We start from the raw sequence: 112477 nt of genomic DNA on the forward strand, positions 1-112477 counted from the left end.
GAACCAGCCACTACCAGCGCCGACAAGCCATCCCTACCTAAGATCACGAACTACGGCTGCCGTACTAGACTTCCTAAAGAACCTTTGGTAATGTCTTGCGCATTCTGGAGAATTGCCAGGTTTATTGTTTACTTGCGATTCCTGCGCAATAGGTAGGTATCCATGATCCAGCCTTTGCGCCGGCGTGCTTCGGCGCGCACCTCGACGATCTTTTCCGCTACTTCCGCCAAAGGTCCGGCGATGAGCAGTTCGTCCCGTGTGCCGAGGTAGGCGCCCCAATAGATGTCGGCCGCCTGGTCGGTGTGCTGGGTGAAGGCGGTCTGCGCGTCCAGCATCACCACCACGTCGTCGACGTCGTCGGGCCACTTCTTCGCCAGTCGCCGGCCGGTGGTGATCTGGATCGGCCTGCCGACCTGGTTCAGCCCGACCCGGTGCCGCGCCGCCAGCGCCGACACGCTGCTGATGCCGGGGATCACCTCGATCTCGAAGCTCAGCTCACCCCGGGCCAGGATGTCGTCGAGGATCGCCAACGTGCTGTCGTACAGCGACGGATCACCCCAGACCAGGAACGCCCCGACCTGGTCCTCCCCGAGCTCGGCCGCGATCATCCCCGCACAGACATCGGCCCGGCGCCGCCGCCAGTCGTCCACCGACTCGACGTACGCCGAACTCCCGGCGATCGGCCGATCACCCTCCAAGCCGGCCGTCCGGTCCCGCTCCGGATCCCGCCCGACAGCGACCCGGTAGTCGCCGTCCGGCGCGTACCGATGCAGGATCTCCTCCCGTAGGTCGACCAGCTCCTGCTTGACGTCACCCTTGTCGAGCACGAAGAACACGTCTACGCGTGCCAGCGCGTTGACCGCCTGCACGGTCAGCTGCTCCGGATCCCCGGCCCCAACCCCCACCACCAAGATCTGCTTCACCCCGCGACCTTAAATCCTCACACCGCACCCCATCCCGCGCCCCTCCCCGGCGTGGTCCCTTCCACGGTTGCCGCACTGGTCGTTCCACCCGTATAGGCGAAGGTGCTGTCGTCGGGTGCAGGTTCGGGTGGTTGCGTCACCGGGCTGCGTGATGGTGCTAGTCGGGCCGGTGTGCGTCAAGAGCGCCTCCGGCGTCCCTTCGGGATCGGAACAAGTTCCGACTCTTGACTCACACCACCCCGACCAGGGAAGGAACGCAGCTATCCCGGAGCCGCTGGGGGGTGTGGCGACAAGGCCCGGGAAGCACGTCCGCCCGGACATCGGGGGAGCTGCCTTGCCCAGACGCTCGGCGAGTTGCCTTGCCCGGAGGTTCGGGGAGTTGCCTTGCCCGGACGTTCGGGGAGTCGCCTCGCCGGGACGTTCGGGGTGTTCCTTTGCCCGGGGCAGCGGGCCCCCCGAAACCGGCACTTTGTGCACCACCTGAGCAGATCCCGGCGATCCGGATGCTCAGCCGGTGCACAAGGTGGGGCCTCGGACACCAATTCGGGACCTCGGACAGGAAGTGACCTGTGCCAGGTCCCCATACGGTGTCCGAGGTCTCCATATCCGCACCGTCACCGGCTGGCGCACCCCCGAGAAGGTGTCCGAGGTACCCATAACCGCGCCGCCACCGGCTGGCACACCCCCGAGAAGGTGTCCGCGGTCCCCATATCCGCGCCGCCAACGGCTGGCACACCCCCTGAGAAGGTGTCCGGGGCCCCACAACTGCACGGCACGCGCTGCCGGCGGATCCGGGCCGGGCGGTGAGCTCTCGGTAGCGGGTCGTTCGGCCGCTGGCGGCCTGCAAGGCGCCAGTCGGCGAACGAGCCGCCAGAGGCGCCTCCGACCCGAGGCTGAAGACCTGAACGTCGGTATGTCGGTCGTCGGGTGCGGGGAGACTCGGCGTACGGGCGTGGAGTGGGTGACCCGCCGGGCCGCAGGTGGCACGGGCGATCAGTCGGGCTGTGCGGCGCTGGTTGGGTCTGGGGCTGAGGTGGGAGTTGGCGGCGGGTCGGTGGAGGAGGGGGCGGGTTGGTCGTCGGGTGTTGTCACTGCTAATTTAGAAGTCAGTAGATCCTGACCTCCTGCCGACAAGGCTGCGATGCGAAAAGGTGTTCTTTGCCCACAGCGGAAGAGATGCTCAGTACTGCGTCCGTGGTCGCTCTCGGCGGCTGCCTTCAGAAGGTAGCGCCGGACCTGCGGTTCACCGCACTGCGGGCTGCTCCGGGCAAGCTGGCGGAGGCGTCCTTCAGTGAGCGGGGTCTGTTGGTTCGGGACGCTCTGCTGGCGGATCTGCCTGCGGGATTCAAGCCGATGGCGGAGATCTTCCGCGCTGCGCTGGAGGATGACGGGTTCACCGGCTGGATGATCTGGCCGGTTACCGAGGCGGTCGCAGTACGGGCTGTGGAAGCGGGGGAGTTCGAGGCCGGGCTCGGACTGCTCGCCGAGCTGACGCCCAGGTTGACCGCGGAGTTCGCGCTCCGCACGGTGCTCACGGCCGACCTCGATCGGACTCTGGCCGTCGTGCAGACGTGGACCGGGCATCCGGATGAGCACGTCCGGCGCCTCGCCACCGAAGGCACTCGACCACGCCTGCCCTGGGCGAAGCGGGTCCCGCAGCTCCTGGAGAACGTCGAGGCCACCCGCCCGATTCTCGAGGTACTGCGCCGCGACGACTCGGCGTACGTGCGTCGCTCGGTCGCGAACCACCTCAACGACATCAGTCGCTCGGACCCGGCGCTGGCGGTTGAGATCGCGCGCGGCTGGCTGGAGGATCCCGAGGCGACGACAGCTCAGCTGGTTCGGCATGCGCTGCGGACGCTGATCAAAGCCGGTGACCCCGGAGCCCTTGCGCTGTTGGGATTCGGGCAGCCGACCGGTCTCGTCGTCGACGGGCCTGTACTGGCGGTGGCGGGCGTGAGGGTGGGTGAGACCCTGGAGTTCGAGTTCACCGCGCACAACGGAGGCGAGGCCGACATGCGACTGGCGATCGACTACGTGGTCCACCACGTCAAGGCGAACGGCACGCTCGCGCCGAAGGTCTTCAAGCTGACCACCCGCACGCTGGCGCCGGGGGAGTCCGTGACGCTCGGCAAGCGGCACTCGTTCAAGCCGATCTCGACCCGCAGGTACTACTCGGGCGAGCACGCCCTGGAACTCCAGATCAACGGCCGAAGCTTCGGCCGGTCCACCTTCACCCTCTCGCTGGAAGGCATCCGATGACCATCCCCACCCCGCCCGACCCGACCGCCGCCGAGACCGCGAAGCACCTGCCGCACGCGATCACGACGTACCTGCGCGAGGCCGACCCGGCGCACCGGGCCAACGCCCACGACCTGCTCTCCGCCTTCACCCCCGACGCGGTGGTGATCGACGAGGAGAAGACCTACACCGGCCACGACGAGATCCACCGCTGGCGCGAAACCGCCGCGACCGAATACACCTACACCGTCGAACTCACCCACGCCGAGAAGCTCGACGACACCCACTACGTCGTCACCAACCACCTCGAAGGCAACTTCCCCGGAGGCGTGGTCGACCTCATCTACCGCTTCACCCTCAACTCGGAAAACCTCATCACCAACCTCGAGATCGCTCCTTGAGTTTCCGGCTGGCGGCGTACGCCGTGTGCCTCGACGGCGGGCGCGTGCTGGTCGCCCACTACGTGCCGCCGAATGGCGGTGAGAGCAACTGGACGCTTCCGGGTGGCCGGGTCGAGCACGCGGAGGATCCGTACGACGCGGTGATCCGGGAGGTCGCCGAGGAGACGGGCTGCGACGCGGTGGTCGAACGCCTGCTGGGCGTGGACTCGCGGGTGATCCCCGCGGCGGAGAGCACGAAGGGATCGGTACACCAGAACGTCGGCATCTTCTACGCGGTCCGGATCACCGGCGGCAAACTCCGGCCGGAGCCGAACGGCGAGATCGCCGAGTCGGTCTGGACCCCGTACGCCGACGTCGCCGGCCTACGGCGGTCGTCCCTGGTCGATATCGGCCTCCCCCTGGCCCAGATCGCCCCGCCGACCGGCCACGTCGCTCCCATCCCAGTCGGCGGCCTGATCCGGCACTGAGCCCGCCGGCTTCAGACACTCGAGGCCAACGCCCACCGATCTCCGCTTGCTAGGGTGCGAGCGGGTCGTGACTGGCGTCTCGAGATGGATCAACCATCGGGAAGCGACCCCGTCAAGAAGACGTCGTGCCGTGCGCCTGGGCTTCTGGAATCGATCTGGGAGACACGGCCTGGTCCAGTACTCCGACCCGGCGCCTCGGCTCGTCGGCATCGTCAACATCACCGCCGACTCGTTCTCCGACGGCGGCAGGTTCCTGAGCCCCGACGACGCGATCGCCCAGGCACGGCGCCTGCGTGCGGCAGGTGCCGACATCGTCGAACTCGGGCCGGCGTCGAGCCACCCGGACGCCGAGCAAGTGAGTGCGGCGGAGGAGGTCCACCGACTGGCCGACGTCCTCGATCAGTTGAACACGGACGGTATCCCCGTGTCGGTGGACTCCTTCCGCCCCGAGACCCAGCGGTACGCCGCCGCGCGGGGTGCCGCCTACCTGAACGACATCCAGGGCTTCCCCGATCACGATCGATACGAGGAACTCGCGGGACTCCCGTGCCGGCTGGTGGTCATGCATTCGGTCCAACGCCGAGGACCGGCCACCAAGAGAGTGACTGATCCGGAGGGCATCTGGTCGGAGGTCGAGCAGTTCTTCACCGAACGCGTGGCCGCACTCGAAGCCGCGGGCGTCAGCCGCGATCGACTGATCATCGACCCAGGTCTGGGCTACTTCCTCGGGAGCAACCCGGAACCATCGGTGGCGATGATGGCTGCGCTCGGGCAGTTGAAGGCGAGGTTCGGGCTGCCTGTCCTGGTCTCACCCTCGAGGAAGTCGTTCCTCCGAGCCCTCACCGGCAGCGACCTCGCCGCCATCGGTCCAGCCACCCTGGCGGCAGAGTTGTACGCCGCGTCTCAGGGCGTCGACTTCATCCGCACCCACGACGTCGCCGCGATCCGCGACGCACTGACCGTGTTCGGCGCACTGACTGCGCGCAGCCCGATCACCTGCCCTGCAACTCATTCGGTCAGGAAGGACTGAAGTGCTTCCGTTGAGCCGCGGCCCGCTGCCGCCCGCCGCGCAGTTGATCTTGACGCCATCGGCCTTGCGGTACTCGAACGGCAGCTTCACGGCAGCCGCTCCAGCAGCGCCGCGGTGAAACTGGTGGTGGTGGCGGTCCCACCCAGATCCGGAGTGCGAATCGAGGTCTCGGCAAGAACCGCGGCGATCGCGTTCTCGACCTCGGCTGCCGCCTTCGGGTGGCCGAGGTGGTCCAGCATCATCGCGGCGGTCCAGATCGCACCGATCGGGTTGGCGATGCCGCGGCCGGCGATGTCCGGGGCCGAGCCGTGCACGGGCTCGAACATGGACGGGTAGTTCCGCTCCGGGTCGAGGTTCGCGGCCGGGGCGATGCCGATACCGCCGGCGACCGCCGCGGCGAGGTCGCTGAGGATGTCGCCGAACAGGTTGGACCCGACGATCACGTCGAACCGGCCGGGATCGAGCACGAGCTTGGCGCACAACGCGTCGATGTGCTCCTGGTCCCAGCGCACGTCCGGGTGCTCCGCCGCCCGCTCGGCCACCAGTTCGTCCCAGAACGGCAGCGTGTGCACGATCCCGTTCGACTTGGTCGCCGAGGTCAGGTAGCCCCGCCGCCGTTCGGCCAGCGAGAACCCGTAGTCCACCAGCCGGGTCACGCCCGCCCGGGTGAAGACGGCCTCCTGCACCGCCAGCTCCTCGGGGAACCCGCGGTTCATCCGGCCGCCGATCTCGCTGTACTCGCCCTCGACGTTCTCCCGCACCACGACCAGGTCGACCTCGCCCGCCACGGCCCGGCGTACCGGGCTCTCCAGACCTTCGAAGACCCGGATCGGGCGGAGGTTCACGTACTGCCGGAACTGCCGCCGGATCGGGATCAGCAACCCCCACAGCGAGACGTGATCCGGTACGCCGGGAGCGCCCACAGCGCCGAGGAAGATCGCGTCGTGCGAACGGATCCGGTCCAGGCCGTCGCTGGGCATCATCGAGCCCTCGGCGAGATACCGGCCGCACGACCAGTCGAACTCGTCGTAGCCGAAGGTGATCCCGTGCCGCTTGCCGACGGACTCGAGCACACTGAGCGCGGGGGGTACGACCTCGCGGCCGATCCCGTCGCCGGGGATGAGGGCGATCCGGTAGTTGGTCATGCCCCTATCAGATCAGGACAGGGACCCGTGGGTGGCGGCGGTCGTGGGCGGGGGTGTTAGGTGGGAGGCGACGATCCGGAAGGACTTGAGCCATGAAAATCGGTCTGCAGATCCCGAACTACACCTGGCCCAACGGCGCCCCGGCCCTCGGGTCGGAACTCGCCGAAGTGGCGAGTACTGCCGACCGGGCCGGCTTCAGCTCGATCGCGGTGATGGACCACTTCTTCCAGATCCCCGGCGTCGGCCCGATCGAGAACGACATGCTCGAGGCGTACACCACGCTCGGTTTCCTGGCCGGCCACACCGATCGCGCCCGGCTGTTCACCCTGGTCACCGGCGTGCACTACCGCGATCCCGGCCTGCTCGGCAAGGCGATCACCACGCTCGACATACTGTCCGAGGGCCGCGCGACCCTCGGCATCGGCGCGGGCTGGAACGAGGAGGAGTCCCGCGGGCTCGGCTTCGCGTTCCCACCGGTGGCCGAGCGGTTCGAGCGGCTCGAGGAGACCCTCCAGTACCTGCTGCAGCTGTGGTCCGACGACGACGGGCCGTTCGAGGGCAAGCACTACCAGGCCGAGCGGCTGCTGAATGTCCCGCAGTCGCTGAGCAGGCCGCACCCGCCGATCCTGATCGGTGGCGGGGGTGAGAAGAAGACGCTGCGGCTGGTCGCGAAGTACGCCCAGGCCTGCAACCTCTTCAACACACCCGACCTGGAGCACAAGCTCGACGTGCTGAAGCGGCACTGCGAGAACGAGGGCCGCGACTACGACGAGATCACCAAGACCGTCTACCAGACGCTCGACCTCGGCGAGCACGGTGAGAACAAGGACCAGTTGATCGACGAGCTCGGCCGGCTGCACCGCCTCGGATTCGCCGAGGCGATCGGCGCCGTCCCCGGGCTCCCGCGCCTCGACCCCCTGGAACGTCTGGGCCTCGAGGTCCTCCCGGCAGCCGCCCTCTTCTGATCACCTGTCTTCTGGAGGGCGGCCACGCGGAGAGTCAGCCGGCGATCACCGCGACGCCGAGGCGGCCGCCGTCGACGTCGAGCACGGTGCCGTGGACGAACGCGGCCTGGTCGCTCGCCAGGAAGACCGCGGCGTCGGCGATCGCCTGCGGCGCGCCGATCCGGCCGTACGGCGTACCGGTCATCATCGCGGTCGCCGGGTGGTTCGGATCGGTGTGGACGACACCGGGAGCGATCGCGTTGACCCGGACGCCGGACGGCCCGAACTCGGCCGACCAGGCGCGGGTCAGGGTCTCCAAAGCGCCCTTGCTGGCGGCGTACACGGCGCCGACCGGGATGCCCAGCCGCGCCACCCAGGAGCCGAGGTTGATGATCGTGCCGCCGCCGGCCGCGACCATCGTGGGCGCGATCGCCGCGGTCAGGAAGTACGGCGACTTCACGTTCACCGCGTAGACGGTGTCGAAGGTCTCCTCGTCGGTCTGCGGTGTCCTCCCGCCGTCGATCGCGCCGGCGTTGTTGACCAGTACGTCGATCCGTCCGCCGAGCAGCCGGGTCGCGGCCTCGGCCAGCTCGTTCGCGGCCGCCTTCGTGCCGTTCAGGTCGACCGCGACGAAGTCCGCCTGGCCACCGGCGGCGCGGATCTCGCCGACCACCTCGTCACCGCGCTCCTTGTTGCGCCCGGCAACCACGACGTGGGCGCCCTCGGCGGCCAGGGCGACGGCGATCGCCCGGCCGATGTTGCTGGTCGCGCCGGTGACCAGAGCCGTCTTGCCTGCCAGTCGCATGGGGTTCTCCTCAGAATCTCAGATTGGACCGTCAAGTCCATAGTAGCGCACCGATTGGACCACTCGGTCCAGGGGTTGGGGTCGCGCTAGGCTGGCGGGCATGGAGCGAGTGCTGACCGCCAAGGGGGCGGCGACCCGGCAGCGGATCGTCGAGGGCGCCGCGCAGCTGATCCGGGTCGAGGGCGTGCAGAACGTCGGTCTGGACGACATCCGCGGGGCCAGCTCGACGAGCAAGAGCCAGCTGTTCCACTACTTCCCGGACGGGAAGGCGGACCTGATGCTCGCGGTGGCGAAGTACGAGGCCGGCCAGGTGATCGCCGACCAGATGCCGCAGCTCGGTGACCTCACCACCTGGCGCAAGTGGCAGGCCTGGCGGCGCCGGGTGATCCAGATCTACGACGCGCAACGGCAGGCGTGCGGCCTGTCAGCCCTGACCGCTCAGCTGGGCACCGCGGACCCGGCCACCAGAGCCATCGTCAACGCGCTGACCGACGAATGGCACGCCTACCTGGCGTCCGGAGTACGGGCGCTGAAGGAATCCGGCGAGATCGACGCCCGCGTCGACGTGGCGAAATCGGCCAGCGCCATCCTGGCCGCCGTCACCGGCGGCGCCACCCTGCTCCAGTCCACCGACCGCCTCAGCTTCCTGGAAGACGCCCTCACCGAAGCACTGGAAGGCCTTCGCCGACCTCGCCGCTGAGCATCCCCTCGCGCTGAGCGTCAGCTCTCCGGGACGGGCTTCTTGCCTTCGCGCCATTCGCGTTCGAAGGGCAGCCGCCAGGCCCGCGGCGCGATCAACTGGTGGATCGCGTTCGGCCCCCAGGTGCCCGGAGCGTAGGGCTTGACCGGCGGCGGGTCGTCCAGCAGCAGCGTGGAGTTCTCCCAGAGCGACTCGATGCCCTCAGCCGTGGTGAAGAGCGTGTGGTCGCCTCGCATCGCGTCCAGGATCAGCCGCTCGTACGCCTCCAGTACGTCGCCCGCCGTCTCCGTCTCCTGGGTGGAGAACTGCATCGACAGCTTCTCCAGCCGCATCCCCGGCCCGGGCCGCTTTCCGTAGAACGACAGCGACACGCGCGACGAGTCTGCCAGGTCGAAGGTCAGGTGGTCCGGCCCCTGCGAGCCGACGCCCGAACCCGCCGGGAACATCGTCTTGGGCGCCTCCTTGAAGGCGATCGAGATGATCCGCATCCCCTCGGCCATCTTCTTGCCGGTGCGCAGGTAGAACGGCACGCCGGCCCAGCGCCAGTTGTCGATCCCGACCTGCATCGCGATGAACGTCTCGGTGTCGGAGTCCGGAGCGACCCCCTCCTCGCTGCGGTAACCGCCGTACTGGCCGCGGACCACGTGCTCGGGGTGGATCGGCAGCATCGAGCGGAAGACCTTGTTCTTCTCCTCCGAGATCGCCCTGGGCTCCAGCGCGGTCGGCGGCTCCATCGCGACGAACGCGAGCACCTGCAGCACGTGCGTGACGACCATGTCCTTGAACGCGCCGGTCGGCTCGTAGAAGGTGGCGCGCTGGTCCAGGCCGAGCGACTCGGGGATGTCGATCTGGATGTGGTCGATGAAGTTGCGGTTCCAGATCGGCTCGAACAGCCCGTTGGCGAACCGGAACGCGAGGATGTTCTGCGCCGCCTCCTTGCCGAGGAAGTGGTCGATCCGGAAGATCTGCGACTCGTCGAACGTCTCGTGCACGAAGTCGTTCAGCTCGATCGCGCTCTGCAGGTCATCGCCGAACGGCTTCTCCATCACCACCCGCGCCCGGTCGACCAGGTCGGCGTCGCGCAGCATCTGGATCACCGAGCGCGCGGCCTTCGGCGGCACCGACAGGTAGTGCAGCCGACAGGTGTCAGGTCCGAGCGCGTTCTCCGCCGTCTTCACCGCGGCCGCGAGCGCGTCCGGTCCGGCCGTGGTCGGCACATACTCGAGCCCTTCGGAGAACTGCGCCCACTCCTCGTCGGTGATCTTGTGCGTGCCGAAGGTTTCCACCGCCTTCCGCGCCCGGGCCCGGAACTCGTCCGACGTGAGCTCCTCGGTCGCAGTACCGATAATCCGTACGTCGGGGGCGAACCTGGACTGCTGCAGATACGCCAGGCCCGGCAGGAGCTTGCGCTTGGCCAGGTCCCCGGTGGCGCCGAACAGCACGATCACGTGCGGCGCGAGCGGCTCTGGATCGCGCCGTGACGGCCGCGAACCCGGCGCCGGATAGGCGATCGTCTGAGTACGGGAGTCGGGCATTTCTCGGGTCCTCCTACAGACGACGCCACAAACGGCTTCAGTGTAGGTCAGCGGAGCCGCGCCGCCTCGAAGATCGCCTGGCCGCGACCACCCCGGCGCCCGACGCCATGGTGAACGTCCGGCGGGTGATCATCGGTGCTCCTGCTGCAGGAGCTCCAGCTGAGCCTGGTCGGCCCAGTCGAAGTACAGCGGGTTGCTGATGGTCGATCCGCCCTGCCAAGCGGCGCGCCGGCCGCCGAAGATGCTCAGCTTCAAGATGTTCATGCTTTGAAGCTAGGTACGAGGACGCCCGCTCCGCGCCCGTCGGATGACGCTGTGGGTGTACGTCACTGCCCGGCGAGCGGTCCGAGTGCGGCTGGCAGGTCGCCGCGCGCGCTGATCCCGAGCTTGGGGAAGATCCGGTGCAGGTGCGTGCTGACCGTCCGGTGGGACAGGTAGAGCCGCTGGCCGATCTCCCGGTTGGTGAGCCCTTCGGCAGCCAGCTGCGCGATGCTCAGCTCGTGCGGGGTCAGGTGGTCGCGCGCATCCGGAGTACGGCGTGGGCTGGTCTCGCCGGCGGCGCGTAGCTCGGCGCGGGCGCGCTCGCTCCACGGGATCACACCCAGAGCGTCGAACGTCTCCCGGGCGGCTCGCAGGTGCACCCGGGAGTCGGCGGCCCGGCGCTGGCGCCGCAACCACTCACCGAAGGCGAGCTGGACCCGTCCACGCTCGAGCGGCCACCCGCTGAGGTCTGCATCCAGGGCCGCCTTGAACAGGACTTCCGCCTCGTCGCCCTCCGCGAGGACCGCGCTGACGTAGCGCAGGCCGATGTGCAGAGCAGGCGAGGTGGTCGACGCCGCGGCCTTCTGGAGGTCCCGGACGATGTCCTGCATCTCGGCGACCTGTCCACTGCGCACAGCCGCCTCCGCCAGTTCCGCGACCACGTAGCACCGCAGTGCCACCTGGTACGCCGGGTCGGCTGGATCGTGGATCCGGCGGAGATCCGCGAAGGCATCGGCGTACCGGCCTTCGCCGAGCGCCGTCAGGCCCCGGGCCAGCTGCACGGTGGCCAGTACCGGCCGGGCGCCCGCGGCGATGCCGATCTGCTCCGCCTCCGCCGCCAAGCTGGTGGCTGCCTCATAGTCACCACGCAGGGCGGCGATCTCTGCCTGCACGGCCAGAGCCAGCCCGTACATGAACTGCTGGTTGGTCTCCCGGCCGAGCCTCGCCGCCTCCTCCGCGGCCGGCAGCGCCACGGTGAGGTTGCCGAGCCGGGTCGAGCTCCAGGCCTGGACTGCCAGGGCTCGCGTCAGCAGCCCGAGCCTGCCCTGGGGACGCAACCCGGCCACCGCGCCGGCGGAGAACCGCGCGGACAGCTCGAACGCCCCGATCTGCAGCGCCGCGCTGCCGAGGAAACGCCCCACCTGCGGATCGCCGCCCGTGGTACCGGCGAGATCCATCAGCCCGACCGCGACTGCCTTGCCCCGCTCCACCGGAGCGACGTACGCCGAGATCGCGAGCAGCCGGGGGTCTCGTTCGTCGAGCGGCATGTCGTCCGCCACGTCGGCGAGGTGCTGTCTGGCCTCCGCGCCGGGCTCGGTCCAGAAGCACCGCATCCCGGCACCCCAGAGGATCCGCATCGCCAGGTCGAGGTCACCGTCGGCGAGCACCGACTGAGCCAGTCGGGCCAGCTCGATCGGGCCGGCCGTGTCCTCGCTCAGCCCGTCGTCGAAGCTGCTCCGGATCCAGGTGGCGCGGGCTTGTTGCTGTTTCGAGAGGTCGAGCGTCGCCACTTCGCCCAGCAGCCGCTGGACCAGCTCCCGCCGGCCGGACTCGACGCCGAGGTCAGCCGCGCGCAGCAGCCTGTCGGCCCGCCGGTCAGGCCCGACGCTCAGGTGTGCGGCCTGCTCGAGTGCGGCAATGGACGCGGCGACACCACCACGGCGCAGAGCCCGGTCCGCGGCAGATTCCAGGCTGGCGGCGATCTTCTCGTCCGGCCCGGTGCTTGCGGCCGCAAGGTGCCATGCCGCTCGGTCAGGCTCGATGCTCAGGGTCTGGGCCAGGGCCAGGTGCGCTGCCTGACGCTGGACCTGATCCGAGGCCTGGGGAATCGCCGAGCGCATCAGCGGATGCCGGAAGACGATCTTGCCGGCGTCGATCTCGATCAACCCCGCCTCGACCGCAGGACTCAGAACCGCGACCCCGACGGTGGTCCCGAGGGCCGAGCCAGCCGCCTCGAACATTTCGGCCAGGGCGTCGCCATCGTTGAGTGAGGCAACCAACAGGGCGATCCGGGTCTCGGTCGGCAACGAGGCCACCCGAGCGCCGAAGGTCTGCTCGAGCCGGACGCTCAGCGGCAAAGTGGCCGTCAGCAACGAGTCGGCGTTCGCAGTACCGGGGAGTTCCGTGAGGGCGAGCGGATTGCCGGCCGCGGCGGTGAGTAGCCGGGCTGCCATCGCCTCACCGAGGTCGGGAGAAACCGCGCTGAGCAGCGCTGCGGCGGCTTCGTCGGTCAGCCGGTCGACCTGCAGCAACGGCAGGCCGGCGGCGTCGAGGCTGGACGGGACTCCGTCGCGCAGAGCGGCGATCAGCACGATCGGCTCGGACTCGAGCCGACGGGTCACGAACGCGAGCACGTCGGCGCTGGCCTGATCGAGCCAGTGCGCGTCATCGGCCACGAGCACCAGTGGCTTGTCAGCCGCGGCCTCGGAGAGCAGGTTCAGGACAGCCAGGCCGACCAGGTAAACCGCCGGCGTCGCGCCGTCAGCCAGCCCCATGGCAGTCCTGAGCGCCTCGCGCTGGGGTCCTGGGAGGGCGTCAATCCCCGATCTGAGCGGATGAACCAGTTGCTGGAGACCGGCATACGGCAGATGCTGCTCAGCTTCCGCCCCGGCCATGCTGACCACCCGCACGCCGTCACTCGACGCGAGATCGATCACCTCGGCAAGGAGCGCCGACTTCCCGATCCCGGCCTCACCCCGGACGAGCAGCGCCCCGCCCCGCTCACGAGCACCGCCGACGAACGCGGCCAGCCGCTCCGACTCAAGCCCGCGCCCGAACAACGGCAGCCGTGCCGCGCCGCCGACCTCGGGCATCGTCCGCCCCCTCCGTGACTCGCCGTCTGCTGCCGTAGAGCAGGCTAGAGCACTTCCCCGACATCACTGTTTGGTTGAGACGCCGGCGAGATCGACGGCAGCGGGTAGCCGGCCGTCGCGCTGCGCACGGCCGGCTCCGTTGGCGTCGTGAGTACGGTGCGGTCAGGCGAGTGCTTTGGCCTTCAGGGATTCGTACTCCGTCTGCGTGATCGTTCCGGCATCGAGCAGCGCCTTGGCGCTGGCGATCTGATCGGCCGGGGCCTGGGAAGTGCCTGCGACCTGCTGGATGTACTTGTCCTGCTCGGCTTGGCGCTGAGCAACCGCCTTCACCTGCCGCTCGGTCATGCTCCGGCCGCGAACGATGAGATAGATCAGCGCGCCCACCCACGGCACGAAGATGAGCAGGATCGCCCAACCGGCCTTCGCCCAGCCACTGAGGGATCTGTCGCCGAACAGGTCGAACAGGCAGCGGAACCACACCACCAGTGCCGCGATCCAGATGAAGAACCAGAAACTCCACAACAGAACTTCCCCGAAGTCATTCGTGATTGCGTCCATGGTCGTTCCTTCACGAGGTCGGTCCACGCGTCGTCCAGTGAGCGCCGCGTCTCAGCGTCCCAGAGGGCGTCGGTGACCGCCAGTGGTCACGAACCAATGGTTTGCACCAAATCACACCGGCCGCGCACAGCCATCAGGGCGTGGTCTTCGGACCTTGACCGAGGCCCCGAAACGAGAAATGCCTCCCGATCTGCTGATCGAGAGGCTTCTGAAGCTGGATTCTGGTGCGCCCCCGGCAGGATTCGAACCTGCGCACCCGCCTCCGGAGGGCGGTGCTCTATCCCCTGAGCTACGGGGGCTCAGGAACGAGCAGAACAGTAGCAGGAAACCCGGCCAGGTCCCGAACCGGGGAGACCCTGAACCGCCCCTGGCTCATCCGCGCGGTGGGATCAACCGTGGGTACCGGACCGTCATAGTGGTCGTAGGTTCAAGCACCGAAAGGATCTCTCATGGCTACCACCTTGGTCCGTTCGTCCAGTGATCGCTGGATCGGCGGTGTCTGCGCCGGGCTGGCTCGCAGGTTCGGGATCAAGCCGAGCTTGATGCGGCTCATCTTCGTCGTCAGCTGCATCCTGCCCGGCCCGCAGTTCCTGATCTACATCGTGCTCTGGATCCTGATGCCGTCGGAGGACTGAGCACCCGGGCATGAAAACCTGCTCCCCATGAGAGTGGGTACCCGGCGCCGGGCGAGCGCGTTGGCGGCCGCCGTCGCGGTGGGCCTGCTGCCCGTGGTGAGCGGCTGCCAGGTCGGTCCGGCGCCGCCCGGGCAGGCGGAGATCAGGTCCGGTCCGCCGCCGTGGGACGCGCCGCGGGACGCCGTGTCGTACATCGACAAGGCCGGCTTCGAGCGGTTGCCCCTCGACTTCAGCGGCCCGGCGCCGTACACGGTGAAGGTCGCGATCACGGTCGACGGAGCCGGAGTACAGATCCCGGCGGGCATCGGCGTCGACCGGGTCCGGGCCGAGCAGGCCGCGATCCACACGCACGCCACGGACGGTGTCGTCTACGTCGAGGCCAAGACGAAGGCCGAGCGGCCGACCCTGAAGCAGTTCTTCGAGCTCTGGGGCGTCCGGTACGACGGCAAGTGCCTGGGCGAGGCGTGCTCGTCGGTCACCGTCCGGGTCGACGGCCGGCCGGCTCCCTGGGACACCAAACTCTCCCGCGAGAGCCTGATCCAGGTGGAAGCCACCGGCTGATGGCAGGAACCTGCTGGTCTCCGGCCAGAGCGCCATCCTCCGCTTGCCCCCCGCCTGACCTGCGCTTGGGTGCCTGCCGTACCGGGCTGTGGATACTGAGTCAAGGGTTCGGCGCCGGGGCCATTAGGCTGGGCCGGTGACTCCGGAACAGCTCGCTGAGAAGATCCTGCAGGCCCTGACCGCGCTCGTCGACGACGGCACCATCACTGTCGACGGCGGGTTGCCGGGCGAGCTGAAGGTCGAGCGACCCAAGAACCCCGAGCACGGGGACTACGCGACCAACGTGGCGATGCAGCTCGGCAAGCGCTCCGGCATGCCGCCGCGGCAGTTCGCGGAACTGCTCGCCGCCAGGCTGACGGACGACGAGGCGATCACGGCGGTGGAGATCGCCGGACCGGGCTTCATCAACATCCGGGTCGCCGCCGATGCCCAGGGCAAGATCGCCGCCTCGATCGTGGAGGCCGGCCCGCAGTACGGCAGCAGTGACTCGCTCAAGGGCCAGGCGATCAACCTCGAGTTCATCTCCGCCAACCCGACCGGCCCGCTGCACCTCGGCCATACCCGCTGGGCGGCCGTCGGCGACGCGCTGGCCCGGGTGCTGAACGCGGCCGGCGCCGTCGTCACCCGCGAGTTCTACGTGAACGACCGCGGTGCCCAGATGGACAAGTTCGGCGCCTCCCTGAAGGCCGCGGCGCACGGCGAGCCGATCCCGGAGGACGGCTACCACGGCGAGTACATCAACGACCTGGCGAAGCAGATCGTCGCCGAGGTGCCGGACATCACCAAGCTGCCGGAGGACGAGCAGCTGGTCGCGTTCCGCGAGGCGGGGTACGAGCGTCAGCTCAAGGAGCAGCAGAGCCAGCTCGAGCACTTCCGGACCAAGTTCGACGTCTGGACGTCCGAGCGCAGCCTGCACGACCAGGACGGGGTCGGACACGCGATCGAGAAGCTCCGCGAGCAGGGCCACCTCTACGAGGCCGACGACGCCCTGTGGATGCGCACCACCGACTTCACCGACGACAAGGACCGGGTGCTGATCCGGTCCAACGGCGAGCCGACGTACTTCGCCTCCGACGCCGCGTACTACGTGAACAAGCGTGAGCGCGGCTTCGAGGTGGCGATCTACCTGCTCGGCGCGGACCACCACGGGTACGTGAACCGCCTGAAGGCGATCGCCGCCTGCGCGGGTGACGACCCCGAGCACAACATCGAGATCCTGATCGGCCAGCTGGTGAAGATCCTCAAGAACGGCGAGGAGATGAAGCTGTCGAAGCGGGCCGGCACGATCGTCACGCTCGCCGAGCTGGTCGAGGAGAGCGGCGTCGACCCGCTGCGGTACACGCTGTGCCGCTACCCGGTGGACTCGCCGCTGACGCTGGACATCGAGGAGATGACCCGGCAGGTCAGCGAGAACCCGGTGTACTACGTGCAGTACGCGCACGCCCGGCTCGCCTCGATCCTGCGCAACGCGGACGATCTGGGGATCAAGCTGGACGAGTTCGATCCCGGCCTGCTCAGCCACGAGCGCGAGGGCGACCTGCTCCGGGCGCTCGCCGAGTTCCCGCGCGTGGTTGCCACCGCGGCCGAGCTGCGCGAGCCGCACCGGATCGCCCGGTATCTCGAGGACACCGCCTCGGCGTTCCACAAGTTCTACGACAGCTGCCGGGTGCTGCCGCGCGGCGACGAGGAGGTCGAGCCGGTGCACAAGGCTCGCCTGACCCTGGTGGGCGCCACCAGGACGGTTCTCGCCAACGGGCTCGACCTGCTCGGCGTCTCCGCCCCGGAGCGGATGTGAGGACGCGCGAGGCGCGGACCGGCCAGGCCGAGGCGGGGTATCCCCGACCGTCCTGGTTGCGTCCTCCGGAGGACGTCAACGACCTCGTCCCGCAACTGTGGTCGTCGACCGCGACCAAGAACGCCGACGGCGCGCTCGAAGTGGGCGGCGTCGACGTGCGCGAACTGGTTGCGGAGCACGGCACCCCGGCCTACCTGCTCGACGAAGCGGACTTCAGGGCTCGGGCCCGCGCGTTCCGCGAAGGTTTCAAGGACTTCGCCGTCTACTACGGCGGCAAGGCGTTCCTGTGCACGACGGTGGTGCGTTGGGTGATGGAGGAGGGACTCAACCTCGACATCTGCTCAGGTGGTGAGCTTGCTGTCGCCCTCCGGGCCGGCGCGGATCCGAAGAGATTGGGGTTCCACGGCAACAACAAGTCCGAGGCCGAGCTGGCTCGCGCACTCGACGCGGGTGTCGGGCGGATCATCGTCGACTCGTTCCACGAGATCGAGCGGCTGACCCGGCTCGCCGCGGAGCGCGGCGTGGTGGCGCCGGTGATGGTCCGGGTGACCGCGGGTATCGAGGCGCACACCCACGCCTACATCGCGACCGCGCACCAGGACCAGAAGTTCGGCTTCCCGATCACCACCGGCGACGCGTTCGATGCCGTTGCCCGGATCAACGAAACGGCGGAGCTGGAGCTGCTCGGGCTGCACTCCCACATCGGTTCGCAGATCTTCGACTCGTCCGGGTTCGAGATGGCCGCCCGGCGGCTGATCGCCTTGCACGCAAGGGTTTCCGACGAGCTCGGCGTGGACATGCCGGAGCTCGACCTGGGCGGCGGATTCGGCATCGCCTACACCACTCAGGACGATCCGTCCGACCCGGCCCAGCTGGCCACCGAGCTCGGCAAGATCGTCGAGCACGAGTGCAAGGCGCTCGACCTCGCGGTGCCGAAGCTGTCGATCGAGCCGGGGCGGGCGATCGTCGGACCGGCGGTGTGCACGGTCTACACCGTCGGCACCACCAAGGAGGTGGCGCTCGACTTCGGCGAGTCCCGCACCTACGTGTCCGTCGACGGCGGGATGAGCGACAACATCCGCACCGCCCTGTACGACGCGGACTACTCCTGCACACTCGCCAGCCGGTACTCCGACGAGGGCCCCACGTTGTCCCGGGTGGTCGGCAAGCACTGCGAGTCCGGTGACGTCGTGGTGAAGGACGAGTTCCTGCCCGCCGACGTCGCCCCGGGCGACCTGGTCGCCGTACCGGGGACCGGGGCCTACTGCAGGTCGATGGCGAGCAACTACAACCACGTACCGCGGCCACCGGTGATCGCGGTCAAGGACGGTCGGACGCGCGTCGTCGTACGCCGTGAGACCGAGGACGACATGCTCAGCCTGGACATGGGGGCGGAATGACCGAGAACGCGGACAAGCCGCTCGTGGAAGAGAAGCAGCCGCTCAAGGTGGCGCTGCTCGGGTGCGGCGTGGTCGGCACCGAGGTGGTCCGGATCCTCACCGAGCGCGCCGACGACCTGGCCGCCCGGGTCGGCGCGCCGCTGGAGATCGCGGGCATCGCGGTCCGCCGGGCCGGCCGGACCCGGGACATCGCGGTCGACCCCGCGCTGATCACCACCGACGCGCAGGCGCTCGTCTCGCGCGGCGACCTGGACCTGGTGATCGAGGTGATCGGCGGCATCGAGCCCGCCCGCGGCCTGATCCTGACCGCGCTGGAGAACGGCGCCTCGGTGATCACCGCGAACAAGGCCCTGCTCGCCGAGGACGGCCCGACGCTCTTCGCCGCCGCTGAGAAGTACGAGCGCGACCTGTACTTCGAGGCCGCCGTGGCCGGTGCGATCCCGATCCTGCGGCCGTTGCGTGAGTCGCTGGCCGGTGACGACGTGGTCCGTGTGATGGGCATCGTGAACGGCACCACGAACTACATCCTCGACAAGATGGACTCCACCGGCGCCGGCTTCGACGAGGCGCTGGAGGAGGCCCAGGCCCTCGGGTATGCCGAGGCCGATCCGACGGCCGACATCGAGGGCTTCGACGCCGCGGCCAAGGCGGCGCTGCTGGCCAGTCTGGCCTTCCACACCAGGGTTTCCATCGCCGACGTGCACCGCGAGGGCATCACCGAGGTGTCCGCGACGGACATCGCCTCGGCCCGGGAAATGGGCTGCGTGGTGAAGTTCCTGGCGATCTGCGAGCTGGACGAGGCGAGCGACTCGGTCGGCGCCCGGGTTTACCCGGCGATGATCCCGCTGAGTCATCCGCTAGCGTCCGTCCGGGACGCCTACAACGCCGTGTTCGTGGAATCCAAAGCGGCCGGCCAGCTGATGTTCTATGGTCGTGGTGCCGGCGGGGCCCCGACGGCCAGTGCTGTCCTCGGGGATCTGGTGTCCGCCGCGCGCAACCGGCTCAAGGGTGTGCCGGGGGTCGGCGAGTCGTCGTACACCCAGCGGGCAGCCCGTCCGATGGGTGCCACCATGACCCGCTACCACGTGTCGCTGGACGTGGCCGACAAGGCCGGTGTGCTGGCGGCGGTGGCCCACGCCTTCGCGGAGCACGACGTGTCGATCCAGACCGTCCGCCAGGAGGGCAGGGGTGGTGACGCACAACTCGTCGTGGTCACACACACCGCCACCGACGCCGCGTTGTCCGCGACCGTGGAAGCCCTGCGCGACATGGACATCGTCCGCGAAGTCAGCAGTGTCATGCGGGTTGAAGGAGACTGATCGCAATGGCGAACCAGCGGCCACACCAGTGGCGAGGCGTGATCGAGGAATACCGCGACCGGTTGCCGGTCTCGACGGACACCCCGGTGGTCACGCTCGGCGAGGGCGGTACGCCGCTGGTGGCCGCGCAATGGCTGAGCGAGAAGACCAACTGCGAGGTCTGGCTCAAGGTCGAGGGCAACAACCCGACCGGCTCGTTCAAGGACCGCGGCATGACGGTGGCGATCTCGCTGGCCGCGCAGGCCGGTGACAAGGCCGTCGTCTGCGCCTCCACCGGGAACACCTCCGCCTCAGCCGCGGCGTACGCGGTGCGGGCCGGTTTGTTGCCGTTGGTGCTGATCCCGGCCGGCCGGATCGCCAAGGGCAAGCTCGCGCAGGCGATCGTGCACGGCGCGCAACTGGTGTCGATCGACGGCGGCTTCGACGACTGCCTGCGGATCGTGCGCGAGCTCGGCAAGCACTACCCGGTCGCGCTGGTGAACTCGGTGAACCCGGTCCGGCTGGAAGGCCAGAAGACCGCGGCGTTCGAGGTCTGCGACGCGCTCGGCGACGCCCCGGATCTGCACGTGCTCCCGGTCGGCAATGCCGGCAACATCGCGGCGTACTGGAAGGGCTATTCGGAGTACAAGAAGGACAAGATCTCCTCGAAAACCCCGCAGATGTGGGGTTTCCAGGCCGAGGGCGCCGCGCCGATCGTGCGCGGTGCGATCGTCGAGCACCCCGACACGGCGGCCACCGCGATCCGCGTCGGCAACCCTGCCTCGTGGACGCTGGCCGAAGCCGCCCGGGACGAGTCGGGTGGCCGGATCGAGGCCGTCTCGGACGACCAGATCCTCTCCGCGCAGCGCGAACTCGCCGCTCGTGAAGGGGTCTTCGTCGAGCCCGCCTCGGCTGCCGGCGTGGCCGGTCTGCTCGCGACGAAGGCCGCCGGTCGGCTCGATGGCGGCCTGACCGTGGTGATCACCGTCACAGGTCACGGCCTGAAGGACATCGACACCGCCCTTGCCTATGCGCCTCCCGTGGAGGCTCCCGTGACCCCGGCGGACACGGACGCGGTGGCGCGCGTCGCGGGACTGGCCTGAGATGACCGTCCGGGTCCGCGTCCCGGCGACCAGCGCGAACCTAGGCCCCGGCTTCGACGCCTTCGGCCTCGCCCTGACCTTGTACGACGAACTGACGGTGACCCCGGGTGGTTCCGGCGTCACCGTGGAGGTTGTCGGGCCAGGGGAGGGCGAGGTGGCGCTGGACGAGTCCCATCTGGTGGTCCGCGCGATCCGCGCCGGGCTGGAGTCGCTCGGCGCTGCGGTGCCCGGGTTCACCCTGCGCTGCGAGAACCGCATTCCGCACGGCCGCGGCCTGGGATCTTCGTCGGCAGCGATCGTCGGAGGCTTGGCCGCCTCCTACGGCTTGACCGGTACGCCGCTCGACCGAGACCAGGTGGTGTCGCTCGCCCATCAGCTCGAGGGACACCCGGACAATGTGGCGGCCAGTGCGCTCGGTGGTTTCACCATCGCCTGGACCGAAGGGGATGCCGGGCGGGCTGTGCGGTTGGAGCCGGTCGAAGGGTTGTCGGCCGTGGCGTATGTGCCGCAGACGCGAGTTCTGACGAAGGCGGCTCGCGGGTTGCTGCCTGACGTAGTACCGCATGGTGACGCGGCGGCCAACGCCGGGAAGGCGGCGTTGCTCGTGGCTGCGTTGACGAATCGGCCCGATCTGCTGATGACGGCGACGGAGGATCGGCTGCACCAGGAGTACCGGGAGCCGGCCATGCCGGAGAGCCTCGCCCTTGTCCAGAAATTGCGGGGGAGTGGCCTGCCGGCGGTCATCAGCGGAGCCGGTCCGACGGTGCTCGTGCTGGGCGGCCCAGGTGGAACCTCTGCGGCGTCCGCGCCGGAGCCACCGGACGGCTGGTCGCGCTATGACCTGGGCATTGATCCAGTCGGCGTACAGGTCTGGTCCGGAGCGGTCTGAGGCGGAGATCGGGTGAGCCAGGAATTATCGGTTCGGAACACGCGTTATACCCCTCGAGTCACCAGAACGACCCTCAGTGGTGCTAGTCTCGACTCACCCGATCCCCTCCAGGTGATCGGCGAACTCTCGCCGCAATCGGGCTTAGCTCCCGGCACCCAGGTGTACGTGGCGTCTCCCAGTGAAGGACTTGCGCCGCCTGCGCCGGAGATTTCCGGGGGAACCCAGATTCAGCGAGAGCCGCCACTTTATGCCCGCGTCGCCGTTTCGTCGGTCGCGGGAGATGATTCCGGGCGATGAGCCTTCTGGACATCGTCCATCCGTGTGGGAAGGACCTCACGTGACAGAAACTGTTGAAGCCTCCAACGGAGCCGACGCATCGTCGGCCCCGGGCACCGACGCGACGGCTACCGCCGCGACGCGTCGCCGCAAGACCGGAGGCGGCCTCGAGGGCATGCTGCTCCCCGAGCTCAAGCAGCTCGCCGGGACGCTCGGCATCAAGGGCACCGGCGCTCTGCGCAAGGGCCAGCTGATCGAGGCGATCAAGGCTGCCCAGACGGGCGGCGGCTCGACGGGCGGTTCCCGCTCGCGTTCGAGCCAGCCGACGCTCGACGAGGCGGCCGCGGAGCCTGAGGTGCGCTCTCCGAGCGCCGAGGCTCCCGCTCAGGACACCCCGCAGCGCACCGGCAGCCGCCGGACCCGCGCGGCCGCCGTACAGACCGGGGCCGCCGAGCAGAATGGCGCCACCACTCCGGCCATCGAAGCGCCGGCGGCGCAGAACGGCTCCACTCCGTCCGAGACCGTCCAGGTCCCGGAGAAGGCAGCCGAGCAGGCCTCAGAGCAGACCTCAGAGCAGAGCTCCGACCGTGGTGCCGAGAGCCGCGCCGACCGTGGCGACGGGAACCGCGACCGCAACCGTGGCCGCGACAACCAGCGCACCGAGAACCGCGACAACCGTGACGGCGCCCAGACCCGGGACGGCCGTGACGGCCAGAACCGCGACGGCGCTCAGAACCGCGATGGCGCTCAGAACCGCGACGGTCAGCGGGACAACCAGCGCGGCGACCGCACCGACGGCGGGCAGAACCGCGACGGTCGCGACGGTCAGAACCGCAACGACGGCCGGGCCGATCAGCGCAACGACGGTGGCCGGGACAACCGCGGCGACAGCCGTGGTGACAACCGGGACCGGCAGAGCGACCGTGGCGAGGAGGGCGACGGCCGTCGCCGTCGCCGCCGGGGCCGCGATCGTGACCGGGGTGGCCGCGACACGGGTGGTCGCGACACCGGGCGTGACAGTGGCCGCAACCGCGGCCGCAGCGAGCGCTTCGAGCCGGAGCCGACGATCAGCGAGGACGACGTCCTGGTCCCGGCCGCGGGCATCCTCGACGTGCTCGACAACTACGCCTTCGTCCGGACCAGCGGCTACCTGCCCGGCCCGAACGACGTGTACGTCGCGCTGTCGATGGTGAAGCGCTACGGCCTGCGCAAGGGTGACGCGATCACCGGCGCGGTGAAGCAGCCGTCGGATGGCGAGCGCAAGGAGAAGTTCAACCCGCTGGTCCGGATCGACACCGTCAACGGGTCGGACCCCGAGGTCGCCAAGCAGCGTCAGGACTTCAACAAGCTGACCCCGCTGTACGCGACGGAGCGGCTCCGCCTGGAGACCGAGCCGAACATCCTCACCACCCGGATCGTCGACATCGTCAGCCCGATCGGCAAGGGCCAGCGCGGCCTGATCGTGTCGCCGCCGAAGGCCGGTAAGACGATGGTGCTGCAGGCGCTGGCGAACGCGATCACCACGAACAACCCCGAAGTACACCTGATGGTCGTGCTGGTGGACGAGCGGCCCGAAGAGGTCACCGACATGCAGCGCACGGTCAAGGGTGAGGTCATCGCCTCCACCTTCGACCGGCCGGCCGACGACCACACCACGGTCGCGGAACTGGCGATCGAGCGGGCCAAGCGCCTGGTCGAGCTGGGTCACGACGTGGTCGTGCTGCTCGACTCGATCACCCGCCTGGGCCGGGCGTACAACATCGCGGCACCGGCCAGCGGCCGGATCCTGTCCGGTGGTGTCGACTCCTCGGCGCTGTACCCGCCGAAGCGGTTCTTCGGCGCGGCCCGCAACATCGAGGACGGCGGCTCGCTGACCATCCTCGCCACCGCGCTGATCGAGACCGGCTCCAAGATGGACGAGGTCATCTTCGAGGAGTTCAAGGGCACCGGCAACATGGAGCTGAGGCTCCGCCGCGAGTTCGCCGACCGCCGGATCTTCCCGGCCATCGACGTGGTCGCCTCCGGTACCCGCCGCGAGGAACTCCTGATGAGCAAGGACGAGACCCAGGTCGTCTGGAAGCTCCGCCGGGTGCTGTCCGCACTCGACGGCCAGGCGGCCCTGGAACTCCTGATCGGCAAGCTCAAGGAGAGCAAGTCGAACATCGAGTTCCTCCTCCAGGTCAACAAAACCACCCCCAGCACCGGCGGCGGCCGCAACACCGACGACGGCAACTGAGGCAGCTTTTAGTAGTAGAAACGGTCCGCCCGGGTTTCTCCGGGCGGACCGTTTCCTGTTCCTGTACGTCGGGCATCTACCTGCACCTGCGCCTGCGATGAGCCACCCCGTGAGGGTTGATCCATTGCAACCGGACCTACGTGCGCCAACCACAGCCCCCGCGGTACCCCGGATTCGTCAGTCTGGGCCGGCCCATGGCAGAATCGTCTGTTGGTTCCGGTTCACGTTCGTGACGTGCGGGCGACCCGGGCCGCCTTGACTCGAGGAGATCCATGAAGAGCGACATCCACCCGAACTACGTGGCGACCAAGGTGACCTGCACCTGTGGCGCGACGTTCGAGACGCACTCGACCGCGGAGAACGGCGTGATCCACGCCGACGTCTGCTCCCAGTGCCACCCGTTCTACACCGGCAAGCAGAAGATCCTTGACACCGGTGGCCGGGTCGCCCGGTTCGAGAAGCGGTACGCCAAGAAGTAGCGACTTTCCGGCGCCGGTCCACGATCCCTCACGGGTTCGGGGACCGGCGCCGTTGCGTTGTCCGGGTTCACTGGTTCACGAGTCGCAAGGTCAGAGAGAGGGTGCGGGGCATGTTCGAGGCGGTGCAGACGCTGAAGGCGGAGTACGCCAAGCTGGAACGCCGGCTGGCGGATCCGGAGCTGCATTCCGACCAGGGCAACGCGCGCAAGGTCGGCAAGCGGTACGCCGCGCTGGCGCCGGTGGTCCGGACCTATGACGAGTGGTTGCAGACCGCCGACGACATCGAGGCGGCCCGCGAGCTCGCGCACGAGGACCCGTCCTTCGCGGAGGAGGCCACCAAGCTCGAGCATCGGCGCGAGGAGCTTGCCGAGAAGCTGCAGGTTCTGCTGGTGCCGCGCGACCCGAGCGACGACAAGGACGCGATCCTCGAGATCAAGGCCGGCGAGGGTGGCGACGAGTCCGCGCTGTTCGCGGGTGACCTGCTGAAGATGTACCTGAAGTACGCCGAGTCGCAGAACTGGAAGACCGAAGTACTGGATTCGGCGGAGTCGGATCTCGGTGGCTACAAGTCGATCACCGTCGCCGTGAAGGCCAAGGGGACTCCCGAGCCGGGCGAAGCGCCGTACGCGAAGCTGAAGTTCGAGGGCGGCGTGCACCGGGTGCAGCGGGTGCCGGTGACGGAGTCGCAGGGGCGGATCCACACCTCGGCGGCCGGCGTGCTGGTGCTGCCCGAGGCGGAGGACGTCGACGTCGAGATCGACCCGAACGACCTGCGCATCGACGTGTTCCGGTCGTCCGGGCCGGGCGGGCAGAGCGTCAACACGACCGACTCGGCAGTGCGGATCACGCATATCCCGACCGGGATCGTCGTCTCGATGCAGAACGAGAAGTCCCAGCTGCAGAACCGCGAACAGGCCATGCGCGTACTGCGCTCGCGGCTGCTCGCCGCTGCTCAGGAAGCCGCCGACCAGGAGGCGTCCGACGCCCGCCGGCTGCAGATCCGGACGGTGGACCGGTCGGAGCGGGTTCGCACGTACAACTTCCCGGAGAACCGGTTCTCGGACCACCGGGTCGGCTACAAGGCGCACAACCTGGACCAGGTGCTTGGTGGGGACCTGGCGCCGGTAATCCAGGCGCTCACCGAGGCTGATCTGGCGGCACGTCTCGAGGCTGTCGACTCGCAGTGAGTACTCGCACCTTGCTGGCGGAGGCTACGGCTCGGTTGGCCGAGGCTGGAGTGGCGTCGCCCGACTATGACGCGGCTGAGCTGCTTGCGCACGTGACAGGTAGCAGCCGGCTTCAGCTTGCGCTTGTTGAGCCGACAGCCGAGCAGGAGGCGCAGTACGCAGTACTGGTGGGTCGGCGGGCGCAGCGGGAGCCGTTGCAGCATCTGACTGGTACTGCGGCGTTTCGGTATCGGGAGCTTGCTGTTGGGCCGGGGGTGTTCGTGCCGCGGCCTGAGACTGAGGTGCTCGTGGGGTGGATTCTCGACCGGTTGGTTGGGGTTGAGGCGCCGCTGGTGGTGGATCTTTGCAGTGGTTCTGGGGCTATTGCTGGTGCGGTTGCTACTGAGCGGCCGGATAGCACGGTGCATGCGGTTGAGTTGTCGCCGGAGGCTTGTGTCTGGGCTCGCCGGAATTTGGCGGGGACGGGGGCGACGCTGCATGAGGGGGATATCGACGGGTGTCTGCCGGAGTTGAATGGGATGGTGGACGCGGTGATCTCGAATCCGCCGTACATCCCTTTGACTGCTTGGGAATCGGTGACAGCGGAGGTCCGCGATCATGACCCGGCGCTGGCTTTGTGGTCGGGGGATGACGGGTTGGATGAGATCAAGGTCGTGGCAGCGACTGCGGGGCGTTTGCTGAAGCCTGGCGGCTGGTTCGGCTGCGAACACGCCGACGTCCAGGGCGAATCAGCCCCCGCCGTCTTCACCTCCACAACCCTCTTCACCGAAATCCGAGACCAACAAGACCTATCCGGCCGCCCCCGCTTCACCACCGGCCGCCGAATCTGACTCCCGCCCCCGGCCGGCGTCCGGGAGAGCGCACACCAACCTCCCGCCCCACAGTGTGCTGTCGGCCGCCCGCTGACGGGCTGTTCGCCGGCTGGCGCCTTGCTAGCCGCCAGCCGGCGGACAACCTGCCAGCGAAAGCCTTCGCTGACGCGCGCCTCGCGCTCTCGCCTGGACGACTACTCGTAGACGACGAATTCGGGGCGGGGTTTTAGGGAGAGGACTTGGGCGGGGGTCATCAGGGGGCCTTGGCGGGTGTCCTCCTGGTAGAAGAGTTTGAAGCCGGCGTGGGTGCCTGGGGGGAGGGTGGGGGTTAGTTTGCGCCAGGTGGTTTCTTTGTCGACTCGGTGGCCGATGCCGTCTACGGATTTGATGGTGACTACGCCGGGGTGGGGTTTGAGGGCGCGTCCGTTCGTGAGGATCCGGACCGAGAGTTGGTGGAAGACGAAGACCTTCTCGGGGAGCTTGTTCTTCGTCACCAGGGTGGAGAGGTAGGCGGCGATGGTGTTCAGTTCGGTGCCGGTGGTGTGGCCGAAGACTCGGCCGGGGACCTGGGTGGGGCCTACTGCCCATTCGGGGTCGAAGGCGAGGCCTACGTCGGGTTCGTCGAGCCAGCGTTCCAGGCGTTTCACCTCGTCCACGATCTTGGCGCGGCCGGGCTGGACGTCGAGGAGCAGCAACATGCGGTGTTTGCGAGCGACCGTCAGGTAGTTCTGGATGTCGGCGTCCGAGGTGCGGGTGCGGTACTTGCCGTCGGGGCCGGGGTGGCCGTTCGCGACCACGGCGATGAGTTCCATCACCGGCTGCGGGGTTCGGCCGGCGGCGTAGGACTTCGACAGCTTCTCGAGCCGGGCCGCCTTCGCTTCGAGGTTGCTGTCGAGCTGGCCGAGCGCGGGCGAACCGGGCAGGCCGACGTACCCGACCAGTTGGTACTTCGGGAAGATTCGCCGGCCGCCGCGGGGGAGTTCGCCGTCAGCGGCCGCCGCAGGAGTTGGAGTGGTGGACGGCTTCGGCGTCGGCGTTGGCTGGGCGGCTGGAGCCGGCGGTGTGGGCGCCGGCACGTCGCTGCAGCTGGTCAGCGCTGCCAGCAGCATCAACACGGCTGCGGTGGCGACTGGAGCCTTGCTCGGAACGACCATCGGACCAGGGAACCACGCTGCGCCAATCAAGCCACATCAAGGCGTGTCAGCCAGCCGCCCCTGATCCGCCGGTGCCCCAGACCGTCAGACCTCGGTACTGCGGGCCGTCAGCTCTGGGCCAGGTAGTCGTCGATCTCGGTGAGCAGCGCGGTCTTCACCGAGTCCTCGGCGAAGGACACCCGCACGGCCGTCCGGGCGAGCTCGGCCGCGCCGGCTTCGTCGAGGTCCAGCAGGCCGGCGGCGACGGCGTACTCGTTGACCAGGTCGGTCCCGAACATCGGCGGGTCGTCGGAGTTGATCGTGACGACCAGCCCCGCCTCGACCATCGCCCGCAGCGGGTGCTCCTCGTACGACGCGACCGCGCGGGTGGCGAGGTTCGACGTCGGGCTGACCTCCAGCGGGATCCGGTGCTCGCCCAGGTAGTCGACCAGTGCCGGGTCCTGCATCGCGGACGTGCCGTGGCCGATGCGCTCCGCCTTCAGCACTCGCACCGCGTCCCAGATCGTCTCGGGCCCGGTGGTCTCGCCCGCGTGCGGCACGCTGTGCAGACCAACGGCCCGCGCGGCATCGAAGTACGGCGCGAACTGCGGCCGCGGTACGCCGATCTCCGGGCCGCCGAGTCCGAAGGCGACCAGGCCGTCGGGGCGGATCTCGGTCGCGATCCGGGTGGTCTCGATCGCCGCGGGGATCCCGCTCTCGCCGGGGATGTCGAAGATCCAGCGCAACGTCACGCCGAGTTCCTTCTCCGCCGCGGTCCGGGCGTCCTCGATCGCCTCGCAGAACGCCTCGGGCGCGATTCCCCGCTGGACCGACGTGTACGGCGTGACCGTGAGCTCGGAGTACCGGATGTTCTGCGCGGCCATCTCACGGGCGATCTCAAAGGTCAGCAGCCGTACGTCGTCGGGCGTGCTGACCAGGTCGACCACGGTCAGGTAGACGTCGATGAACTTCGCGAAGTCGGTGAAGGTGAAGTACTCCGCCAGCGCGGCCGCGTCGGCCGGAACGGGGGAGTCGGGGTGTCGCGCGGCCAGCTCGGCCACGATCCGCGGCGACGCCGATCCGACGTGGTGGACATGCAGTTCGGCCTTCGGCAAACCGGTCAGGAACTCCCGCGACAAAGTCATGGCCGGGATCTTATGCAGCACTCCGGCCGGGCGGCGCGGAAGCTGACAATCATTTGTCAGGAGTCTGTTCCGTGGGCCTGTGGACAGCCCGGCTGGAGTGCGGGGCCCCGCGGGTGGCACGATGCACTGCGTGAGCGAGCGCTTTGACTTCACCGGTGACGAGCTGGCACCGGCCTACCGTGCGGCCGTGGATGCCATCGAGGCCGGCGACCTGGTGGTCCTGCCGACGGACACCGTGTACGGGATCGCTGCCGACGCCTTCAAGGCCGACGCGGTGCAGCGGCTGCTGGACGCGAAGGGTCGCGGCCGGGACATGCCCCCGCCTGTGCTGATCTCGGTGGTCGAGTCGCTGGACGCGCTCGCCACCGACGTGCCGGAAGCGGGCCGGAAGCTGTGCGAGGCGTTCTGGCCCGGACCGCTGACGGTGATCTGCCACGCGCAGACGTCGCTGATGTGGGACCTGGGGGACACCCAGGGGACCGTCGCGCTCCGGGTGCCGGATCACGAGAACACCCGCGAACTGCTGTCCCGCACGGGCCCGCTGGCGGTCAGCTCGGCCAACCTGAGCGGTCAGCCGGCGGCGCTGGACGTGTACGACGCCGAGGCGCAGTTGCTCGACTCGGTCGCGGTCTTCCTCGATGGGGGAGCCGTCACCGGCGGCGAGCCGTCCACGATCGTCGACCTGACCGGCGACGTGCCGCACGTGGTCCGCATCGGCGCCCTGTCGATGGCGCAGATCCGCGAGATCGTCCCCGAGGCGACCACCGACCTCGAGCCGGACGAGAAGCCCGACACCGAGGACGAGCCAACCGAACCGCAGCCCGAGGCGTCCAAGCTGGAGACGACGGACAACGAGCCCGCCGAGGACAAGCCGGTAGACGACCTGCCCACCGCCGACGAGAAGCCGGTGGACGAGAAGCCGGCCGACGAGAAGCCGGTGGACGAGAAGCCGCTGGACGACGAGAAGCCGGCCGAAGTGAAGCCTGTGGACGAGAAGACCGATGTGAGGCCTGCGGACTAGTGCGCGAGTACCTGCTGGTCCTGTTCGTGGCGATGGCCACGACCTTCCTGCTGACCGGCGTGGCCCGGCAGATCGCACTGCGGTACGGCGCCGTCGCGAAGGTCCGCGCCCGCGACGTGCACAAGATCCCGATCCCGTACTTCGGTGGCGTCTCGATCCTCGGCGGCCTGATCGCCGGTTTCGCGGTCGCCTCCAGCCTGCCCTTCCTCGGCGACAGCCTGCAGGTCGCCCACGACGCCCGGGCGATCCTGATCGGCGGCGTGGTCATCTGCGCCGTCGGCGTCGTCGACGACCTGTACGAGCTCGACGCGATCACCAAGCTCGCCGGCCAGGTCCTCGCGGTCGGTGTGATGGTCGTGCAGGGCATCCAGCTGTACTGGCTCCCGCTGCCCGGCGGCATCTTCTCGCCGCCGCCCGCGCAGCTCGCCGTCCTCACGGCCGGCATCCTGCTCGTCTCGACCAACGCGGTGAACTTCGTCGACGGCCTGGACGGTCTCGCCGCCGGTGTCACCGCGATCGGCGCGGGCGCGTTCTTCACCTACTCGTACCTGCTGAACGTCGAGCAGAACCTCGACCGCGCGACCACCTCCACGCTGATCACGGTCGCGCTGGCCGGTGCTTGTCTGGGGTTCCTGCCGCACAACTTCTTCCCCGCCAGGGTGTTCATGGGGGATTCCGGCGCGTTGCTGATCGGGTTGATGCTGGCCGCGTCGACGATCAGCCTGACCGGCCAGATGGACCCGAACGCGGTCCCGTACGAGGTCGGCGGGTCGAGCCTGCTGCCCGCCCTGCTCCCGCTGATCCTGCCGATCGCCGTACTCGCCATCCCCGCGCTGGACCTGACGATGGCCTACGTACGGCGTACCAAGGCGGGCCGGTCGCCGTTCGCGGCGGACAAGCTCCACCTGCACCACCGGTTGATGCAGCGTGGGCACTCGCACCGGCGCGCGGTGCTCCTGATGTACCTGTGGACCGCGTTGATCGCCTTCGGTGTGGTGGTCCTCGGTCTGGTCCTGTACTGGTGGACGGCCCTCCTCGTGCTGGCCGTCACGATCACCGCCATCTTCCTCACCACCGGCCTCCCACGCCGTACCGCGAAACCCCTCGCCAAGGTCTGAGGGGGACCAGACCAGTGAGTGACGTGGGCTACCGATAGGGTGTTCGTGTACAGCGGCAGGGTGCTCGTTTTGCTGACTGCGAAGACTTTGTGCTAGTTTTCACAAGCACCAGCGAAGTACAGCTTCACCCCTGACCCCGCCCACCCGACGACCGAGGGCAACAATCCCGGTCGCCAGCAGGACGGAACGACCGGATGGCTCCCCAAGTAGTCAGCCAGAACGAAGCCGGCCAGGCCACTCGGCACCCGGCGCTGGCGATGTTGCGCGGCGCACTTGTCGCCGCGGTGGTCGTCGGCGTGAACGCCGTAGCCGTGGCGACCGTGGCCGCCGGCATCGAGGGCCTGTGGGGTGCGGTGCTGGGTCTGCTGATGGTGATCATCTTCTCCGGCGCGGGTTTGCTCGCGCTGCACCTGTTCCGCCGGACCAGCCCGACCGTGCAACTCGCGGTCGCGATGGCTTCCTACACCGGCCGGATCGCGATCTTCGGCGGCCTGCTCGCCCTGGCTCTGAGCTCCGACAGCCTGGCCGAGAACGTCAACCTGACCGCGTTGGGAATCAGCGCGATGGTGGTCGTGATGGGCTGGATGGCAGGCGAGATCTGGGCCTGGTCGCGACTGCGCATTCCGATCTACGACCTCGACCACGAGGTGAACCGATGATCACCGTCCGTGACGCCTCGGATAGCCGTTTCCCAGTCGTGATCAAGGGTGTGGCGAACGGCACTGAACACCCCGCTCGGGCCGATATGACCCGGCGTGTCACCGACTGGTACCTTTCGGGTGCCAATGAGCCAGCACGAGGATCCGAAGCCGACGCCGAACACTTCCGGCGATGGCTGGCGGGTCCTGTCCTACTTGATCGGCGGAATCCTCATCTATGGGGGGATCGGGTTCGGTCTGGACCGCTGGCTGGGCACCCAGTTCTTGCTTCCGGTGGGCATCGTCCTCGGTGCCGGCCTCACCATCTTGCTGTTGCACTTCCGGTACGGACGGTCCTGAGCCCTACCGGGTCTGACGTAGTTGACCGCCTTGCCCTGAGCCGCCCTGCCCTTAGCCCTATGGCGAACGACTTGAGCACGACGCGAGAGGAGACCCGGTGATCGCCGGCGTTTCGACCGAGTTCAACCCACCCGGTCCAGAGGACTTCCAGCTGCCGCCCATCATCCCGGGCGTCGATTGGTTCACCAAGCCGGTCCTGGTGGCCGGCCTGTCGGTGGTCCTGATCGTCTGGTTCTTCTACGGGGCGTCCCGGAAGTCCGCGATCGTGCCCAGCAAGCTGCAGTTCGCCGGCGAGCTCGGGTACAACTTCGTCCGGAACTCGATCGCCCGCGACGCGATCGGCAGCCAGGAGTACATGAAGTACGTGCCGTACCTGTGCGGCCTGTTCTTCTTCATCCTGCTGAACAACGTCGCCGCGACGATCCCGCTGGTCCAGTTCCCGACCTTCAGCCACATCGGCTGGGCGTACTCCGCGGCCATCCTGAGCTGGGTCATCTACAACGGGGTCGGCATCCGCAAGCACGGGATCCTCGGCTACCTCAAGTTGCAGACGATGCCGGCCGGTGTGCCGCTCTGGCTGCTGCCGCTGATGATCCCGATCGAGTTCATCTCGAACATCGTGGTCCGGCCGATCTCGCTGAGCCTGCGGCTGTTCGCGAACATGTTCGCCGGTCACATCCTGGTGCTGGTGTTCGTGCTCGGCGGTGAGTACCTGCTGCTGCACGCCGGCGGCATCGCGCTCAGCGGCGTCGGCGTCCTCACCTTGCTGATGGGCCTCGCGATCGCCGGACTGGAGCTGTTCGTCCAGTGCATCCAGGCCTACATCTTCGTCGTGCTGACCGCGCAGTACATCGGCGGCGCGCTCGCCGACGAACACTGATCCGCACCATCCACAGACCCGTACCAACGGAAACCCGGATAGTCCCTATCCGTACCGAAAGGAACACACTGCAATGAACGCTCTCGAGCTCTCCGGCAACATCGCCGTCCTCGGTTACGGCCTCGCCGCGATCGGCCCGGGCGTCGGTGTCGGTCTGATCTTCGCGGCCGTCATCAGCGGCACCGCGCGTCAGCCCGAGGCGCAGAGCAAGCTGCAGTCGATCGCGTGGATTGGCTTCGGCGTGACCGAGGTGCTGGCGATCATCGGTATCGCGCTCGCCTTCGTCTTCCGCACCTGATCGCCCCCCTTTCGACTGACAGGATCCAGACATGTTGACGTTAGTTCTTCCGTTGACCGAGGCCGAGGGCCCGAACCCGCTGCTGCCCCACACCGCGGAGATCATCTTCGGCTTCGTCTTCCTGATCCTCCTGGCCATCGCCTTCGCCAAGTTCGTCGTCCCCAGGTTCGAGAAGGCTTACGCCGACCGGACCGCGGCGATCGAAGGCGGAATGGACGCGGCCAAGCGGGCCCAGGCCGAGGCGAAGGCGGCGCTGGACAAGTACAACGCGCAGCTTGGCGAGGCCCGGCAGGAGGCGGCGAAGATCCGCGAGGACGCGCGCGAGCAGGGTGCGCTCATCATCGCGGAGATGCGCGAGCAGGCGAGCACCGAGGCTGATCGCATCGTGACCCACGCCCGCACCCAGATCGACGCCGAGCGGACCCAGGCCGTCGCCTCGCTGCGTCGTGAGGTCGGCACCATGGCGACCACGCTGGCCAGCCGGATCGTCGGTGAGTCGCTCGAGGAAGAGGCGCGTCAGCGTCGCACCGTCGAGCGCTTCCTGGCGGACCTGGAGTCGTCGGAGTCCGCCCGCCAGGCTGTGGGAACGGACGGCTGATGCGCGGCGGATCGAAGGAGTCACTCGCCCGGGCCCAGGAGGCCCTGGCGGGTGTCACCGTCACCGAGGGCCTCGGCACCGAGTTGTTCTCGATCGCCAAGCTGCTGGACGGGAACGGCTCGCTGCGGCGTGCGCTGACCGACCCGGCCCGTCCGGTGCCGGCGCGTACCGGGCTGGTTCAGCAGTTGTTCGGTGGCAAGATCTCCGCTCAGGCGCTGGAGATCCTGACCGCCTCGGTGAGCGGCCGCTGGGTCAGCGCCCGTGACCTCGGCAACGCGCTCGACGAGCTGAGCGTCGATGCCGACATCGTGTACGCCGACTCGCAGGGCAAGCTGGACGACGTGGAGGACGAGTTGTTCCGCCTCGACCGGGTGATCTCGGCCGAGCGGGCTCTCAGCGACAAGCTGAGTGACCGCAACATCCCGGTCGCGGCACGGCAGGAACTGCTCCACGGTCTACTGCAGGGCAAGGCGGATTCCGTCACCGTGCGGCTCGCCGAGCGGGCAGTGGACGGCCGCGGCCGGCACTTCGCGACGTCGATGCGGTCCTACCAGGTCGCGGCCGCGGCCCGGCGCAACGCCAGCATCGCCACCGTGCGGGTGGCGGTCGATCTGACCGAAGGCGAACGCCAGCGGCTCGCCGAGGCGCTCGGCCGGCAGTACGGTCGACAGATCCAGCTGAACGTGATCGTCGACCCCAAGGTCGTCGGCGGCGTCCGGGTGGACATCGGCGACGAAGTGATCGACGGAACCATCGCGGCCCGGCTCGACGAGGCGCAACGGCGCATCGCGGGCTGACCCTAACGACATATTGCGGCGCTAGCGGTCAGCAAACCTCTAGGGCCAAGACACAGGCCAGCTAGGTCAAGGAAGCAGGGACGGAAGATAATGGCGGAGCTCACGATCAGGCCGGAGGAAATCCGGGACGCCCTGGATCGCTTCGTCTCCGACTACGAACCGGAGACGGCGACCCGTGAAGAGGTCGGCACCGTTGTCGACGCAGGTGACGGCATCGCGCACGTCGAGGGACTGCCCTCGGCGATGACGAACGAGCTGCTCGAGTTCGAGGACGGCACCCAGGGCATCGCGTTGAACCTCGACGTCCGCGACATCGGCGTCGTCGTCCTCGGTGAGTTCGACGGCATCGAGGAGGGCCAGCAGGTCCGCCGGACCGGCGAGGTCCTGTCCGTGCAGGTCGGTGAGGGCTACCTGGGTCGCGTCGTCAACCCGATGGGTCACCCGATCGACGGTCTGGGTGAGATCAAGGACCTCGAGGGCAGCCGCGCGCTGGAACTGCAGGCCGCCGGCGTGATGGACCGCCAGGAGGTCCGCGAGCCGCTGCAGACCGGTATCAAGGCGATCGACGGCATGATCCCGATCGGCCGCGGTCAGCGTCAGCTGATCATCGGCGACCGCAAGACCGGCAAGACGGCGATCGCGGTCGACACGATCATCAACCAGAAGGCCAACTGGGAGTCCGGCGACCCGGACAAGCAGGTCCGCTGCATCTACGTCGCGATCGGCCAGAAGGGCTCGACGATCGCCTCGGTGCGCGGCGCGCTCGAAGAGGCCGGCGCGATGGCGTACACCACCATCGTGGCCTCCCCGGCGTCCGACCCGGCCGGCTTCAAGTACGTCGCGCCGTACACCGGCTCGGCCATCGGCCAGCACTGGATGTACCAGGGCAAGCACGTCCTGATCGTGTTCGACGACCTGACCAAGCAGGCCGAGGCCTACCGCTCGATGTCGCTGCTGCTGCGCCGCCCGCCGGGCCGTGAGGCGTACCCGGGGGACGTCTTCTACCTGCACAGCCGGCTGCTCGAGCGCTGCGCGAAGCTGAGCGACGAGCTCGGCGCCGGCTCGATGACGGGTCTGCCGGTGATCGAGACCAAGGCGAACGACGTCTCGGCCTTCATCCCGACCAACGTCATCTCCATCACCGACGGCCAGATCTTCCTGCAGTCGGACCTGTTCAACGCCAACATCCGCCCCGCCATCGACGTCGGTATCTCGGTGTCCCGGGTCGGCGGCGCCGCCCAGGTCAAGGCGATGAAGAAGGTCTCCGGCTCGCTGAAGCTGGACCTGGCGCAGTTCCGCTCGATGGAGGCGTTCGCGATGTTCGCCTCCGACCTCGACGCCACCTCCCGCCGCCAGCTGGACCGTGGTCAGCGCCTGGTGGAGCTGCTCCGCCAGCCGCAGTACTCGCCGTACCCGGTGGAGGAGCAGGTCGTCTCCATCTGGTCCGGTACGACGGGCAAGTTCGACGACGTCCCGGTCGAGGACGTACTGCGGTTCGAGCGCGAGTTCCTGGACTACCTGCGCCGGGAGTCCAACGTGCTCGACGGCATCCGCGAGACCAGCCTGTTCGACGACGACGCCCAGGCGGCCGTGATCACGGCGCTGGACAACTTCAAGCCCACCTTCCAGACCTCCGGCGGCGAGCTGCTGGTCGGCCGGGAGGAGACTGAGGCGATGGACGAAGAGGACGTCGAGCAGGAGCAGATCGTCCGGCAGAAGCGGGGCTGATCAACCCATGCCAGCTACTCTGCGGCAGCTTCGCGAGCGCCGGGCCTCGGTCTCGACGATCAAGAAGCTCACCCGCGCGATGGAGCTCATCGCGGCGTCCCGGATCGTCAAGGCGCAGCAACGCGCCCAGGCGGCAGGTCCGTACGCGCGTGAGCTCACCCGTGCCGTGTCGGCGGTGGCGACGTTCTCGAACGTCGACCACCCGCTGACCACCGAGAACCCGAACCCGAAGCGCGCCGCGGTGCTGCTGATCACCTCGGACCGCGGCCAGGCCGGTGCCTACTCCTCCTCGGTCATCCGCGAGGGTGAGCGGCTGAACCAGCTGCTCCGCGAGGACGAGAAGGAGATCGTGCCGTTCCTGAGCGGCCGCAAGGGGATCGCCTACTACCACTTCCGGCAGCGCGAGGTCGCGCAGTCGTGGAGCGGCGACTCCGACGCGCCGTCGTTCACCCGGGCCCGGGAGATCGCCGACGCCCTGATCGAGGCCTTCCTGACCCCGGCCGAGGAGGGCGGCGTGGACGAGATCCACATCGTCTTCACCCGGTTCGTGTCGATGCTGACGCAGCGCCCGGACGTCATCCGGCTGCTGCCGTTGGAGGTTGTCGAGGGTGAGGAGGCCCCGGAGCCGGACGACGTCCTGCCGCTGTACGAGTTCGAGCCGTCCGCGGAGGACGTGCTCGACGGACTGCTGCCGAAGTACGTCGCCAGCCGGATCCACTACTGCATGCTGCAGGCGGCGGCCTCCGAGCTGGCGAGCCGGCAGCGGGCGATGAAGTCGGCGACGGACAACGCGCAGGACCTGATCGAGCGACTGACGCGTGAGGCCAACCAGGCGCGTCAGGCCCAAATTACCCAAGAAATCAGCGAGATCGTCGGTGGCGCGGGTGCGCTGGCCGATGCGTCCGCCGGGAGCGAGTGAGAGAGATGACTGCCACGGTTACCGAGAAAGACAACAGCGGCGCGGCTGGTGCCGTTGGCCGCGTCGCCCGGGTGATCGGCCCGGTCGTCGACATCGAGTTCCCCGCGGACGCGATGCCGGAGATGTACAACGCGCTCGAGGTGGACATCACCCTGGGCGACAACACCCAGACGATCACCCTCGAGGTGGCGCTGCACGTCGGCGACAACATCGTCCGGGCCATCTCGATGAAGCCCACCGACGGCCTGGTCCGCGGTACCGAGGTGCGCGACACCGGTTCGGCCATCTCCGTGCCGGTCGGCGACGTCACCAAGGGCCGCGTGTGGTCCGTGACCGGCAAGTGCCTGAACCAGGACGAGTCCGAGTTCGAGATCACCGAGCGCTGGCCGATCCACCGCAAGGCGCCGGCCTTCGACCAGCTCGAGTCCAAGACCGAGATGCTGGAGACCGGCATCAAGGTGCTGGACCTGCTCACCCCGTACGTCCAGGGCGGCAAGATCGGCCTGTTCGGCGGTGCGGGCGTCGGCAAGACCGTGATGATCCAGGAGATGATCTACCGGATCGCCCACAACTTCGGTGGCACCTCGGTGTTCGCCGGGGTCGGTGAGCGCACCCGTGAGGGCAACGACCTGATCCACGAGATGGAGGACGCGGGCGTCTTCAAGGACACCGCGCTGGTCTTCGGTCAGATGGACGAGCCGCCGGGCACGCGTCTCCGCGTCGCGCTGTCGGCCCTGACGATGGCGGAGTATTTCCGCGACGTGAAGGAGCAGGACGTGCTGCTCTTCATCGACAACATCTTCCGGTTCACCCAGGCCGGTTCCGAGGTCTCCACGCTGCTCGGCCGGATGCCGTCCGCGGTGGGTTACCAGCCGAACCTGGCCGACGAGATGGGCGTGCTGCAGGAGCGGATCACGTCGACCCGGGGTCACTCGATCACCTCGATGCAGGCGATCTACGTGCCCGCCGACGACTACACCGACCCGGCGCCGGCCACCACCTTCGCGCACCTCGACGCGACCACCGAGCTGTCGCGTGACATCGCCTCGCGTGGTCTGTACCCGGCCGTCGATCCGCTGTCCTCGACGTCGCGGATCCTCGACCCGCAGTACATCGGCCAGGAGCACTACGACGTGGCCGTCCGGGTCAAGCAGATCCTGCAGAAGAACAAGGAACTGCAGGACATCATCGCCATCCTGGGTGTCGACGAGCTGTCCGAAGAGGACAAGATCACCGTCGCCCGGGCGCGCCGGATCGAGCAGTTCCTGTCGCAGAACACCTACATGGCGGAGAAGTTCACCAACACCCCGGGTTCGACGGTGCCGCTGAAGGACACCATCGAGTCGTTCAAGAAGATCACCGAGGGTGAGTGCGACCACATCGCCGAGCAGGCGTTCTTCAACGTCGGCAACCTGGACGACGTCGAGCGGCGTTGGGCTGAGCTCCAGAAGGAACTCTGATGGCCGACGACAGCGGCAAGCACCTCGAGGTCGCGCTGGTCGCGGCGGAGCGGACGGTCTGGGAGGGGCAGGCGAAGATCGTCATCGCCCGCACCACCGACGGTGACGTCGGTATCCTCCCGGGCCATGCCCCGCTGCTGGGTCTGCTGCAGGGCGGTACTGTCCAGGTGCGGACCATCGACGACGAGTACTTCGTCGCCGCCGCGCCGGACGGCTTCATCTCGGTGGCGAACGACCGGGTCTCGATCCTGGCCGAGAACGCCGAGATGGGACGCGACATCGACCTGGAAGAGGCCAAGCGCGCGCTCGAGCAGGCACAGTCCACCGGGACCGACTCGGAGGACGAGCAGGAGCAGGTCCGGCTCGCCGAGGCCAGGGTGAGGGCCGCCGAGAAGGCGTCCTGACCCTGCCTGTAATAATTGAATATCGTCACAGTCAGTACGGTTCGGGGTTGGTGCCAACTCATCGAGGGCACCAGGAATGAGGTCGGCAAAATATGAGGACAGTCCTCGATGTGGTCGGGGTCTGTCTGCTTGCCGCCCTACTGCTGATCGTTGCTTTCGCGTGCCGTCGTCGCTGGTTGTCCAGGGACGGCGGCACGTTCGATTGCAGCCTCCAACTCGCCCAGAAGGACCACGGTCGCGGCTGGGCCCTGGGCCTGGCCCGCTATGTCGGTGACGATCTCCAGTGGTTTCGCGTCTTCAGCCTTGCCTGGTGGCCGAAACTCACCGTCAACCGCCGCCAGCTCCGAGGCGTCACCACCCGCCGTCCGATGGGCAACGAGCCCTTGGTCACCTACGCCGGCCACGTGATAGTCGACGCCGACCTGCGCGACAGTACTGTCCACTTCGCCATGACCGAAGAAGCCCTCACCGGCGTGCTGGCCTGGATGGAATCCGCCCCACCCAACACGGAGACCTACACCTAGCCGCCTGCGCTCTTTGCCCGGCTTGTCTAGGGTCGGTGTATGACGGGCATCTTGCTGGAGTTGGATCTGACTCGGGGTGTGCTGGAGACGCCGCCGGGATCGCCGGTGGCTGCGTTCCGGATGCGGCACCTGCCGACCCTGCGGGAGTTGGTCGCGGGGCTGCGGAAGGCGTCCCGCGACGAGAACGTGCGCGGGGTGGTGGCGCACCTGGGCGGGCCGGCGTTGTCGTTGGCGCAGGTGCAGGACCTCCGGGAGGCGGTGGCGGACTTCCGCGCGTCCGGGAAGACCGCGGTCGCCTGGACCGAGTCGTTCGGCGAGGTCGGCGGCGGGACCGTGCCGTACTACCTGGCCACCGCGTTCGACGAGATCTGGGTCCAGCCGTCGGGGGAGCTCGGCGTCACCGGTGTCTCCGTGCAGGCCATCTTCATCCGGGGGGCGCTGGACAAGGCCGGGGTGATCCCGCAGTTCGGCAAGCGGCGTGAGTACAAGACCGCCGTCGACACCTTCACCGAGAAGGAGATGACCGGGCCCGCCAAGGAGATGGCGACCCGCCTGGCCGAGTCGGCCTTCGAGCAGATCGTCGAGGGCATCGCCGTGCGGCGTCGCCTGGATACCGCGAGGGTGCGGGAGATCGTCGACAGCGCACCGCTGTCCGCTGAAGCCGGGCGTGAGGCCGGTCTGGTCGACCAGTTGGGCTACCGGTCCGACGTGTACGACGCTTTGGAGAAGAGCCTGGGGGAGACCACACCGCTGCTGGTGGAGCGCTACCACCGCCGCGGCCCCCGCACTCTCGCCGATGTGCGTGAGAACCTCCCGTGGCCGCAGAAGCCCGTTGTAGCCGTCGTGCGGGTCAGCGGAGGCATCACTGTCGGCCGCAACTCCGGTGGTGGCCCGATGGGTGGTTCCGGCTCGGGCTCGGACACCATTGGCGCGGCATTACGCGCTGTAGCCGACGACGAGAAGGTCAAAGCCGTTGTACTGCGGGTCGACAGCCCGGGCGGTTCGTATGTGGCCTCCGACGCCATCCGCCACGAGGTACTACGCCTACGAGCCACCGGCCGGCCAGTGATCGCCTCAATGGGCAGCGTCGCCGCCTCAGGCGGGTACTTCGTGGCCATGCCGGCGGACGTGATCGTCGCCCAGCCGGGGACGATCACCGGCTCCATCGGCGTGCTGTCGGGCAAGGGTGTCGTCCGCGACGCGCTGGGCCGGATCGGCATCTCGCAGGAGGCGGTGTCGCAGGGCGAGAACGCGCGGATGTACTCGGCCCAGGAGGAGTTCTCCCCGGCGCAGTGGGAGCGGCTCGAGGAGACACTGGACCGTATCTACGCGGACTTCGTCGCCAAGGCCGCCCAGGACCGGGGGATGCCCGAGTCCGAGCTGGAGCCGCTGGCCCGCGGCCGTGTCTGGACCGGCGCCGACGCCCACGAGCGCAAGTTGGTCGATGAGCTCGGCGGCTTGGAGCGAGCGATCCAGCTCGCCTGCCAGCGAGCGGGCCTCGACCGCGACGAGATCGCCCTCACCGCGGCACCACACCGTTCCCTGCTGGATCGCCTTCGCCCGCCGGAATCCACCGAGGACCTGGCCGCCACATCCAAGGCCTGGACCGCGGACGGCCTCACCAGTGCGATCTACGCCGCGCTCGGCCTCCCGCCCACCGGAGTACTGACCATGCCGCTGAACTGGCGTCTCACCTAGACCGCAGGTCAGCTGTCAGGACTTCTTGTCGCGGTCGCCGCCCGGAACCCAGAGGACGTCGCCGCCGGACGAGAGGTTCGCCACCCGACCGAGGATGAACAGCAGGTCGGAGAGCCGGTTGAGGTAGGTCAGGGCGAGCAGGTTGACGGTCGGGCCGTGTGCCTCGACGGCGGCCCAGCCGGCTCGTTCCGCGCGGCGGACGACGGTCCGGGCGACGTTCAGGTACGCGGCGCCAGGCGTACCCCCGGGGAGGATGAACGAGCGGAGCTTGGTCAGGCGGCCGTTGTACTCGTCGCACCAGCCCTCGAGCCGGTCGATGTAGTCCTGGGTGATGCGCAGCGGCGGGTACTCCGGATTCGGGGCGATCGGGTTGCACAGGTCGGCGCCGACGTCGAACAGGTCGTTCTGGATCCTGGTCAGCAGCATCACCAGGGTGCTGTTCAGGTACCCGCCGGCGATAGCGACGCCGATCGAGGAGTTCGCCTCGTCCACCTCGCCGTACGCCGCCAGCCGCGGATCGGTCTTCGTGGTCTTGCTCATGTCGCCCAGGCGGGTCTCGCCGGCGTCACCGGTCCGGGTATAGATCCGCGTCAAGTTCACAGCCATGTCACGGCACTCTACGCAAAGCCCAGATGTCGGAGCGGATACAGTCAGCGGGTGGAACGGTTTCGGATTGCAGGTGAGGCACGGCTCGAGGGCTCGGTCGAGGTGGCAGGCGCGAAGAACAGCGTGCTGAAGCTGATGGCGGCGGCGTTGCTGGCGGAGGGGACGACGACGTTGCGGCAGGTGCCGAGCATTCTGGACGTCACCTTCATGGCCCAGTTGCTGGACACCCTGGGCTGCTCGGTCAAGGTGGACGCCGACGAGACGAGCGCCACGATCGCCGTACCGGCCGAGATCGGCTACCAGTGCGACTACGAGCTGGTCCGCAAGCTGCGAGCGTCGATCTCGGTGCTCGGACCGCTGCTCGGCCGCTGTGGCCGCGCCGAGGTGGCCCTGCCGGGCGGCGACAACATCGGCTCCCGCGGGCTGAACATGCACGTCGCCGGGCTGGAGGCGATGGGCGCGAAGGTGCACATCGAGCACGGTTTCGTGATCGCCGAGGCGCCGCAGGGCCTGCACGGCGCCGAGGTCTGGCTGGACTTCCCGAGCGTCGGCGCGACCGAGACGATCATGATGGCCGCGGTGCTGGCCAAGGGCATCACGGTGATCGAGAACGCGGCGCGTGAGCCGGAGATCCAGGACATCGCCGCGATGCTGGTCGAGATGGGCGCGCAGATCGACGGCGCCGGCAGCTCGCGGATCGAGGTGACCGGGGTGGAGGGTCTGCTCAAGCCGGTCGACCACGTCACGGTGCCGGACCGGATCGTGGCCGGCAGCTGGGCGTTCGCCGCCGCGATCACCAAAGGCGACGTGACGATCGCGAACGGTCACGCCGAGCATCTCGAACTGCCGCTGGACAAGCTGCACAAGGCCGGCGCCGAGATCACCGTGCTGAACCCCGGCTTCCGCGTCGTGATGCACGACCGCCCGAAGCCGGTCGACGTGGTCACGCTGCCGTACCCGGGCTTCGCGACCGACCTGCAGGCGTTCGTGATCGCGATGAACGCGCTCAGCGACGGCGCCGCGATGGTGACCGAGAACCTGTTCGAGGGCCGTTTCACCTTCGCCCAGGAGCTGACCCGGCTCGGCGCGCAGATCCAGACCGACGGCCACCACGCGGTGGTCCGCGGCGTACCGCGGTTGTCGGGTGCGCCGGTAGTCGCCAGCGACATCCGCGCGGGAGCTGCGTTGGTGATCGCGGGCCTCGCGGCCGAGGGGGAGACGCTCGTCTCCGCCGCGCACCATGTGCACCGCGGCTACACCGACTTCGCCGGCAACCTTCGTCGCCTGGGTGCCGACGTGACCGTCGAGCCGGATGACGCCGAGCTGTACTGGAACTGAGCCACCCCGTTTCCCCACGATCCGACGCCTTGACAAGCTGAGCCATCCTGCTAATTGTTAGCAACATGGCTAATGAAATCGTGCTCTGCACCTACCGGGCTCGGCCGGACAAGGAGTTGGAGTTCAAGGCCCTGCTGAGCCGGCACTGGGCGACCCTGCGCGAGCTGGGGTTCGTCACCGAGGTGGAGCCGGTGGTGCTCCGCGAAATCGACGAGCCGACCTATGTCGAGCTGTTCACCTGGGTCGACGGCGGGTTCGGCCAGGCGCACGAACATCCCGATGTGCTGGCCCTCTGGGAGGCGATGGATCCGCTGCTCGAGGACCGGGACGGACGGCCGAAGTGGGAGTTCCCGCACTTCCAGCCGGTCCGGTTCTAGCCGGTGGTCAAAGCTTCTCGGGGGGTTCAGGATCTCCGCGACCTGGATCTGGTCTTCGCTGCCCTTGCGCACCAGACGCGGCGCACGATTCTGCTGGTGTTGCACACCCGCGGTGGGGTGATGACTTCCGGCGAGATCGCGTCCCGGTTCGACTGTGCCTGGCCCACCACGAGTCGGCATCTCGGCGTCCTGCAGGAGGCTGGGCTGCTGGCAGTCGAGCTCCGTGGCCGGGAGCGGGTCTACCGCTTGGACAAGGACCGTCTGCACGCGGTCGCCGGTTCCTGGCTGGAGCGGTTCCATTAGTGTCCCGTAAGCGATGTAGCTTGACGCTATCGGCGCCCAGGCACGCACCTCGCGGCACTTGCCCAGCGCCCACGATGCTCCGCATCGAGGCCACTGCTCAAGCACCGCGATGCACGCACCTGGACACCGCTATCGTTCAAGCTACATCGCTTACGGGACACTTGTTGTTGGTCTAGGGTCGGTCGCATGACTGACCGCCTGATCAAGCCTGTGGGCCGTGGATTCCTCTTTCTTGACTCGCATCCTGTTGGCTGTGCCGCGTTGGTCAGGGCGCTGACGGAACAGGTCGAGGCGCGGAAGCCTGGGCAGCGGCCGGTTGCGCTGGTGATCGGTTCCAGCTCTGGATATGGGCTGGCGGCGACCGTCGCAGGGCTGGCTCGGTGCGGGATCGACGGGATCGGTGTCTCCTTCGAGAAGGCGCCGACCGTACGCCGTACCGCTACCGCCGGCTGGTATCGGACAGCAGCGACTGCGGCCTACGCCGAGGACCAGGGCAGCGACTTCCACTTCGTCAACGCGGATGCGTTCGCCGACACGACTAAAGCGGACGTGCTCGACCTGTTGCAGGAGAAGTTCGGGGGAGCCGACTACCTGATCTACAGCGTCGCTGCGCCTCGCCGGGTCGACCCGCGTACCGGCACGACGTACCAGTCGGCGATCAAGGCGGTCGGGCAGTCCGCGCAGACCAAGAGCCTCGCGTACGACGATGGCGAGCCGGTGCTGCAGGAGGTCGGGATCGAGGTGGCCACCGACGGTGAGGTGGCCGAGACCGTGGCCGTGATGGGCGGTGAGGACTGGGCTCGCTGGGTGGACGCACTGGAGGAGCGCAAGCTACTCAAGGACGGGTTCAGCACAGTTGCGTTGACGTACATCGGTTCGGAGTTGACCGGCCCGATCTACCGGCAGGGCTCGATCGGCGCGGCCAAGGCCCACCTCGAGCAGACGGCCCTGGCACTCAGCAAGCGGGACGGCGTGGTGGCCCGCACGTCGGTCAACGGTGCCGCTGTCACGCAGGCGTCGTCCGCTATCCCTGGGATCGGGCTTTACGTGAGCCTGCTGCACAAGGTGCTCGGTGAGCAGATGCAGACACCCATGCAGCAGTCCATCGCGTTGTGGGATCAGCTGACCGGCGAGAAGCCGCTGGACCTCGACGAGGACGGCCGCATCCGTCTGGACCGCTGGGAGTTGGCCGACGACGTCCAGGCCGCGGTACGGGCACAGTGGGACGCCGCGACCCAGGAGACGATCGCGGATGTGGCGGACACCGAGTGGTTCTACAGCGAAGTCCGCCGCCTGTACGGGTTCGACGTCGCCGGTGTGGACTACGAAGAGCCGTGTGAGGTCGATGTGGAGTGGCCGGCTAGGTCCTAGCCCTGTACTGACGCATCTTGTTCCGGCTGCCGCAGAGCGCCATCGTGCACCAGCGACTGCGGCCGGCCGGGCTGCGGTCGTAATAGACCCACCGGCAGGTGTCGGCCGCGCACGCCTTCAGCCGCCGCCAGGTGCCGTCCACCACTGCCCCTGCGATGTCCGCAGCCATGCTCGCGACCAGCGCATCAAGGCCGCTGAGGTCTGCGGCCGGCTGAACGACAGCGCTGCCGTCAGCTCCCAGTGCGAGCCGTAGCGGAGCCCTGACCAATCGCCGCTCCAGTACTGCGCCCGACGCCGCCGGCACGTCCACGCCGGCATGGGCCTGGCACACGTCTCGCACTGCCTCGCGAACTTCCAGCACCTCCGCAAGGTCGTCTGCGCCGAACGTCAGCCGCAATCCGTGCTCGGCAGCGAAGGACGCCAGGTCCGCGGGGGAGCGCAGTTGATCGCGCTCCAGCTCCAGATCGACCGTGTTCGCCAGGTCCTGCACGAGCACCAGCGGCTCGGGGGCCGGGGTCCGCGCTCCTGGCTGAATCATGGTTGCGAGGTTACCGCCATCAGGGCATTATTCGGTAACGCTGTTACCGGATGAGGCGAGGTAGGGGTAACGATGGTGAGTAAGGACCGGGATTTCCGGCGTTTCTGGACGGGGCACACGATCTCGGCCGTCGGCACCCAGGTGACGGCTGTCGCGCTGCCGCTGACGGCGGCGCTCACCCTGGACGCGGGCGCGGCCGGCGTCAGCGCGATCGCGACGGCGACCTATCTGCCGAGCGCGGCGCTCCCGTTGCTCGCCGGGCATTGGCTGGAGCGCCGGCGCAAGCGAGGCGTCATGGTCGCGGCTGACGTGATCCGTGCGGCGGCGGTCGCGGTAGTCCCGATCGCCTGGGCGCTCGACAGCCTCAGCCTGCCACTGCTGGTGATCGTCGGCTTCGTCGTCGGAGCCGCGAGCGTCGTCTTCGACATCGCTTCCTTCGCGTATCTCCCGGACTTCGTGGCCGAGCAGCACCTCCCGGCGGCCAACCGAGCACTCCAGGGGTCGACCACTGCGGCGCAGGTCGGTGGTCCCGGAATCTCGGGTCTTCTGGTGCAACTGCTGGGGCCCGCCCTGGCCCTCCTCGTCGATGCCGTCTCCTACCTCGCGAGTGCTCTAGGAGTGGCGGGTGCCCGGAGGCCGGAGGTCCGACCGGCTGCGGCCGAGCAGAAAGCGAGCCTGTGGGAGGGCGTGCGACAGCTCAAGGTGAGCCCGTTCCTGCGGTCTCTCACAGTGCATGCCGCGGTCTACAACGCCTCTGCGCAGATCCTGGTCGTCAACCTGGTGATCCTGGCGGTGAAGGATCGTGGGCTGTCGGCCGGCGGTTACGGCCTGGCTTTGAGCGCCGGAGGAGCAGGTGCCTTCGTCGGGGCGATGCTCGGTCTGCGCCTGGCCGACAGACTGGGCTACGGCCGCGCCTTCGGGGCCTCGCTCGTTTTGTCGACCGGCCTGCCGCTGCTCCTCGCACTACTGCCAGGCCGAGGCGTGCTGTTCGGAGTACTGCTGGGTGCCGTGCAGTTCGGCGCGGGCATCGGACTCGGCAGCGCGAACGTGTTGTCCGTGACGATTCGTCAGCTGCTCATCCCACGCAGCACGCTGGCGCGCAGCAACGGCGCCTACCGCACCTTCACCTTCGGCGTTCTGCCGATCGGAGCGGCCTTGGGCGGCGTCCTGGGCGCCAACTTCGGAACCACCGCCGCAGTAGCGATCGGCAGCATCGGGATCGCCTTGTCGGCGCTGCCCATGTTCGCCAAGGAGATCCGCCGGTTGCAGACCCCGGTGGCCACAGCGGCTTGAACGCAGTGGCTACAGCGGCTTGAACGAGACCAGTTCGAGGACGAGGTCGCCGGCTTCGTCGGAGGCGTCCAGGTCGACGGTGGCGGTGATGCGCCAGTCGTGGTTGCCCTCGGGGTCGTCGATGATCTGCTGGACCTCCCAGTAGCCCGGGTGCTCCTCGACCATGAACAGCGCCGGACCACGTGCGGCCGGCCCGGTGTTCAGTACGCCGTGCTCCGCGTAGTACGCAGTACCGGCTTCGGCCCAGCGGCCCGCGTCCCAGCCGGACTCCGCGTCCAGCTGGCCGAGCTCGGCCCAGCGGTGCAGTGAGACGAGCTCGACGCGGCGGAACATCGCGTTGCGGACGAGCACCCGGAAAGCCCTGCTGTTCAAGGTGATCCGGCGCGGGCCCTGCGGGACGGGGGCGACAACCTCCGCGGTGGTCGGGTTGGTCAACTCCTCCCACTCGTCGAGCAGACTGGAGTCGGTCTGCCGGACCACTTCGCCGAGCCACTCGATCAGGTCGGTGAGGTCCTCGTTCACCTTGTCCGGCGGGACGGTCTGGCGCAGCGCCTTGTACGCGTCGCTCAGGTACCGCAGGACGATGCCCTCCGAGCGCGCGAGACCGTAGTACTGGATGTACTCGCCGAACGTCATCGCCCGCTCGAACATGTCCCGGACCACGGCCTTCGGCGACAGCCCGGCCTCGGCGACCCACGGGTGCGTCTGCCGGTACATCTCCAAGGTTGCCTCGAGCAACTCTTCGAGCGGCTTCGGCCAGCTGATCTCCTCGAGCAGCTCCATCCGCTCGTCGTACTCGATGCCGTTGGCCTTCATCGAGCTCACGGCCTCGCCCTTGGCGTGGTGCAGTTGCGCCATCAGGATCGCGCGAGGGTCCTCCAGCGTCGCCTCGACCACCGACACCACGTCCAGTGCATACACCGGGTCCTCGGGGTCGAGCAGGTCCAGCGCGGCCAGCGCGAAGGTGGACAGCGGCTGATTCAGGGAGAAGTCCTTCTGCAGGTCGACCGTCAGCCGCAGCGTGCGGCCGTTCTCGTCGGGCTCGTCCAGCCGCTCGACGACGCCCGCGGTCAGCAGCGTGCGATAGATCTGGATCGCCCGCCGGATCAGCCTGAGCTGCGCCTTCGAGTCCTCATGGTTGTCCTGCAGCAGGTGCCGCATGCTCGCGAACGCATCGCCGTCGCGGGCGATCACGTTCAGCAGCATCGCGTGGTTGACCCGCATCCTCGACTGCAGCGGTTCGGGCTCGGCGGCGACGAGCCGGTCGAAGGTGTCCTCACCCCAGGTGACGGAACCCTCCGGCGGCTTCTTGCGCTGGACCCTGCGTTGCTTCTTCGGGTCGTCTCCGGCCTTTGCGAGCAACCTGACGTTCTCCACGACGTGATCCGGCGCCTGGACGACGACCGTGCCGGACGTGTCGTACCCGGCGCGGCCCGCGCGGCCGGCGATCTGGTGGAACTCGCGCGCCTTGAGGATGCGCTGCCGGCGTCCGTCGTACTTGCTCAGAGCCGTCAGCAGGACGGTGCGGATCGGCACGTTGATCCCGACGCCGAGGGTGTCGGTGCCGCAGATGACCTTCAGCAACCCCGCCTGCGCGAGCTGCTCGACCAACCGGCGGTACTTCGGCAGCATGCCGGCGTGGTGGACGCCGATTCCGTGCATGATCAGCCGTTGCAGCGTCTTGCCGAAGCCCGGGCTGAAGCGGAAGTGCCCGATCAGCTCCTTGATCTTGTCCTTCTCCTCCTTCGTGCAGACGTTGATGCTGGTCAGCGCCTGGGCGCGTTCCAGGGCGGAGGCCTGCGTGAAGTGGACGACGTAGACGGGAGACTGGTGCGTCATCAGGAGCTCGGCGAGCGTCTCGTGCAATGGAGTCGTGACGTACTTGTAGACCAGCGGCACCGGTCGCTCGGCCGACGAGACGATCGCCGTCGGCCGGCCGGTCCGCCGGTTCAGGTCGATCTTGAACCGCTCGACGTCTCCGAGCGTCGCCGACATCAGAATGAACTGGGCGTCCGGCAGTTCCAGCAGCGGCACCTGCCAGGCCCAGCCGCGGTCCGGCTCGGAGTAGAAGTGGAACTCGTCCATCACCACCTGGCCGACGTCGGCGGCCGAACCCTCCCGCAGCGCGACGTTCGCGAGCACCTCCGCGGTGCAGCAGATGATCGGGGCGCCGGCGTTCACGGATGCGTCACCGGTGAGCATGCCGACCTTGTCGGCGCCGAAGATGTCGCAGAGCGCGAAGAACTTCTCCGACACCAGCGCCTTGATCGGTGCGGTGTAGAAGGTCCGCCGGCCGTTGGCGAGGGCCGCGAAGTGCGAGCCGGTGGCGACCAGGCTCTTCCCGGAACCGGTCGGGGTGGACAGGATCACGTTCGACCCGGTCATCACCTCGATCAGCGCCTCCTCCTGCGCCGGGTACAGCGAGATGCCCTGCTCGCCCACCCACTTGGCGAAGGCGTCGTACAGGGCATCGGGATCGGTGGAGTCCGGCAGCTTCTCGGTGAGCGTCATCAGTTCCATTGTCCCGTACGCGTTCAGTGCGGCCGGACCGGGCGCTTTCGGACTCAGAACAGTGCTTTGATCAGATCCGCGGGATCCCCGGAGGCCGGCCAGTCGCTGACCTGGCCGTCGCCGAGCTCGACCATCCGCCAGGCGCCGTCGGTCCGCCGTACCAGGTCGACCGTCACGAAGGGGAGCGACAGGTTCGCGACGAGTGGTTCCACCTCGACCAGGTCGAGGCCGCCGGGCAGCTGGTCGGGGGTGTCTGGGTGCGGGGTAACCAGAGCGCAGCGGCCGCCGATCCACCAGGTCCGCGCTTCCGCGCCGGTGAACTCCTCGAACCGCCGCAGCACGAACCCACCGGTGAACGCGTCACCCCGGAGCTCCAGGAACCGCTCGGCGACCCGGCGTACGGCGGCCCGATCGGCGACGTCGGGGATGAAGGCGGCCTCGTCCCAGTAGTGCTTCATCGACTTCACGAAATCCCGCAGTACTGCGGGGCCGCCGCCGAGGTGGTCGGCAAGGGCATCGAGGCCGGGGAGATCCAGCCCGTCCGTCCAGGCGGACTCCGGGGTCAAGGGTCGCAGCGCCTCGTACCAGCCGGGGAGCTCGTGGGCGACGCGGTACTCCTCGCCGTTGGTCCGCAAGGTGACTCCGCGCGCGTCGAGCGCCTTGGCCATCATGCTGTACTCCTCGGCGGACATCATCCAGCCGCGGTAGACGGCGTCGTCGCCCATCGGCACTCCCGCGACGGCCTCGTCCAGCCGGTCGAGCGCGTCATGGTCGATCCGCGCGACGGTGATCCCCAGCTCCCGCGCGGCAGCAGCCTGCGGAGCGAAGTGCGGATCCACCCGGCGCGGATTCAGCGGGTCCCCCGGTACCAGCAACATGCCTGAATTGTGGCTGGCCCGGACCGTCCGCGCCTCCTGTTTCCGCGCGTTGCCCGGCGACGCCCAAGAGTCCGGTCAGCGGATTGCGGGGGAGGGGGGTTTGGGGGAGTTGTCGGTCCAGCCGGATTCGAGGACTACGCTGGCGCCGCGCTTGGGGCCGGTCGTCTCGGAGCTGAGCAGGCGGCCGGTGGTCGGCTCGATGATGTAGCTGGTGCCGCCGTCACCGAACGCGGTCTTGCGGGCGGTCGGTCCCTTCACCGAGGACGGCCACGCCATCGTGATCCGGGTGCCGGTCCGGCCGATCGGGTCCTTGACGTTCTCCTTGTACTGCGTACCGGGCAGCTCGGACAGCACCCGCAGCGCGGCACCCCGCAACTTCGGCGGCGACGGCGTCTCGAAGAGCAGCCGCCCCGCGGCGTTGAACACCACGTAGTCGATCTCCTCCGCCGCCGCACCCGGCTCGGCGCCGCGAGCGAGCACCGCGCGCAGCTTGACCGGATCGGTCGCCAACGCCTGGATCTGCTGGGCGGTGACCGGCTTGATCCCGCTCAGGTAGTACCCCGGCGGGACCTCCGCGAAGGTCATCTTGCGCACGGTCGGTTCACCTACCGCCATCGTGACCGGGTCTACCCCGTAATCCAGTTGCCACGACTTCGGCGAGCCCTGCGCCTTCCACTTGGCCGTGTCGGCGGGCGTCGCCGGGCGCGCGCCGAGATCGACCCAGCCGAACCAGGACTCGATGCCCTGCTTCATCGGCATCCAGCTCTCGGTGATGTTCCGCCGCTCGAGGTGGTACTTCCTGCCTGGCGCGCCGACCTCGATCGTCTGGAGGCTGCGGACGCGGTAGTACTTGCCCGACACCTTCTCGTCGACCTCTTGCTTGACCGCGAGCGCCATCAACACCTGACTGGCCGTCATCAGCCGCGGCGCCGGCGTGACGGTGCTCGGCACCGGCGCAGCGTCCGGACCTGAACCGGGGGACAGGATCAACGGCGTCGCCAACGCAGCAAGAGCCACGGCGGCCGCGGTCGCCGTCAACGCCACCCCGACCCGGCCGGACCGAGCCGCCGCGTGCCAGCGATCGCGCCGCCGGGCGGTCGCCGCCTCGCGGGCCAGCGCCTGGATCTGTTGCCGCGCCTGCGCGGTCACCTCGGCCGACGGGCCGGGCTGCTCGGGGTACGCCGAGCGGATCTTGTGCAACTCGTCCATGTCAGTCCCCGTCGCGATCGGCAGTCGGGTCGGTGTGACCGAGGTTCTCCCGGACCACCCGCCGGGCCCGGGACAGGCGTGAGCACACCGTCCCGTAGGCGATGCCCAGCGCGGCCGCGACCTCGTCGTACGTGAGTTCGCCGAGCGCCACGAGCATCAGTACTTCGCGGTCCTTGGCCGACACCTTCGCCAGCGCTGCCGCCAGTTGCCGGCCGGTCGCCTGCGCGGTGACCTGCTGGGTGACCCGCTCCTCGTGGCTCCCCGACGCCGTCGGCAACGGCAGCCTGGCAGTGGCACGCCAAGCCCGTACTTCGTCGCGGCGGTGCCGGCGGATCAGGTTGGTCGCGATGCCGTACAGCCAGGCCCGGACCACGCCGCTGCGGCTGTCGAACCTCGCCCGCTGCCGGAAGGCGATCAGGAAGGTCTCGGACGCCAGGTCGTCGGCGATATCCATGCCCAGCCGACGGGCGACATACGAGTGGACCTGCGGGAAGTAGCGGTCGAAGATCAGCGTGAAGCGATCCGGCTCCCGGGCCGAGGCCTCCAGGACCGCCGCGTCCTCGTCGGGCGCCGCTGTCGGTCGCACAGGCGTGGGCGCCAGGGACCGGCCGGGCAACGCGAGCGTCGCCAGGGCGAGGTCGGGCGTCATCGGACTCCTCACACTGGTGCCTCCGGCGGGACCTCCCGGCCCCGTGGCGGCGGTGCCGCCCTTCGGTTCACCTTGTTCTTGTCCGATGTCCGCAGACCCCTTCTCGTACCCCTCGATCCCCGGGGTCAAGACGCGCGGGAGCGCTCTCCGGATGACACGCCCGGGGAGAGTTGTGACGAAAAAGGTGCGGTCAGCTCACGGAATGGGCGGAATCAGGCCCAGCATGTGAGCAGAACGGGCTCAGCGAGCTTTGAGGAAACCGCGCGCGGCTTCCTCGTCGGCCGGCCAGACGTAGACGGACCAGCCGTCCTTGGTCCGGGCCGCGGTCGCCTTGATGCCGAAATCCTTCAGCATCGACACGCTGACCCGCGCCTCGTTGTACGTCCGGACGGTGTGAACGTCGACCAGCAGTCCGAAAGTGTCGCGTTCAGCCGGTGAGTAATCAGTACGGCGCACCAAGGAGCCGCCCTTGGCCTTGGAGAAGGCCCAGCGGGTCAGCAGCACCATGCCGCCGGCGAACGCGATGGCCACCAGCGGGAAGAGGAAGTACTGGTCGGCGAACACGAACACCATTGTCTCGCGAAATGGAAGGTCTCGAACTCTTGGCAACCTTTCGGGTCGCCAGGGAGTCTTTACCAACACACGCTGCAGCGGCCGATACTCGGGGGTCGCCGGAAGAGCGGAGGGGCGCGGACATGCTTGCACCGACCCATAACGCGGTACGAAACCAAGAGAACGTTGTCCGCCTGTCCGGGCTGCTGGACGTCCGGTCGGTCGGCGACGTCCGCCAACTCCTGAACGACCTGATAGACAACTCCGCCGGCGACGTGATCGTCGACCTGGGCGCTGTCGACGCGATGGACGCCACCGGCCTCGGCCTGCTGGTCGCCACCCACCGCCGCACCCAACTGCTCGGCCGCCAACTGGTCCTCCGCCACCCGGTCCCCTCGGTCGTCCGCATCCTGGCAGTCACGCGCCTGCACCGAATCCTCCGCGTGGAGCGGATGCCGCTCCCCATCTCCGCCTGACGAACTCTCCCGCGCGGGAGGGTTCGCTGTGACCTAGGCCGCTGGTGACACCCGTCACGAGGTGGCGACTCACAAGGGCACACAGTCCTACTCTCGGGTACATGGCGACCGAGAAGCACCGGGGTGGTGGGGCGGGGAAGGCATTTGATCGCCCCTGGGTGATGCGGACGTATGCCGGCCACTCGTCGGCCGCGGAGTCGAACGCGCTCTTCCGGCGGAACCTGGCCAAGGGCCAGACGGGCCTCTCGGTGGCGTTCGACCTGCCCACCCAGACCGGATACGACGCGGACCACCCGCTGGCCAAGGGCGAGGTCGGCAAGGTCGGCGTACCGGTCGCGCATCTCGGTGACGTGCGCGCGCTGTTCGACCAGATCCCGCTCGCGCAGATGAACACCTCGATGACGATCAACGCGACCGCGATGTGGTTGCTCGCGCTCTACCAGGTCGCCGCGCAAGAGCAGGGCGCGCTGCCGGACGAGCTCACCGGGACGACCCAGAACGACATCGTCAAGGAGTACCTGTCCCGCGGCACCTACGCCTTCCCGCCGGACGCCTCGCTCCGGTTGTCGACGGACCTGATCGCGTACACGGTCTCGAACGTGCCGAAGTGGAACCCGATCAACATCTGCAGCTACCACCTGCAGGAGGCCGGCGCGACTCCCGTGCAGGAGTTGGCGTTCGCGCTGTCGACGGCGATCGCGGTACTGGACCGGGTGCGGGACGGCGGCCAGGTGCCGGCCGAGCGGTTCGGCGACGTGGTGCAGCGGATCTCGTTCTTCGTGAACGCCGGGGTGCGGTTCATCGAGGAGACCTGCAAGATGCGCGCGTTCGTCCGGCTCTGGGACGACGTGTGCCTCAACCGGTACGGCGTGACGGACGCCAAGGCACGCCGCCTTCGCTACGGAGTACAGGTGAACTCGCTCGGGCTCACCGAGGCGCAGCCCGAGAACAACGTCCAGCGGATCGTGCTGGAGATGCTCGGCGTCACGCTGTCCAAGAACGCGCGGGCCCGGGCAGTCCAGTTGCCGGCCTGGAACGAGGCGCTCGGGTTGCCGCGGCCGTGGGACCAGCAGTGGTCGTTGCGGATGCAGCAGGTGCTCGCGTACGAGTCGGACCTGCTCGAGTACGACGACATCTTCGACGGGTCGCACGTGATCGAGGCGAAGGTGGACGAACTCGTGGCCGGCGCGCAGGCGGAGATCGACCGGGTCCAGGCGATGGGTGGCGCCGTGGTCGCGGTGGAGTCGGGCTACCTCAAGCAGGCCCTGGTCACGTCGCACGCCGAGCGACGGCAGCGGATCGAGTCGGGCGAGCAGGTGGTTGTCGGGGTCAACAAGTTCGAGAACACCGAGCCGTCGCCGTTGACCGCCGACCTCGACGCCGCCATCCAGACGGTGGATCCCGAGGCCGAGGCGGCCGCGCTGAAGTCGCTGCAGGAGTGGCGTTCCCAGCGCGACGACAAGGCCGTCGAGGAGGCGCTCGGGAGGTTGCGCGAGGCCGCGAAGGGCACCGAGAACCTGATGCCGGCGACTCTCACCTGCGTCCGCGCCGGCGCGACGACGGGGGAGTGGGCCGGAGTACTGCGGGAGATGTTCGGCGAATACCGTGCGCCGACAGGGGTTTCCGGCTCGGTCGGGATCTCTGGTGGGGGCGAGGCGATCGCGGCCGTGCGGGCGAAGGTGGCGTCGACGTCGGAGGAACTCGGCGGCCGGTTGCGGTTCCTGGTCGGCAAGCCCGGTCTGGACGGTCACTCGAACGGCGCGGAGCAGGTCGCGGTACGGGCTCGTGACGTCGGCTTCGAGGTGATCTACCAGGGGATCCGGCTGACCCCCGAGCAGATCGTCGCCGCGGCCGTCGCGGAGGACGTGCACTGCGTCGGCCTGTCGATCCTGTCCGGCTCACACATGGAACTCGTCCCCCAGGTCGTCGCCGGCCTGGGCGAAGCCGGCCTCGAGGATGTCCCGGTCGTCGTCGGCGGCATCGTCCCCGACGCCGACGCCCGTACTCTGCTCGGCGCCGGCGTAGCCGCCGTCTACACCCCCAAGGACTACGACCTCACCGGCATGATGTCCAACGTCGTCGACGTCATCCGCCGAGCCAACCAGCTCTAGGCCTGCTGCTTCTCCGCGACCAGGTCCGCGACCGCCTTCGGGATGGTGGTCTCGAAGTCGAGCAGCTTGACCCAGTCCGGGGTGACGGTGATCCGGACCATCTGGTCGTACAGGGCCGTCACGCCGGCGGTCCATTCCTCGTGCTGGTCGGCGGTCATCACCTTGTGCCCGGCGATGATGTACTCCTCCGGTACGCCGTCCTCCAGCTTCAGCTCGGTGGTGCCGCGGATCAGCAGGGCCTTCGGCGGGAAGCCCTCGGTGTCGATGGTGAGCGCGACCCGGGGGTTCTTGCGCAGGGCCTTGACCTTGGCGGCCTTCGGCACGGTGAAGATCTGCAGGCGCTCGCCGTCGAAGTGGAAGCCGATCGGCACGACGCGCGGGTCACCGTCGAGGCCGATGTAGGAGAACCGGACCGGGATGGGCCCGGTCAGCAACTGCTGGGAGTACGGGTTGGCCAGGATCTCGGCGATCTCGGTGCTGTTCACGGTGTGATTCCTCTCGTCTGCTGGACTTGCTTTCATCAGGGGGACGAAGCTGACCGCTCCATCTCTACATCCTCGGCAGGCCCTTTTCAGCGATTCGAGTTCAGCGAGTCGAGGTCAGCGGATCGTGGCGAAGGCCCGGACCGGGAAGGTGCCGAGCCCCTCGATCCGGGGAGCGGTGGCGCTGAAGGTGGCGCCGAGAGGCGGGACCTGTGCCAGATTGGTGAGATGTTCGACGATTGCGATACCCGCGCCGAGCAGCAAGGTATGCGCCGGGCGGGTGCCGTCGGTCATGTCGTCGATGTTGGCCGCGTCGATGCCGACCAACACCGCGCCCTGCTCGATCAGCCACTCGGCGCCGTCCCGGGTGAGGAAATGCGCGTCCTCGACGTACTGCGGGGTGCCGAAACGCGCGTCGTCCCCGGTGTGCAGCAGCACCGCCTTGCCCCCGACCTCGTACGGCGTGAGCGTGGCCGCGTCGATCCCCAGTTGGCCGCTGTCCTCCACCCGCACGACGACCGCCGGCAGGTCGATGGTTCGCTCGAGCGTGTAGCCGGTGAGGTCGTGCCCGTCGCGATACCGGTGGAACGGGCTGTCCAGGTAGGTGCCGGTGTTCGTCACCATCGAGATCCGGCCGATGTCGAACTCGGTCCCCGGTGCGTAGATCTCCCTCGACGCCTCCCTGGTCAGGTGTTTGCCGAACTCCGGCCCCGGGAGGTTCGGCAGCGTCACCATCCTGTCCCGGATCACGTGACTCAGTTCCACGTACTCCGGCCGCCCACCGCTCGGCGTACCGGCGGCGGCCGGGCCTCCGCGCGTGCCCTTGTGGGCGGCCTCGACGATCTCCAGGTTGTCGAGCACGACGTCACCGGCCATCAGCAGCCCGAGCGAGTCGAGAAACAGCGTGCCGACCTCTCCGGGCGTGACATCCGCCGACGGGACGTCGACGAGGAAGCCCTGGGCCTGCAATCCGCCTCCGTTGGTGAAGCTGACCGTGGCGTCGAACCGTGCGCGATAGGTCGTCATGAAAGTCATCCTCACCCATCCCTGCTTGCTTCGGCGTCGAAGTTCCGCTCATGATCACGCGTCGCGTCCTGCTCTCCGCCGCCGCGCTGACCAGCCTCGGCGGGCTGGCCGGGCTGTCTGGATGCAGTGGCGGGGTCGAGGGCACGGCGCCCGAGGCGTCGAAGCCGGGCGAACCGGTCGACGTGCGGTACGGAGACGACGACTCGCAGGTGGCGGAGCTTCATTGGCCCGCTGGTGACGGCAAGGTGCCGGTCGCGGTGGTGATTCATGGCGGGTTCTGGATGAGCGGCTATGGGATGGAACTCGCCACGCCGCTCGCGAAGGACCTGGCCACGGTGGGGATCGCGGGGTACGCGATCGAGTACCGGCGAATGGGGAACGGTGGCGGGTGGCCGGCGACCTTCGAGGATGTGGCCTCGGCCATCGACGCTCTGAAGGATCAACCTCGGGCCGATCTCGACAAAGTCGTCGCGGTCGGGCACTCCGCTGGTGGTCACCTGGCCGTCTGGGCTGTGAGTCGCCAAGGCCTTCCGGCGGGAGCACCGGGCGCTTCGCCGGCCGTAGTACTGGCCGGTGCGGTTTCGCAGGCCGGAGTACTGGATCTCGTGAACGCCTACGACGTCCAGCTCGGCGGGGACGCGATCGCGTCGTTCGTCGGTGCGACGCCTGACGAGGATCCGGCGCGGTACGAGCTGGCGTCGCCGTACGAGCGACTGCCGTTGAAGGTGCCGGTCGCCCTGGTGCACGGCACCCGGGACGGGCAGGTACCGCTCGACCAGAGCCGCCGGTACCGCGCGGCCGCCGTGAAGGCGGGGGACGAGGCGAAGCTGACGGAACTGCCGCACATCGGGCACTTCGAGCTCATCGACCCGTACGACCAGGCATGGTTGACCTGCCGGGCGGAGACGGAACGGCTGCTCGGACTGACCTGAGGAGGAGTCATGCCGGACCGCGTCGAGACCGCCCGCCAGCTGATCACGGACAACCTGTACATGGCCTTGGGGACGGCCGACGAGAGCGGTACTCCGTGGGTCAGTCCGGTTTTCTTCACGCCGCACGAGTTCACGGATTTCTACTGGGTCTCCTCGCCCGACACCCAGCACTCGCGCAACATCGCCGCCCGGCCCGAGGTCAGCATCGCGATCTTCGACACGCACGCCATCGTCGGGACTGCCGAGGCCGTCTACTTCAAGGCCACCGCTCAGCAGGTGCCGGACGAGGACCTGGAGGCGGGCGCTGCCATCTACAACAGCAAACTCCCGGACACGCGAGCCTTCCCGGCCTCCGAACTGGTCGCACCGGCGATCTTCCGCCTGTACCGCGCCACCGTGCACGAGCACTCGGTCCTCGTCCGCGGCGGCGACCCCGAACTCGGCAAAGGCCACGACTCCCGGCTGGTCCTCGATCTCTAGCTGTAGCCGGGACGTTGGGGCCGAGAGGGCCGCTTTGGGTGGGCGTGGTGGCCGGTGGGTACCGGACCGCCAGCACTCACCAACCACGCCCGGCCTTCTGGCGCGGCCCCTGGCGACGCCGGGTCTGTGCACTACGGGCGAGGTTGCTGAGTGGTGGCCGTCCGCTACCCCACCCCACTCCAGCCAGAAGACCAAGATTCTGGCCGAGTGCGGCTAGGTGAGTTCTGGCAGGAGTTGGCGGAGGGCTTTGGTGGTGTGGGTGTGGAGGCTGGCGCCGTAGGAGATCCGGGTCGCGCCGAGGGCGATGAGCTCGGCGGCGGTCGGGCCGTCGGGAAATGCATGGGCGTTGACCGGGCCGCCGATCTCCTCGACCAGCGTCGGGAGGACCGGCAGCGGAGCGACGATCGGGTAGACGCAATCCGCTCCGGCACGCCGGTAGGCCCGGCCGCGGGCGATGGCCTCCTCCAGGTTCCTGTTGAACAAGAAGGTGTCGATCCGCGCGTTGATCACCAGATCCGCTCCGGCGACCGCCCGTACCTCGGCCAGGTAGTCCGCCTGGCGCTGGACCTCGACCATCTCCTTGTCTAGCGAGTCCTCGAGGTTGCAGCCGACCGCGCCGGTATCGAGCACTCGCTCGACGAACTCCTTGGGAGACAAGCCGTATCCCGCTTCAAGGTCCGCGGTCACGGGTACCTCGACCGCCCGGGCGATCCGGGCAACCGCGGCGAACATCTCCTCCGGCGGAGTCAGCTGCCCGTCGTCGTACCCGATCACCCGTGCGACCGCTCCGCTGCTGGTGGCGATCGCCGGGTAGCCGGCCTCGGCGATCGCTCGTGCGCTGACCGGATCCCACGCGTTCGGCAGCACCAGGGGAGTAGGTCCGTGGTGCATCGCCCGGAAGGCTTCGGCAGTCATGGCCGTCAGCTCGGGTTGTAGTGGCCGGGCTCCATGTGGCCGGTGACCCCGACCCGGGTCCAGGCGTTGATGGTGATGATCAGGCCGATCAGCTGGGCGAGTTCCTTGTCCTCGAAGGCGTTGGCGGCGATCTCGTACACGTCGTCCGGAACGTGGTCGACGCTGATCAGGGTGATCGCCTCGGTCAGCCCCAGCGCGGCCTGCTCCTTCTCGCTGTAGAACTTCCGGGCCTCGCGCCAGGCGCTGAGCAGGTACAGCCGCTGCTCGGTGTCGCCCTCGTGGCGGGCGTCGAGCGTATGCATGTCCAGGCAGTAGGCGCAGCCGTTCAGCTGGGATGCGCGGATCCGGACCAGGTTCACCAGGAGCGGGTCCAGTCCGGTGGTGGATTGCGCATCGAGGGCCAACAGTGCCTGGTAGAACTCGGGCGCGTGGGTGGCGAGCTTCACTCTGCGGTGGGTCGTTGTGCTCATGACAACCACGGTAGGCGTGAATCGGCCCAGGTGTATGGTCCACTTCCATGGAAGATCCAGGGGCCAATTTCGTGCCGGCGGCTGATGCGGCAGAGGCGGTGGGGACGGGAGCCGACTTGCATCTGGACCTCGGGGCGAGGCGTGGGCGGAACGACCTGATCCGGGCCTTGCACGAGTCGATCCGCAGCGGGCGTCTGGCGCCGGGCACCCGGTTGCCGTCCTCGCGATCCCTGGCGAAGGACCTCGGGATCGCCCGCAACACCGTCGCCGACGCCTACGGCCAACTCGTCGCCGAAGGCTGGCTGACCGCCCGCCAGGGCTCCGGCACCCAGGTCGCCGACCGCACCACCTTCGCCGACCGCGCCACCGTCGCGGACCGCACGTCCGTCGCCGACCGTGCCAGGTCCTCGGACCACGGCGCCTTCGCCAGCCAGTTGCCGACGGCAACCGAGTGGCGGTACAACCTGGCGCCCGGGTCGCCGGATGTGTCCACCTTTCCGCGCAGTGAATGGTTGGCGGCGGCGCGGAAGGCGTTGCCGGCGGCACCCAACGAGGCCTTCGGGTACGGCGATCCGCGCGGGCGGATCGAGCTGCGGCGGACGATCGCGGACTACCTCGCCCGGGCGCGCGGAGTACGGGCTGATCCGGAGCGCATCCTGATCTGCTCGGGTTATGTGCAGGCGCTGAATCTGCTGAGCGAGGTGCTCGCCTCGCAGGGCGCGACCACGATTGCCGTCGAGGAGTTCGGCTACGACCTGCACTGGGACGTGATCCGGTCGCGCGGCCTCGACCCGGTCCCGGTACCGGTGGACGAGCACGGAGTCCGGGCTGATCTGCTCACCGGCCAGGCCGCACTGCTGACTCCGGCGCACCAGATGCCGCTCGGGGTACCGCTCGCGCCGGACCGGCGGACGGCGGCTGTCGAGTGGGCGCGGGAGACGGGCGCGATCCTGATCGAGGACGACTACGACGGGGAGTTCCGGTACGACCGGCAGCCCGTCGGAGCCTTGCAGGCGCTGGATCCCGAGCGCGTGGCCTACACCGGTACCGCGAGCAAGAGTCTCGCGCCCGCACTGCGTCTCGCCTGGATGGTGCTGCCGGAACACCTCATGGAGCCGGTGCTCGCCGCGAAGCGCACGGCGGACCTCATGACGGCAACCCTGGACCAGTTGATCCTCGCGGAGTTCATAGCCGCCGGCCAGTATGACCGCCACGTACGCCGTGCCCGCCTCCACTACCGCCGCCGCCGAGACCGCCTGGTCGAGCTCGTGGCCGTCCGCGCTCCCGCAGTCACCGTGGCCGGCATCTCGGCCGGCCTCCACGTGCTGCTCGACGTACAGGGTGAGGCGAACGACATGGTCGACCGTGCGGCCAGACAAGGTCTGCGGGTGGCTTCGCTCGATGCCTACCGGTTCAAGTCGGACCCGTCGGCTCGCCAGGCTCTGGTGGTCGGCTACGGCACCCCACCAGACCACTCCTACAACGGAGCCCTGGATCTTCTATGCCAGGTTCTGGGGGTCTAGAGCCCGGGCCAGTGCACTGATGTCACCCGGCCCGACTCGGCAGCAGCCACCCACATAGGTAGCGCCGGCAGCCGCCCAACTGTGGGCCAGCGTCGCGCTGTCTGTCGCTCCACCGGTCCAGCGACGACCACCCGCGTCCCAGTCCTCTCCGCTGTTCGGGTAGGCGACAGCCGGCTTGCCAGTCACCGCGACCGCGGTCTCCACAGCAGCTTGTACGTCGCCTGGCGCGCAGCAGTTGACGCCGACAGCCACAATCGCCGTACTGCGGGCCGCAACGGCGAAGGCAGCCTCCAACGGCTGCCCCGCGCGGGTGTGGTTGCCCTCGATCGAGTAGGACAGCCAAGCCGGGAACGCCAACTCGTCCAGCAACTCGACGAGCACCTCGGCCTCGTCGACGTCCGGGATCGTCTCGACCGCCAGCAGATCCGGTCCAGCCGCGATCAGCAACTCCAGCCGGGGCAGGTGAAACTCTCGCAGAGCCGCAGCATTCAAGCCATAGCGCCCCCTGTACTCCGATCCGTCGGCGCGCACCGCTCCATAGGGACCGACGGACGCCGCCACGAACCGCTGAACTCCATCGTCAGCCAGCGAATCCCGCACTTCACGCGCGAGAGTCACACTGCTCCCGATCAACCGTTCAGCCTCATCACGCGGGACTCCAGCTCGCTCGAAGCCGCCCACACTCGCCTGATAGCTGGCGGTGGTCGCCACAGCAGCCCCGGCCTCGTAGTACGAGCGATGCACGGCCGCGATCTCGCCAGGCGCATCTCTGAGCAACCGGGCCGACCAGAGCGCGTCGGACAGATCGTGGCCGCGGTCCTCGAGGGCGTTCGACATCCCGCCGTCCAGGACGACAGTCGGCATGGTGGTCAGCCGGTCTGGCGGACGAGCTCGACGACTTCGTCGGCGCAACCCCACGAAAGGGTGACGCCGGCGCCGCCGTGACCGTAGCAGTGGATGATGCGTTGGTGGCCGGTTTGGACGGCTTCGCAGCGGACTGCGGGACGGGCCGGGCGAAGGCCTACTCGGTGGCGGAGGATCTTGGCGTTGCGGAGTTGGGGGACCAGGCCGGCTGCGCGGGCCAGGAGTTCTTCCGCGGTCCGCGGGTTGACGGAGAGGTCCCAGCTGTCGGGCTCGTTGGTGCCGCCGATGACGACATCGTGCTCGCGCGGGACGACGTACGTGAGATCCCTGGGGTTGCGGTCGGCGATCAGCCACTCGGTGAGCCCGGGCTGTTCGACAGTGAGGACCTGCCCGCGTACCGGGGTCACCGTCGGGTCGCTGGCGGTCAGCCGGGCGCCTAGACCGGCGGCGTTGACGACCACCTCTGCTGCCGTGGGCAGGGCCGAGAGGGCAGCGCGGGTGAGCGTCCCGCCGGCGGACTCCAGGCGCTTCACCAAGTACTGCAGGTAGACCGGCATCTCGATCACCGGTGTCGTGAACGACCAACCGTCCTTGAAACCGGGTGGTGGCGAGCCGACGCGCTGCAGGTCCAGCAGTGCGCTCGCCCAGGACGGAGTCGGGGTCGGATCGACCAAGTACTCGCGGCCTTGGCGGAGGCGGACCGAGGGCTCGGTCTCGGCAAGCTTGCTGAACTCCTCGTACGACGCGCGCGACCACGCGGCCACCCGGTCCTCAGGCGCGGACAGGAACGGGTACCAGATCGCGGCCGCGACCGCCGAGGTGGTCTCCAGGGGCAGGTCCCGCGCGAACACGGCGACGTCGTACCCGGACTCGGCCAGCCGGACGGCACAGCTGAGCCCGATCACGCCGGCACCCACCACGATCACGCGCATCTCCGCATTCTGTCCTGGCCCGGCCTCACCCGCCAGTGGAAGCCGTTGTTGCCGGAGGCACCTGGAGACGGTGGCGGGTGTTCGACAGATGGACCCGGGCCGCGGCGCGGGCGCCCTCGGGGTCGGAGCGGGCGATCGCGTCGTGGATGTTCTCGTGCTCGACGATCACCCGGGTGAAGTGCGCTTGGTCGGACACCGAGTACGACTGGTCGAGCCGGGTGCGCGGCAACATGATCATCATCGGACCCAGGGACCCCAGTAGCTCGCTGTAGAAGCGATTCCCGGAGGCGGCCGCGACCTTGAGATGGAAGGTGAAGTCCGCCTCGACCACCTTGCCCGGCCCGGTACGGCGAAAGTCGTTCAAGGCCCGCGCGATCGCCTTCAGCTGATGCTCGGTACGCCGTACCGCCGCGAGCCCGGCAGCCTCGACCTCGATCCCGATCCGGAAGTCGAGCAGGTCGAGCACGTCGCGGTGCGAGCGGACTCGGGACGTATCGAGCGAGAACTCGCGATCGGGCTCCGGCAGGTCGAGAACGAACGAGCCGCGGCCCTGGAACGTCTCCACCAGGCCGGCCGCCTGCAACCGGGAGATCGCCTCGCGCACCACGGTGCGGCTGACCCCGAACTCGCTCACCAGCGAACTCTCGGTCGGCAGTTTCTGCCCGGGCTCGATCTCCCCGCCGAGGATCCGCTCCTTCAACCGCTCGACCAACTCGTGCGCCAGCCCCCGACCGGTCTCCCGATCCAGCTCGTTCATCGGGGCCTGAACTCGCAGGAGTCGACGGTCCACGCCTTGCACAGCTCGCTGGTGGTGAAACCCAGCCCGGGCCGGTCCGGCACCAGCATCCTGCCGTCTACGGTCTCCAGCCGCTCGTTGAACAGCGGATTGAGCCACTCGAAGTGCTCCACCCACGGCTCCCGCGGGTATGCCGCCGCCAGGTGCAGGTGGATCTCCATCGCGAAGTGCGGCGCCACCTGCAGACCATGGTGGTCCGCCAGCGCCGCCAGCCGCAGGAACGGCGTGATTCCACCGATGCGTGGGGCATCGGGCTGCAGGATGTCCGCGGCCCGCGCGTCGATCAGCCGGACGTGCTCGGCAACACTGGTCAGCATCTCGCCGGTGGCGATCGGGGTGTCCAGGACGGCCGCCAGGTGCGCGTGCCCTTCGGCGTCGTAGGCGTCGAGGGGTTCCTCAATCCAGACCAGATCGAACTCCTCGAGCGCGCGCCCGACCCGGAGCGCAGTACTGCGGTCCCACTGCTGGTTCGCGTCGACCATCAGCGGGACACCGGCGCCGAGGTGATCGCGGACGGCCCGGACCCGGTCCAGGTCGATCCTGCTGTCCGGCTGGCCGACCTTGAGCTTGATGCCGCCGATGCCGTCGTCGAGGGACTTCGAGGCGCGCTCCTTGACCTCCTCGATCGGGACGTGCAGGAAACCACCGAAGGTGTTGTAGGTGCGCACCGAGTCGCGATAGGCACCGAGCAGCTTGGCCAGCGGCAGGTTCGCGCGCTTGGCCTTCAGATCCCACAAGGCGATGTCGAGGGCTGCGATCGCCTGGGTGGCGACACCGGACCGGCCGACCGACGCTCCGGCCCAAAGCACCTTCTCGTACACCCGGCCGATGTCCGACGGGTCCTCGCCGATCAGATTGCCCGCGACCTCCTTGGCGTGGGCGTACTGCGCCGGTCCGCCCGCCCGCTTGGAGTAGCTGAACCCGATCCCGTGCTGGTCGTCCCGGGTGGTGATCTCGGCGAACAGCAGGACGATCTCCGTCATCGGCCGCTGCCGCCCGGTCAGCACCTTGGCATCGCTGACCGGGTGGTCGAGGGGAAGGACGACGGAGTACAGGCGGACGTGGCGGATCCGATCGTTCATCGACTCATCATACAAGTACCTGACTTGTGTGATGAATCCGTCTCAGTGGAGCTTGACCGCCAGCGAGCTCCCGGCGGCGTCGGTGCCATCAGGCGCGAGCGGCCCTTCCATCCCGGCGAACAGCGAACGTCCGTCGGGGCTGACCGCCAGCGACTCGAAGGTCGCGTTGCTCGTCGCCTCCCCGGCGGGCACGACCTATCCCGCCCAGGAGGCGGTGATGCAGTGGCCGTCGCCTTGATATCTGCGTAACAACAGGGACCATCTTCGGAAACATCTGCCGGGAAGGCTGCTGTCCGGCCGACACTGTCGTCGAGCAGTGGCCGCTTCGCGCGCGCCTCATCTGGCCACCAGCGGAAGGAACCAGCGATGGACCTGTCGGAGACGGCACGGCGCGGTTTGTTCGACGCACTCGACACCGACCGGGCGAACGTGGTCTGGAAGTGGAAGTTGCTCGAAGAGCTGAAGCAGTCCGGGCTGCAGAGCGACGATCCGCGGGTCGAGCGCGCCCTGACTGGAGCGCTGAGCAACGACGCCGGATTCGAGCCAGGACAGCCCGAATGGCTCGACTTCGAACAGTTCTCGAAGGCTGTGCAGGAGCCGGTGATCGGGCGGGCATTGCAGGGCGAGCTGGCGCTGTCGCCGGCGGAGTTCGCGGAACTCACCCACGGCATCGAGCAGATCTATGCGGACTTGCTGCCGGATCGGTCGGGAGAGGTCGCGCAGTACATCCCGACGCTTCGCGACGCCGACCCGGACAAGTTCGCGATCGCGATCTGTACTGCGGACGGCCAGCTCTTCCAGATCGGCGACACCGGCCTCGGGTTCAGCGTGCAGTCGACCTCGAAGCCGTTCAGCTACGCCATGGCGCTGGAGCAGTTCGGATCGGCGGAGGTGCACCAGTGGGTGGGCCAGGAGCAGAGCGGCGGAACCTTCAACGATCCCCGGCTGTCCCTGGACGCGGCCGGTAAGCCGCAGAACCCGATGATCAACGCCGGAGCGATCGCGACCCTCGCACTGGTCAGACCCCAGCTCGAGGTGTCCGAGCGGTTCGCCCAGGTCGAGCAGACCTGGAGCCGGATGATGGGCCGCTCGCCAGGGTTCGACCACCGGACGTTCCTGGCCGAGCGGGACACCGGGCACGGCAACCGTGGGCTCGCCAACCTGATGGCGGCCAAGGAGATGCTCAATGTGGACCCGAAGGACCGGGACGCTCCACAGAAGGCGGCCGAGTTCTACTTCGCGGTCTGTTCGCTCGAGGTTGACACCCGAGGGCTGGCGGCGGCGGGTGCCACCCTGGCCAACGGCGGCGTCGCGCCGTACACGGGTGAGCGGGTGTTCTCCCAGGAGACGGCCGGGCGGGTCCTGTCCGTGATGGGGCACAGCGGTATGTACAACGACTCGGGGGAGTTCTCCGGCCAGGTCGGACTGCCGGCCAAGAGCGGTGTATCGGGCAACGTGATGATGGTGGTGCCGGAGAAACGGCTTGCTGTCGTGACGTTCTCGCCGCGGCTGGACGCGGCCGGGAACTCCGTGCGCGGGCGCGAGGTCTGCCGCCGGCTGGTCCAGGACTTCGGTCTGCACCCCTACGGGCAATTGGGCAGCGAACGCGGGGTACAGAGGGACGCGACAGCTGAGGCAGCACGGCATGCCTTCGGTGGCGTCGCGAAGGCCGGCAGTGTGGGCGGCGCCAAGACGACCGGCTCCCGGGCCGCTGCGACGACAGCTTCGCCGGCGGCCAGCCAGCGCAGTACCGGGCCGGAGCTCCGGTAGGCGGAGCTGCAAGCCATCACAATGCGCTGGTCCCCGCCACGCTGAGCGTGGCGGGGACCAGGGCGCTGTCGTTGTGATGGGCCGGCGGTCCGGCGACTACTCGACGGTGACGGACTTGGCCAGGTTGCGGGGCTTGTCGACGTCGTGGCCGAGCGCGACCGCCGCGTAGTACGCGAGGATCTGCAGCGGGATGGTGAGCAGGATCGGGTCGAGCTCCGGCTCGTTCTTCGGTACCACGATCACCGCGGCCGCGCCGGCCGGGATCTCCACGCCCGGGTGGGTCACGACGTACAGCGGGCCCGAGCGGGCGGCGATCTCGTGCAACGCGCCGACGTTGCGGTCCAACAGCTCGTCGTCCGGGACGATCGCGACGCTCGGCACGTCCGGCGAGATCAGCGCCAGCGGGCCGTGCTTCAGCTCGGAGGTCTGGTACGCCTCGGCGTGCCGGTACGAGATCTCCTTCAGCTTCTGGGCGCCCTCCCGCGCGACCGGGTAGCCGCGGGTCCGGCCGACGAAGAACAGGCTCTCGTGCTTGGCGAGCCGGTTGGCGATCTCGGCCAGCGTCTCCTCCTGGTCGACGATCGCCTGGATCTGCGCGGGGATCTTCTTCAGGCCCTCGATCAGCCGGCGTCCGTCGGCGGGAGAGACGTCGCGGATCCGGCCGAGGTGGATGCCGAGCATCGCGAACGCGACGGCCATGTTCGTGAGCGCCTTGGTGGAGGCCACCGAGACCTCGGGACCGGCGTGCAGGTAGACACCGCCGTCGACCTCGCGGGCGATGCTGGAGCCGACCGCGTTCACCAGGCCGATCACCCGGCCGCCCTTGCGCTTGAGCTCCTGGACGGCCACCAGGGTGTCCAGGGTCTCGCCCGACTGGCTGACCGCGATGTACAGGGTGTCGCGCTCGACCACCGGGTTGCGGTAGCGGAACTCCGACGCCGGCTCGGCGTCGGCGGGGATCCGGGCGACCTCCTCGATGAACTGCGCGCCGATCTGGCCGGCGTAGTACGCCGAACCGCAGCCGAGGATCTTGACCCGCTTGATCTCGCGCGCCTCGCGGGCGTCCATGTTCAGGCCGCCCAGGTGGACGGTGTGGAAGCGCTCGTCCAGACGGCCGCGGATGGCCCGGCCGACCGCGTCCGGCTGTTCGTGGATCTCCTTCATCATGAAGTGCTCGTGCAGGCCGCGCTCGTACTCGTCGGCCTCCCACTCGACCGTCTTGGCGGTCTTGTTGGTGGGCGCGGCGTCCTGTGTGAAGGTGCGGTAGCCGTCGGCGCGGACGGTAGCCAGCTCGCCGTCGTCCAAGTAGACGACCTGGCGGGTGTAGCGGATCAGCGCGGCCGCGTCGGAAGCGACGTGCATCTCGCCGTCGCCGATGCCGAGGATCAACGGGCTGCCGTTGCGCGCGACCACGATCCGGTCCGGGAAGTCCAGGTCGATCACGGCGATGCCGTAGGTGCCCTCGATCCGGCGCAGGGCGGCCATCACCTTCTCCTCGAGGGTCGCGCCCTCGGACTGCTCGATCAGGTGCGCGAGGACCTCGGTGTCGGTCTCCGAGCGCAGCTTGACGCCGGCCTCCTCGAGTTGCGCGCGCAGCGCGCCGGCGTTGTCGAAGATGCCGTTGTGCACGACGGCGATCCGCTCGTTGCCGCTGGCGTGCGGGTGCGCGTTGTCCTTGCTCGGACCGCCGTGGGTCGCCCATCGGGTGTGGCCGATGCCGAGCTTGCCGCCGAACCGCTTCGGCAGCGACGCCTCCAGCTCACGCACCCGGCCGGCGTCCTTGTGCACCTTCAGCTCGCTCGACCCCAGTACGGCGACACCCGCCGAGTCGTATCCCCGGTACTCCAGCCTGGCCAGGCCGTCGACCAGGATGGGCGCGGCCGGCTTGGTGCCGACGTACCCGACGATTCCGCACATGGATGGTTCCTTTCGCCTCAGATGGTGCCGGTCAGCCGTAGACGATCCGTCGTAGCTGCCGGGTAGACAGTTCAGGTGAGCGGACCGGCCAGTGCCGGAGCTCGGTGCCGAGCCGCGCGAAGATCTCGTCGTTGCGGGCGCCGTAGGTCTGCAGTTCGCGGTGCCGGCGCCGGACGTACTCCTCGGTCGTCTCGGTGAAGTAGGCCAGTACGTCGGCGACGACCCGTCGCGCGTCGTCCGGCGTCAGTCCGGTGGTACGGCTGATCTGCTCGACGAGTTCGTCTACCGGACCCGCCGCCGCCTCACTGATCACCCGTCAACTGTGCAGTGTCTTTGGGTCCACCGCCAAGGTCTTGCCCGAAATCGGGCAAATTTCGCTGTTCTGACAGAAGATAACCAGACCGGTACCGGGCGTGGACCCTACTCCTGTCACCCGGCCCGAGTGAAATCGACGCGCCCGGTCTTGCCGGTATCCGGAGCCAGGCGTACGACTGGCCTTGTACGGGCGACTTCTCGGGGCTGGAGTTCGGCCGACCCGTCGATGTCCCTTCGACCGGGAAGGCCTTGTCATGCACCGACCAACAGTCGCGGTCGCGATCGCGGCCCTCGCACTGGTCACTGCCGGCGGCACTACCGCTACCGCCAGGCAGGCGCCAACCATCTGCTGGTAGTGGGTCTGGGTACCGCCACCGGCCCTGTCCGGAACTGATGCCCGTACCTTCGCCGTACCGCCGGGGATGGTGAGAGTCTGGACAGCCGACCGGGCCGGTGGCGGTACCCAGACCCACTACCAGCAGATGGTTGGCGCCGCCCGGGTCCTCGGCGGCCAGCTGACCGTGCTGGCCGACAAGTCGGGCCGGACCACCGCCGTGGTCGGCGCGTACTTCCCGGGCCTGAAAGCCAAGAACAGTGCCTCGGTGTCGGCCGCGGGCGCCCGCGGAATCGCGGCGAAGCGGGTCGGAGCCGCCGGCAAGTGGTCGTCCGCGCTGCGGATCGATCCCAAGGACGGGCGACTCTTCCACCAGGTCGTGAGCCAGCGCGCGGATCAGCGCTGGGTGCAGTGGGTCGACGCCACCTCCGGCACGGTCAAGAAGCAGTACGACGCGGTCGCGCACGGCGACGGGACCGGAGTGAAGGGCGACCCCAAGACGTTCTCCACCATCCGGATCGGAAGCACCTTCTTCCTGCGCTCGGCCGATGGCCGCCAGGAGACGTACGACGCCGGGAACAAGCAGGTGCAGCCCGGCGCGATCATGACCGACAGCGATGACCACTGGACCTTCAACAAGCCGAAGTTCCTGTCGCCCAGCCAGGCGCCGGGTGTGGACGCGCACTACTACACGGCCGTGGTCGACGACTTCTACGCCGACGTCTTCGGGCGGAACAGCGTCGACGACAAGGGCATGCCGCTGATCTCGACCGTGCACTTCGCGAACCGCTACTGCAACGCGTTCTGGAACGGCGTGCAGATGACGTATGGCGACGGCGACGGAACCAGTTGCCTGCCGCTGTCCGGCGGCCTCGACGTGGTCGGGCACGAGCTCACCCACGGCGTCACCGAGTTCACCTCGAACCTCATCTACGAGAACCAGTCCGGGGCGCTGAACGAGTCCTTCAGCGACATGATGGGCAACACGATCGAGTTCTACGCGGCCCAGAACCGCCGGGACCCGGCCGGGTCGCCGGATTGGCTGATCGGCGAGGACGTCATCAAAGCACCGGACATCGTACTGGGCTTCCGGAACATGGGCGATCCGCAGGAGGACGCCGATCCGGACCACTTCAGCGAATTCATCGTGACGACGGCAGACAACGGTGGTGTGCACTCCAACAGCGGCATCCCGAACCACGCCTACTACCTGGCCGTCAACGGCGGCAAGAACGTCGGCTGTGGCGGGAGCCTGAGCGGTCACACGCACACGGCGGACTGCGATGTCACGGTGCCGGCGATTGGGCTGGACCGAGCCGCGCAGGTCTTCTACGACGGATTCACCAGCCTGCCTGAGTTCGCGAACTTCTGCGACGCCCGCAACTCCACCGTCGCGGTAGCGGGATCGAGCCAGGCCGCGGTCAGCGCCGCCTGGGCAGCGGTCGGCGTCCACTCCGGTTGTACGCCTGCCACTCCGCCGCCGCCGCCCTGCCTGAGCGACCCAGATGCCACCATCCCGTTCGGGTCACCGCACCCGTACGGCAACAACGGCGACTGCACCTGGACCTACGACAACGGCACCGGCGGGTTCGCGTTCCACTTCAGCCTGCTCGACACGGAGAAGGACTTCGACTTCGTCATCGTGTCCGACGGCGCCGGCAACGAACTGGCCCGCTACACAGGTACGGATCGCAACGGTGCGACCTCACCGTGCATCACCACCCCGACCGGCTCGGTCCGCCTGCTGACCGACCCAGCCGTGGTAGCCCAGGGCTTCACCGTGGACGCGGTGGTCGCCTGCTGAGCACCTTTCGTCAAAGTCCGGTGAGGACGGCCGATCCGCCGTCCTCACCGGAACCTGTGCAGCCACCGGTCACCGACGCTGAACCGTTCCCTACCGACATCAGCTGTCAACGGGTCAGAACAGCCGGAGGACGTCCGATTCCATGCCGCGGAGGGCGTCGTAGTCGACGGTGACGCATTCCAGCCCGCGGTCGGTGGCGAGGAACTGGGCCTGGGGCTTGATCAGCTGGGCGGCGAAGATGCCGCGGACCGGGGCGAGCAGCGGGTCGCGGTTCAGCAGTTCGACGTACCGGGTGAGCTGCTCCACGCCGTCGATCTCGCCGCGGCGCTTGATCTCGACGGCGACGTGCCTGCCGTCCGCGTCGCGACAGAGCAGGTCGACCGGGCCGATCGCGGTCGGGTACTCGCGCCGCACCAGGGTGAACCCCTCGCCGAACGTGTGCACGTGCTCGGCCAGCAGTTCCTGCAGATGCGCCTCGACGCCGTCCTTGATCAGGCCGGGGTCGAGCCCGAGCTCGTACGACGAGTCGCTGAGCACCTCCTCGAAGGTGATCCGCAGCTCCTCGCCGGCCTTGTTGGTGACGCTCCAGACGCCTTCCTCCTCCGTCAGCTTGCACGGGGGAGACATCCAGTTCAGCGGCTTGTACGACCCGCCGTCGGCGTGGATCAGCACGGACCCGTCCGCCTTCACCATCAACAGCCGCGGCGCCATCGGCAGATGGGCGGTCAACCGTCCGGAGTAGTCCACTGAGCAACGAGCAATCACCAGGCGCACGAAGAAGCACGGTAGTGCACTGTGAGGGTGGGGTTGATGGCGCGTGGGGTGTGTTGCTGAGAAGCTGCCGGTATGAAGCCGAAGATCAGCCTGCGGGCCAGAACGGAGTACGAGGCGGTCGCGGTGGGGCTGGAGCCCGCCGGGGTGGTGCAGGGCAGCATGTTCGGGATGCCGTGCCTGAAGATCGAGAAGAAGATGCTCGCCGGGCTGTACGGCGACGCGATGACGTTCAAGCTGCCGCCCGAACCGCGCGAGGAGGCGCTCGCGCTGGCCGGTGCCGAGCACTTCGACCCCGGCATGGGCCGGCCGATGAAGGAGTGGGTGGTCGTCCCGCTCGAGCACGCGGCCAGCTGGCCCAAGTTCGCGGAGCAGGCCCTGGAGTTCGTCCGCGAATGAACCTGATGTGCCCGGCGCGGCTCATCGTCCTGCCGCCCGCCTACCGGGGCAGCCTGACGGGCGAGCGGATCGCCCGGGTCTACGCGAGCTCGGATGCCGAGGAGCCGGCCGGACTGCTCGCCGCGAACCTGGGGGTCCAGCTGGTGGCGCTGCCGTCCGGGCCCGGCGACGAGGTGCTCAGGGAGATCGCGGATCAGCATCGCGGCGAGACGGTCGCGGTGATCGCCCCGACCCTGGACCTGCCGATCACGCTGCCGGCCGGCCGCGTGGTGATCGAGCACGACGGCGACGGGTGGTCGATCCTGCCGAGCGCCAACGAGGTGACTCTGGCCACCTACGAGCAGGCGGCGGATCGGTTCCGGGAGTCGATCCCGCGTGATCCCAATGACCCGCTGCTGGAGCTTCTCGATCTGGCCGGTGACCGGCTCCGCCCGGGCGCGACCGTCCTGGAGCTGGGGAGCGGGACCGGGCGGGATGCCGTGGAGCTGGAGGAGCGCGGCTATCGCGTACGGCGTACCGACGCGGCCTGGTCGTTCGTCGAGATGATGCGGGCGGACGGGTTCGAGGCGGACCAGCTGAACGCGTTGGTGGACGATTTCGGCGGGCCTTATGACGTGGTCTTCGCCGATGCCGTGTTCCTGCACTTCGACCCCGACCAGCTGGCCGTCGTACTGCGGAAGGCGCGGGAGGCGGCGGGTCTGCTCGCCTTCACCACACGCGAGGGTGACGGCGACGAGTGGTCGAACCGGTATCTCGATCTCCCACGGCACTTCACCATGTGGCAGGAGAAACCGTTGCGGCAGTTGCTTACCGACACCGGCTGGACCGTGCTGCACCTGGAGCGCCACCAATCGCGGGTCGGCGGCTGGTTCTACGTCCTGGCGACCGCGTGATCCGGGCAGGGATCGTGCTGTGCACCGAGCTGGGCGTCGCGGCGATCGAGCGCGTCCGGGAGGGGAGGACGTACTACGTACTGCCCGGCGGCCAGGTCGAGGACGACGAGAATCCGGTGGAGGCCGCCGCCCGGGAGGCCTACGAGGAGCTCGGGGTGATCGTGAAGATCCGAGGACTCGTCGCAGTGGTGCACTTCGGGCTGAGCACGCAGTTGTACTACCGGGCCGAGATCCTCAACGGTGACTTCGGGTCCGGCACGGGGGAGGAGATGTCGAGCCCGGCCGAGTCGGAGAGCGGCAGCTACCGGGCCGTGTGGATCGAGCCGCGGCAGCTCGCAGTACAGGACGTGCGGCCAAAGCTGATCGCGGCCGCGCTGGAGGCGGCACCGGACCTGGAGCGGCTCCTGGACGCCTGGGAGAACACTCCGGCGGCCTTCGAAGAGGTGTGAGGTTGCCCTCGCTGGTGACACACCTCATGTCCAGACCACTGTGGCGACTGGCACACTTCGAGCCATGGCGCGCGATCTGAAGACGGTGGGAGTTGTCGGTCTCGGCACGATGGGTGCCGGTATCGCGGAGGTGTTCGCCCGGCACGGGCTGAGCGTCGTCGGCGTGGAGCGCGACGAGGAGGCGGTCGAACGCGGCCGCGGGCACATCCAGCACTCGACCGACCGGGCGGTGAAGCGCGGCAAGCTGTCGGTCGAGGACCAGCAGGCGCTGTTCGACCGGGTCACCTTCGCCACCGAGATCGAGGCGCTGGCCGACTGCGACCTGGTGATCGAGGCCGTGATCGAGCGGCTCGAGCTGAAGCGGGAGATCTTCGCCGCGCTGGACAAGGTGGTCCGCGACGACGCGATCCTGGCCACCAACACCTCCTCGCTGTCGGTCACCGAGATCTCCGTGGCCACCCAGCGCCCGCGCCGTGTGGTCGGCATGCACTTCTTCAACCCGGCGCCGGTGCAGGAGTTCGTCGAGGTGATCAAGACCGTCGTCACCGAGCCGGACGTGGTCGAGGACGTGCTCGTGCTGGCCCGCCGCCTCGACAAGGTGCCGGTGGTCGCGGCCGACCGGGCCGGCTTCATCGCGAACGCCCTGCTCTTCGGCTACCTGAACCACGCCGTCTCGATGGTCGAGTCGCACTATGCCACCCGCGAGGACGTCGACGCGGCGATGCGGCTGGGCTGCGGCTACCCGATGGGCCCGCTGGCGCTGTTGGACCTGATCGGCCTCGACACGGCGTACGAGATCCTCGACACGATGTACAAGCAGGGGCGGAACCGGCTGCACGCGCCGTCCCCGATCCTCAAGCAGATGGTTACCGCCGGACTGCTCGGCCGCAAGGCGGGGCGCGGCTTCTACACCTACGAAGCGCCTGACTCGCCGGTCGTCGTCGACGATGACCTGACCCCCCGCACCGATGCCGGTGACACGCCGCTCCGTCCGATCCGTCAGGTGGGCGTGGTCGGCTCGGGGACGATGGCCGTCGGCATCATCGAGGTCTGCGCCAAGGCCGGGTACGACGTGCTGTACGTCGCCAGGGGGACCGAGAAGGTCGACCGGGTCCGGGCCGGGCTCGAACGCTCGCTGGAGAAGGGCGTCCAGCGCGGCAAGCTCTCCTCGGAGGAGCGCGACTCGGCGCTGACCCGGATCACCGGGACCGCCCGGCTCGACGACCTCGCGTCCGCCGATCTGGTGATCGAGGCCGTGGTCGAGGAGCTCAGCGTGAAGCAGGCGCTGTTCGAGACCTTCGACGAGATCTGCAAGCCGGGCGCGATCCTGGCGACCACCACGTCGAGCCTGCCGGTGATCGACCTCGCCATGGCGACCAAGCGGCCCGCGGACGTGGTCGGCCTGCACTTCTTCAACCCCGCGCCGGTGATGAAGCTGGTCGAGGTGGTCAGCACCGTCAGCACCTCGCCGGAGGTCGCTGACAGCGTGGCCGCGCTGGCAGTTGCCGCAGGCAAGCACCCGGTCCGCTGTGGCGACCGGGCCGGCTTCATCGTCAACGCCCTGCTCTTCCCGTACCTGAACGACGCGGTCCGGATGCTCGAGGCGCACTACGCCGGCGTCGACGACATCGACGCTGCCATGAAGCTCGGTTGCCGCCTTCCGATGGGGCCGTTCGAGCTCCTGGACGTGGTCGGCCTGGACGTGTCGCTCGCGATCCAGCGCACTCTGTACCTGGAGTTCCGCGAGCCCGGCTTCGCTCCTGCGCCGCTGCTGGAGCACTTGGTGACCGCCGGCTACCTGGGGCGCAAGACCTCCCGCGGCTTCCGCGACTACACCAGCTGAGGGGCAGGCCCGCGCCGTACGGCTGGCCGACGGTGCGCGGGCCTGGTGCTCAGCTCAGTGCAGGGTGAGCGGGGTTTCGGACTCGAGGCGGGACAGCTTCTCCGGGTTCCGGACGTAGTAGATGCCGGTGACACGGGCATCCTCGATCCGCAGCGCGACAACGCCGTCGAGCTCTCCGTCGAAGCTGAACAGCAGTGCCGGGCTTCCGTTGATCACGGTCGGTTCGGTGCTGAGCGTGCCGCCGATCTTCTGCATGCTTCCGACGAACATGCGGATCACCTTCTCCACGCCGACGATCGGCTGAAGCGCGCTGAGTTTGAGCCCGCCGCCGTCGCTGACCGCGACTACGTCGGGGGCGAGCACGTCCAGCAGGCCCTGCAGATCGCTGGCCTCGACCGCGCGCTGGAAGGCCGCCAGCACCGCCTGCCCCTCGCTCGGGGAGACCACCTTGCGAGGGCGGCGGGCATCGACGTGCTGCCGGGCGCGGTGCGCGATCTGGCGTACGGCCGCCGGAGTCTTGTCGACGGCCGCCGCGATCTCGTCATAGCCGACCTCGAACACCTCGCGCAGCACGAAGACGGCGCGCTCGGTCGGCGAGAGCGTCTCGAGGACGAGCATCATCGCCATCGACACACTCTCGGCCAGCTCGACGTCCGCGGCCGCGTCCGGTGCGGTGAGCAGCGGCTCAGGCAGCCAGGGACCGACATACGCCTCCCTGCGCCGCTGCAAGGTGCGCAGGCGGTTGAGCGACTGGCGGGTGGTGATCCGGATCAGGTATGCGCGCTGATCGCGTACCTGGTCCAGATCGACCTTGACCCACCGCAGCCAGGTCTCCTGCAGCACGTCCTCCGAGTCGGCCGCCGATCCGAGGATCTCGTAGGCGACGGTGAAGAGCAGGTTTCGGTGGGCAACGAAGGCCTCGGTCGCCGGGTCCCCGGCTTGGTCGCTCATCTCGGCCCTTCTCCTCAGGCCGCCTGGCCGGCGTCCGCCGGCGCCTTGCCGGCCTTAGCCCGCAGCACCTTCTGGCGTTGGCGATCCTTGAACCAGAGATCCAGCTGGCCGGGTCGGCTCGCCTCTTGCTTCAACTGCCAGACGGTGCTCCAGCACACAGCCTCCTTGAGCATCGCCATGGACCGGCCGCCCTCGTAGTACGCCCTGGACACGGCGTCGTTCTTCCGGGCGACCTGGACGACCCCGGCGCGGCGTCCCAAGCTGATGCACTCGCCGAAGAAGCCGACGCTGAAGTTCTTCGGCTGCTTGCCGGCGATCCGGCTCAGCACGGTCTCGGCGGCCTGTGGGCCCAGCTGCATCGCGGACTGGCAGCTCATCCGCACCGGCAGGTCCGATGGTGCCGCCGAGTCCCCGGTGGCGATGACGCGTGCGTCGTCGACGCTCGTGAGCGTCTCGTCGGCGAGCAGCCGCCCCAAGGCATCTGTGCTCAGCCCGCTGCGGGCAGCCAGATCGGGTACGCCGAATCCGGCGGTCCAGATGGTCACGTCGCTGGGCAACTCGCGGCCGTCGGCGAGCTCGACCGCATCATGGGTCACGCCGGTCACCGTCGCGCCGGGGCCTTCGAGCACGGTCACTCCGAGCTTGGCGAGCCGCTGGGCCACCGAGCGTCGAGCACGCGGATGCAGGTAGGGCCCGAGGACCTTTCCGCACACGAGCGTCACCTTCCGGCCCTGCTCCGCCAGCTCGGAAGCGGTTTCGAGGCCTGTCGGCCCGGCTCCCACCACTGTCAGCGCGGCCGATGCGGGCGCGGCGTCGAGGACCGGCCGCAGCCGCTGTGCCTCTTCCAGGGTCGCGATCAGGTACGCGTGCTCCGCCGCGCCGGGCATATCGGGGGCGGCGCTGCCACTGCCGACGGCATAGATCAGGTAGTCGTAGTGGAGGCTGGAGCCGCTCGCCAAGGTCACGCGACGCCCGGCCGCGTCGATCCGGGTCACGGTGTCGACCACCAGCCCGACGCCGCCGGCCAGAACCTGCTGGTAGTCCACCAGCGCGTCGTCCGACCCGGTGACGAGCTGGTGCAGGCGGATCCGTTCGACAAAGGCCGGACGAGGGTTGATCAGGGTCACTTTCACGCCGCCGCGCCGCGTCAGGCGGTTGGCCGCCATCACGCCGGCGTATCCGCCGCCGACCACGATGACATCGGTGTTCTCAGTCATGGCAACTCCTTCGTTCCAAAGTGCAGCCTTAAAGACACCGGTTCTCCGTCGGTTGTGACAAAGCGGATCCCCGGAGCTGACAAACCCCGGGGCGTGTCCATCAGCGCCGACGCGCAGGAGGTGGTCTTCACGGTCGCCGGCCGACGGATGGAGAGACCGGTGAGCCGGCTCGCCTGCATGCCAGTAGGCTCGACAGGTGGAGTTGCCCGGAGAGCGTCGGAGTCCGCCGCGACCGCGGTCACTCAAGGACGACGCCGGTGGGCACTGGGTCCGGCGCTGGACCGGCGACGACTGGTTCGCGGCAGCGGATGGCTGGGTGCGGGGCCGGCTGACGGACGCGGGGATCGTCGTGACCGGTGCTCCGGTGCCGTACAAGATCCGCTTCTGGGCGGCGGTTTGGTGCTACTCGACCGATCACGGTCTGTTCTGGTTCAAGGAGAACAACCCGGGGCAGTCGTTCGAGGCTGCACTGGTGGCAGCGATGGCCCAGGCTCTTCCGCAGCACGTGGTCGCGCCACTCGCGATCGAGCCGGAGCACGGCTGGATGCTGACGGCGGACCAGGGTCCGACACTCGACGACAAGGTACCGGACGCGGGCCGGCTGCCGCTGTGGCGCCGGCTCGTCACCGAGTACGCCGGGCTGCAGCGCGCCACGATCGGGGTCGAGGAACGTTTGCTCGCCACCGGATTGACGCCGCTGGCACCGTCGGGGCTGGCCGATGCGGTGCATGGCGTGGCCGACTGGTTCGATGCGCTCAGCAACGATCACCCGCTGCGACTGGACCGGGCCACGATGGGCGGCGTACGGCAGGCTGGTGACACCCTCGCCGGATGGGGTGCGAGGCTGACCGGCGCGGTCCCGATGGCGCTGGACCAGAACGACCTGCACGTCTACAACGTCTTCGGCGCGCATCCCACGGCGCCGTTCCGGTTCTTCGACTTCGCCGACGCGGTCTGGGGTCACCCCTTCGCGACGGTGGCATCTGTCCGAGCGGCACTGGTCGACCCCGACGACAGCGACACCTGGCCGGAGGACGACCCGAGGTTGGACCAGCTCACCGACGCCTACCTGGGGGAGTGGTCGGACCTGGCACCGCTCGACGTCCTGCGAACGGAGCTGGCGGTCGCTGGTCCGCTGCACGCGGTGCATCGAACGGTGTCCTGGCACCGGTTGCTGGTGCTTGCCGACGAACTCGAAGCGGCAGCCTGGGCCGAGTCACCCCGGTACTGGCTGGACGAGGTGATCCGCCTCTTCGCCGCTCAGGGCTCGGCGTCGGCGTAGTCGCCGCAGGGGCCGCCGCCGATGGCTTCGGGGATGACGGTCGTGCGCCGGTCCGGGCGGACCAAGGGGTTGTAGAAGGCCGCGATCTCCACGCTCTCCTCGGGGATGTAGTGGAAGATCAGCGCGCGGCGAAAGCGGTCCGGGCTCGAGTTCGGGCGGGAGCCGTGGACCACGCTGCCGTGGAAGAAGAGGACGTCGCCCGCGCGCATCCGGGTCTGTACCTTCTGCATGCCGTCGGGGACCGGGACTTCGGCGTCCGTGAAGGATTCGGTCAGGTCGGCCGGCTCCGGGCAGACGAGTTCGACCTGGTGGGAGCCGGGGACCACGGCCAGGCCGCCGTTCTCGGCGTCCACGTCGTCGATCGCGATCCAGGCAGCGAGGCAGGTCTCCGGGTGGGTGCGGAGGAAGGTGTTGTCCTGGTGCATCGCCTGGCCGCGGGCGCCCGGTGGCTTGAAGTAGAACATCGACTGGGCACCCAGGGCCGGGCCGATCAAGGTAGTCACCACATCGAGGATCCGGTTGTCGAGCATCAACTCCAGCGCCAGCCGGCCGGCCTCGACGTCGGTCCTGCGATGCGGGTGGACGAATCGCGGGTACTGCGCGAGCGGGTCCTCGGCCGGTACCCCGTCGTCGATCGCCAGCGAGTGGTCCACGGCGACCTGTGTCATGTAGGCGGACTTGATCTGCTCGACCTCGGTCGGGCTGAGCAGGCCGGGGACCCGCACGATCCCGTCCCGCTCGTACACCTCTGCAACAGTGCTCGTCATACCTGAAAGCATCCGCCAAGGCCGCGAGCGTGTGGATAGTCTATCGAGCTGTGAACCTTCGAGATCCTGCTACACCGGACTCCTTCACCCCGACCGTACGCCGGTTGCTGGCGGGCGAGTTCGACGAGGGCCCGGGGTATGCGACCTACCGGCGCCGGGGGACGACCGACTGGCTGCTGTTCCACACCCTCGACGGCGAGGGCCGCATCGGCACGCCTGGTGAGGACGTGATCGCCCGACCGGGTACCACGATCCTGATCCAGCCGGGCACCCGTCAGGACTACGGCACAGCCCTGGGCCGGTCATCGGACGGGCGCTGGCACTTTCTCTTCGCGCACTTCCATCCCAGGCCCGATTGGTTGCCGCTGCTCGATTGGCCACTGGTTGCCCCCGGCATCCTTCGGCTCTTCCCCAGCCCGACCGTGGCGGACCGGATCGCCCGCGCCCTGTCCGACGCGGTCCGGCACCAGGACAGCGTCCTGCCACAAGGCGAACCGCTCGCCTTCAACGCCCTCGAAGCAGCTCTCCTCTGGTGCGACACGCAGAACCCCAAGGCTGCCCGGCTCGACGACCGGCTGCTGCGTGCCATCGAGTTCGTCGACCGCAACCTGCGCGGTGACCTGACCGTCGCGGCCCTGGCCCGGGCGAGCAACCTGTCCATCTCGCGTTTCGCCCACCTGTTCCGCACTCAACTCGGCGTCACCCCACAGCAGTTCGTCGAACGCCGCCGACTCGACGCAGCCCGCCGCCTGCTCGAACTGACCACCCGACCAATAGCCTCCGTCGCCGCCGAGACAGGCTTCCCGAATCCCCTGTACTTCTCTACGCGGTTCCGCCGCCACACCGGGCTCAGCCCCACGGAGTACAGGCGTCGTTGACTTTTCTGCTCGGTACGGGGTTCAGCCCAGGGGGTTGAGTTCCTCGAAGTCGGCGTCGCCCATCACCCGGCGAACAGTGATCGGCTGCTCCAGCGGTACGCCGCCCGGGCCCGGGACCTGCGAGACCCTGGCCGCGATCTCGATCGCCCGCTCCTCGGACTCGACGTCCACCACCTGGAACCCCGCGAGCATCTCCTTGAACTCCACGAACGGTCCGTCGGTCACCACGGGCGCGTTCACCCCGTTCGACGTCACCACCTTGGCCAGCTCCGGCCCGGTCAGCGCCTGCAGATCCACCAGTTCACCGCTGGCCCGCAGTTCGTCGTTCAACGCGCCGTAGTAATCCATGTGCGCCTTGATCTCCTCCGGCGCCCACTCGGTCATCGGCGTGTCGATCGCCCCAGGGTTGTAGTCGACAATCAGCAGGAACTTGGTCATCTCTGACTCCCAATCAATACTGCGCACCTTCTTGATGCGCTCTCACCCGAGGGACGAAGCCCGCGCAACGTTCTCTACATCACCGGGAAGACAAATATGTGAGTACCGCCATCACGCGGCGGTTGTCGTCTTCTGAGGGGGGCAGGTCGAGCTTGGCGAAGATGTTGTTGGTGTGTTTGCTGACCGCTTTCTCGGTGACGAAGAGGGCACTGGCGATCGCGGCGTTCGAGCGGCCCTCGGCCATCAGGCCCAGTACTTCGGACTCGCGCGGGGTCAACCGGCCGATCGGCTCGTCGCGGGTGTTGCGGGCGAGCAGCTGGCCGATCACGTCCGGGTCCATCGCGGTGCCGCCGGCTGCCACCCGGCGGACCGAGTCCAGGAACTCGGCGACGTTGGACACCCGGTCCTTGAGCAGATACCCGACCGCGCCGCCGCCTCCGGTCAGGAGCTCCCGGGCGTAGAGCTGTTCGACGTACTGCGAGAGCACGAGGATCGGCAGGCCGGGGACCTGGCGGCGGGCCTCGATGGCCGCCTTCAGGCCCTCGTCGGTGAAGCTCGGGGGGAGCCGGACGTCGACAACGGCCACGTCCGGCCGGTGCTCGACGAGCGCCGGGACCAGCCGGGGGCCGTTGTCGACGGCTTCGACGACTTCGAAGTCGTGGGCTTCCAGCAGCCGGATCAGGCCGTCCCGGAGGAGGGCGTGATCTTCAGCGATGACGACTCGCAAGGCAACTCCATGATCACGGTGGTTGGCCCGCCGGTCGGGCTGGCCACCGTCAACGTACCGTCGAAGGCGGCCAGCCGCCGCTCGATTCCGTACAAACCGCCGCCGGGTCGGACCGTGGCGCCGCCCACACCGTCGTCGCCGACGAGGATGTGCAGCCGCTCCTTCTCATGGGTGAGCTGGACCCACGCGGTGGTCGCCGCCGCGTGCTTGAGCACGTTCGCCAGCGCCTCGGCCACCGCGAAGTACGCTGCGGACTCGACCGGCGCGGGCGGCCGGCCCGGCAGGTCGATCGTCACGTCTACCTTGAACGGCAGGCTCATCGCGAGCGCCTTCACGGCTCCCTCGAGTCCACGGTCGGCCAGCACCGGCGGGTGGATCCCGCGGACCAGGTCACGCAGCTCCGACAGCGCAGTACTGGCGGACTCGCGGGCTTCGGTCAGCAGCGCGGCCGCCTGGGCGGGGTCGCGGTTGACCATCTCCTCGGCCATGCCGAGGTTCATGCTCAGGGCGGCCAGCCGGGCCTGGGCGCCGTCGTGCAGGTCGCGCTCGATCCGGCGCAGCTCGGCCGCCTGGGTGTCGACGGTCTCGGCCCGGGACTCGGCCAGCTCGCGGACCCGGATCGCCAGCTTGGCGCTCTCGGTCGGGCCGAGGAGGGACTGGGCGAGGTACGCGTCCGCCTTGAGCAGCCGCTCGCCGGCACCCGTCCAGATCAGGAAGGCGAGCAACCCGAATGGGATCATCAGGAACGCGGTGGCGACGTTGAGCGTGAACAGCCCACCGAACGGCTCGTCGAACACCCCGTCCGGCGTCACCCAGACCAGGAACGGGTAGATCAGGTAGAACACCGAGGCCAGGAAGAGCACCGCGGACAGCAGGGTCAGAGTGAAACCGATCACTGCGTTCACCAGCAACCACGCGATGTCCCGCCAGGTGGCCGGGTCACTCAGCGTGGTCCGCAGCCACATCAGCACCCCTGGCATCGGCGGCTTCTTGTACGGACGCTGGATCGGCGTACCGGTGAAGCTCGCGAGCAGGGTGCGGTGGCAGTTCGCGAACCAGCGGGTGCAGGGCACGAACACCAGCAGCATCGGGATGCCGACCCAGACCGCGATCAGCGGCACCGCCACCACGTTCAGCACGAAGAAGGCGATGCCGAGCTCAGCCAGGATCGCCAGGCCGAGCGCGATGAAAGGCTGCGCCAGCCGTGGGAACCGCATCGGCGGCCTCGGGGCCGCTTGCGCCATCGTCATGCTCTTTCTCCCGTTCTGAGCTCAGTATGAGCCTCTCACCGGCGCCCACTGCGGCCCGGCAATCACCATCATGACGGAGGGTCAGTCCGGGCTCAGTGGTGTTAGGCCTACCTCCTGTGGGACCCTGCACCCCGGCATACCCGGGTAGTAGCACTCATGTTTTCACCGGCTGGGGCATCGAGGCTGGATGCACTATGGTGGCCGCGGCTGTACGCCTAGGCCTCCCCACCGCTGATGAGATGAGGAACCGATGGCACAGCCCATTGCCCTTGCGCCTACCCGTAAACGCCCAGCCGGTAAGGGCAGCGACTTCGCTCCGTTACTGCGCGAGGTCAAGGAAGCAGGGCTGCTGGAGCGGCGTACCGCGTCGTACGTGATCGCCATCACCCTCAACGTGATCCTGCTCGCCGCGACCTGGGCCGGCGTCATCCTGCTCGGCAACTCGTGGCTGCAACTGCTGCTCGCGGTCCCGCTGGCGATCCTCACCACCCGGGCCGCGTTCTTCGGCCACGACGCCGGTCACCAGCAGATCAGCAGCTCCCGCAAGCTGCACGACATGATCGGGATGGTGCACGGCAACCTGCTCTGCGGGATGAGCTACGGCTGGTGGAACGACAAGCACAACCGGCACCACGCGAACCCGAACCACACCGACAAGGATCCGGACGTCGGCGAGGGCATCCTGGTCTGGACGCTGGAGCAGGCCGAGGGCCGCACCGGCCTGTACGGCTGGCTCACCCGCAACCAGGCGAAGATCTTCTTCCCGCTGCTCACCCTGGAAGGCCTGAACCTCAAGGTCTCCAGCGTGTCCTTCCTGATCGGCAAGCGCCGCTGCCGCGAGGCCCGGGTCGAGCTCGGCCTGATCGCCGCCCACCTCGTCCTGTACTTCGGTGCGCTGTTCCTCATCATGTCGCCCGGCAAGGCGATCGCCTTCGCCGCGCTGCACCACGCGCTCTTCGGACTTCACCTCGGCAGCGTCTTCGCCCCGAACCACAAGGGCATGGAGATGCCGGACAGCGACACCGACTGGGGCCACCTGGAGAAGCAGGTGCTGACCTCGCGCAACGTCCGCGGCGGCCTGGTCGTCGACTGGATGATGGGCGGCCTGAACTACCAGATCGAGCACCACCTCTTCCCGAGCATGCCGCGAGCCAACCTGCGGCTGGCCCAGCCGATGGTGCAGGCCTACTGCGACCGGATTGGGATGCGGTACGTGAACACCGGTGTGGTCGAGTCGTACCGGATGGGCCTCGGCCACATGCACGACATCGGCGCCGAACTGCGCGCCGAGGTCCGCTCGGAGGCTCGAGAAGAGCAGCGCATCCGGTAACGGTTCTCGCCCGACGGTGATCCTCCTTTGCTGAAAGGGGAATCCGGCACTCCGTGAGGAGCAGCGAGTCGGTGGCGGATCGGTTACGGTCAGTCGTCTCGGGGCCATCCTCACAAGGGAGACCTACATGACCGAAACGTCCGGTATGAGTCGTCGCGGCCTACTCGGAGCCGTCGCCGGCGTCACTGCCGGCACCGCATTGCCCGCCGTACCCGCGTGGGCCGCGGACGATCAGCGCCCGGGATCCGTCCGGCGCCCCTCGCTCGACAAGTACGACCAGCAAATTGTTTCCGCGCTCTCCTCGGAACGCGCTCTGCGGCATCTGCAGGTGTTGTCCGAGGAGATCGGTCCGCGGATCGGCGGGACCGCGAGCGAGAAGCGCGCCGCGGACTACCTGGCTGGTCAGCTCGACCGGTTCGGCTACCGGACCCGCCTGGAGCCGTTCCCGGTGGCGGACAAGTTCCTCGCCCAGATCGGCGACCCGCGCAACCTGTTGCCGAACGACCTGTGCTGGCAGGCCGGAGCGGCACCCGGCGGCAAGCTCGACGTCGCCGTGCAGGGCCCGGCGCGCGATGTCGGTCCTGCCACGGCGCCAGTCTGGCCCGCGGACGTGGCCGGCTCGGTGGTGCTCGCGGACGACACCGCGGCGGCACGTCCGGCCTTCGTCGCGGAAGCAGCCGCGCGCGGTGCCGTCGCCGTCGTACTGCTTCCGGCTGACCAGGTGTTCCCGCGGCGGGCTTCGGCGTTCTCGCCGAGCGGTCTGACCGACGCCCCGATCCCGGTGGTCGGCGTCGCCCAGGTGCAGAAGCGGTTGCTCCGCGAGGCGCTGGCCGTGGTCACCTCGCTGCCGTTGTCGATCAGTACTGCGGCGCATCGCGGCCTTGTGTCGAACAACGTGATCGGCGAGCGTCGCGGCAAGGGCAGCAACTCGCCGATCGTGATGGTGAGCGGCCACTACGACTCGGTGATCGGCGCGCCGGGCGCGAACGACGACGGCTCGGGCACCGTGCTGACGCTGGAGATCGCCAGGGTGATGGCCAAGCTGCCGGTCGAGGCGACTCTGCGGTTCGCCTTGTGGGGTTCGGAGGAGCAGGGCCTGATCGGCTCCCGGTACCACGTGGCGCAGCTCGCCCAGGACCAGCGCGACCGCTACCGCGCGGTGTTCCAGAACGACATGGTGGCGACGAGCTGGGATCCGGCCATCGTCTACTGGTTGCTGTCTTTCGACGGACTCGCGAACACGGCGACGGACGCAGTACGGGCTTCCGGGCAGCGCCTCGGCTACGAGCCGCAGATGGTCGGACCTGTACTGCGGGGCGCCAGCGACCACCAGTCGTTCCAGGAAGTCGGGATCGCTGCAGCCAACTTCTCCTGGCGGGGCGAGGCGTCACCCGCGCTGCTCGAGCCGCCGTACCACTCACCCGAGGACACCATCGCCAAGAACGTCAGCCTGGAACGCCTCCAGGTCTCGATGGAACTGATCGGCACCGCCGCCTATTCGGTCGCGCGTCGCCGCTGACCTGAGCCCGGCCCGCCACGAAGAGCTGCGGCGGGCCGGCTTGGTGGGCTAGCTCACAGGCGGGCTCCCGGCGGGGGTCGGGCTGGGGTCGGAAGATAACCTTGGTGATGTTATGGCGTCCCGGAAGAAGAAGCCCTCGAAGCACGTGCGGCCGGTCAGTGACCGGCCGTTGATGGGTGGGCACCAGGTCCGGGAGAGCCGTTCGGACGGCGAGTGGATGGTCCGCCGGGTGAGCGGGTCAGCTTCCAACAAGGCCTATCGTTGCCCGGGCTGCGACCAGCAGATCCTGCCCGCGACGCCGCACGTGGTGGTCTGGCCGGAGAACCCGAGCCTGCTCGCGGCGATCGGCGGCGGTCAGTCGCTGGACGAGAGACGGCACTGGCACACTGCCTGCTGGCAGCGCCGCCGCTGATCGTGCCAGTGCTGATCGTGCCGGTGCCGCCTGTGTTGCCGTTGATGTCGCTGTTGTCGTCGCCTGGTCAAGGGGTGTGTTGATGAAGCTTCCGGTCACGTCGTACGGCGAGAGCGGATCGCCGGTCGTGGTGATGCACGGGCTGTTCGGGTCCAGCCGGAACTGGATGACCGCGGCGCGACGACTGGCCGCCGAGCACCGGGTCTTCGCATTCGACCTGCGCAACCATGGCACCTCGCCGCACACCGACACGATGAGCTACCCCGAGATGGCTGAGGACGTCTACGAGACGATCTCCTCGCTCGGCGTCGGGCCGGTCGCGCTGGTCGGTCACTCGATGGGCGGCAAGACGGCGATGCTGACCGCGCTCCGGCATGCCGACGTGGTGGAGCGGCTGGTGGTGGTCGACGCCGCGCCGGTCAGCTACCCGCCGGCCTTCGTCGAATACGCCCAGGCGATGCGCAACGCCGACCTGTCGTCGGTCCAGCGCCGCGCTGACGTCGACGCCCAACTGGTCGACGCCGTACCCACGCCGGGGACCCGCGCCTTCCTGCTGCAGAACCTGATCCTCGACGACCAGGGCGCTCGCTGGCGGCCGAACCTCCCGGTGATCGAGGCGGCCCTCCCGGCCATCTCCGCCTGGCCGGAGGACGAGTCCGGCCGGTACGACGGGCCGACGCTCTTCATCTACGGCGGCAAGTCGGACTACGTCCAGCACAACCACCGAGCGACGATCGAGCGCTACTTCCCCCAGGTCCAGTTCGCCGAGATTCCCGAAGCCGGCCACTGGGTCCACGCCGAACGCCTCGACGACTTCCTCGCCACCCTCACCCCCTTCCTCCCCTGACCCTCCCTGCGCTGACCCCTCGGCCCTGGCCCCCGCTGTCCTGGGCCCGCTGAGGAGCAACCCACGTGCGCGAGTTGTCCTCCGCTGCTCACACGAGTCGCGGGACTAACGCCCAATCGTGCAGGATCAAGCCATGCGACTACTCGTCCTGGGCGGCACCTGGTTCCTCGGTCGCAGGCTGATCACCGATGCCCTAGCCCGGGGCTGGGAAGTCACCGCCTTCTCGCGAGGACAGAGCGGCTCTCCACCGTCAGGTACCAGGCACATGCAAGGTGACCGCACCTCTGAACCCGACCTTAAGCAACTGGCAGCGACCGGCTCATGGGACGCCACGATTGACACCAGCGCCTTTGAGCCAGCGGACGTGTCCCGCGTTCTTGGCGTGCTTGATCAACAGGCGGGTAAGTACGCTCTGGTCTCCACTGTCAGCGCATACCGTGACTGGCCGGACGAACCCGTCGACGAGCACTCGGCGCTGTGGCCATCGCACCCCGGGTACACCGAGTCTTCCGCCGAGCTGGCCGATATGTCGGTTCCAGTTCGCTACGGCACACTGAAGGCTGGTTGCGAGCTTGCTGCGACCGCGGCGTCTTCCGATGCACTTCTCCTCCGCCCCGGCGTCATCCTCGGTCCGGGCGAGTACGTGGGCCGAGGTCTGAAGCTTCTTGAGCGCGCTCAGCGCGGCGGACCTTGGCTCCTGCCTGAGCCTCGCCGGCAGTCGATCCAACCAGTTGATGTCCGCGATGTCAGCTTGTTCATCCTGCAGGCGATAACGTCCGGCCTCAGCGGTCCGTACAACATTGCCGCTCCTCCGCACAGAGCCACCTATGAAGGCCTGATCGCCGCCTGCATCGAGCTGACTGGCAACAAGGCGACGCCCGTCTGGGCCGATCCAGACTGGCTGGACGAACACGGCGTCAAGCAATGGACTGAAATCCCGCTCTGGCGAACTCAGCCGGGTACGTGGACCGTTGATGCCTCGCGCGCAGCGAGCGCGGGGCTCAGTTGCCGACCGTTGCGCGAGACCATCGCTGACTTTCAAACAGCTATGGAGCGGGAGCCACTCATCAATCACCCGCGTCAAGCCGCCCACGGAATGGATGCATCCAAGGAAGCCGAATTGCTGGCCGAATGGGGCGACGATTCTGCCCAGCCGCTGGTGAGCGTCTTCCGAGATGTTGCTTCGGCGGTGATACCCCGATCCGATCGCGAAGTTCACCAGCCTGCGAGCGTTCCGCCAGTCACGACTTGCTAGCTCGCCAAAAGTGCCGAGGAGAACGAAAATCTGTGCGCCGGCTAGCCGCGGGCGGCCTCGACGCGGGGCCACCTGGCTTTCACTGAGCGGGCGACGCAGGAGCGAGCGTGCGCGGCGCGTGGGCCGGCGTACACCCGCTCCCGCAACGCAGTACTACGAGGCGTCGGCTTTGCGGATCCAGACTTCTCGGATGATGAGGAGTAGGGCGGCGGCGGTGGGGATGGCCAGCAGGGCGCCGACTACGCCGAGGAGGGCGCCGCCGAGGAGGGCTGCGATCACCGTGACCGCGCCGGGGATGTCGACGGCCCGGCGCATGATGCGGGGGGCGATCACGTAGTTCTCGATCTGCTGGTAGATGATGCCGTACGCCAGGCACGCGATGCCGGTCCACAGACTGTCGGTGAAGCCGATCGCGGCGACCAGGACGACACCGATCAGGCCACCGACCATCGGGATGAACGCGGTGAACATGACCACGATCGCGAGGGCGAGGGCGTAGGCGTTCAGGCCGACGATCTCCAGGAACACGAACATGAAGAAGCCGGCGCAAGCCGCGACCAGGAACTGCCCGCTGACGTAGCCGCCGACCCGGCCGAGCACCTCGTCGCCGAGGATGGCTACCCGCTGGCGGCGGCTGCTCGGTACCAGGCTGTAGGCCGCGCGCTTCACCGACGGCAGCGAGGCCAGGAAGTACAGGGTCAGGATCAGGATGGTGAACGCGGAGAACAGCGCGTTCGCGACCACCTTGCCGACACCGAGGACGCCGCCGAACGCGCGCTGCGCCAGCGCCGGGTCCTGGATGTAGTCCTTGGCCTTGGTGATGAAGTCGTAGCGGTTGTTCAGTTCTTCCAGCGTCCTCGACTTGGTCAGCAGGTCGAGCCAGTCCGGAGCGTTCCTGATCAGGTTGTTGATCTGCTCGGTGACGACCGGCACGATCGCGAAGCCGACCCCTGCCACCGCCAGGATCATCAGCAAGAAGACCACCGCGACCGCGAGCCCGCGCTTCAGGCCGCGGCGCATGAACCACTCGACCAGCGGGTTCAGGCCGACGGCGATGAACATCGACACGACCAGCAGGATGATCACCGACTTGGCCTGACCGAGCGCGTTCCACAATCCCCACGCGACCAGGACACCCAGCGCGGCGAAGAACCCGAAGACGAACGGGTTCGAGCGCTGCAGCGGGGGACCGGGCCGGCCCATGCCGACGTCCGGGTGACGCTCCTCGATCAGCATCTCGCCGACCAGGTTGCCGTCATCCGGGCGTACCACGCCGTCCGCCCGCTGGGCTACCTCGGCAGACCGGTCGGCTACCGCCGCGGACCGGTCGGCCAGTTCGGCGGCTTTGCCCGCCTCGGCGGCCGAGGTCTCCGCATGCTCGGCGGACTCGTCCGCGTGTTCCGCGGACTCCTCGGCGTCGTCCGCCGCGGCCTCTGCCTCCGCCGCGGCGGCCTTAGCGTCGCGAGCGGCTTCCTCGATCTCCCGGACCTCGGGAGTCGTCTTTGTGGAGTTGTCGTCGCCGGCTGGCGTCACGTCTGGTCCTTCGGCGATCGAGCCGCGCCGGTCTTCACGTTCTTGTTGTCCACCTCGTCAGCCTCAGCCTCGTCGTCAGCCGAGTCATCAGCAATGTCGTCGGCCTTGTCCTCGGCGTCAGCATCAGCATCGGCCTTGTCAGCGGCAGTGGCAGTGGCAGCGTCGCCGGTCCGGGTCTCCGGAGCCTTGAACGGGTTGTCCTCGACCGGCGTGGTCCGGGTCTCCTCGGCGGCCAGGTCCGGGAGCCGGAACTCGTCGATCTTGGTCGCGTCCCGGGGCTCGTCGGCGATCGCCGCGTCTGCACGGAGTTCGTCGAGGCTGGTCGCGTCGACGCGCAGGTTGGAGTCGATTCGGGTCTCGTCGACGCGGGCCTCACCCGCGCCGGCGCCGACGAAAGGGCTGTCGCCGATGAACGGGTTGGCCCCGGGCCCGAGTCCGTCCTCGTCCTTGGCCGCAGGCGCCTCGGCGCCACCGCTCAGCGAGCCAGCGCTGTACGACGACCCGGTGGCCGGCGTCTCGCCGAACGTGCTGGCCGGAGCCTCGTACGAGGTGCTCGGCGCGTCGTACGAAGGGGCGGCGGGAGCACTGTACGAGCTGTCCCCGGCCGGGGTGGCGGAGTACGGGCTCTCGGAGTAGGTGGTCTCGGTCGGCGGCGAGAACGGGCTGCTCTTGGCCGGTCCGTTGCCGGCGGCAAACGGGTTGCTGAACGGGACGCCGGTCTCGGAGTCCAGCTCGGCGGCCTGCCGGGCGATGTTGCTGGCGATGTCGTTCAGCCCGGCGATCTGCGCCAGGATCCCGTCGCGGCGCTTGGCCAGTCGCTCGGTCTCGCGGGCGATGATCGTGCGGGACCGCTCGGCGTCGTCCGCCGCGCTGGCCAGCTCGGACTCGGACCTGGTCCGCGCGGTGGTGAGCAGCTGCTCGGCCTCGCGGCGAGCCCGGGCCAGGGTGCGCTCGGCGGACTCCTCCGCTTCCTGGCGGATCTTGCGGGCCTGCTCGGTGGCTTCGGCGACCCGGCGCTCCGAGGCCTCGGCGGCCTCGCGCATCTGGGTGGTCAGGTTGTCCGTATCGGCAGCGATCTTGGAGTGCTTGTCGGCGAGCTCCTTGGCCTGCTGCTCGCGCTCGTCGGCCAGTCGCGCCCGCAGCGCCGCGGACTCGCGCTGGATCGCGGTCCGGATCTTCTCCGCCTCGTGCAGCGCACCGTTCTTCATGGTGCTGGACTCGGACTCGGCGGTCAGCTGCAGCGTCTCGGCCTTGCGGCGAGCGGCCGCGAGGACCTCGGCCGCCTCGGTCTCCGCGGTACGGCGGATCTCGGCCGCGTCACCTTCGGCGGTGCGGCGCATGCTGTCGGACTCGTTCAACGCCACGGTCCGGATGTCCTGCGCCTCGCGTTCACCGGTCGCCCGGGCGGCCGTGGCCTCCTTGGCCGCGGTGGCGCGGAGCTCGTCGGCCTCCCGGCGGGACTCCTCGAGTGCCTCGGACGCCTGGTCCTGGGCGAGCCGCAGGATCTGCGCGGCGCGGTCGCCGAGTCCGGCGTACGAGGGGTTCGCGCTGGCCTCCAGCTGCCGCTTCGCCTCGTCCAGCTGGCGCTGCATCGGGGCGGAGTTGTTCAGCGCTTCGTCCAGGCGGCCGCGGGCGTCGGCGAGCTGCATCTCGAGCGCGCGGACGTAGTCGTCCACCGCCTGTTTGTCGTACCCACGCCGACCGACGGGGAAGCCCCCGGCAGCGGTCGCCGTACGGTCGAAGAACGGCAGGCTCGACTCGTCAGCCATCCCAAAGAGTCCCTTCTGGCGGCGTGGATGAATCCCCCACCCTAAAGCCTGTCAGAGGTCGGTTACACCACGCCAACCGGGTGCACGCCTATCGATGCGGAATGCTCGCCAAATCCAACCCCAAACTGATACCTGCAAAGACAACGAACCAGCGGCGGTCGCCGATTGTCCGCTGCAGGAGCACCGAGCTGCAGGAGCGGCCGAAGTGCCGCAGCGCCGAGTTCGCCGGAGCGACAAGTTGCCGGAGCGCCGAGTTTGCCGGAGCGAGAGGATCAGCGGTCGCGGAAGCGGTTGATCTCGGCGAGGTGCTGCTCGCGGAGGTCCGTGTTCTTGACGCCCAGGCCTTCGGCCGGGGCGAGGGTGAGGACGCCGACCTTGCCCTGGTGGAGGTTGCGGTGCACGTCGTAGGCGGCCTGCGCGGTCTCCTCGAGCGGGTAGGCCCGGCTGAGGGTCGGGTGCACCATGCCCTTGGCGATCAGCCGGTTGGCCTCCCAGGCCTCGCGGTAGTTGGCGAAGTGCGAGCCGATGATCCGCTTCAGGTTCATCCACAGGTAGCGGTTGTCGTACTCGTGCATGAAGCCCGACGTCGACGCGCAGGTGACGATCGTGCCGCCGCGCCGCGCGACGTAGACGGAGGCGCCGAAGGTCTCGCGGCCCGGGTGCTCGAAGACGATGTCCGGGTCGTCGCCACCGGTCAGCTCGCGGATCCGGGCGCCGAACCGCTTCCACTCCTTCTGGTCCTGGGTGTGCTCGTCCGCCCAGAACTTGTAGCCCTCGGCGGACCGGTCGATGATCAGCTCCGCACCCATCGCGCGGCAGATCTCCGCCTTCTCCGGCGACGACACCACGCACACCGGGATCGCCCCGCCGTTCAGCGCGAACTGCGTCGCGTAGGAGCCGAGTCCGCCCGATGCGCCCCAGATCAGTACGACGTCGCCCTGCTTCATGTCGGCGCCGTTGGCCGACACCAACTGCCGGTACGCCGTGGAGTTCACCAGACCCGGGCTGGCGGCCTCTTCCCAGGTGAGGTGCTCCGCCTTGGGCATCAACTGGTTCGACTTCACCAGCGCGAGTTCGGCGAGTCCGCCGAAGTTCGTCTCGAAGCCCCAGATCCGCTGCTCCGAGTCGAGCATCGTGTCGTTGTGCCCGTCGGGTGACTCGAGCTCGACCGACAGGCAGTGCGCGACCACCTCGTCGCCGGGCTTCCAGGCGTTCACCCCGGGCCCGGTCCGCAGTACGACGCCGGCCAGGTCCGAGCCGACCACGTGGTACGGCAGGTCGTGGCGGGCGGTCAGCGGGGACAACTTCCCGTACCGCTTGAGGAAGCTGAAGGTCGACACCGGCTCGAAGATCGACGTCCACACGGTGTTGTAGTTGATCGCGCTCGCCATCACCGCGACCAGTGCCTCGCCCGGGCCGAGCTCGGGTGTCGGTACGTCGTCCAGGTGCAGGCTCTTGCGCGGGTCCTTCTCCTTGGCCGGCAGGCCCTCGAACATCCCCGTCTCGTCCGCGTGCACGGTGATGCCGCGATAGTGCTCCGGTACTTCGAGCCGCGCGAACTCTTCCGCGGGGGTGTCGCCGGCCAGGATCGCGTCGAGGATCTGCTTCACGTCGTACCTCCGGATAGGTGGAGCCGTGTGAAAGCGGACACTACCGACGAGTATGCCCCGTGTTGAAGGGTTCTGTGATGGAGGTCGCAGCCGTTGAGACGACCGTCACTTTCTCAGTCCACTGCTGTCAGTGGTCTTATCCCGGTGAGTACTTTCGATGTCAATCGAGCCGGGTGTGCAGGCGCACCTGGGTGAAGCCGCCGCCGGAGCGGATCTGGACCAGGTCGCAGAGCTGGTTGGCCAGCCAGACCCCGCGACCGCCGACCTTGTCGAGCGGTGGCAGCACCCGGCCGACGAGCAGGTCGTCGATCCGGCCGTGGTCCTCGACGTCACAGATCAGCAGGCGGTCGCAGATCCACAGCGAGAGCGTGCCGCGGCCGCCGCCGAAGCGGATGCTGTTGGTGCAGATCTCGTGCAGCGCCAGCGCCAGGTCGTCGATCCGGTCGTACGACAGCCCCTGCGCCCGCGCGGTCAGGTTCACCCAGGCCCGGATGTCGGTCAGGTCCGCCAGTCCGAACTTCTTGCGTTCGGCGTACGGCGGCGCGGCGGGCAGCGGCGTACGGAAGATCGTCCGGGCGACCTCGGCCCAGGTGGCGTCCTGGCGGCACTCACCGTCGGACTCGAGCACGAGCGGGTGGTTTTCGGCCGGATCGAGGGCGGGGGAGAGGACCGAGGCGTCGTACGGGCAGCGGAGGCGAAAGGGTCCGGAGTGCTCGAACGCGACGTTCAGCAGCGCTTCGTGCAGCTTCGACTCCTCGAACTCGGCTTCGTTGCGGCCGACGTACGCCGGCTCGCCGATGCCGCGGACGGCGCTGTCGGGGTGCTTCACCAGCAGGTCGCGCCACAACGGGATGATCCGGGCGGGGTTGCGGCCGACGGTGGTGATGTCGACGAAGGTGACCTCGTCGGCCTCGGTGCCGAGGTCGTCCCGCAGCAGTTCGATCTGGGACTGGGGCAGTGCGGCCAGAACCACCTCGCCGGCCCTCAGGCCGTCGCGGACGAAGGGCGCCGTCTGGCGCACGAACTCTTCGTCATCGATGTAGACGAAGGCGTCGTGCTGGAACCCGGCGTGACCACCGTGGTGACGTTCGGTAGCGCTGTCGATCAGCACCTCAACAGGGTAATCCGCAATGGACCACTCGGCGTGCCGAGATCACCGGAAGAATGTCACGTTCTGCGACGGTGATCGGCCAACTCCGTTCCGTGGCGGAGTCGAAAGTGACGCTGTGTTGTCCACGAGCCGGTGGGGCCCGGGGCGTTCGGGTCAGTGCGCGGCGGACTCGGCCGGCTCGACGAGTTCCACCAGTACGCCGCCGGCGGATTTGGGGTGGATGAAGTTGACCCGGGAGCCCGCGGTGCCTCGCTTGGGCTCGTCGTAGAGGAGTTCCGCGCCGCGCTCCCGCAGTACTGCGGAGACAGCGTCGAGGTCGCGCACTCGGTACGCCAACTGCTGGATGCCCGGGCCACGCTGCTCGATGAACCGCGCGATCGGGGAGGAGTCCGACAGCGGGGCCAGCAACTGGATCGACGAGCCGCTCTCGCCGACCGAGAGCATCGCCTCGTGGACGCCCTGCTCCTCGTTGATCTCCTCGTGGGCCACCGTCATACCGAAGGTCTCGGCATAGAACCGCACGGCCGCGTCGAAGTCCGCCACGGCGATGCCGACGTGGTCGATCGCCTCGAACAGGGTCTTGGTGGCCGTGAGGTGGTCCATAACCGTCAGCGTGACCCAGTCCGGTGAAGGAATCCAATGACTGTGGTCGATGCGACACTGGTTGGTCCGATGAATGTGACGCACGACATCTACCGGTTACTGCTCGGACCGTCCTGGTCGCGGGTGGCTACCGCCCGGCTCGAACGTGCCGCGGACGACCGGATCGTGCTTGTCACCGGTGCCTCCTCGGGGATCGGTGAGGCGACGGCGGAACTCCTCGGCGCGGCCGGAGCCACCGTGCTGCTCACCGCGCGCCGGGCGGATCGCCTGGCGCTCGTGACGGACCGGATCACCGCCACCGGGGGCCACGCCGCGGCGTACCCCGTTGATCTGGCGGATCTCGACGCGGTGGACCGGCTGGTGCAGGACGTGTTGGTGGACTACGGCCGGGTCGATGTGGTCGTGAGCAACGCGGGCAAGTCGATCCGCCGGTCGCTGACCGATACGACCGACCGGTGGCACGACGTGACCCGGACGAACTCGGTCAACTACCTCGGCCCGGTCCGGCTGCTGACCGGGTTGCTGCCGCAGATGCGGGATCGCGGCAACGGCCAGGTGATCAACGTGAGCACGCTGAACGTGGATCTGCCTGCCGCGCACTGGGCCGTCTACAGCGCCTCGAAGACGGCGTTCGAGGCGTGGTTGCGCTGCGTCGCGCCGGAGATCCGGGTTGACGGGGTGACGACCACGTCGATCCATTTCCCCTTGGTGCACACGCCGATGAGCGCTCCGACGTACGGTCCGTGGGTGCCCGGTCTCACCGCCGCGCAGGCGGCGGAGGTCATCGGTCGCGTTCTGGTGACGCGTCCACGAGTGCTGATGCCGTGGTGGGCGAGGCTCGCCTCCGTCCTCACAACGGTTGCCCAAGGCCCCTATGAGGCGGCGACCGCGGCGGTACTGCGGATCGCCCGGAGCAGGTGATGCCCGCGGCCGGCCGGTCCCCGGCGATCGTCGAGGGGGCGATCGAGCGCGCGGCGCGGTCGGGACGGGTGCTGGGCGAGGTGACGATCGGGCTGGTGCGGTTGGGCCGGGCGATCCCGCTCGGGCGGTTGAGCACCTACCGGATCCTGCGGCGGGACGGGCTCACAATCAGCGCTCTGATCTCGATCGCCGCGGCCAAAGACCCAGCAGGAATCGCCTTGATCGACGACGACGGCCCTGTGAGCTATGCCGAACTGGACCGGCTTGCCGACGCGCACGCCTACGACCTGGCGCCGAACGCGCGCTATGCCGTCTCCCAGCCCAACCACAGGTCGTTCGTCATCGCGGTCTGTGCCGCCTTGCGAGTTCGCGCCGACGTGGTGCTGCTCGATCCGAGCGTGCCGGGCCGTATGCCTTTCACCTCTTTGAAGGGGAGTCGGCCGCGGAAAGGCCCGGGCCGTGTAGTGCTGCAGACCTCGGGGAGTAGCGGCCAGGCGAAGGAGGTCGAGCGAGGCGATGTGCGGCTCGGGCAGGCGATTCCAGTGGCGTCACTCGTGCGGTGGGTGCCGTTGAAGCCGGGTACGTCGATGGTGGTGACGCCGCCGCTGTGGCATGGGTTCGGCCTGGGATTCCTTGCCTTGGGGTTGGCCTTCGGGATGCCGGTGGTGCTCGGCCGGCGGTTCGACGCTGTACAGGTGGCCACCTATTTGATGGAGAACCCGGGCTGCGTGCTCGTCGGCGTACCGCCTGTGCTGGCGCGGGTGGAGCGAGCCGGTGGTGCGGCCGACGTGGCTGCCGTGGTGAGTGGGGCCGGGCTGTTGCACCCGTCCGTGGCGGCCCGGCTGACCGCGTCGTACGGACCGGTGCTCTTCAACCTCTACGGATCGAGCGAGGAGGGCTGGTCCACGATCGCCCGGCCGGTGGATCTCGAGGCGGCACCCGGAACCATCGGGCGACCCGCGGCCGGAGTACGGGTTGCCGTGCTCGATGACGACGGCCGGCCGCTCCCGCCGTACGAGGTGGGACATCTGTGCGTCTCCAGCAGGCTCGAGTTCGAGCAGTACTCCGGAGGTGGGCGGCGGCCGCGCCTTGGTGGGCTGGCGGATTCGGGGGATCTCGGTCATCGCGACAAGGCCGGGCGGTTCTTCGTCGACGGGCGCGCGGACGACATGGTGGTCACCGGTGGCGAGAACGTCTTCCTCACCGAGGTCGAGGGCGTCCTGCTGAGTCACCCGGCGGTCGCGGAGGCGCGGGTGGACGGAGTACCGGACGAGGAGTTCGGCGCCCGCCTGGAGGCTTCCGTCGTTCTGCGGGCCGCCGCGACCGCGGACGAGGTGATCGCCTTCGCGCGGGAGCGGTTGGCGCGGGCGAAGGTGCCGCGCAGGGTGACGTTCGTGGCGTCGCTGCCGACCACCTCGACGGGGAAACCCGGCAGGCGTGTGACCTGATCGACAGGCGCGTACCAGTGCCGTCGCAGGTATCGTGGCGGCATGTCTGACACCACTCGTAGCTCGCAGAACCAGACCGTCATAGTGGCCGGTGCGCGGACCCCGATCGGGCGGCTGCTGGGTGGCCTCAAGGGCTTCACCGGCGCCGAGCTCGGCGGCTTCGCGATCAAGGGCGCCCTGGAGAAGGCCGGTGTGACACCGGACCAGGTGGAGTACGTGATCATGGGCCAGGTGCTGCAGGCCGGCGGCGGTCAGATCACCGCCCGCCAGGCCGCCACCAAGGGCGGGGTGCCGATGTCGGTGCCCGCGATCACCATCAACAAGGTCTGCCTGTCCGGCCTGAACGCGATCGCGCTCGCCGACCAGCTGATCCGCGCCGGTGAGTACGACGTGGTCGTGGCCGGCGGGATGGAGTCGATGACGAACGCGCCGCACCTGCTGCCGAAGTCGCGCGAGGGCTTCAAGTACGGCGACGTGACGATGCTGGACTCGATGGCCTACGACGGCCTCTGGGACGCGTTCACGGACCAGCCGATGGGCGCGCTCACCGACCAGGCGAACACCTCGGGGCTCAAGCTGACCCGCGAGGAGCAGGACGAGTTCAGCGCCCGGTCGCACCAGCTGGCCGCGGAGAGCTGGAAGAACGGCGTTTTCGCCGACGAGGTGATCCCGGTCGAGGTGCCGCAGCGCAAGGGCGACCCGCTGGTGGTCGACACCGACGAGGGCGTGCGCGGTGACACCTCGGTCGAGGTGCTCGCCAAGCTGCGACCGGCCTTTGGCAAGGACGGCACCATCACGGCCGGATCGGCCTCGCAGATCTCCGACGGCGGCTGCGCTGTCGTGGTGATGAGCAAGGCGAAGGCCGAGGAGCTCGGGCTGACCTGGCTGGCCGAGATCGGTGCGCACGGTTCGGTCGCCGGACCGGACTCGTCGCTGCAGAGCCAGCCGGCCAACGCGATCGTGAAGGCGTGCGGCAAGGAAGGCATCGACCCTGCCTCGCTCGACCTGATCGAGATCAACGAGGCGTTCGCCGCGGTCGGCATCGCCAGCGCCCGCGAGCTGAAGGTCGACCTCGACAAGGTGAACGTGAACGGCGGCGCCATCGCCCTCGGCCACCCGATCGGCATGTCCGGCGCCCGCCTCGTACTGCACCTGGCGCTCGAGCTCCAGCGGCGCGGCGGTGGCACGGGTGCCGCGGCCCTGTGCGGCGGCGGCGGTCAGGGCGACGCCTTGATCGTCCGGGTCCCGCAGCAGAACTGACCCTTATCCTCTGTCCCTGAGGAATGACCCCGAGAGTTGGCTGAAGAGCTGCTCGTGAGCTGACAGTGAGACGATGCCCCGACGGACTGCCCCGGTCGCCGAGCTGGTCGAGCGAGCACGGAACGGCGACTCCCGGTCCGTTGCCCGGCTGATCTCACTGGTCGAGGACGAGTCGCCGCTGCTGCGTGAGGTGATGGCCGCGCTCGCGCCACACGCGGGCCAGGCGCACATCGTCGGCATCACCGGCTCACCCGGCGTCGGCAAGTCCACCTCGACCTCGGCGCTCGTCTCGGCGTACCGGGCGACCGGGAAGCGGGTCGGAGTACTGGCCGTGGACCCGTCGTCGCCGTTCTCGGGCGGCGCATTGCTGGGGGACCGGGTCCGGATGCAGGACCACGCGACCGACGCCGGGGTATTCATCCGGTCGATGGCGTCGCGAGGTCACCTGGGCGGCCTGGCCTGGACCACCCCGCAGGCGCTGCGAGTGCTCGACGCGGCCGGTTTCGACGTCGTACTGGTCGAGACGGTCGGCGTCGGCCAGTCCGAGGTCGAGATCGCCGGGATGGCCGACACGACCCTGGTCCTGCTCGCGCCGGGCATGGGTGACGGGATCCAGGCGGCCAAGGCCGGCATCCTCGAGGTCGGCGACATCTACGTTGTGAACAAGGCGGATCGCGACGGCGTCCAGAACGTCACCCGCGACCTGCGAGCCATGCTCGCGCTGGCCGAGCGGACCCCGGACGCCTGGGTGCCGCCGATCCTGAAGACCGTTGCCTCGCGCAACGAAGGGATCGACGAGGTGGTCGTCGCGATCGAGGACCGGCTGACCTGGATGCGCGGCAACGGCGTCCTGGTCGAGCGCCGCCGCAGCCGGGCCCGGGACGAGGTCGAGGCGATCGCGATGACCGCGCTGCGAGCCCGGTTCGCGCACCTGCACGGCGACGCCCGGCTCGACGTACTGGCTGCGAAGGTCGCAGACGGTGACACTGACCCGTACGCGGCGGCCGACGAACTGATCGCCGCTTTGTAACCGAGGGCATTCTTCTCGGTTTTCCGGCCGGCCCGGATTCGGGCGCTGCGACGGCCTCTGTCGATCTGTCGCAGGGATCGGTGAGTCCGAAAACGGGCAAGCAGTACAGGATTTCCGGCCTGTCGAGCGGCATTCGTCTCGCGGCGGCGCGCCGATGGATGCCATGCCCCCTGATCCGTTACAGAATGGATCTTGAAGCTGGCGAGCATTGTGCGGTGGACTGTGTTCAGTCAGTGACAGTTGGTGACTATCCGTGATACAACACAGTCGACCGAATTGGTTGCGAACGAGGAGTGGTGATGGCGAAAAAGCTGCTGATCTGGCTGGTCATCGCCTTTGCGGCGTTCTATCTGTTCACCCAGCCGGAGGGTGCCGCGGCTGCCGTGGGAGGTGCGTTCTCGGCCGTTGGCGATGCGTTCTCGAGCGTGATCACCTTCCTGTCCGCGCTGTTCGGCTGAACTTTCAGCCAAGTGTCCCGTTGCGAGCATTCGTGCGGGACACTTGGCTGTGATGCATGTGACGGCTGTGGTGAACGCCGCGGGGCCGACAGCGGGGTGGACAGGGGAGTGAGTGGATGGCCGGGATAGGCCTCTTCAGGATCTTCGATCCGAAGGTCAGGCGCCATCTGATCTCGGACGAGGGCGAGGTCGTCATCGACGAGGTGCGGCACCACTGGGTGGTGTTCATCATGCCGATGCTCGAGGTCGTGCTCGCGACCGCGCTGCTGGTGGCGATGCTGTGGACGCCGCTGAAGGCGGCGGGCGTGCTGCTGGTGATCGTGCTGGTGCTGCTGGGGCACGCGTTCTGGCGGTTCCTGACCGAGCACCGGGACAGGTTCGTCGTCACCAACATGCGGGTGATGCGGATCCGGGGTGTCTTCTCCCAGACCGTCGCGACCACCCCGATCGCGCGAATCCTCGACATCACGCTGAAGAAGCCGATCAACGGCCGGTTCCTCGGTTACGGCCACTTCGTCTTCGAGTCCGCCGCGCAGGACCAGGGCTTCCGCGAGATCAGGTACGTCGGCCGGCCCGACGAACGTGACCTGACGATCCAGCGCGTCATCCAGCGCACCGGCCTGCGAGCCTCCGCCAGCGTCGACGTCATCCAGAGCGACGACGACGACTCCGACGACGATGGCACCGGCCCGATCGGCATGGACTCGGCCCAGGAGGTCACCACCACCACGGCCCCCGCCCACCACGCCCCCTCGCGCGCCTCCGGCAGCGCCAGCAAGTCGATCTTCAACTCCGAACGAGCCAACTGGACCGACGACCCCGACCGCGACTAGCCGCACTCCACTCTCGGTCACCCGCGGGAGCGGGCGAAAAAGTGTCGGTGGGGGCTGGCAGGGTCCGGGGTGTGGGGATTCCTCGGGCGGTTGCAGTTGTTGTGGCTGGTGGCAGAGTGCTGGTCATCAAGCGGTACTTGCGGCATGAGAGCGCTGACCTCTGCGTCATGTGCGACGACGCCCGCTGGCCGGGGCTGAACTGCCGCGGTCATCAGTACGCCGTGCTGCCCGGCGGGCACGTGGAGGCGGGCGAGACCACCGAAGAGGCTGCCCTCCGGGAACTGATGGAGGAAACGACTCTCGAGGCGCGCATCGATCACCTGCTCTGGACCGGGCTGCACAACGGGCGGCCCGCGGAGTATTTCCTGATGGCTGACGTCGTGGGAAAGCCGGTCCTGTCCGGGCCCGAAGCGGAAGCGCACAGCGAGAACAACAGCTTCGAGCTGCTCTGGGCCGGACCGGACATGCTCGGACCACTCGGCCTCCACCCAGCCGACCTGGTCCCTCAACTCACCAACTTGTTGGCCAAGGGAGAGCCTCAGGTCGTGCACTCGGCGATGCGGTTGCGGAAGGCGGCTGCGGCAGCCGCATCACCGACGGTCTGGATGGAATCCGCAGGTTGGCGGCCCCACAGCCAGAGGTAGAGGTCGTTGGCTTCGCCGAAGATCTCCGCGTCGGCCTCGCCTTCGGCGTCGGGGGTGACGGTGGCGGTGGTGGCGTCCAGGCGGGCGGTCCAGGAGCGGCCTTCGGAGGTGACGCGGACGGTGGCGTCGACCGGGTGTTCGGTATCGCCTTCTTCCCACCAGGGGCCGCCGAGCATCATGACCAGGAGTTCGTCGATGCCGTCCAGGGCGAGCTCCCGGTCGACCGGGGTGACCACGTCGTGGGCGAGCTCGACATCGATGCGGTGGACGGCGGTCTCCAGGGCCATCCGGCGGTACCAGAAGGCCGAGGTCTTGTCGTCGGGGGAGAAGGTCCAGGTCGGGAGGTCCGTGCCGGCCTTTTGCAGGGCGGTGACCACTGCGGCGCGCGCCTCGTCGTACAGCTCGAGGGCGTCGCGGTCGTCGAGGTTCGGCGGCCAGGGGTCGGGGAGCGCGCCGAGCTCGAGGATCTCGACCTTGTGCAGGTACACGGTCGAGATGTGGCGGACGACGGTCTCGACGGTCCAGCCCGGGCAGCTTGGGACCCCGGCGGCGAGGCCGAGCCGGCCGACCTCGGCCAGGCGGGCGGAATCGGACTGCAGGCAGGCGAGATAGAAGGCGGCGCGTTCGGGCGACAGACTCATGCGGTGAGCATGGCACTACCCGCCGACAGTTTCAGCCAGTCGATCAAGAGTCGCGCTGATTGAAGGCGCCGACCCAATGCTCGGTCTCGGTGTTGCTGATGGCGACCACCCGCTCGGCTAGGAGCTGCGGACGGTCGGCGGCACCGGCGTACCGGCCTGCCTGCTGGGCGAAGAGCCACGCCTCGTTCCGCAGTTCCTCAGCCGTCCGCCGGTACGTGGGGTAGCTGTCCTGGAGCCCCAGCAAGGTGCGGACACCTTCCGCGAGTGCGATCAGTGCGCCGAGCGCCGGGGCGAACCACTTGGGAGCGTCGAACGCCACGGACACGGCGATCAGCAGCGCGGCGATGAGCTGGAGGATCCCGATCCCCCAGTAGGCGAGCCGTGCCTTGCGAGCCTGGGAGCTGTACCAGTGGAAGCGGATGTTGATCAGCTGCTCGGCGGGTGAGTCGCCCGCCAGGCGGGGGAAGTCCTGCTCGTCGCTCGCCATGGCCCCTCGCTCGAAGTGCCGGTTGGCGAAGGTTAGCCGGACGGGCGGCTAACCTTCCGGCATGGCGAGGAAGAAACCGTTGCCGTTCGATCCGATCGACGAGGCGTCGCGGCAGTGGGGGCGGCGCTGGGGTGCCGTCGAGCAGATGCGCGCCGTCACGTCGTTGATGCGGGCGCAGCAGATCGTCATCGGTGAGCTTGACGAGATCCTCAAGAAGCACGGGCTGACCTTCGCGCGGTTCGAGGCTTTGGTGTTGCTCACGTTCTCGCGGCGGGGGTCGCTGCCGCTGGGCAAGATGGGGGAGCGCCTGCAGGTGCACCCGACCTCCGTCACCTCGATCGTCCGTCGGCTGGAGGCTGCCGGGCTGGTGACCCGTACGCCGCACCCGGACGACGGCCGCGCGGTGCTGTGCGAGATCACCACCGAGGGCCGCGAGCTGGTCGAACGAGCCACCGCCGACCTCGTCGAGGCCGACTTCGCCCTCCGCGGCCTCACCGACGAGCAGCTCAAGATGCTGTGGTCCGTCCTCCAGCCCCTCCGCCACACCGCCGGCGATTTCAGCTAGAGACCCAGTTGCGCGCCCGGCCGACCAGCGGCAGTCCGCTCCAGGTGATCCTGGAGCGGGCCCGCCGCGTTCCCGACCTCGACCACTTCCCCGGCGTCGACGAGATCAACGCCCGCCTCGCCGACCTCGCCGGCCGGCATCCCGACCTGGTCACCGCCCGCAGGATCGGAACGTCGCGACTCGGCGAGCCGATCACCATGTACTCGATCGGCTCCGGCCCCGACGAAGCCCTCGTGTATGCCGGGGTGCACCCGAACGAGCCGATCGGCTTCTGGACCGCGATCCAGCTGGCCGAGGACCTCTGCGCCGACGACATACTGCGGGCCGGCTGCCGGTGGAACATCATCGGCTGCATCGACCCCGACGGCACCCGCCTCAACGAGGGCTGGTTCGACGGCCCGTGGGACCGGGTGCACTACCTCGCCAACTTCTACCGCCCGGCCCCGGCCGAGCAGGTCGAGTGGTCGTTCCCGTTCCAGTACAAGCAGGCGTACTTCGACAACGTGATGCCCGAGGCGTTCGCCCTGATGCGGGTGATCGACGAGCTGAAACCGAAGGTCGCGGTGTCCCTGCACAACACCGAGCTCGGCGGCGTCTACTACTACGTCACCCGGGACCTGGACGGGTTCGTCGAAGAGCTGCACGAGATCGCCGCGGCTTTCGATCTCCCGCTTGACCTCGGTGAGCCCGAGACCCCGGTCGCCCGCCCGCTCGGCCCGGCCGTCTACGAGATGATCTCGGCCAAGGCGACGTACGACTACTCCGAGAGCCTGGGGATGACGCCCTACTCGAGCTCGGGTGGGTCGTCCGCGGAGTACGCGGAGCGGTACGGGACGGTGAGCCTGGTGGCGGAGCTGCCGTACTGGACCCATCCGGCGGCGGACGATCGAACGCCGAGCGACGTGGCGTATCGCGACGTACTGATCGAGGCCGCTGACGGGTTGGAGCAGGACATCACCGCCCTCGTCGAGATCTTCGAGGCAGCCCGGGCTCACCTGTCGGACGACTCGCAGTTCGTCCGTGCCACCGCCGCCTTCCTGCCGTACCTGGGCAAGCGGCCGGACCGGGATCGGCGCCGGGCCGAGCAGGAGGACCCGGCGCGACTGGCGACCGTCTCGGAGGCGTTCGGCCTGCGCGACATCCACCGCTCCTTCCGGCTCCGGTACGGCGGGATGCTGGTGCGCGCGATCGACGGCGAGATCGCCCGGGGCAGCGCGGCAGCGGAACTCCATCCGCTCGCCAAGCGACTGCGTGCCCTCTACCGCGTCTGGCAGGACGAGGCGCTGACCCTCGAACCAGAGCTGCACCGGGTCCCGATCAACCACCTCGTCGGTGTCCAGTACGCCGCCACCTTCGCGCTGCTGAACGCAGTACGGCGGGAGGGTGTCTGACGTTCAGGCCGCGGCCTCGTTTTACCGCTTGCAAGAAAGCTGGTGGCACCCCGGGGTAGGAAATAGTTGGACGTCCTAGTATTTTGGGGCCAATCCCGAGGAGGTCTGACTGATGGATGCCGAACAGATCGCGACCGGCCGGAGCCGGTGGCAGCAGCGGTACGACGCGTCGCGGCGGCGTGAGGCGGACTTCACCACGTTGTCCGGTACCGAGGTGGAGCCTGTCTACGGGCCGCCCGAGGGGTTCGACGACCCACGGATGGATCGGATCGGCTGGCCGGGGGAGTTCCCGTTCACCCGCGGCCTCTACGCGACCGGGTACCGCGGCCGGACCTGGACGATCCGTCAGTTCGCCGGTTTCGGCAACGCCGAGGACACCAACGAGCGGTACAAGATGATCCTCAACTCCGGCGGTGGCGGGTTGTCCGTCGCGTTCGACATGCCGACGTTGATGGGCCGCGACTCCGACGACCCGAAGTCGCTCGGCGAGGTCGGTCACTGCGGCGTCGCGATCGACAGCGCGGCCGACATGGACCGGCTGTTCAACGGCATCCCGCTGCAGGACGTCACCACCTCGATGACGATCTCCGGGCCCGCGGTGCCGGCCTTCGTGATGTACCTGGTCGCCGCCGAGCGCCAGGGCGCCGACATCACCAAGCTGAACGGCACCCTGCAGACCGACATCTTCAAGGAGTACATCGCCCAGAAGGAGTGGCTGTTCCCGCCGGAGCCACACCTGCGCCTGATCGGCGACCTGATGGAGTACTGCGCCGCCAACATCCCGGCGTACAAGCCGCTCAGCGTCTCGGGGTACCACATCCGCGAGGCCGGGTCGACGGCCGCACAGGAGCTGGCCTACACGCTCGCGGATGGCTTCGGGTACGTCGAGCTCGGCCTCAGCCGGGGGCTCGACATCGACACCTTCGCGCCCGGGCTGTCGTTCTTCTTCGACAGCCACCTGGACTTCTTCGAGGAGATCGCGAAGTTCCGGGCCAGCCGCCGGATCTGGGCCCGCTGGCTGCGTGACGAGTACGGCGCGAAGACGGACAAGGCGCAGTGGCTCCGCTTCCACACCCAGACCGCGGGCGTCTCGCTGACCGCCCAGCAGCCGACGCTCAACGTCGTCCGTACCGCGGTCGAGGCGCTCGCCGCGGTCCTCGGTGGCACCAACTCGCTGCACACCAACGCGCTCGACGAGACGCTCGCACTGCCGACCGATCAGTCGGCCGAGATCGCGCTGCGGACCCAGTCGGTGCTGATGGAGGAGATCGGCGTCACCAACGTCGCCGACCCGCTCGGCGGTTCGTGGTACGTCGAGGCGCTGACCGACAGGATCGAGGCCGAGGCGGAGGAGATCTTTGCCCGGATCAAGGAGATGAGCCCGGACGACACGATGACCGGGGGCATCCTGCGCGGGATCGAGGACGGCTGGTTCATGGCCGAAATCGCGGACGCAGCCTTTGAATACCAGCAGAAGCTGGAGAAGGGCGAGAAGAAGATCGTCGGCGTGAACACCCAGACCGACACCGTCGCCGGTGAGCTGGAGATCCTCCGGGTCAGCCACGAGGTGGAGATCGAGCAGTGCCGGGTACTGGCGGCGCGCAAGGTTCAGCGCGACGAGGACCAGGTGCGTCGTAGGCTGACCGCGCTGGTCGAGGCATCCAGAGGGACCGGCAGCCTGATCGAACCCATGCTGGAGGCGGCGCGTGCGGAGGCCACGATGGGGGAAATCTGTCACGTTCTTCGGGACGAGTGGGGCGAGTACCGAGAGCCCGCCCGCTTCTGAGGACGAGGCGGAGGCCTCCCCACCACCACCGGGGAGGCGCCGCGGCCGGCAGCCGCAGCGCGGGACCCAGCGGCCGGACGGCCGGGGCGTGGTGGTCTGCGGGTCCGACCGCACCATGCTCCGGGTGGTCACCGAACTGGTCGACTCCGGCGAGCACGTCACCGCGATCGTCAACCCGGCCTCGCGGCACTTCGAACGAATCGGTGAGCTCGGCGCACACGTGATGGGCGTCCGGGTGGTCAGCGAGGCGATCCTGCGCAGGGCTGGAATCGATGCCGACGGCGACGATCCGTCCAGTGCCCGGGCGCTCGTGCTGCTGGACGCCGATGACGTTCGCAACGTGCATACCGCGCTGACCGCTCGCGACATGGACCCGAATCTGCGGATCGTCGTACAGATGGTCAACCCGCGCCTCGGCGGTCAGCTGCACAGCCTGCTGGGCGACTGCGTGGTGATCTCGGGCCCGTCGCTCGCGGCGCCGGCCTTCGTCGCGGACGCGCTGGAGGACGACGAGCTGACCTGGGTCGAGGTGGGCGGCCGCCGGATGGTGGCGGGCCCGGCCGACCTGATCCGCGATCCGCACCTGATCGTGCTCGCCGACACCACCTCGTCGGCGACGCCCGAACTGCTGCCCACCGAGAGCTCGGACCCGGCCGGCGACATCGTCCTCGGTACCGGCATCCGCAGCGTCTGGCGCACCAAGGACGTCCGCCGGGCCGGCTGGTTGATGGCGACCCGCGACGTGTTCGACCGGCGGGTCCGCATCATCGTGGCGGTGATGGCCGGACTGGTGGCGGTCGGCACCGCGCTGACCCACTGGATCGCGAACATCGACTGGCTCCGCGCTCTCTACCTGGCCGCCGGCGCGGTCACCTCGGCCGGGATCGAGGACGACAAGTTCTCGAACGCCGATCCGTGGGCGAAGGTGGCCGGGGTCGTGGTCCAGCTGACCGGGATCGTGCTGATGGCGCTGCTGACCGCGGTGATCGTCGACTCGCTGATCGGGGCCCGGCTGTCCCGGGTGATCGGCGGGGTCCGCGGCCGGCCGAGGAACCACGTGGTCGTCTGCGGACTCGGTACGGTCGGGGCCCGGGTGCTGGAGATCCTGGCCGAGCGCGGGGTCGCCGTGGTCGGCGTCGAGCAGGACGACGACGCCCCCGGAGTACAGACGGCTCATCGGTTGCGGATCCCGGTGATCATCGGGGACAGCGCGAACGAGGAGACCCTGCGGTCGGCCGGTGTGCAACGCTGCCAGGCGGTGCTGGCGATCACGAACGGCGACATCACCAATCTCGAGTCCGCGATGGTGGTCCGGCAGCTGAACCCGGACGCCCGGATCACGATGCGGATGTTCGACCACGACCTGGCCCAGCGGGTCGAGCGGCAGCTCGGTCTCGGGCACAGCCGGTCCGTGTCGATGCTGGTAGCGCCGGCGATCGCCGCCGCGGTCGCGAACCGGCGCAGTCAGGCGACCGTTCCGGCCGGTCGGCGGGTGCTGCTGCTCACCGAGGTCTCGGTCGAGCGGAACTCCGTCGCGGTCGGCAAGCGCCTCGGCGAACTGGACGAAACCGGCGGTCTGCGGGTGCTCGCCCGGCAGGAGGACAGCAAGTGGGATTGGTCCCCGGCGTTCGACAAGACGCTCCGGCCGGGCACCCGGATCGCTGTCGCCGGCACCCGGAGCGGGCTGGCGAGACTGCTGCTGGCGACCCGCGCTCCGCACCGTTCGGAGCCGTCGGAGAGGATGGACCCATGAACGTTCGTAGTGAGCTCGGAATGCGAGGACAGCGGTGAGCCAGCCAAACTTCTCCCGTCCCGGGGCGATCGACCTGTCGTCCCTGCGCAACCCACCCGCGCCGCCGCGGCCCGGTGGACCGAGCGGTCCCGGTGGCCCCAGCGCGCCGGGCGCTCCCGGAGTCCCGCCGGGCGGTGCCCCCGCCGGCGGACCGTACGTGCTGAACGTGACCGAGCCGACCTTCCAGGCCGACGTCATCGAGCGCTCGATCCAGGTCCCGGTACTCGTCGAGTTCTGGTCGCCGCGCTCGGAGGCGTCGCTCGCGCTCAGCCCGGTGCTGGTCAGGCTCTCCACCGAGTACGGCGGCAAGTTCCTGCTGACCCGGATCGACATCGACACGAACCCTCAGCTAGCCCAGGCGGTCGGCGTCCAGACGGTGCCGCTGGTGATCGCCGTACTGCGCGGTCAGGTGGTCCCGCTCTTCCAGGGATCCGTCGCCGAGGCCGAAGCGCGCCAGTACGTCGACCAGTTGCTGACCGTCGCGGTCGCCAACGGCATCACCGGCCGCACTGACCCGGTCGGCCCGGCAGGCCCCGCCGAGGAGGCCGAGCCCGAGCCGGACCCGCGGTACGAGGCGGCCGAGAACGCCGTCGGCGCGGGTGACCTGGACGGCGCGATCGCGGCATACGAGACGCTGCTCAGGGAGACCCCGAACGACGCCGAGGCGAAGGCCGGGCTGGCCCGCGTCCAACTGGTGAAGCGGACCCGGGACGTACCGGCCGAGGTACGCACCCGGGCGGCGGAGAATCCGACCGACATCGAGGCGCAGCAACTCGTCGCCGACGTGGACCTGATGGGCGGTCACGTCGAGGACGCGTTCAACCGGCTGATCAAGACGATCCAGCTGACCTCGGGCGACGAGCGGGACACCGTCCGGCTCCACCTGCTCGAGCTGTTCGAGGTGGTCGGCGCCGACGACGACCGCGTGGTCAAGGCCCGCCGCAAGCTAATGGCCGCGCTGTTCTGACGCACCTGGAGCTCCCACCGGGAGTAGCCGTACTACGCGGCTCGCCGGTCGCCGCGTAGCCGGACATGGCGGGTGGTGTCGAGGTGAGTTCAACCGCCTCAACACCACCCGCTCCGTTTGCCTGGGGAGCAGGCGTCTGTGTAGAAGCAGGCGTCCCATCAGGTGTCCAGCCCGAAGTGCAGCTTTTGAAGGCGCGCAGCCGCGCAGATGGGACCGCCGAGCCGCCCCCGCAGGTAGATCAGTCAGACGGCTGGATCCGTGGTGTGGGTCGGTCGGCTGTGCGGATCCGCGGTACGGGTCGGCCGGGCAGGTGGATCGGTGGTGCGGGTCGGTCAGGCGGGCGGGTGGATCCGTGGCGTGGGGTCGGTCAGGCGGGCAGGTGGATCCGTGGCGTGGGGTCGGTCGGCTGTCCGGATCCGCGGTGCGGGTCGGCCGGGCGGGTGGATCCGTGGTGCGGGTCGGCCGGGCGGGTGGATCCGTGGTGCGGGTCGGTCAGGTGGGCGGGTGGATCCGTGGCGTGGGGTCGGTCGGCTGTCCGGATCCGCGGTGCGGGTCGGCCGGGCGGGTGGATCCGTGGTGCGGGTCGGTCAGGTGGGCGGGTGGATCCAAGGTGTGGGTCGGTCGGCTGTCCGAATCCGCGGTGCGGGTCGGCCGGGCAGGTGGATCCGTGGTGCGGGTCAGTCAGTCGAGGAGATCCGCAATGCTGGCCGGAGGGGCGGGCGGGGCGCTCGACAGCTTCGCCCGGCGTGGCGTGATCTTCGGTTGCCCTGTCCGCGCGAGGTGCGCTGCGTGGTGGGATCGTTACCCGAGCCGGACTTGCCGACCATCGCGCATCGGATCGTCGTCTGGGTGCCGGCAACTCAGCCCGGTCGGGCGCATGGCGGTCCTGTCCTGGGCTCTGTGGAGCGCGTGACGGGAGGGCGCCGATCCCGATCCCGGCCATCGGCGGTGGTGGCCGCTGGCGGGTTGGCGTGGTGCAGCGCCCTGTGACCTGGGGTCGGGTCGCCGGGTGGACGGGTCTGGCTGCTGGATCCTGGATCGGGCGGGTCGGTGTCGCACCAGGGGTCGAACTGTGCGGCGTGGTTGTTCTCGGGGGTGGCGGTGGTGGTGTGTGCCGGGTTCTGGGTGCGGTTCCGGGCAGGGCCGGACGCCGCGGTGCCGCCGTGGCTGGTGGTGGGTGTGCGGTAGCGGGTTCGGGTGGTGCTGGGGTCGGCCCAGGCGGGTCTGGCGACGGTGACGGTGCCGTGGTGGAGGGTGATGTGCCAGTGGCCGTGGTGGGTGTCGATGTGGTGGCGGCGGCACAGCAGGACCAGGTTGGTCAGGGCGGTGGGGCCGTGGTCGATCCAGGAGATGAGGTGGTGGGCGTCGCAGAAGATGGGTGGTGCTTTGCAGACGACGCAGCCTTTGTCGCGGGCGTTGAGGGCGCGGCGCATGGCGCGGTTGACGAAGCGCTGGGCCATGGCGACGTCGAGGGGTTCGGAGTTGGCGCCGAGCACGATCGGGATGATCTGGGCCTCGCACGCCAGCCGCCGGATCGCGCCGGCGGACAGCCCCTCGCCGTGGACCAGGGTGCCGACCGCGTGGGCGCCTGCGTCGGTGAGGTCTTTGAGGTCGATGGTGATCGTGATGTGCGCTTTCGGGCCGTGCCCGGCCTCCGCCGCGGCACCGCTCGCGGAAGCACCAGTCCGGGCACCATTGCCCGTGCTGCTTGCACCGTCGTCGTTGCCGGTTGCGGTGAGGGTTGCCTGGTCGGTGTCGGCTGGCGTGCGCGGGCTGGCTGCTGTGATGGCGTTGGAGGCGACGTTGAGGACGTCGGTGAGGGCGTCGGCGCGGCGCTTGTCGGGGCCGCGCGGGTCGAGCTCGCCGGTGACGGTCTTGCGGGGCTTGGAACCATCGAGGATCAGGGCCTGGAACAGTTCGGCGTTCTCGTTGGCCAGGTAGCCGCTGAACTTCACCCCCCGGTCCGCGGTCCTGACCCGTAGCTCTTCGCGGGCGTAGGCCTTGTCCTCTTCCGGCGCAGGGCCGTCGGCGTCCAGCAGGTCCCGGGCCCGGCGGGCGGCCTTGCGCAGTTCCGAGGGGTTGAAGTGGCGGCCCAGGGCGACGAGTTGTTCCTCGGCGACGGCCAGGTCCTCGACCGCGACGGTCTTGGGGACGTTCTCCAGTTCGGCCACGATCGCCGCGGCCTGCGCCGGCGACAACACCACCCCCACACCCGTACCGGCATCGGCAGCTGTGTCGCCGCCGTCGGCGTCCACGCCGTCGGTGTCGGTGGCGGGCTCGGGGTCGGCGTTGACCGGTGGGAGGGCGTCGGCCACGGCGGGGTACTTCTTGAGGGCCTTGGCCAGAGCCAGGTCACGCTTGATCACACCGGGGTCGAGGCGGTGCCGAAACGCCAGCAGGCGAGCGGTGTCACCGGCACCGAGGGTGGCGGCGTGGCCAGTGGCGTCGTACGCGGCCAGAACCTGCAGGCGGTAGGTCTGCAACCGGGAGATCTCAGCCTGCAAGGCATCGAGAGCCGCCAGCTGCTCGCTGTCGCTCATCGACCACACCGGCCGCTCACCCAAGATCTCCATACCCGAGACTCTAGACACCGCCGCAGACAGTTTCCGGTCCGGAAGGCCCTTATTTACAAGGGATCCCGAAGATTGACCGAAACTCGATGCAGGCATCGGATCCGGCCAAGTTGTCCACAACCTGACGCAGCCACGGGCCGTGCGCGAGTGGGATGGTATCGAGCCTGGTCGGTGGAATCGGGTCCGGTGGAGGTCCGAATGATGCCCGATCGAGGTCCGGTTGCTGTGAACTATTGACAGTCAGGGTGATTAGTTCTGAGAATCATTCACGTGAGTGTTGTGGAGTCGCCGCCGCCGAGTCTCGAGGCGCGTATCCATGGGTTGTTGCCGGCGTTGAGCCCAGCGCAGGTTCGGGTTGCGAACGAGGTACTGCGTGATCCGGGTGCGGTGGCGTCGTCGACGATCGGGGAGCTTGCGGCTCGGTGCGGCACGTCCTTGCCGAGTGTCACTCGGTTCTGTCTTGCACTCGGGCTCAGTGGGTACGCCGAGCTGCGGCTGACGTTGGCTGCCGAGAGCGGTCGTAGCAGTACGAGTTGGGAGCGGGGGACTGGGTCCGAGGTCGGGCCGGACGACAGCCTCGGGGAGGTGCTTCGCACTTTGCTGCGGGCCGACACCCGGGCGCTCGAGGACACCGTCGCTGCCCTCGACGTCGACGCTCTCGGCGAAGCGGTCCGGGCGATCTCCGATGCCCGGCGGATCGACCTGTACTCCGTGGCCGGATCCGCCTGTGTCGCGGAGGATCTGCGGCTGCGGTTGCA

109 protein-coding genes, 1 tRNA gene and 1 riboswitch (1 of these 111 cut by a window edge) are annotated in these 112477 nt (G+C 68.7%); of the genes, 67 read left to right on the forward strand and 43 right to left on the reverse strand.

Annotated elements, in window-relative coordinates:
* Positions 1 to 128: 128 nt before the first annotated feature.
* Positions 129 to 923, reverse strand: a complete 795-nt coding sequence (gene cobF / locus ACFPJ1_RS14040; RefSeq protein WP_380104048.1) for a precorrin-6A synthase (deacetylating) — start codon at positions 921 to 923, stop codon at positions 129 to 131.
* Between the two features lie 1158 nt (positions 924 to 2081).
* Between cobF and ACFPJ1_RS14045 the strand changes: the two genes are divergently transcribed.
* From ACFPJ1_RS14045 to folP, 4 genes are all read left to right on the forward strand, one after another.
* Complete coding sequence (locus ACFPJ1_RS14045; protein ID WP_380104049.1) at positions 2082 to 3185, forward strand: DNA alkylation repair protein; 1104 nt, start codon at positions 2082 to 2084, stop codon at positions 3183 to 3185.
* Positions 3182 to 3565 carry a nuclear transport factor 2 family protein gene (locus tag ACFPJ1_RS14050; protein ID WP_380104050.1) on the forward strand — a complete coding sequence of 128 codons (384 nt, stop codon included), beginning with the start codon at positions 3182 to 3184 and terminating at the stop codon, positions 3563 to 3565. The genes ACFPJ1_RS14045 and ACFPJ1_RS14050 overlap by 4 nt, the downstream gene beginning before the upstream one ends.
* Positions 3562 to 4032: an NUDIX hydrolase gene (locus ACFPJ1_RS14055; protein WP_380104051.1), complete on the forward strand. Its 471-nt coding sequence runs from the start codon at positions 3562 to 3564 to the stop codon at positions 4030 to 4032. Before ACFPJ1_RS14050 ends, ACFPJ1_RS14055 begins: the two co-directional genes overlap by 4 nt.
* A 57-nt stretch (positions 4033 to 4089) precedes the next feature.
* Positions 4090 to 4181, forward strand: a riboswitch (ZMP/ZTP riboswitch).
* 20 nt (positions 4182 to 4201) lie between these two features.
* Positions 4202 to 5062, forward strand: a complete 861-nt coding sequence (gene folP, locus ACFPJ1_RS14060; RefSeq protein ID WP_380104336.1) for a dihydropteroate synthase — start codon at positions 4202 to 4204, stop codon at positions 5060 to 5062.
* 86 nt (positions 5063 to 5148) lie between these two features.
* Here the strand turns inward: folP and ACFPJ1_RS14065 are convergent, their stop codons facing one another.
* Positions 5149 to 6207 (reverse strand): tartrate dehydrogenase, encoded by a 1059-nt coding sequence (locus tag ACFPJ1_RS14065; RefSeq protein ID WP_380104052.1) that lies wholly within the window; start codon positions 6205 to 6207, stop codon positions 5149 to 5151.
* Between the two features lie 92 nt (positions 6208 to 6299).
* On the opposite strand from ACFPJ1_RS14065, the gene ACFPJ1_RS14070 reads away from it, so the two are divergent.
* Positions 6300 to 7172 carry an LLM class F420-dependent oxidoreductase gene (locus ACFPJ1_RS14070; protein ID WP_380104053.1) on the forward strand — a complete coding sequence of 291 codons (873 nt, stop codon included), beginning with the start codon at positions 6300 to 6302 and terminating at the stop codon, positions 7170 to 7172.
* A 34-nt stretch (positions 7173 to 7206) separates the two neighbouring features.
* On the opposite strand, the gene ACFPJ1_RS14075 is transcribed toward ACFPJ1_RS14070, so the two are convergent.
* Positions 7207 to 7956: an SDR family NAD(P)-dependent oxidoreductase gene (locus ACFPJ1_RS14075; RefSeq protein ID WP_380104054.1), complete on the reverse strand. Its 750-nt coding sequence runs from the start codon at positions 7954 to 7956 to the stop codon at positions 7207 to 7209.
* A 100-nt stretch (positions 7957 to 8056) separates the two neighbouring features.
* Between ACFPJ1_RS14075 and ACFPJ1_RS14080 the strand changes: the two genes are divergently transcribed.
* The gene (locus ACFPJ1_RS14080; RefSeq protein WP_380104055.1) at positions 8057 to 8656 is read left to right on the forward strand and encodes a TetR/AcrR family transcriptional regulator; all 600 of its coding nucleotides are present in this window, start codon (positions 8057 to 8059) and stop codon (positions 8654 to 8656) included.
* Positions 8657 to 8676: 20 nt separating this feature from the next.
* Here the strand turns inward: ACFPJ1_RS14080 and zwf are convergent, their stop codons facing one another.
* The 5 genes from zwf to ACFPJ1_RS14105 all read right to left on the reverse strand — a co-directional run bounded on the left by zwf (position 8677) and on the right by ACFPJ1_RS14105 (position 14122).
* Entirely contained in the window at positions 8677 to 10191 is a 1515-nt protein-coding gene (gene zwf, locus ACFPJ1_RS14085) for a glucose-6-phosphate dehydrogenase (RefSeq protein WP_380104056.1), read from the reverse strand.
* 129 nt (positions 10192 to 10320) lie between these two features.
* Positions 10321 to 10455 (reverse strand): hypothetical protein, encoded by a 135-nt coding sequence (locus ACFPJ1_RS14090; RefSeq protein ID WP_380104057.1) that lies wholly within the window; start codon positions 10453 to 10455, stop codon positions 10321 to 10323.
* 62 nt (positions 10456 to 10517) lie between these two features.
* On the reverse strand, positions 10518 to 13265 hold the full coding sequence (locus ACFPJ1_RS14095) for an ATP-binding protein (RefSeq protein ID WP_380104058.1): 2748 nt from the start codon (positions 13263 to 13265) through the stop codon (positions 10518 to 10520).
* A 162-nt stretch (positions 13266 to 13427) separates the two neighbouring features.
* Positions 13428 to 13823, reverse strand: a complete 396-nt coding sequence (locus ACFPJ1_RS14100; protein WP_380104059.1) for a PLDc N-terminal domain-containing protein — start codon at positions 13821 to 13823, stop codon at positions 13428 to 13430.
* A 227-nt stretch (positions 13824 to 14050) separates the two neighbouring features.
* Positions 14051 to 14122 (reverse strand) — tRNA-Arg (locus ACFPJ1_RS14105).
* A 150-nt stretch (positions 14123 to 14272) separates the two neighbouring features.
* Here ACFPJ1_RS14105 and ACFPJ1_RS14110 point away from each other — a divergent pair.
* The 11 genes from ACFPJ1_RS14110 to prmC all read left to right on the forward strand — a co-directional run bounded on the left by ACFPJ1_RS14110 (position 14273) and on the right by prmC (position 26512).
* The gene (locus ACFPJ1_RS14110; protein WP_380104060.1) at positions 14273 to 14458 is read left to right on the forward strand and encodes a PspC domain-containing protein; all 186 of its coding nucleotides are present in this window, start codon (positions 14273 to 14275) and stop codon (positions 14456 to 14458) included.
* Positions 14459 to 14485: 27 nt separating this feature from the next.
* A complete protein-coding gene (locus ACFPJ1_RS14115) occupies positions 14486 to 15019 on the forward strand; it encodes a hypothetical protein (RefSeq protein WP_380104061.1) in 534 nt (177 codons plus the stop codon).
* Between the two features lie 136 nt (positions 15020 to 15155).
* Positions 15156 to 16814: an arginine--tRNA ligase gene (gene argS / locus ACFPJ1_RS14120; RefSeq protein WP_380104062.1), complete on the forward strand. Its 1659-nt coding sequence runs from the start codon at positions 15156 to 15158 to the stop codon at positions 16812 to 16814.
* Positions 16811 to 18214, forward strand: coding sequence for a diaminopimelate decarboxylase (lysA, locus tag ACFPJ1_RS14125; protein WP_380104063.1), 1404 nt, complete (start codon positions 16811 to 16813; stop codon positions 18212 to 18214). The genes argS and lysA overlap by 4 nt, the downstream gene beginning before the upstream one ends.
* Positions 18211 to 19533 (forward strand): homoserine dehydrogenase, encoded by a 1323-nt coding sequence (locus ACFPJ1_RS14130; protein WP_380104064.1) that lies wholly within the window; start codon positions 18211 to 18213, stop codon positions 19531 to 19533. Before lysA ends, ACFPJ1_RS14130 begins: the two co-directional genes overlap by 4 nt.
* 5 nt (positions 19534 to 19538) lie before the next feature.
* Complete coding sequence (thrC, locus tag ACFPJ1_RS14135) at positions 19539 to 20615, forward strand: threonine synthase (RefSeq protein WP_380104065.1); 1077 nt, start codon at positions 19539 to 19541, stop codon at positions 20613 to 20615.
* A gap of 1 nt (position 20616) precedes the next feature.
* Entirely contained in the window at positions 20617 to 21504 is an 888-nt protein-coding gene (gene thrB, locus ACFPJ1_RS14140; protein WP_380104066.1) for a homoserine kinase, read from the forward strand.
* 337 nt (positions 21505 to 21841) lie between these two features.
* Complete coding sequence (gene rho, locus ACFPJ1_RS14145; protein ID WP_380104067.1) at positions 21842 to 24016, forward strand: transcription termination factor Rho; 2175 nt, start codon at positions 21842 to 21844, stop codon at positions 24014 to 24016.
* 272 nt (positions 24017 to 24288) lie between these two features.
* The gene (gene rpmE, locus ACFPJ1_RS14150; RefSeq protein ID WP_132190984.1) at positions 24289 to 24495 is read left to right on the forward strand and encodes a 50S ribosomal protein L31; all 207 of its coding nucleotides are present in this window, start codon (positions 24289 to 24291) and stop codon (positions 24493 to 24495) included.
* A 110-nt stretch (positions 24496 to 24605) separates the two neighbouring features.
* Positions 24606 to 25682, forward strand: coding sequence for a peptide chain release factor 1 (gene prfA / locus ACFPJ1_RS14155; RefSeq protein WP_380104068.1), 1077 nt, complete (start codon positions 24606 to 24608; stop codon positions 25680 to 25682).
* Complete coding sequence (prmC, locus tag ACFPJ1_RS14160; RefSeq protein ID WP_380104069.1) at positions 25679 to 26512, forward strand: peptide chain release factor N(5)-glutamine methyltransferase; 834 nt, start codon at positions 25679 to 25681, stop codon at positions 26510 to 26512. Before prfA ends, prmC begins: the two co-directional genes overlap by 4 nt.
* A gap of 176 nt (positions 26513 to 26688) precedes the next feature.
* Here prmC and ACFPJ1_RS14165 read toward each other — a convergent pair whose 3' ends face one another.
* On the reverse strand, positions 26689 to 27648 hold the full coding sequence (locus ACFPJ1_RS14165; protein WP_380104070.1) for a hypothetical protein: 960 nt from the start codon (positions 27646 to 27648) through the stop codon (positions 26689 to 26691).
* A 107-nt stretch (positions 27649 to 27755) separates the two neighbouring features.
* Positions 27756 to 28772, reverse strand: coding sequence for an adenosine deaminase (locus tag ACFPJ1_RS14170; RefSeq protein WP_380104071.1), 1017 nt, complete (start codon positions 28770 to 28772; stop codon positions 27756 to 27758).
* A gap of 121 nt (positions 28773 to 28893) precedes the next feature.
* Here ACFPJ1_RS14170 and ACFPJ1_RS14175 point away from each other — a divergent pair, with 121 nt between their 5' ends.
* The 14 genes from ACFPJ1_RS14175 to sppA all read left to right on the forward strand — a co-directional run bounded on the left by ACFPJ1_RS14175 (position 28894) and on the right by sppA (position 41215).
* Positions 28894 to 29793 (forward strand): L-threonylcarbamoyladenylate synthase, encoded by a 900-nt coding sequence (locus ACFPJ1_RS14175; RefSeq protein WP_380104072.1) that lies wholly within the window; start codon positions 28894 to 28896, stop codon positions 29791 to 29793.
* A complete protein-coding gene (locus ACFPJ1_RS14180) occupies positions 29793 to 30911 on the forward strand; it encodes a glycosyltransferase family 4 protein (RefSeq protein WP_132190981.1) in 1119 nt (372 codons plus the stop codon). Before ACFPJ1_RS14175 ends, ACFPJ1_RS14180 begins: the two co-directional genes overlap by 1 nt.
* Before the next feature lie 194 nt (positions 30912 to 31105).
* Positions 31106 to 31570, forward strand: a complete 465-nt coding sequence (locus ACFPJ1_RS14185; protein WP_380104073.1) for a hypothetical protein — start codon at positions 31106 to 31108, stop codon at positions 31568 to 31570.
* 126 nt (positions 31571 to 31696) lie between these two features.
* Entirely contained in the window at positions 31697 to 31909 is a 213-nt protein-coding gene (locus tag ACFPJ1_RS14190; RefSeq protein WP_380104074.1) for a hypothetical protein, read from the forward strand.
* 97 nt (positions 31910 to 32006) lie between these two features.
* Positions 32007 to 32789, forward strand: a complete 783-nt coding sequence (atpB, locus tag ACFPJ1_RS14195) for a F0F1 ATP synthase subunit A (protein ID WP_380104075.1) — start codon at positions 32007 to 32009, stop codon at positions 32787 to 32789.
* A gap of 73 nt (positions 32790 to 32862) precedes the next feature.
* Entirely contained in the window at positions 32863 to 33087 is a 225-nt protein-coding gene (gene atpE / locus ACFPJ1_RS14200) for an ATP synthase F0 subunit C (protein ID WP_132190977.1), read from the forward strand.
* 31 nt (positions 33088 to 33118) lie between these two features.
* The gene (locus ACFPJ1_RS14205) at positions 33119 to 33685 is read left to right on the forward strand and encodes a F0F1 ATP synthase subunit B (RefSeq protein WP_380104076.1); all 567 of its coding nucleotides are present in this window, start codon (positions 33119 to 33121) and stop codon (positions 33683 to 33685) included.
* The gene (locus ACFPJ1_RS14210; RefSeq protein ID WP_380104077.1) at positions 33685 to 34482 is read left to right on the forward strand and encodes a F0F1 ATP synthase subunit delta; all 798 of its coding nucleotides are present in this window, start codon (positions 33685 to 33687) and stop codon (positions 34480 to 34482) included. Before ACFPJ1_RS14205 ends, ACFPJ1_RS14210 begins: the two co-directional genes overlap by 1 nt.
* A gap of 90 nt (positions 34483 to 34572) precedes the next feature.
* A complete protein-coding gene (atpA, locus tag ACFPJ1_RS14215) occupies positions 34573 to 36210 on the forward strand; it encodes a F0F1 ATP synthase subunit alpha (RefSeq protein WP_380104078.1) in 1638 nt (545 codons plus the stop codon).
* A gap of 7 nt (positions 36211 to 36217) precedes the next feature.
* Entirely contained in the window at positions 36218 to 37129 is a 912-nt protein-coding gene (locus ACFPJ1_RS14220) for a F0F1 ATP synthase subunit gamma (RefSeq protein WP_380104079.1), read from the forward strand.
* A gap of 5 nt (positions 37130 to 37134) precedes the next feature.
* Positions 37135 to 38589, forward strand: coding sequence for a F0F1 ATP synthase subunit beta (gene atpD, locus ACFPJ1_RS14225; RefSeq protein ID WP_380104080.1), 1455 nt, complete (start codon positions 37135 to 37137; stop codon positions 38587 to 38589).
* Positions 38589 to 38993, forward strand: a complete 405-nt coding sequence (locus tag ACFPJ1_RS14230; RefSeq protein ID WP_380104081.1) for a F0F1 ATP synthase subunit epsilon — start codon at positions 38589 to 38591, stop codon at positions 38991 to 38993. Before atpD ends, ACFPJ1_RS14230 begins: the two co-directional genes overlap by 1 nt.
* A gap of 92 nt (positions 38994 to 39085) precedes the next feature.
* Positions 39086 to 39517 carry a DUF2550 domain-containing protein gene (locus ACFPJ1_RS14235; RefSeq protein WP_380104082.1) on the forward strand — a complete coding sequence of 144 codons (432 nt, stop codon included), beginning with the start codon at positions 39086 to 39088 and terminating at the stop codon, positions 39515 to 39517.
* Positions 39518 to 39556: 39 nt separating this feature from the next.
* Positions 39557 to 41215 carry a signal peptide peptidase SppA gene (gene sppA / locus ACFPJ1_RS14240; protein WP_380104083.1) on the forward strand — a complete coding sequence of 553 codons (1659 nt, stop codon included), beginning with the start codon at positions 39557 to 39559 and terminating at the stop codon, positions 41213 to 41215.
* Between the two features lie 15 nt (positions 41216 to 41230).
* Here the strand turns inward: sppA and ACFPJ1_RS14245 are convergent, their stop codons facing one another.
* Positions 41231 to 41821, reverse strand: a complete 591-nt coding sequence (locus ACFPJ1_RS14245; protein WP_380104084.1) for a cob(I)yrinic acid a,c-diamide adenosyltransferase — start codon at positions 41819 to 41821, stop codon at positions 41231 to 41233.
* 51 nt (positions 41822 to 41872) lie between these two features.
* Here ACFPJ1_RS14245 and murA point away from each other — a divergent pair, with 51 nt between their 5' ends.
* The 4 genes from murA to fabV all read left to right on the forward strand — a co-directional run bounded on the left by murA (position 41873) and on the right by fabV (position 45210).
* Complete coding sequence (gene murA, locus ACFPJ1_RS14250; protein WP_380104085.1) at positions 41873 to 43159, forward strand: UDP-N-acetylglucosamine 1-carboxyvinyltransferase; 1287 nt, start codon at positions 41873 to 41875, stop codon at positions 43157 to 43159.
* Between the two features lie 65 nt (positions 43160 to 43224).
* The gene (locus tag ACFPJ1_RS14255; protein WP_380104086.1) at positions 43225 to 43536 is read left to right on the forward strand and encodes a hypothetical protein; all 312 of its coding nucleotides are present in this window, start codon (positions 43225 to 43227) and stop codon (positions 43534 to 43536) included.
* Between the two features lie 3 nt (positions 43537 to 43539).
* Entirely contained in the window at positions 43540 to 43839 is a 300-nt protein-coding gene (locus ACFPJ1_RS14260; RefSeq protein ID WP_380104087.1) for an ArsR/SmtB family transcription factor, read from the forward strand.
* A 186-nt stretch (positions 43840 to 44025) separates the two neighbouring features.
* Positions 44026 to 45210 (forward strand): enoyl-[acyl-carrier-protein] reductase FabV, encoded by a 1185-nt coding sequence (gene fabV / locus ACFPJ1_RS14265; RefSeq protein ID WP_380104088.1) that lies wholly within the window; start codon positions 44026 to 44028, stop codon positions 45208 to 45210.
* On the opposite strand, the gene ACFPJ1_RS14270 is transcribed toward fabV, so the two are convergent.
* Positions 45200 to 45748, reverse strand: coding sequence for a CGNR zinc finger domain-containing protein (locus ACFPJ1_RS14270; RefSeq protein ID WP_380104089.1), 549 nt, complete (start codon positions 45746 to 45748; stop codon positions 45200 to 45202). The genes fabV and ACFPJ1_RS14270 overlap by 11 nt on opposite strands.
* A gap of 72 nt (positions 45749 to 45820) precedes the next feature.
* Here ACFPJ1_RS14270 and ACFPJ1_RS14275 point away from each other — a divergent pair, with 72 nt between their 5' ends.
* Positions 45821 to 47041, forward strand: a complete 1221-nt coding sequence (locus tag ACFPJ1_RS14275) for an MFS transporter (RefSeq protein ID WP_380104090.1) — start codon at positions 45821 to 45823, stop codon at positions 47039 to 47041.
* Positions 47042 to 47050: 9 nt separating this feature from the next.
* Here ACFPJ1_RS14275 and ACFPJ1_RS14280 read toward each other — a convergent pair whose 3' ends face one another.
* From ACFPJ1_RS14280 to ACFPJ1_RS14300, 5 genes are all read right to left on the reverse strand, one after another.
* Entirely contained in the window at positions 47051 to 49552 is a 2502-nt protein-coding gene (locus ACFPJ1_RS14280; RefSeq protein WP_380104091.1) for a DEAD/DEAH box helicase, read from the reverse strand.
* A 53-nt stretch (positions 49553 to 49605) separates the two neighbouring features.
* Positions 49606 to 50430, reverse strand: a complete 825-nt coding sequence (locus ACFPJ1_RS14285; protein WP_380104092.1) for an ATP-grasp domain-containing protein — start codon at positions 50428 to 50430, stop codon at positions 49606 to 49608.
* 75 nt (positions 50431 to 50505) lie between these two features.
* Entirely contained in the window at positions 50506 to 51639 is a 1134-nt protein-coding gene (locus ACFPJ1_RS14290) for a CU044_5270 family protein (RefSeq protein WP_380104093.1), read from the reverse strand.
* Position 51640: 1 nt separating this feature from the next.
* Positions 51641 to 52288, reverse strand: coding sequence for an RNA polymerase sigma factor (locus tag ACFPJ1_RS14295; protein WP_380104094.1), 648 nt, complete (start codon positions 52286 to 52288; stop codon positions 51641 to 51643).
* A gap of 240 nt (positions 52289 to 52528) precedes the next feature.
* Positions 52529 to 52861 (reverse strand): hypothetical protein, encoded by a 333-nt coding sequence (locus ACFPJ1_RS14300; RefSeq protein ID WP_380104095.1) that lies wholly within the window; start codon positions 52859 to 52861, stop codon positions 52529 to 52531.
* Between the two features lie 122 nt (positions 52862 to 52983).
* Here ACFPJ1_RS14300 and ACFPJ1_RS14305 point away from each other — a divergent pair, with 122 nt between their 5' ends.
* Together ACFPJ1_RS14305 and ACFPJ1_RS14310 are read left to right on the forward strand one after the other, a co-directional pair.
* The gene (locus tag ACFPJ1_RS14305) at positions 52984 to 53316 is read left to right on the forward strand and encodes an STAS domain-containing protein (protein WP_380104096.1); all 333 of its coding nucleotides are present in this window, start codon (positions 52984 to 52986) and stop codon (positions 53314 to 53316) included.
* 101 nt (positions 53317 to 53417) lie between these two features.
* Complete coding sequence (locus ACFPJ1_RS14310) at positions 53418 to 55427, forward strand: protein meaA (RefSeq protein WP_380104097.1); 2010 nt, start codon at positions 53418 to 53420, stop codon at positions 55425 to 55427.
* On the opposite strand, the gene ACFPJ1_RS14315 is transcribed toward ACFPJ1_RS14310, so the two are convergent.
* On the reverse strand, positions 55424 to 55912 hold the full coding sequence (locus ACFPJ1_RS14315) for a pyridoxamine 5'-phosphate oxidase family protein (RefSeq protein ID WP_380104098.1): 489 nt from the start codon (positions 55910 to 55912) through the stop codon (positions 55424 to 55426). The genes ACFPJ1_RS14310 and ACFPJ1_RS14315 overlap by 4 nt on opposite strands.
* Before the next feature lie 114 nt (positions 55913 to 56026).
* Complete coding sequence (locus ACFPJ1_RS14320) at positions 56027 to 56935, reverse strand: cyclase family protein (RefSeq protein ID WP_380104099.1); 909 nt, start codon at positions 56933 to 56935, stop codon at positions 56027 to 56029.
* Between the two features lie 50 nt (positions 56936 to 56985).
* Between ACFPJ1_RS14320 and ACFPJ1_RS14325 the strand changes: the two genes are divergently transcribed.
* Positions 56986 to 57867: an alpha/beta hydrolase family protein gene (locus ACFPJ1_RS14325; RefSeq protein WP_380104100.1), complete on the forward strand. Its 882-nt coding sequence runs from the start codon at positions 56986 to 56988 to the stop codon at positions 57865 to 57867.
* 9 nt (positions 57868 to 57876) lie between these two features.
* Positions 57877 to 58347, forward strand: a complete 471-nt coding sequence (locus tag ACFPJ1_RS14330; RefSeq protein WP_380104101.1) for a pyridoxamine 5'-phosphate oxidase family protein — start codon at positions 57877 to 57879, stop codon at positions 58345 to 58347.
* Positions 58348 to 58560: 213 nt separating this feature from the next.
* On the opposite strand, the gene ACFPJ1_RS14335 is transcribed toward ACFPJ1_RS14330, so the two are convergent.
* Positions 58561 to 59262, reverse strand: coding sequence for an isocitrate lyase/PEP mutase family protein (locus ACFPJ1_RS14335; protein WP_380104102.1), 702 nt, complete (start codon positions 59260 to 59262; stop codon positions 58561 to 58563).
* A 5-nt stretch (positions 59263 to 59267) separates the two neighbouring features.
* Entirely contained in the window at positions 59268 to 59732 is a 465-nt protein-coding gene (locus ACFPJ1_RS14340) for a carboxymuconolactone decarboxylase family protein (RefSeq protein ID WP_380104103.1), read from the reverse strand.
* A 47-nt stretch (positions 59733 to 59779) separates the two neighbouring features.
* Between ACFPJ1_RS14340 and pdxR the strand changes: the two genes are divergently transcribed.
* A complete protein-coding gene (gene pdxR / locus ACFPJ1_RS14345; protein ID WP_380104104.1) occupies positions 59780 to 61255 on the forward strand; it encodes a MocR-like pyridoxine biosynthesis transcription factor PdxR in 1476 nt (491 codons plus the stop codon).
* Here pdxR and mmuM read toward each other — a convergent pair.
* From mmuM to ACFPJ1_RS14370, 5 genes are read right to left on the reverse strand one after another with little or no spacing between them, the layout of a single operon-like run.
* The gene (gene mmuM / locus ACFPJ1_RS14350) at positions 61232 to 62119 is read right to left on the reverse strand and encodes a homocysteine S-methyltransferase (RefSeq protein WP_380104105.1); all 888 of its coding nucleotides are present in this window, start codon (positions 62117 to 62119) and stop codon (positions 61232 to 61234) included. The two genes, pdxR and mmuM, sit on opposite strands and share 24 nt — an antisense overlap.
* Positions 62120 to 62124: 5 nt before the next feature.
* Positions 62125 to 63051, reverse strand: coding sequence for an FAD-dependent oxidoreductase (locus ACFPJ1_RS14355; protein ID WP_380104106.1), 927 nt, complete (start codon positions 63049 to 63051; stop codon positions 62125 to 62127).
* A 25-nt stretch (positions 63052 to 63076) separates the two neighbouring features.
* Positions 63077 to 63808, reverse strand: coding sequence for a FadR/GntR family transcriptional regulator (locus ACFPJ1_RS14360; protein ID WP_380104107.1), 732 nt, complete (start codon positions 63806 to 63808; stop codon positions 63077 to 63079).
* Complete coding sequence (locus tag ACFPJ1_RS14365; RefSeq protein ID WP_380104108.1) at positions 63805 to 64929, reverse strand: L-talarate/galactarate dehydratase; 1125 nt, start codon at positions 64927 to 64929, stop codon at positions 63805 to 63807. Before ACFPJ1_RS14365 ends, ACFPJ1_RS14360 begins: the two co-directional genes overlap by 4 nt.
* Positions 64930 to 64971: 42 nt before the next feature.
* Complete coding sequence (locus ACFPJ1_RS14370) at positions 64972 to 65121, reverse strand: esterase-like activity of phytase family protein (protein ID WP_380104109.1); 150 nt, start codon at positions 65119 to 65121, stop codon at positions 64972 to 64974.
* 174 nt (positions 65122 to 65295) lie between these two features.
* On the opposite strand from ACFPJ1_RS14370, the gene glsA reads away from it, so the two are divergent.
* Positions 65296 to 66699 (forward strand): glutaminase A, encoded by a 1404-nt coding sequence (glsA, locus tag ACFPJ1_RS14375; protein ID WP_380104110.1) that lies wholly within the window; start codon positions 65296 to 65298, stop codon positions 66697 to 66699.
* A 96-nt stretch (positions 66700 to 66795) separates the two neighbouring features.
* On the opposite strand, the gene glmS is transcribed toward glsA, so the two are convergent.
* Together glmS and ACFPJ1_RS14385 are read right to left on the reverse strand one after the other, a co-directional pair.
* Complete coding sequence (gene glmS, locus ACFPJ1_RS14380) at positions 66796 to 68616, reverse strand: glutamine--fructose-6-phosphate transaminase (isomerizing) (protein WP_380104111.1); 1821 nt, start codon at positions 68614 to 68616, stop codon at positions 66796 to 66798.
* Between the two features lie 31 nt (positions 68617 to 68647).
* Positions 68648 to 68929: an HU family DNA-binding protein gene (locus ACFPJ1_RS14385; RefSeq protein ID WP_380104112.1), complete on the reverse strand. Its 282-nt coding sequence runs from the start codon at positions 68927 to 68929 to the stop codon at positions 68648 to 68650.
* A 427-nt stretch (positions 68930 to 69356) separates the two neighbouring features.
* Here ACFPJ1_RS14385 and ACFPJ1_RS14390 point away from each other — a divergent pair, with 427 nt between their 5' ends.
* Entirely contained in the window at positions 69357 to 71069 is a 1713-nt protein-coding gene (locus ACFPJ1_RS14390) for a M4 family metallopeptidase (protein ID WP_380104113.1), read from the forward strand.
* A gap of 114 nt (positions 71070 to 71183) precedes the next feature.
* Here the strand turns inward: ACFPJ1_RS14390 and nucS are convergent, their stop codons facing one another.
* Entirely contained in the window at positions 71184 to 71843 is a 660-nt protein-coding gene (gene nucS / locus ACFPJ1_RS14395; protein ID WP_380104114.1) for an endonuclease NucS, read from the reverse strand.
* Positions 71844 to 71915: 72 nt separating this feature from the next.
* Between nucS and ACFPJ1_RS14400 the strand changes: the two genes are divergently transcribed.
* The 4 genes from ACFPJ1_RS14400 to ACFPJ1_RS14415 all read left to right on the forward strand — a co-directional run bounded on the left by ACFPJ1_RS14400 (position 71916) and on the right by ACFPJ1_RS14415 (position 75424).
* Positions 71916 to 72239 carry a hypothetical protein gene (locus tag ACFPJ1_RS14400; RefSeq protein ID WP_380104115.1) on the forward strand — a complete coding sequence of 108 codons (324 nt, stop codon included), beginning with the start codon at positions 71916 to 71918 and terminating at the stop codon, positions 72237 to 72239.
* Positions 72236 to 73132, forward strand: a complete 897-nt coding sequence (locus ACFPJ1_RS14405) for a class I SAM-dependent methyltransferase (protein ID WP_380104116.1) — start codon at positions 72236 to 72238, stop codon at positions 73130 to 73132. Before ACFPJ1_RS14400 ends, ACFPJ1_RS14405 begins: the two co-directional genes overlap by 4 nt.
* On the forward strand, positions 73129 to 73581 hold the full coding sequence (locus ACFPJ1_RS14410; protein ID WP_380104117.1) for an NUDIX domain-containing protein: 453 nt from the start codon (positions 73129 to 73131) through the stop codon (positions 73579 to 73581). The genes ACFPJ1_RS14405 and ACFPJ1_RS14410 overlap by 4 nt, the downstream gene beginning before the upstream one ends.
* A 64-nt stretch (positions 73582 to 73645) precedes the next feature.
* A complete protein-coding gene (locus tag ACFPJ1_RS14415; RefSeq protein ID WP_380104118.1) occupies positions 73646 to 75424 on the forward strand; it encodes a 3-hydroxyacyl-CoA dehydrogenase family protein in 1779 nt (592 codons plus the stop codon).
* 54 nt (positions 75425 to 75478) lie between these two features.
* On the opposite strand, the gene ACFPJ1_RS14420 is transcribed toward ACFPJ1_RS14415, so the two are convergent.
* Entirely contained in the window at positions 75479 to 76375 is an 897-nt protein-coding gene (locus tag ACFPJ1_RS14420; protein ID WP_380104119.1) for an RNA polymerase sigma-70 factor, read from the reverse strand.
* Positions 76376 to 76389: 14 nt separating this feature from the next.
* Positions 76390 to 77592, reverse strand: a complete 1203-nt coding sequence (locus ACFPJ1_RS14425) for an NAD(P)/FAD-dependent oxidoreductase (protein ID WP_380104120.1) — start codon at positions 77590 to 77592, stop codon at positions 76390 to 76392.
* Positions 77593 to 77788: 196 nt separating this feature from the next.
* On the opposite strand from ACFPJ1_RS14425, the gene ACFPJ1_RS14430 reads away from it, so the two are divergent.
* The gene (locus ACFPJ1_RS14430; protein ID WP_380104121.1) at positions 77789 to 78874 is read left to right on the forward strand and encodes a hypothetical protein; all 1086 of its coding nucleotides are present in this window, start codon (positions 77789 to 77791) and stop codon (positions 78872 to 78874) included.
* Here the strand turns inward: ACFPJ1_RS14430 and ACFPJ1_RS14435 are convergent.
* The gene (locus ACFPJ1_RS14435; protein WP_380104122.1) at positions 78853 to 79641 is read right to left on the reverse strand and encodes a phytanoyl-CoA dioxygenase family protein; all 789 of its coding nucleotides are present in this window, start codon (positions 79639 to 79641) and stop codon (positions 78853 to 78855) included. The two genes, ACFPJ1_RS14430 and ACFPJ1_RS14435, sit on opposite strands and share 22 nt — an antisense overlap.
* A gap of 50 nt (positions 79642 to 79691) precedes the next feature.
* Between ACFPJ1_RS14435 and ACFPJ1_RS14440 the strand changes: the two genes are divergently transcribed.
* Positions 79692 to 80519: a helix-turn-helix domain-containing protein gene (locus ACFPJ1_RS14440; protein ID WP_380104123.1), complete on the forward strand. Its 828-nt coding sequence runs from the start codon at positions 79692 to 79694 to the stop codon at positions 80517 to 80519.
* Positions 80520 to 80540: 21 nt separating this feature from the next.
* Here the strand turns inward: ACFPJ1_RS14440 and ACFPJ1_RS14445 are convergent, their stop codons facing one another.
* From ACFPJ1_RS14445 to ACFPJ1_RS14455, 3 genes are all read right to left on the reverse strand, one after another.
* Positions 80541 to 80957, reverse strand: a complete 417-nt coding sequence (locus ACFPJ1_RS14445) for a YciI family protein (protein WP_132190884.1) — start codon at positions 80955 to 80957, stop codon at positions 80541 to 80543.
* Positions 80958 to 81036: 79 nt separating this feature from the next.
* Entirely contained in the window at positions 81037 to 81684 is a 648-nt protein-coding gene (locus ACFPJ1_RS14450; protein ID WP_380104124.1) for a response regulator, read from the reverse strand.
* On the reverse strand, positions 81636 to 82934 hold the full coding sequence (locus ACFPJ1_RS14455; RefSeq protein WP_380104125.1) for a sensor histidine kinase: 1299 nt from the start codon (positions 82932 to 82934) through the stop codon (positions 81636 to 81638). Before ACFPJ1_RS14455 ends, ACFPJ1_RS14450 begins: the two co-directional genes overlap by 49 nt.
* Positions 82935 to 83184: 250 nt before the next feature.
* On the opposite strand from ACFPJ1_RS14455, the gene ACFPJ1_RS14460 reads away from it, so the two are divergent.
* The 5 genes from ACFPJ1_RS14460 to ACFPJ1_RS14480 all read left to right on the forward strand — a co-directional run bounded on the left by ACFPJ1_RS14460 (position 83185) and on the right by ACFPJ1_RS14480 (position 88297).
* A complete protein-coding gene (locus ACFPJ1_RS14460) occupies positions 83185 to 84264 on the forward strand; it encodes a fatty acid desaturase family protein (protein ID WP_380104126.1) in 1080 nt (359 codons plus the stop codon).
* A gap of 127 nt (positions 84265 to 84391) precedes the next feature.
* On the forward strand, positions 84392 to 85783 hold the full coding sequence (locus ACFPJ1_RS14465; RefSeq protein ID WP_380104127.1) for a M28 family peptidase: 1392 nt from the start codon (positions 84392 to 84394) through the stop codon (positions 85781 to 85783).
* Between the two features lie 112 nt (positions 85784 to 85895).
* Positions 85896 to 86195, forward strand: coding sequence for a hypothetical protein (locus ACFPJ1_RS14470; protein WP_132190880.1), 300 nt, complete (start codon positions 85896 to 85898; stop codon positions 86193 to 86195).
* 82 nt (positions 86196 to 86277) lie between these two features.
* On the forward strand, positions 86278 to 87042 hold the full coding sequence (locus tag ACFPJ1_RS14475) for an alpha/beta fold hydrolase (protein WP_380104128.1): 765 nt from the start codon (positions 86278 to 86280) through the stop codon (positions 87040 to 87042).
* A gap of 133 nt (positions 87043 to 87175) precedes the next feature.
* Positions 87176 to 88297 (forward strand): NAD-dependent epimerase/dehydratase family protein, encoded by a 1122-nt coding sequence (locus tag ACFPJ1_RS14480; protein ID WP_380104129.1) that lies wholly within the window; start codon positions 87176 to 87178, stop codon positions 88295 to 88297.
* A gap of 153 nt (positions 88298 to 88450) precedes the next feature.
* Here ACFPJ1_RS14480 and ACFPJ1_RS14485 read toward each other — a convergent pair whose 3' ends face one another.
* The 5 genes from ACFPJ1_RS14485 to mce all read right to left on the reverse strand — a co-directional run bounded on the left by ACFPJ1_RS14485 (position 88451) and on the right by mce (position 94923).
* Positions 88451 to 89830 (reverse strand): AI-2E family transporter, encoded by a 1380-nt coding sequence (locus ACFPJ1_RS14485; RefSeq protein WP_380104130.1) that lies wholly within the window; start codon positions 89828 to 89830, stop codon positions 88451 to 88453.
* Positions 89827 to 91599, reverse strand: coding sequence for a coiled-coil domain-containing protein (locus tag ACFPJ1_RS14490; protein ID WP_380104131.1), 1773 nt, complete (start codon positions 91597 to 91599; stop codon positions 89827 to 89829). The genes ACFPJ1_RS14485 and ACFPJ1_RS14490 overlap by 4 nt, the downstream gene beginning before the upstream one ends.
* A 272-nt stretch (positions 91600 to 91871) precedes the next feature.
* The gene (ccrA, locus tag ACFPJ1_RS14495) at positions 91872 to 93209 is read right to left on the reverse strand and encodes a crotonyl-CoA carboxylase/reductase (protein WP_380104132.1); all 1338 of its coding nucleotides are present in this window, start codon (positions 93207 to 93209) and stop codon (positions 91872 to 91874) included.
* A gap of 160 nt (positions 93210 to 93369) precedes the next feature.
* Complete coding sequence (locus ACFPJ1_RS14500) at positions 93370 to 94320, reverse strand: anti-sigma factor RsbA family regulatory protein (RefSeq protein ID WP_380104133.1); 951 nt, start codon at positions 94318 to 94320, stop codon at positions 93370 to 93372.
* A gap of 153 nt (positions 94321 to 94473) precedes the next feature.
* A complete protein-coding gene (gene mce, locus ACFPJ1_RS14505; protein ID WP_380104134.1) occupies positions 94474 to 94923 on the reverse strand; it encodes a methylmalonyl-CoA epimerase in 450 nt (149 codons plus the stop codon).
* A gap of 69 nt (positions 94924 to 94992) precedes the next feature.
* On the opposite strand from mce, the gene ACFPJ1_RS14510 reads away from it, so the two are divergent.
* The 7 genes from ACFPJ1_RS14510 to ACFPJ1_RS14540 all read left to right on the forward strand — a co-directional run bounded on the left by ACFPJ1_RS14510 (position 94993) and on the right by ACFPJ1_RS14540 (position 101517).
* Positions 94993 to 95844 (forward strand): SDR family NAD(P)-dependent oxidoreductase, encoded by an 852-nt coding sequence (locus tag ACFPJ1_RS14510; RefSeq protein ID WP_380104135.1) that lies wholly within the window; start codon positions 94993 to 94995, stop codon positions 95842 to 95844.
* On the forward strand, positions 95844 to 97292 hold the full coding sequence (locus tag ACFPJ1_RS14515) for an AMP-binding protein (protein WP_380104136.1): 1449 nt from the start codon (positions 95844 to 95846) through the stop codon (positions 97290 to 97292). Before ACFPJ1_RS14510 ends, ACFPJ1_RS14515 begins: the two co-directional genes overlap by 1 nt.
* 42 nt (positions 97293 to 97334) lie before the next feature.
* Positions 97335 to 98552, forward strand: a complete 1218-nt coding sequence (locus tag ACFPJ1_RS14520) for an acetyl-CoA C-acetyltransferase (protein ID WP_380104137.1) — start codon at positions 97335 to 97337, stop codon at positions 98550 to 98552.
* A gap of 73 nt (positions 98553 to 98625) precedes the next feature.
* The gene (gene meaB, locus ACFPJ1_RS14525) at positions 98626 to 99582 is read left to right on the forward strand and encodes a methylmalonyl Co-A mutase-associated GTPase MeaB (protein WP_380104138.1); all 957 of its coding nucleotides are present in this window, start codon (positions 98626 to 98628) and stop codon (positions 99580 to 99582) included.
* A 299-nt stretch (positions 99583 to 99881) separates the two neighbouring features.
* Complete coding sequence (locus ACFPJ1_RS14530) at positions 99882 to 100040, forward strand: hypothetical protein (RefSeq protein ID WP_380104139.1); 159 nt, start codon at positions 99882 to 99884, stop codon at positions 100038 to 100040.
* A 116-nt stretch (positions 100041 to 100156) separates the two neighbouring features.
* Positions 100157 to 100873, forward strand: coding sequence for a PH domain-containing protein (locus ACFPJ1_RS14535; protein ID WP_380104140.1), 717 nt, complete (start codon positions 100157 to 100159; stop codon positions 100871 to 100873).
* A gap of 71 nt (positions 100874 to 100944) precedes the next feature.
* Positions 100945 to 101517, forward strand: coding sequence for an NUDIX domain-containing protein (locus ACFPJ1_RS14540; protein ID WP_380104141.1), 573 nt, complete (start codon positions 100945 to 100947; stop codon positions 101515 to 101517).
* Here ACFPJ1_RS14540 and ACFPJ1_RS14545 read toward each other — a convergent pair.
* Both ACFPJ1_RS14545 and ACFPJ1_RS14550 read right to left on the reverse strand, forming a co-directional pair.
* On the reverse strand, positions 101412 to 102158 hold the full coding sequence (locus ACFPJ1_RS14545) for a maleylpyruvate isomerase family mycothiol-dependent enzyme (protein WP_380104142.1): 747 nt from the start codon (positions 102156 to 102158) through the stop codon (positions 101412 to 101414). The two genes, ACFPJ1_RS14540 and ACFPJ1_RS14545, sit on opposite strands and share 106 nt — an antisense overlap.
* 43 nt (positions 102159 to 102201) lie before the next feature.
* On the reverse strand, positions 102202 to 102645 hold the full coding sequence (locus ACFPJ1_RS14550) for a DUF4231 domain-containing protein (protein WP_380104143.1): 444 nt from the start codon (positions 102643 to 102645) through the stop codon (positions 102202 to 102204).
* Positions 102646 to 102706: 61 nt separating this feature from the next.
* Here ACFPJ1_RS14550 and ACFPJ1_RS14555 point away from each other — a divergent pair, with 61 nt between their 5' ends.
* The 5 genes from ACFPJ1_RS14555 (at position 102707) to ACFPJ1_RS14575 (ending at position 109146) form a co-directional block, all read left to right on the forward strand.
* A complete protein-coding gene (locus ACFPJ1_RS14555; protein WP_132190867.1) occupies positions 102707 to 103210 on the forward strand; it encodes a MarR family winged helix-turn-helix transcriptional regulator in 504 nt (167 codons plus the stop codon).
* A gap of 8 nt (positions 103211 to 103218) precedes the next feature.
* Positions 103219 to 104601, forward strand: coding sequence for a M14 family zinc carboxypeptidase (locus tag ACFPJ1_RS14560; RefSeq protein ID WP_380104144.1), 1383 nt, complete (start codon positions 103219 to 103221; stop codon positions 104599 to 104601).
* A gap of 112 nt (positions 104602 to 104713) precedes the next feature.
* Positions 104714 to 106387 (forward strand): acyl-CoA mutase large subunit family protein, encoded by a 1674-nt coding sequence (locus ACFPJ1_RS14565; RefSeq protein ID WP_380104145.1) that lies wholly within the window; start codon positions 104714 to 104716, stop codon positions 106385 to 106387.
* Positions 106308 to 108140: an NAD-binding protein gene (locus ACFPJ1_RS14570; RefSeq protein ID WP_380104146.1), complete on the forward strand. Its 1833-nt coding sequence runs from the start codon at positions 106308 to 106310 to the stop codon at positions 108138 to 108140. The genes ACFPJ1_RS14565 and ACFPJ1_RS14570 overlap by 80 nt, the downstream gene beginning before the upstream one ends.
* Before the next feature lie 34 nt (positions 108141 to 108174).
* The gene (locus ACFPJ1_RS14575; RefSeq protein WP_380104147.1) at positions 108175 to 109146 is read left to right on the forward strand and encodes a co-chaperone YbbN; all 972 of its coding nucleotides are present in this window, start codon (positions 108175 to 108177) and stop codon (positions 109144 to 109146) included.
* Positions 109147 to 110006: 860 nt separating this feature from the next.
* Here the strand turns inward: ACFPJ1_RS14575 and ACFPJ1_RS14580 are convergent.
* Positions 110007 to 111719 carry an HNH endonuclease signature motif containing protein gene (locus ACFPJ1_RS14580; protein WP_380104148.1) on the reverse strand — a complete coding sequence of 571 codons (1713 nt, stop codon included), beginning with the start codon at positions 111717 to 111719 and terminating at the stop codon, positions 110007 to 110009.
* Between the two features lie 270 nt (positions 111720 to 111989).
* On the opposite strand from ACFPJ1_RS14580, the gene ACFPJ1_RS14585 reads away from it, so the two are divergent.
* Positions 111990 to 112477: the 5' portion of a MurR/RpiR family transcriptional regulator gene (locus ACFPJ1_RS14585; RefSeq protein WP_380104149.1), read on the forward strand. It continues 400 nt past the right edge of the window; 488 of the gene's 888 nt are visible here — the first part of the coding sequence; its start codon is at positions 111990 to 111992; its stop codon lies off the right edge, out of view.

Source organism: Kribbella qitaiheensis, assembly GCF_042657745.1.
Classification (GTDB): domain Bacteria; phylum Actinomycetota; class Actinomycetes; order Propionibacteriales; family Kribbellaceae; genus Kribbella; species Kribbella qitaiheensis.

Coding starts and splice junctions, on each gene's coding strand:
- ACFPJ1_RS14400 (WP_380104115.1), top strand. CDS start 71,916: ATGAAGCCGAAGATCAGCCTGCGGGCCAGAACGGAGTACGAGGCGGTC.
- ACFPJ1_RS14310 (WP_380104097.1), top strand. CDS start 53,418: ATGGCGACCGAGAAGCACCGGGGTGGTGGGGCGGGGAAGGCATTTGAT.
- ACFPJ1_RS14100 (WP_380104059.1), bottom strand. CDS start 13,823: ATGGACGCAATCACGAATGACTTCGGGGAAGTTCTGTTGTGGAGTTTC.
- ACFPJ1_RS14050 (WP_380104050.1), top strand. CDS start 3,182: ATGACCATCCCCACCCCGCCCGACCCGACCGCCGCCGAGACCGCGAAG.
- ACFPJ1_RS14110 (WP_380104060.1), top strand. CDS start 14,273: ATGGCTACCACCTTGGTCCGTTCGTCCAGTGATCGCTGGATCGGCGGT.
- ACFPJ1_RS14405 (WP_380104116.1), top strand. CDS start 72,236: ATGAACCTGATGTGCCCGGCGCGGCTCATCGTCCTGCCGCCCGCCTAC.
- ACFPJ1_RS14290 (WP_380104093.1), bottom strand. CDS start 51,639: ATGGACGAGTTGCACAAGATCCGCTCGGCGTACCCCGAGCAGCCCGGC.
- ACFPJ1_RS14515 (WP_380104136.1), top strand. CDS start 95,844: ATGCCCGCGGCCGGCCGGTCCCCGGCGATCGTCGAGGGGGCGATCGAG.
- rpmE (WP_132190984.1), top strand. CDS start 24,289: ATGAAGAGCGACATCCACCCGAACTACGTGGCGACCAAGGTGACCTGC.
- ACFPJ1_RS14185 (WP_380104073.1), top strand. CDS start 31,106: ATGGCTCCCCAAGTAGTCAGCCAGAACGAAGCCGGCCAGGCCACTCGG.
- fabV (WP_380104088.1), top strand. CDS start 44,026: ATGACTGACCGCCTGATCAAGCCTGTGGGCCGTGGATTCCTCTTTCTT.
- ACFPJ1_RS14550 (WP_380104143.1), bottom strand. CDS start 102,645: ATGGCGAGCGACGAGCAGGACTTCCCCCGCCTGGCGGGCGACTCACCC.
- ACFPJ1_RS14170 (WP_380104071.1), bottom strand. CDS start 28,772: ATGACTTTGTCGCGGGAGTTCCTGACCGGTTTGCCGAAGGCCGAACTG.
- sppA (WP_380104083.1), top strand. CDS start 39,557: ATGACGGGCATCTTGCTGGAGTTGGATCTGACTCGGGGTGTGCTGGAG.
- mmuM (WP_380104105.1), bottom strand. CDS start 62,119: ATGCCGACTGTCGTCCTGGACGGCGGGATGTCGAACGCCCTCGAGGAC.
- ACFPJ1_RS14530 (WP_380104139.1), top strand. CDS start 99,882: ATGGCGAAAAAGCTGCTGATCTGGCTGGTCATCGCCTTTGCGGCGTTC.
- ACFPJ1_RS14445 (WP_132190884.1), bottom strand. CDS start 80,957: ATGACCAAGTTCCTGCTGATTGTCGACTACAACCCTGGGGCGATCGAC.
- ACFPJ1_RS14175 (WP_380104072.1), top strand. CDS start 28,894: ATGCACTGCGTGAGCGAGCGCTTTGACTTCACCGGTGACGAGCTGGCA.
- ACFPJ1_RS14510 (WP_380104135.1), top strand. CDS start 94,993: ATGAATGTGACGCACGACATCTACCGGTTACTGCTCGGACCGTCCTGG.
- ACFPJ1_RS14130 (WP_380104064.1), top strand. CDS start 18,211: ATGACCGAGAACGCGGACAAGCCGCTCGTGGAAGAGAAGCAGCCGCTC.
- ACFPJ1_RS14095 (WP_380104058.1), bottom strand. CDS start 13,265: ATGCCCGAGGTCGGCGGCGCGGCACGGCTGCCGTTGTTCGGGCGCGGG.
- ACFPJ1_RS14080 (WP_380104055.1), top strand. CDS start 8,057: ATGGAGCGAGTGCTGACCGCCAAGGGGGCGGCGACCCGGCAGCGGATC.
- ACFPJ1_RS14340 (WP_380104103.1), bottom strand. CDS start 59,732: ATGAGCACAACGACCCACCGCAGAGTGAAGCTCGCCACCCACGCGCCC.
- ACFPJ1_RS14275 (WP_380104090.1), top strand. CDS start 45,821: ATGGTGAGTAAGGACCGGGATTTCCGGCGTTTCTGGACGGGGCACACG.
- glmS (WP_380104111.1), bottom strand. CDS start 68,616: ATGTGCGGAATCGTCGGGTACGTCGGCACCAAGCCGGCCGCGCCCATC.
- ACFPJ1_RS14270 (WP_380104089.1), bottom strand. CDS start 45,748: ATGATTCAGCCAGGAGCGCGGACCCCGGCCCCCGAGCCGCTGGTGCTC.
- ACFPJ1_RS14360 (WP_380104107.1), bottom strand. CDS start 63,808: ATGAACGAGCTGGATCGGGAGACCGGTCGGGGGCTGGCGCACGAGTTG.
- ACFPJ1_RS14285 (WP_380104092.1), bottom strand. CDS start 50,430: ATGTTGCTGGTACCGGGGGACCCGCTGAATCCGCGCCGGGTGGATCCG.
- glsA (WP_380104110.1), top strand. CDS start 65,296: ATGGACCTGTCGGAGACGGCACGGCGCGGTTTGTTCGACGCACTCGAC.
- ACFPJ1_RS14365 (WP_380104108.1), bottom strand. CDS start 64,929: ATGAACGATCGGATCCGCCACGTCCGCCTGTACTCCGTCGTCCTTCCC.
- ACFPJ1_RS14300 (WP_380104095.1), bottom strand. CDS start 52,861: ATGGTGTTCGTGTTCGCCGACCAGTACTTCCTCTTCCCGCTGGTGGCC.
- ACFPJ1_RS14490 (WP_380104131.1), bottom strand. CDS start 91,599: ATGGCTGACGAGTCGAGCCTGCCGTTCTTCGACCGTACGGCGACCGCT.
- meaB (WP_380104138.1), top strand. CDS start 98,626: ATGCCCCGACGGACTGCCCCGGTCGCCGAGCTGGTCGAGCGAGCACGG.
- prfA (WP_380104068.1), top strand. CDS start 24,606: ATGTTCGAGGCGGTGCAGACGCTGAAGGCGGAGTACGCCAAGCTGGAA.
- ACFPJ1_RS14190 (WP_380104074.1), top strand. CDS start 31,697: ATGAGCCAGCACGAGGATCCGAAGCCGACGCCGAACACTTCCGGCGAT.
- ACFPJ1_RS14455 (WP_380104125.1), bottom strand. CDS start 82,934: ATGACGATGGCGCAAGCGGCCCCGAGGCCGCCGATGCGGTTCCCACGG.
- ACFPJ1_RS14520 (WP_380104137.1), top strand. CDS start 97,335: ATGTCTGACACCACTCGTAGCTCGCAGAACCAGACCGTCATAGTGGCC.
- ACFPJ1_RS14070 (WP_380104053.1), top strand. CDS start 6,300: ATGAAAATCGGTCTGCAGATCCCGAACTACACCTGGCCCAACGGCGCC.
- ACFPJ1_RS14330 (WP_380104101.1), top strand. CDS start 57,877: ATGCCGGACCGCGTCGAGACCGCCCGCCAGCTGATCACGGACAACCTG.
- ACFPJ1_RS14280 (WP_380104091.1), bottom strand. CDS start 49,552: ATGACGCTCACCGAGAAGCTGCCGGACTCCACCGATCCCGATGCCCTG.
- ACFPJ1_RS14480 (WP_380104129.1), top strand. CDS start 87,176: ATGCGACTACTCGTCCTGGGCGGCACCTGGTTCCTCGGTCGCAGGCTG.
- ACFPJ1_RS14420 (WP_380104119.1), bottom strand. CDS start 76,375: ATGAGCGACCAAGCCGGGGACCCGGCGACCGAGGCCTTCGTTGCCCAC.
- ACFPJ1_RS14295 (WP_380104094.1), bottom strand. CDS start 52,288: ATGACGCCCGACCTCGCCCTGGCGACGCTCGCGTTGCCCGGCCGGTCC.
- ACFPJ1_RS14470 (WP_132190880.1), top strand. CDS start 85,896: ATGGCGTCCCGGAAGAAGAAGCCCTCGAAGCACGTGCGGCCGGTCAGT.
- pdxR (WP_380104104.1), top strand. CDS start 59,780: ATGGAAGATCCAGGGGCCAATTTCGTGCCGGCGGCTGATGCGGCAGAG.
- ACFPJ1_RS14475 (WP_380104128.1), top strand. CDS start 86,278: ATGAAGCTTCCGGTCACGTCGTACGGCGAGAGCGGATCGCCGGTCGTG.
- atpA (WP_380104078.1), top strand. CDS start 34,573: ATGGCGGAGCTCACGATCAGGCCGGAGGAAATCCGGGACGCCCTGGAT.
- ACFPJ1_RS14545 (WP_380104142.1), bottom strand. CDS start 102,158: ATGAGTCTGTCGCCCGAACGCGCCGCCTTCTATCTCGCCTGCCTGCAG.
- atpD (WP_380104080.1), top strand. CDS start 37,135: ATGACTGCCACGGTTACCGAGAAAGACAACAGCGGCGCGGCTGGTGCC.
- ACFPJ1_RS14465 (WP_380104127.1), top strand. CDS start 84,392: ATGACCGAAACGTCCGGTATGAGTCGTCGCGGCCTACTCGGAGCCGTC.
- ACFPJ1_RS14230 (WP_380104081.1), top strand. CDS start 38,589: ATGGCCGACGACAGCGGCAAGCACCTCGAGGTCGCGCTGGTCGCGGCG.
- mce (WP_380104134.1), bottom strand. CDS start 94,923: ATGGACCACCTCACGGCCACCAAGACCCTGTTCGAGGCGATCGACCAC.
- thrB (WP_380104066.1), top strand. CDS start 20,617: ATGACCGTCCGGGTCCGCGTCCCGGCGACCAGCGCGAACCTAGGCCCC.
- ACFPJ1_RS14355 (WP_380104106.1), bottom strand. CDS start 63,051: ATGCGCGTGATCGTGGTGGGTGCCGGCGTGATCGGGCTCAGCTGTGCC.
- ACFPJ1_RS14320 (WP_380104099.1), bottom strand. CDS start 56,935: ATGACGACCTATCGCGCACGGTTCGACGCCACGGTCAGCTTCACCAAC.
- ACFPJ1_RS14245 (WP_380104084.1), bottom strand. CDS start 41,821: ATGGCTGTGAACTTGACGCGGATCTATACCCGGACCGGTGACGCCGGC.
- ACFPJ1_RS14305 (WP_380104096.1), top strand. CDS start 52,984: ATGCTTGCACCGACCCATAACGCGGTACGAAACCAAGAGAACGTTGTC.
- ACFPJ1_RS14435 (WP_380104122.1), bottom strand. CDS start 79,641: ATGACGAGCACTGTTGCAGAGGTGTACGAGCGGGACGGGATCGTGCGG.
- thrC (WP_380104065.1), top strand. CDS start 19,539: ATGGCGAACCAGCGGCCACACCAGTGGCGAGGCGTGATCGAGGAATAC.
- ACFPJ1_RS14580 (WP_380104148.1), bottom strand. CDS start 111,719: ATGGAGATCTTGGGTGAGCGGCCGGTGTGGTCGATGAGCGACAGCGAG.
- ACFPJ1_RS14220 (WP_380104079.1), top strand. CDS start 36,218: ATGCCAGCTACTCTGCGGCAGCTTCGCGAGCGCCGGGCCTCGGTCTCG.
- ACFPJ1_RS14090 (WP_380104057.1), bottom strand. CDS start 10,455: ATGAACATCTTGAAGCTGAGCATCTTCGGCGGCCGGCGCGCCGCTTGG.
- atpE (WP_132190977.1), top strand. CDS start 32,863: ATGAACGCTCTCGAGCTCTCCGGCAACATCGCCGTCCTCGGTTACGGC.
- ACFPJ1_RS14235 (WP_380104082.1), top strand. CDS start 39,086: ATGAGGACAGTCCTCGATGTGGTCGGGGTCTGTCTGCTTGCCGCCCTA.
- ACFPJ1_RS14325 (WP_380104100.1), top strand. CDS start 56,986: ATGATCACGCGTCGCGTCCTGCTCTCCGCCGCCGCGCTGACCAGCCTC.
- ACFPJ1_RS14075 (WP_380104054.1), bottom strand. CDS start 7,956: ATGCGACTGGCAGGCAAGACGGCTCTGGTCACCGGCGCGACCAGCAAC.
- ACFPJ1_RS14115 (WP_380104061.1), top strand. CDS start 14,486: ATGAGAGTGGGTACCCGGCGCCGGGCGAGCGCGTTGGCGGCCGCCGTC.
- ACFPJ1_RS14210 (WP_380104077.1), top strand. CDS start 33,685: ATGCGCGGCGGATCGAAGGAGTCACTCGCCCGGGCCCAGGAGGCCCTG.
- zwf (WP_380104056.1), bottom strand. CDS start 10,191: ATGCCCGACTCCCGTACTCAGACGATCGCCTATCCGGCGCCGGGTTCG.
- ACFPJ1_RS14165 (WP_380104070.1), bottom strand. CDS start 27,648: ATGGTCGTTCCGAGCAAGGCTCCAGTCGCCACCGCAGCCGTGTTGATG.
- ACFPJ1_RS14065 (WP_380104052.1), bottom strand. CDS start 6,207: ATGACCAACTACCGGATCGCCCTCATCCCCGGCGACGGGATCGGCCGC.
- ACFPJ1_RS14425 (WP_380104120.1), bottom strand. CDS start 77,592: ATGACTGAGAACACCGATGTCATCGTGGTCGGCGGCGGATACGCCGGC.
- ACFPJ1_RS14255 (WP_380104086.1), top strand. CDS start 43,225: ATGGCTAATGAAATCGTGCTCTGCACCTACCGGGCTCGGCCGGACAAG.
- ACFPJ1_RS14555 (WP_132190867.1), top strand. CDS start 102,707: ATGGCGAGGAAGAAACCGTTGCCGTTCGATCCGATCGACGAGGCGTCG.
- ACFPJ1_RS14535 (WP_380104140.1), top strand. CDS start 100,157: ATGGCCGGGATAGGCCTCTTCAGGATCTTCGATCCGAAGGTCAGGCGC.
- ACFPJ1_RS14205 (WP_380104076.1), top strand. CDS start 33,119: ATGTTGACGTTAGTTCTTCCGTTGACCGAGGCCGAGGGCCCGAACCCG.
- ACFPJ1_RS14460 (WP_380104126.1), top strand. CDS start 83,185: ATGGCACAGCCCATTGCCCTTGCGCCTACCCGTAAACGCCCAGCCGGT.
- ACFPJ1_RS14335 (WP_380104102.1), bottom strand. CDS start 59,262: ATGACTGCCGAAGCCTTCCGGGCGATGCACCACGGACCTACTCCCCTG.
- ACFPJ1_RS14565 (WP_380104145.1), top strand. CDS start 104,714: ATGGATGCCGAACAGATCGCGACCGGCCGGAGCCGGTGGCAGCAGCGG.
- ACFPJ1_RS14415 (WP_380104118.1), top strand. CDS start 73,646: ATGGCGCGCGATCTGAAGACGGTGGGAGTTGTCGGTCTCGGCACGATG.